Genomic DNA, 84,722 nt, shown 5'->3' with positions numbered 1-84,722 from the left:
GGATTAAATAATAATTCGACGCAAAGATCATGGCAAAGCTGATAATTGCCCACGGAATTCGCGCTAATAGCAAGTTCCTCTTTAGCTTTCCATTCATAAACTGAGTGATCGACAAAAAGAATATCCTTATTCAGCGGAGTATTTGCTGCTACAGTTGCATAAATATAAGCCTGTTTGGCTTTATTGTGGTAGCGCAGTTGGCGAGCTAAATGATAAAGACTTTCAGCGCGTTGTGGACGATATTCATACGTGGCTAGTAATAAACGTTGTATCTCATCTAGTGGAGCATTTAATTCAATTTTTAATAAACTGATTTGTAGCAGTGAATGATAGACTTCTTCATACCATCCGCCTAGATTAGCTCGAATTGCATACCATTCGATGGCTTTTTCATACATATCCGCATCGCGATAGGATTGTGCAGTATAAAACGCATAGCGATCTTTAAGATCTTCATCTTCAGGTGAATAGAATGCTTTTTCTAAAGTCAGCGCATCTTGAAGATATTTTTGTGGATTGTTGCTGCGAGCACCAAAACGCCCACTAATCACATAATAATCCCCAAAAATTTTTTGCTCCACAACTGTTTTTTTACGTTGTTCAACAAATTCATGCAATACGCCACGCCAGTAGAATGAGCCATCATTACGAAACATAAGCGTACGGAAATAAACATTAGAACCTGAGATGTTATTTGCCATGCGGAAATAATAGCGATCGCTCGTCAGTTCTTCAGGTAATACAAAATTTCCCTCAAAGCGATCATCGGCATCAAAGATTAATACATAATCTGTTTTTCCTTGTGCATGTTGTAGAGCACAGTTTCGATTATGGGCAAAGCTAACCCATTCATCGTGATGAATTTCGCCTTTAATGCCTTTCTCAGCAAAGAACTGTTCGATAATTTCTGCGGTATTATCATCAGAGCCTGTATCACTAATGACATAATAATCTAATGAAATATGAGCAATAATATTTTCCAGTGTATCCCGGATGATAGCGGCTTCATTTTTTACAATCATATTTAAGCAGATCGTTTTTTTATCAGTTCTTTGAGGCATTGATAGACTCTCTTTTTTATTTTCTTATGCTTTTAAGTGCGGTTATTTTTTGCTTGTTTTTGATTATTTAGTTACGTAGAAAACTTGTTTTTCAAATTCGTGTTTACCGATTTTCACAGTAAGCACATATTTTCCAATTGGATCTCTACGGTCAAATTCCCAGCAGTTCATCATATATTTACCATTATCAATGGTTGGTCTGGTATAAGTAATGGTATGGATTTTTTTATTAGGTGATGAAACCACCTTGACGTTATCAATAGTACTTGCAAATTCACTTTTAGCTTGTGCTTTAAAGGTTTCACTTACTGTTGCTTTTTTACCAAAATTACCAGTAGCTACCCAACACACTTTCTCTGTTTTTTTTGAGCGAGATATTTCTTTTTTGTGTAAATCAGGTGATGGTTCTGGTTCATTTGTTCTATCAAAAACAGAAAGATAAATCGTTGGCTCGTTTGCCTTTTCTTTAGATGTATCCTTTGCTTCTGGTGCTGTAGCCAATACGCCAGCTGAAAACATAGTAGTAATTAAAGATAATGTGAAGATTTTTTTCATGTTCGATTCCTTTTATATGATCAATTTTATTGAACAAGCATTATACCAAGGCAGCCCATATCTGCCAGCATTAAATTGGATGAACCAAATAAGAAAGGATGGGTATTTGATGAAGCTTGTTCAAATTTTACTAAAATTTGTACTTTCTTTTTCACCCAAACCGTGTCTTTCCAAGCAAGTTCCGACGCATCGACATTGACATCATCTTGGCTTTCAATAACAAATTTAGCGCCTTGAATGGTGAAGCCGACAGGCAGTGAGCTATTGATGATCCAACGTTCGACAGTGCCGACTTTAGCCGAAACATCAACACGACGCGGGTCAAAGCGTTGTTTGTTGATTAAGCCATTCGTTACATCCAATTCAAAGGTGCGTTCTTGGGCGATTTTACTTTCGAGCATCGCAGTAGCATCAGTATTGAATGATTCATTCATCTTTTTACTGAATGCAGAGATTTCACCCTGTGGGCGAAGTTCTAAAACGGTATTATCTGCAAAATCATTACCTGAACTGAAAACATTTTTGATTTTGTCAAAAATACCATGTTTAGCCCCAGAGATGAGCGATACGCCTTCTCCTTCGCTTAAATTGACTAACACTTCGGCACGTTCACCTGGTGCAAGAATAAGAGAATTAATCGCTTTACCTTGTGGTAAAAAACCTAAATCCCTCGCAACGAGTAACATCTCTTGTTCGTTATCTAAACGGAGATCATAGGCTCTTGCCAATGAGGCATTGAGTAAGCGTAAACGCACCCAACCGCGAGGGACGTCAAGATAAGGCGCTTCTTGTCCATTAACAAGAAGACGATTACCGACAAAGTGCGGTTGATTTTGCTTAAATAATTGTAATCCATCACCGTTAAATTCCATGTCTTGTAAGATTAATGGAATATCGTCCACGCCATATTTATGAGGCAACTGTGATTTTAAGCTTTGATCATCTTCAATCAACCACATTCCCACAATGCCGCGATAGGTTTGATAAGCCGAGTTAGCCAGGGTTGCAGAGCGATACCAGCAAGTCGCAGCAGGTTGGTCTATTGGGATAATCGGTGCCCAAGATTCCCCTTTTTTGAGGACTTTTGCAGCACCACCAAATAATTCACCACTGGCTTGTAATCCCTGAATAGAGAGAGCAATACTTTGTGGCAAATTGTTGTGATAATTGAGTTTTGCAAAGGAACCCGATTTGATGCGAATAGTGGGTCCAAGATAATTGCCGTTAAAGCCCCATACACTGACACTATGGGAGCCGTCTAACTTGTAGCCGGTTTCTTCCATATTAAGAATAATTGGACGACCACGTTTCGCTTCCATCAACGGCGGAATGGTTAATTTTTCACGGGATGCTGCTAATACCGATTGAGGTGTGGCAGCAAGTGCGGTTGAAATTGCGGTAGTTTTTAATAATTGGCGACGAGAAAGACGCAACATATTATTTTCCTTGTGCAACTTCAGCATCGAGTTCGGCGATGCGTTTTTCCATTAAATCGTGGCAGTAAGAGGCGAGTTCGCGTACATTGTCTTTTGTGTATGATGACACATCAATTGGCTCCATCATTTCACAAATCACTTTACCATTATCCCAACGATTTAAATCAATTTTGTTATGCGTCGTCGAACACACAACAGGCACGATTGGTACGCCAGCTGCAATCGCTGCATGGAATGCACCTGTTTTGAATGGCAATAAACCACGACCACGGCTACGTGTACCTTCAGGGAACATCCAAATTGACAGGTTGTCTTTATTGATACGGCGGGCAAGCTCAGTCATCGTGCTGTGTGCTTTAGAACGATTTTCACGATCTAGGAGAATATTGCCGGTTACCCAATATAAAATGCCGAAAAAAGGAATCCAAATTAGGCTTTTTTTACCTACACTCACCGTACGAGGTAATACCATGTAAGAGATGGTCACCATATCGAAATTATTTTGGTGGTTACCGATATAAATACAACGCGGCATATTCTCTTTATTTTGTGGAAAACGGTGTTCTACTTCTAGGCCAAATAAAGGGTATAAGCGGCCAAACCAGCGAGCCATAACGCCCACATTGCTTGGGTTTTTGAAACGAATAAAGGAATAGATCGTACCGAGCACACAAATTAAAATACAGCAAAGTGCAACGATGAGAATTCTGGCGATTTTTAACATAGAAAATACCTAATTAAAATTTTTGGAAAGTATAGCAAATTACACAAAAATGTGTGCTAATCTAATGAAAAAAATGACGGAATAGTTATGAAACCCATTTATTTTATTGCAGATCTTCATTTGAGCGAAACGCATCCAGAATTAACCGCACTTTTTAACGATTTTATGCAAAACAAAGCACAAGAAGCCCAAGCGGTTTATATTTTGGGAGATCTTTTTGATTTTTGGATTGGTGATGATGAAACTTCACCTTTAATCTCACAAGTCAAACAGTTGATTAAAAACCTGACAGAAAAGGGCATTGCTTGTTATTTCATTCATGGCAATCGTGATTTTCTCGTCGGGAAAAAATTTGCAAAAGATTGTGGTTTAACGTTATTGCCTGACTATCATTGTATTGATCTTTATGGGGCGAAAACCTTAATTTGTCATGGTGATACGTTATGTGTTGATGATGTGAAATATCAACAATTTCGCCGAAAAGTGCATCAAAAATGGAGACAAAGGCTGTTTTTATGTTTGCCACTAAAAGTGCGGTTAAAAATTGCAGAGAAAATTCGCGCGAAGAGTAAACAAGATAAGCAATATAAATCGCTGGATATTATGGATGTGAATTTAGCGTTTACGGCACAAACGGTAAAAGCATTTGGCGTGGAACGGTTAATTCACGGTCATACGCATCGAGAAGGCATTCATCAGGAAAAAGGGTACACGCGAATTGTGTTAGGTGATTGGCGAAAGGATTATGCCTCAATTTTGGAAGTGACAGAAAACGGTTATCGGTTTATTTAAACAAAAAGCACAGGATTAAACCTGTGCTTTTTTGTATTAAAACGTGCTAATTTTCAACCGCACTTTATTCTACGGTTACCGATTTTGCTAAGTTACGAGGTTGATCCACGTCGGTTCCTTTAATTAATGCCACATGGTATGACAATAATTGCATAGGAACGGTGTAGAAAATTGGTGCAATAATTTCATTCACTTTTGGCATGGTGATAATTTTCATGCCTTCGCTTGGTGTGAAGCCTGCTTCTTTATCAGCGAACACATAAAGCTGACCACCACGAGCACGTACCTCTTCAATGTTTGATTTCACTTTTTCAAGTAATTCATTATTTGGTGCTACCACGATAACCGGCATGTCTGCATCGATTAAGGCTAATGGACCGTGTTTTAATTCACCTGCCGCATAAGCTTCAGCATGGATATAAGAAATTTCTTTTAATTTCAATGAAGCTTCCATTGCGATAGGGTAGAACTCACCACGACCTAAGAAAAGTGCATGGTTTTTCTCAGCGAAGTCTTCTGCTAATGCTTCGATGTCTTTATCAAAGGCAAGCGCTTTTTCAATTTCAGCCGGAAGTGATTGTAACGCTTTTACAATTTCTACTTCTTGTTCGTCTGAGATATTACCTTTTACTTTACCAATCGCGGTCACCAACATTAATAATGCTGCCAACTGAGTGGTAAATGCTTTGGTTGATGCCACACCGACTTCTACGCCTGCACGAGTCATGAATGCAAGATCCGATTCACGTACTAAAGATGAACTTGATACGTTACAGATTGTTAAGGCAGCCATGTAACCTTTTTCTTTTGCTAAGCGAAGTGCGGCAAGGGTATCCGCCGTTTCACCTGATTGAGAGATGGTCACTAACAAGCTATTTGGGCGAGTGACAAATTTGCGATAGCGGAATTCAGACGCGATTTCGACATCACAGCTCACGCCAGCAAGTGCTTCAAACCAGTAACGAGCAGTCATCCCTGCATTATAAGAGGTACCACAAGCCACAATTTGAATGTGTTCAACTTTTTCTAAGATTTCTGATGCGCCATTACCGATAGCGTCCACAATCACGTTATTGTGAAGGATACGACCTTCCATGGTGTTGATTAATGCATTTGGTTGCTCATAGATTTCTTTTTGCATGAAATGGCGGAATTTGCCTTTTTCTGCCGCATCATTTTCAAGGTTAGATTCGTGCACCTCACGTTCTACTTTTTGACCATTCGCATCGTAAATATCCACGGTACGACGTGTGATTTCTGCAATATCGCCTTCTTCTAAATAAATGAAACGACGAGTCACGCTTAATAACGCGAGTTGGTCAGATGCCAGGAAATTTTCACCAATCCCTAAACCAATTACTAATGGGCTGCCTGAACGTGCAGCCACTAAATGTTCTGGATGTTCGCGATCTAATACCACCATACCGTATGCACCGGTAAGTTGTTTCACGGTTTTTTGTACGGCTTCAAGCAGAGTAGAGGCTGTACGCATTTCCCAATTAACAAGGTGAGCAATTACTTCGGTATCGGTTTGAGAATTAAACACATAACCACGTGATTTAAGTAATTCACGTAATTCTTCGTGATTTTCGATGATGCCGTTATGTACGACAGCAAAGTTACCGGAAGTATGCGGGTGAGCATTGGCTTCAGACGGTTCACCATGAGTTGCCCAACGTGTGTGCGCAATCCCTGTACCACCGATTAATGGTTTTACAGCAACCGCTTCATCAAGGGCTTTTACTTTACCCAAGCAGCGCACTCGGTGTAATTCATGGTTTGGATCCACGACAGCAACACCTGCAGAGTCATAACCACGATACTCTAAGCGGTGTAAACCATTAATTAAAATTTCTGCTACATCACGTTGTGCTACCGCACCAACAATACCACACATAGTTTTTCCTTATTTACTAAAATTAAAAGTCTTATTTTTCTGACCGCACTTTATGCCACATCTACACAAATTACTTCTACGCCTTGCGCCATTATGGCGTCTTTATCAGTCTGAGATAATTTGTTATCTGTAATCAGCACATCAATTTGCTGCCAGGTTAATTCCACATTTGGCATTTTTCTGCCAATTTTTTGTGATTCCACCATCACGATCACTTCGCGAGATACTTCAGCCATCACTTGGCTTAAGCGAACCAACTCATTAAATGTCGTTGTACCACGTTCTAAATCAATGCCATCGGCACCAATAAATAATTGGTCAAAGTCATAAGAACGTAGCACTTGTTCGGCAATATTGCCTTGGAAGGATTCAGAACGCGTGTCCCAAGTGCCTCCCGTCATTAAGAGTGTAGGTTCATTTTCGAGTGAACGTAATGCGGTGGCCACCGAAAGCGAATTCGTCATCACAACCAAGCCTTGCTTCCGATTAAGTTGTTTAATCAAGGCGGCGGTCGTGCTGCCACTATCCACAATAATTCGATTGTGATCACGAATACGTTCTGCAGCCGCTTTAGCTAAGACTAACTTTCGTTGCGAAAGTTCATCATCTTGTTCTTCTTCGATGATTTCTTGTGGCATTAAAATGGCACCACCGTATTTACGAAGAAGGAAACCATTACTTTCCAATGCGGTGAGATCTTTTCGAATCGTCACTTCAGAGGTGTCAAATAACTGTACTAGCTGTTCTACACTGACTTCACCTTGTTCTTGCAGCAGTTGCATGATGGCATGTCTGCGCTGTTGGGTATTTCGGTGTTGAATGTTTCGTTTCATTATTTATATCCGTATTTAAGTTTCGGTTCGGAATTATATCGGCAAAATGATGATTGTAAAGCTAAAATTTAGGCAACAAAAAACCCTGACAAAGCAGGGTTCAATTAAAATTCGTTTTAAGACAAATTATTTGATTGCGTCTTTTAATGCTTTACCAGATACGAATGCTGGAACTTTAGATGCTGCGATTTTGATTTCTGCACCAGTTTGTGGGTTACGGCCAGTACGTGCTGCACGTTTGTTCACTTTGAATGTACCGAAACCGATTAATTGAACAGGTTCACCTTTTTTAAGGCTACCAGTGATAGCGGCTAAAGTAGCTTCTAATGCAGCTTTAGCTTGTTTTTTGTTTAATTCAGCTGCACTTGCAATTGCATCGATTAAATCTGTTTTGTTCATAAATTTGTACCTTCTGTTAAATTAAAATTGACTCTATTCAAATAAGCGTAGCTTTTAACTGCTACGGCTTGGGCAAGTCTAATCGAACTTGGCAGGAAATAAAAGCCCGATTTACAAAATTTGTGACAAATCTCACGTTATTGCTCAATTTTTATACCAATATTGGAGATTCCCTCCTGTTTGATCTCGTTTCGGAGGGATAAAATCAGGTCTACATCGCGTTTTTCACAGTCTTTGAGTAAGCGATAGATTTGCCATTGAAGGTCAAGTTCTTCTTCAATTTCTTCACGGCTTTTTAGTTCGCTCTCAGAAAGATCACGATTTTCTTGTGTCTCTAACAAAGAACAAACTGTACCTAACGAAATTTGGCTGATTTGAATCGCTTTTTCTAATGTTTCGCCTGCAATAATAGCATGCAATAATTCACCTAACGCTTCACAAGCATCGAGAGCGGGTACCACACCAAAGAAGTCATAATCATTCACATCAGGAATAATCTCTTCGAGCTTCTCTAATTGGTTTTCGAAATTGATTTTCGCCCCTTTAACGGTTAGAAATTCCCACACTAAATTTAAAATGTTGTGATAGGTCTTTTCTGCTTGCTCCTGTTCAGTCATTTGACAAAACAGGGCAAAGTTCGGTGCCATGCGTTCGCATAAGCAAGCCATAAAGGTCAGATGTTGCCAGCTTTCAACATTTTCGAGGCGCTTGTGAATTGGATTTCGCATTTTTTTCTCGCTTATTTATGATAGGCTTTTGAGAACTCATGAATAGCATCCACAAAGATTTTTGGTGCACTTTCTGGCACATCTTGGTGGATTCCATGACCTAAGTTAAATACATGTCCGCTGCCTTGACCAAAATCAGCTAAAATTGACCGCACTTCTTGCTCAATACGCTCTGCTGGTGCATATAACACGCTTGGATCCATATTGCCTTGTAGTGCCACTTTATGGCCCACACGCGCTTTCGCATCAGCCAAATTAACTGTCCAGTCTAATCCGAGTGCATCACAACCTGTATTTGCCATGGCTTCTAACCATAAGCCGCCACCTTTAGTAAATAAAGTCACCGGTACTTTACGACCATCGTGTTCACGAATTAAACCATCGACGATTTTGTGCATATATTGCAGAGAGAAGTCTAAATATTCACGATGACCTAATACACCGCCCCAGGTATCAAACACCATGACCGCTTGTGCACCTGCTTTGATTTGTGCGTTTAGGTATAAAATCACGGAATCCGCCACTTTATCTAATAAAAGGTGTAGGGTTTGCGGTTCGGCATACATCATTTTTTTGATTTTATTGAAGGTTTTGCTGCTACCACCTTCAACCATATAAGTAGCCAGTGTCCACGGGCTACCAGAGAAACCAATCAGTGGCACTTCGCCTTTTAGTTCGCGACGAATTGTACGCACAGCATTCATCACATATTGAAGTTCGCCTTCAGGGTCAGGAATCGGTAAATTTTCGACCGCGCTTTTATTTTCAATTGGATGAGCAAATTTGGGGCCTTCACCAGCACCGAAACTTAAGCCTAATCTCATCGCATCAGGAATAGTCAGAATATCAGAGAACAAAATAGCCGCATCTAAAGCATATCGACGAAGTGGCTGTAAGGTAACTTCACAAGCTAAATCCGCATTGCGGCAAAGAGACATAAAATCGCCCGCTTCTGCACGTGTTGCTTTATATTCAGGCAAATAGCGTCCCGCTTGGCGCATCATCCATACGGGGGTCATATCCACTGGTTCACGTAATAAGGCTTTTAAATAACGATCATTTTTTAATTCAGACATGGACTTTCCTTTATTTATTTTTTTGTTCCGCTTTGCAAAGCTCAAGCGTAGCATTAATTAATTTGAGTGCGATAGTACCTGTTGGCGGTAATTCTGGCAAGGGGGCAGCGCTAGAAAACCATTGTGCATCATGCAGTTCTGTTTCTTGCAGTTGAATTTCTCCGCTGTCGTAATCAGCTAAAAAGCCCACCATTTGTGAATTCGGGAATGCCCAAGGTTGGCTACCGAAATAGCGAATATTTTTAATGCGAATACCAGTTTCTTCAAAGACTTCGCGACGAACGGCATCTTCGAAGGTTTCACCCACTTCCACAAAACCGGCTAGCGTGGTGTAAAGACCTGCTTTGCCTGGCGTGTAATGGCGTTTATGGTTGGCTAATAAAATCTCTGTGCCACGGCGAACGGCGACAATAATCGAAGGGCAAATAACGGGATAAGTACGATAGCCACAACTTGTGCATTGAACCGCTAGCTCATCGTGAGTTTGTTCCGCTTTTTGACCGCACTTTCCGCAGAATTGGTGGGTTTTCAAAAAATGATTGATTTCCACGCCTCGGCTTAACAAATGAAAATCTTCAGTTGGTAAAGACAACAAACTCCGCAGGGAAAGGTATTCTCGTTCATCTTGATCATTTTCTGCCACAAGCCATAAAGGTTGTGATTTCCATTTCCCGAGCAACATTGCTTTTTGCGTTGTGAGGCCGAGTTCCTTTGCTGTTCCGAAAGGCAGATCATTTTCCTGCCAATAAAGTGTCGATCCTTTGGTGAACAGCCAATATCCCTGATCTTCGGGCTGAATTGCTTTCATATTTTTCTCTTTTTGTTTCAAAAGTGCGGTCATTATAAAAGGGATTTTTCGGAAAAACGAATTTAATTTCTGTGATAAAAATAGCTAGTCAGTTTTCGTTGTGCTACAGTAGCAACCTGTTTTTCTCTTTAAAATTAGGAATGACAAATGTCTTTTTTCTCTTTTGCTTTTTTAGAAAATGCGATGTCTTTTGAAGGTTATTTTAAATATATCGCCATTTTTGTCTCGTTAGGTGCATTGCTTGTGGTGACAAGCTTATATTTACGTCATCGGTTACAAACCAAATATCGCGATCTCAGTATTATCTTTCTTTTATTAATTATTTTCTTGCTCGGTGTGCAATATAAGCAATATGAGCAAAATGAAGTCTATGCAGCTGATATCTCTAGCGTGGTGACATTTTTAAATTCGGTGAAAGATAGTCAAAATTTACAGAAAGAAGATATTCGTACCAATAGCCGTACATTAATGAACGGCATGATTTTAAATATTCGGGATCAGTATTTCGAAGTCCATTTTAATAATGATTTTTCAGCGTATACCTTATCCCCAATTAACTTAGTAAACCCTAATGTTACTGTGATTGATAAGGAGGATAAATAATGGATGGCTACACATTATTAGGCTTGAAATTGGCCATGGGTATTATTGGACTGGTACTCCAAATTAACTTAATGGGAAAAGGTAACCTTGCACCGACTTCCGCGATGGATCAGGTACAAAACTATGTGCTAGGTGGCATTATTGGTGGTGTGATTTATAGCGATAGTATTGGGGTATTCCAGTTCTCTCTCGTGCTCGTGCTTTGGACATTATTGGTTTTTACCCTCCGTTTTATCAAAAATCATAACAAATTAGTTAAATCTTTGATTGATGGTAAACCTGTTTGGGTGATTTCAAACGGCAAGGTAAAAACTGCTGAATGTATGAAAAACAGTATTACTGCTAATGACCTCATGTTTAAGTTACGTGCTGCCGGTATTTATGAAATCAAAACGGTTAAACGTGCGGTATTTGAACAAAATGGACAACTTTCGATTATTCGATACGGTGATGATGATTTACGTTATCCATTAATTATTGATGGACAATTAGATGATGATGTTTTAGAAATTATTGATCGTGATAAAGAATGGGTTAAAGCTGAGTTAGAAAAACAGAACCTGACGATTGAGCAAGTGTATATTGGCGAATACTTGAATGGTCAGTTAGTGGCACATTCATATGAAAACAAATAAAAGAGACCGCACCTTAAAAGTGCGGTCTTTTTTCGCTCATTTTAACCGACAACAAAAGGTAAATAACCTGCTCGGATAGCAAAAGGAATCGAAGTAATAATTACACCGAGTACCAATACAAGTACTAGCAATGCTTTACCGCCCCATACCCGATATGGCAAGTTTGGATGAATTGAGCGTGCTTTCCAAACTAATGCTACCGGTAAAACCACTGCGTAGAACGCGAACATTTGACCAGCATAACCCAGAGCGAGAATAAAACCTTCCGGATAGAAAAGGGAGAAAAGCACTGGGGGAATAAAGGTCATTAAACCTAATGAAATACGCCCTGCATGAATATCAAAAGATTGTTTGAGTAAGTCTTCGATACATTCTAATAAACCTAATGCCACCCCTAAGAATGAAGTGACCAATGCTAAAGTGGAGAAGATTTTTACCGCATTCGCAATAATTGGGCTTTGGGTGATTTCTAAGGTTGCTTTCACCAAGCCATTTAACGTGGCGTCTTCACGTAAAATTTGTAAGAACTCATTTTGACTGAGTAAGCCGTGCGTAGAAAGCTGCCATAAAAAGTAAGCAAATAATGTGATGCCAGAACCCACTAAAATCGCAATGCGTAAGGATTTTACATTACCGTCTAAGTATTTATTTAAACTTGGAATGGAACCGTGGAAACCAAATGCCGTGAAAAATACAGGGCTTGCAGAAATAATTAAAGCGTTATCAATTGGCATCGCCATTAAGTTATCAAATTTGATGTTTGGTAACATTAATGCGAGCACTAAGATAAAAGCAGCAATCATCACAAAGAATAACACGCGATTGATTTTGTCCACACTGTGTGTGCCGATGACAATAAAACTACCGAAGAAAATGGTGAATACAAGCACCGCGATTTTATTCATGGTGTCTTTATCGCCCATGGCTGGGAGTAAATCCATTAATAAGGAACCACCACCACTCACATAAGCAGCAATTAAGGCATATAAGAAGACAATTAAAACAGCAGTGGAAATAATTCGCCCTGCTTTACCAAAATATTGTGCAGCAAGTGTGCCGATCCCTGCATCGCTGTCAGCGGTTTGATACAGTTCCACGAATAAAAGTGCGGTGAAAGTAAGCACTGCCCATAAGCCAAGTAATAAGAAAACAGTCGCAGTTAAGCCAATCCCTGCAGAGGTGAGTGGCATTGCCAACATCCCTGCACCAATCATGGTTCCTGCAACAAGTAAGGTACTTCCCACGGTCTTGTTCATTTTATTTTCCTTAGGTTGTAATAATAAATTTACGATAATTGTATTTTAATCTTTACAGTGTGTAAAGTAGGAGAAACAAAATTCTTCTACAAAATGTACGGTAGAAATGACCGCACTTTCCCGATAAAATAGCCGGCAAATCAATTAAGACAAGAGACAATAGTAGGAGAGCGCTTATGATTTATAGTATGACAGCTTTTGCACGCCTTGAAATCAAGAAAGATTGGGGCGATGCAGTTTTGGAAATTCGTTCGGTTAACCAACGTTATTTGGAAAACTTTTTCCGCTTGCCAGAGCAATTCCGTGGCTTGGAAAATGCTTTGCGTGAGAAACTTCGTCAAAATCTCACTCGCGGTAAAATTGAATGTTCATTGCGTATTGATAGCAAAAAACAAGCGGCGGTTGATCTCAATTTAAATAAAGAATTAGCGAATCAAGTTATCCAATCTTTACAATGGATTAAGTCGCAAGCTGGCGAGGGCGAAATCAATTTAACGGATGTGTTGCGTTATCCCGGTGTGGTGGAAGCGACTGAGCAAGATTTAGATGCCATCAGTCAAGATTTGTTGACAGCTTTTGATGAATTGTTGGTGGAATTCATTGCAATGCGTGGGCGTGAAGGCGAAAAATTGCAAGCCATTATTCAACAACGTCTTGATGGTATTACGGTAGAAGCTGAAAAAGTGCGGTCACAAATGCCGGCGGTTTTACAATGGCAGCGTGAACGTCTATTGCAACGTTTTGAAGAAGCGAAGATTCAACTTGATCCACAACGAGTCGAACAAGAAATGATTTTATTGGCGCAACGTGTGGATGTGGCGGAAGAATTAGATCGTCTGCAAATGCACGTGAAAGAAACCAATAATATCTTGAAAAAAGGCGGGGCAGTGGGCCGTAAACTGGATTTTATGATGCAAGAGCTCAATCGTGAATCTAACACTTTAGCCTCAAAGTCCATTAATGCCGATATCACCGCTTCTGCCGTGGAATTAAAAGTATTAATCGAACAAATGCGTGAACAAATTCAAAACCTTGAATAGGAAAAATCATGGCAACATTTATTTCATTAAACCACTATGATTTGGTGGAAGTGGCGGGCGTGGATGCGGAGAAATATCTGCAAGGCCAATTAACTTGTGATGTAGTGCATTTAGCAGCTGGCGCTTCAACGCTTACAGCGCATTGCGATCCTAAAGGCAAAATGAATTCGTTGTTCCGCTTAATTAAGCTTTCAGCAGAGCAGTTTTTGATTTTAATGCCGAAAGCTTTATTGACTCCATTCGATCATTTAAAAAAATACGCGGTGTTTTCAAAAGTGACCTTTCAAGTATTGGATTGGCAAATTGCCGGCTTGATTGGTGAAAAGTGCGGTCGAATTCACGCGCAGATTGAATTAGATATTGATGAAAATCGTGCAATTTTGATCAATCCCACACCGTTAGATGTCACCTTTAATGGCGATGAAAAACAATGGCTTTGTGCGGATATTCAAGCGGGCTTACCAAGCTTGAGTGCGGAAACACAAAATGAATTTATCCCGCAGGCATTAAATCTACAAGCGATTGAACAAGCGATTTCTTTTACGAAAGGCTGTTATATCGGGCAAGAAACTGTCGCACGAGCCAAATATCGTGGCGCCAATAAACGTGCGATGTATGTGCTTTCAGGGGAAACCACAGTTACACCGAAAATCGGTAGCGAAATTGAAATGCAGTTGGACACGGCTTGGCGTAAAACTGGTACGATCGTAAGTGCTGTCAATTTTGACGGCGTTTTATGGTTGCAAGTCGTGATGAATAACGATTTGGAAGAAGGGATTCCTTTCCGTTTACCTGAAGATGGAACAGTTCTGAAAATTGAATCTCTTCCTTATTCCATAAACAACTAAAGATATTGTCTCTTAATCTATTTTAAACTTAAAAATCCTTGGCGAAGTCAATCTTTGCAAGGATTTTTTTATTATGCCTTTTGTAATGAAAATTTATTTTCTAGCACAATTTCTGTATTTTTGTCAGATTTTTTGAATGGTTAAAAAAATGTTACAAGGATAAAAGGGAAATGTTAAAAAATTATGAGATCTTTGTCACATTTTCAATAAATTTCACTTAATAGGGTATAGGTTTTTTCTTTAAAACCCATAGAATACGCGCAATTTTTAGTTATGTAAGAGGAGTAAGTATGACCCTATCTTTTATTCTTAGTGTTTTTCCGATCATCCTGTTGATCTATTTAATGGTAAAGCGTAATGCATTACCTTCTTATGTTGCATTACCTTGGATTGCAACTCTAGTAATGGGGGTTCATCTTCTTCATTTTAATACCGATATAGTGACAATTAGTGCGAATGTGACTGCAGCAATCGTGGCTGTTCAAACACCAATTACTGTTATTTTTGGTGCAATTCTCTTTAACAAATTTTCAGAAGTATCTGGCGCAACTGATACGATGCGTAAATGGTTAGGCAATATTAATCCAAACCCAGTTGCACAATTAATGATTATCGGTTGGGCATTTGCTTTTATGATTGAGGGGGCAAGCGGCTTTGGTACACCAGCAGCGATTGCAGCTCCAATTTTAATGGGGTTAGGTTTTAATCCATTAAAAGTCGCCATGTTAGCTTTAGTGATGAATTCGGTTCCGGTTTCTTTTGGAGCTGTAGGTACACCAACTTGGTTCGGTTTTGGTCCGTTAAAATTAGATTCAAAATCGATTCTTGAAATTGGTTCGATGACAGCGTTTATCCACTCCATTGCGGCATTAGTGATTCCATTGATGGCATTACGCATCATGGTGACCTGGAAAGAAATCCGTCAAAATATTGTTTTCATTTATATCAGCGTATTCTCTTGCGTGATTCCTTACTTCTTAATTGCACAATTTAACTATGAGTTCCCATCATTAGTTGGTGGCGCAATTGGTCTCTTTATTTCTGTATTTGTAGCGAATAAAGGTATTGGTTTAGCGAAAGTTGAAAACAAGTTAGATAATAATGCTGTTAGCGCAGGCCAAGTTGCTAAAGCATTACTACCAACCGGTTTATTAATTTTATTCTTAATCGTTACACGTATTCCAGAATTAGGCTTAAAAGGCTTAATGAATAACAAAGATGTGTGGTTCTCCACAGCGTTAGGTTCATTAGGCACATTTGAAGTCAGCAAAGGTTTAATTTTTAGTTTGAAAAATATCTTCGGTTCAGAAGTGAGTGAAAGCTATAAACTTCTTTATGTACCTGCGTTAATTCCATTTGTAATTACCGTATTAATTTCATTACCACTTTTCGGAGTGAACTTCAGCAGAACAAAAGGCATTTTTAGTACAAGCTTAAGCCAAGTAAAAAATCCATTTATTGCCTTAATGGGAGCCTTAGTGATGGTAAACTTGATGTTAGTGGGTGGCGAGCATTCTATGGTAAAAATCATAGGTCGTACCTTTGCAGAAGTTACCGGTAGTGACTGGACAATCTTCTCATCCTTCTTAGGTGCTGTAGGCGCATTTTTCTCAGGTTCAAATACCGTATCTAACTTAACATTCGGTAGCGTACAATTATCGACAGCAGAAACTACAGGTTTATCTGTGACTTTAATTCTGGCGTTACAATCAGTCGGTGGTGCGATGGGTAATATGGTATGTATTAATAATATCGTAGCAGTTTCTTCCGTGTTGAATATTCAAAACAAAGAAGGAACAATCATTAAGACTACGATTGTACCAATGGTCGTTTACGGTATCATTGCAGCCCTTTGCGCAAGTTTCTTAATTCCGCTATTCTATGCGCTCTAAAATAGAGGCAAAAAGCAACCGCACTTTGTGGGCGGTTGCTTAACTTTTATCGAATATTTTACTTTTTATTTTCTATTATTGTTGGAGTAATTATTTATGAACGTAAATTTCTACGTTACTTGTATTGCCGACGTAGTAAAGAGCGGTGTGGCAAAAAACACTGTATTACTACTGGAAAAACTCGGTTGTAATGTTATCTTCCTTGAAAAACAAGGCTGTTGTGGGCAACCAGCATTAAACAGCGGTTACACCAAACAAGCCATCCCTGGCATGAAAAACTTAGTCGAAACCTTTGAAGTGAACGATTATCCCATTGTTGCCCCTGCAGGTTCCTGTGTTTATGCTATCAAAAACTATCCTGACTATTTCACTAAAGCTGGTGAGTTAGGTTGGGCTGAGCGAGCGAAAAAGGTCGTCGCACGTTTCTGTGATTTAACGGATTTCATCGTCAATAAATTAGGTGTAACAGATGTTGGCGCCTATTTGCCTGGTAAAGCGGTTTATCATCCTTCTTGTAGTCTTACTCGTAAATTAGGCATTGTTGATGAACCAATCGCTCTCTTGAAAGGTGTAAAAGGGTTAGATCTTCTTCCTATTCATAATCAACAAACTTGCTGTGGCTTTGGTGGAACTTTCTCTGTGAAAATGGCAGAGATTTCTGGCGAAATGGTGAAAGAAAAAGTTGAGCATATTGAAGAGGTTGAACCGCAATATTTAATCGGTGCAGATGTAAGTTGTTTATTAAATATTGGTGGTCGTTTACAACGCGAAGGCAGCAAGATCAAAGTGATGCACATTGCGGAAGTATTAATGCAAGGGGAGAAATAAGATGTCATTGAAAACCAGTAATCTTCCTTTTAAAGCGCGTGTCGATCATGAAGTGCATAACACCATCATGCGTAAAGCGGTGGTGAAAGCTCAAGAAACTATTGGGGCTAACCGTCAAAAAATGGTGGACGAATTAGGTCATTGGGAAGAATGGCGTGATTTATCTAAACAGATTCGTAACCATGTTTTAGCTAATTTAGATGCTTATTTGTATCAATTAAGCGAAAAAGTGATGGAAAATGGCGGTAAAGTGTATTTTGCTGAAACGGCCGAAGAAGCGAGTGCTTATATTCGCAAAGTAGCATTAGAGAAAAATGCGAAGAAAATCGTAAAATCCAAATCCATGGTGACAGAAGAAATCGGTTTAAACGAAGTGCTTGAAAAAGAGGGCATGCAAGTGATCGAAACCGATTTGGGTGAATATCTATTACAAATTTCAGGTGATAAACCATCCCATATCGTTGTGCCTGCAATTCACAAAGATCGTCACCAAATCCGCAAAGATTTATCTGAAAAACTCGGCTATGAAGGTGAGGAAACGCCTGAAGATATGACGCGTTTCGTACGTGAAAAAATTCGTCAAGATTTTTTAGAGGCTGATATCGGTATCAGTGGTTGTAACTTTGCTGTAGCGGAAACCGGCTCAGTTTGTTTAGTGACAAACGAAGGTAACTTACGTTTAGCGACGACCTTACCAAAAACACATATTGCCGTGATGGGAATGGAGCGTTTAGCGCCAACTTTCCAAGAGGTGGATGTGTTAATTACGATGCTTGCTCGTAGTGCGGTAGGGGCGAAATTAACTGGTTATAACACTTGGTTAACCGGTCCTCGTCTTGCTGGTGAAACCGACGGTCCTGAAGAATTCCATTTGGTTATTGTGGATAATGGCCGTTCAGATATTTTAGCGTCTGAATTCCAAGAAGTTTTACGTTGTATCCGTTGCGGTGCTTGTTTGAATACTTGTCCGGCATATCGTCAAATCGGTGGTCATGGATATGGTTCTATTTACCCGGGGCCAATTGGTGCAGTGATTTCTCCATTATTGGGTGGCTACGATGAGTTTAAAGAATTGCCGTATGCTTGTTCTTTATGTAATGCGTGTAACTCTGTCTGCCCAGTGCGTATTCCATTAGCGCAGTTAATCTTAAAACACCGTGAGAAAATGGTAGAGTTAGGTAAAACTCCCGCGATGGAACGTTTATCTATTTTTGGTTTCACCACAGCCAATGCCAACCCAACACTATGGAAAACAGGTGTGAATATCGGTGCAAAATTAGCGGGTAAGCTGATCAAAAATGGGAAAGCACCAATTACATTTGGTGCATTGGGTGAATGGACAAAAGCACGAGATTTACCACAAGCAGATGGCGAAAGTTTCCGTCAATGGTTTAATAATAGAGAGAGAGGGTAATAAGCATGGATTTACAAAATCGCGAAAATTTTCTTAATAAATTAGCGGCGAAAATGGGTAAAGCCCGTGCTATCATACCTGAACCGATGGATGTACCAGTCAATACATACCCAACTGAGCGTTTAACTCATTTAAGTGCGGTTGATTTAGCGAATGAATTTACCAATTCTGCTAAAACCATGATGGTGGATGTAAATGTGTGTAGAGAGTCTGATGCAGTACAAACCTTACTTGCTCTCTGTGAAAAATATGGCGGCGGTGATGTTGTGCTTAATTCCGATGAAAGATTGACCGCACTTGGTATTCCAGCGGCGCTTGAAGCGAAATATACTTGCCATACATGGTCACCAGAAACGGCACAAGATAATATTAGTTTTTCTGAAAAAGCTAATCTTGGTGTGGTTTATGCAGAATATGGTTTGGCGGAAACTGGCGGAATCGTCTTATTCTCTAGTGCAGATCGTGGACGTTCAGTGAGTTTATTACCTGAAAAATCGATTGTTGTTGTACGTAAAAGCCAAGTACTTCCACGTGTTGCACAAGTGGCGAAAGTATTACACGATAAAGCACAACAAGGCGAGCGTATGCCATCTTGTATCAATATTATCTCAGGTCCAAGTTCAACGGCAGATATTGAATTGATTAAAGTGATTGGCGTACATGGCCCAGTAGCAAAAATCTATTTAGTCATTGACGACTTATAAGAATCATCCATGATGAAAAGAGAGAACTACAATGTTCTCTCTTTTTTTATTTTTTTAAAATCCGCTATAATTCTGAAAAACTCACGAATTGAATATTATGACTTATTATCTTGGCATTATGTCGGGCACCAGTCTTGATGGTGTCGATATTGCTCTTACTGACATCCATTCGAATCAAACCAAATTAATTGCGGCCGATTTCACGCCGATGCCAGCAAATTTACGTGAAAAAGTGACCGCACTTATTCAATCTGGCGAAACCACTTTACAGGCTCTAGGGGAGCTTGATCATCAATTTGGTTTTCTTTATGCCGATTGCGTAAATGCCTTTTTACGTAAACATGAGTTAAAACCTGAGCAGGTCGAAGCCATTGGCTGCCATGGTCAAACAGTGTGGCATTCCCCAAAAAGTCAATTCCCGTTTACCATGCAAATCGGTGATATGAATTTATTAGCCGCTAAAACAGGTATTACGGTTGTTGGTGATTTGCGCCGTAAAGATATGGCGTTTGGTGGACAAGGGGCGCCTTTAGTACCCGCTTTTCATCAAGCGGTATTTTTTGATCCTAACTGGGCAACGGTGGTGCTTAATATTGGCGGTATTAGCAATATATCGTTATTGATACCCGAACAGCCTGTCATTGGCTTTGATACGGGAACCGGTAATGCCTTGCTCGACCAATGGATCGAAAAACATCAAGGCAAAGCTTACGACAAAAATGGTGAATGGGCGGCTTCGGGTCAAGTAAATCCAGATTTGTTAGCGGCATTATTAGATGAAGATTTCTTTCAACTACCCCCACCGAAAAGCACGGGGCGTGAATTATTTAATTTGGCTTGGCTAGAGAATAAAATTCAAAAAATAGCAGGTAAAACGACCGCACTTTTACCACAAGATGTGCAAGCCACCTTGGCTGAATTTACCGTGCAAAGCATTGTTTTAGCCCTTAACAATATTCAGACAGCATTACCATGCCGATTACTTGTTTGTGGCGGTGGCGCTAAAAATCAGGCGATCATGAATGGCTTAAAACAAGCATTGCCAAGTTGGCGTATTCAGCTGACGACTGAATTAGATCTTGATATTGATTATGTGGAAGCAGCGGCATTTGCTTGGCTCGCTTATCGTCGTATGCATAATTTGCCCGCTAATTTACCGAGTGTAACGGGCGCTACAAGTGCGGTCAGTTTAGGGGCGATTTTTCCAAAGGAATAAACTATGGCAGAGAATTTATTACAAACCCTTTCAACTTTAATTACTGAGCAACGGAATCCCAATTCCATGAATGTGGATAGTTTATCTGCATTGGAAATTGTGCAATTAATGAATGATGAAGATAAGCAAGTGCCTTTGGCAATTGAAAAATGTTTACCTCAAATTGCCCAAGCGGTCGAGCGTATTGTTGCCGCATTTCAAAAAGGTGGTCGATTAGTCTATATTGGCGCGGGAACCAGTGGTCGATTGGGGGTGCTCGATGCTTCTGAATGCCCACCAACATTTGGTGTGTCACCTGAAATGGTAAAAGGTATTATTGCAGGCGGCGAGCGCGCATTACGTCATCCAATTGAAGGGGCGGAAGACAGTAAAGCACAATCCGTGATTGACTTACAAACAATTCAATTTTCCTCAAAAGATGTGTTGGTGGGTATTGCTGCAAGTGGCCGAACCCCTTATGTGATTGGTGCATTGGAATATGCAAAAAGTTTAGGTTCAGTGACGGTTTCGATTGCAAGTAATCCGAATTCAGCGATGGCAAATATTGTGGATATTGCCATTGATACGGTAGTGGGGCCAGAAGTATTGACTGGTTCGAGCCGTCTAAAATCAGGTACGGCACAAAAATTAGTACTGAATATGCTTACTACAGCTTCTATGATCTTAATGGGTAAATGCTATCAAAACTTAATGGTGGATGTTCAGGCAAGTAATGAAAAGCTGAAAGCACGCGCCATTCGCATTGTTATGCAAGCTACGGATTGCGATAAGGCACTCGCAGAAGAGACATTAAAGCAGGCTGATCAAAATGCGAAATTAGCGATTATGATGATTCTGAGTGGATTAGATCGTGCTCAAGCAGAGGCTTTATTAGAAAAATATCAGGGCAAGTTACAATTTGCATTGAAATAAGCAAAAATAAAACGCTAGGCATCAAACCTAGCGTTTTTTATCATTTAATAGTTTGCTTAATTAGCAATCTTGTTTACCGTAAGCATCTTGACGTAGAATTTGACGAACGCCTTCCTCAAATTGTGCTAAAACTTGATCTGCGTCTTTTGGATCTTTACCGCGAGCATCAAGGTAGAACTTGATTTTCGGCTCAGTACCAGATGGACGAGTGATTAAGCGGCTACCGTTTTCTAATACGAATACAAGGATGTCGCTTTGGCGATCAGTTTTAGTGTGGTCGATGAATTGTGCCACTTTAACACCACCTACTTCTTCTGGAGGCGTGTTGCGAAGTGCGGCCATTAATTTACCAATTTCAGATAAATCGCTTACACGAATAGAAATTTGACCACTGACATAAGCACCGAATTCTTGCGTGAAGTCATTGGCGTAATCCGCTAAGGTTTTGCCTTGTGCTTTTAAGTGACGCACTAAATCTAAGAACACGATAGCTGCAGAAATACCATCTTTATCGCGTACTTTATCAGGATCAACTAAGTAACCAAGCGCTTCTTCGAAACCGAATAATAAGCCTTGAACTTTACCGATGTATTTGAAACCGGTTAAGGTTTCTTCTGATTGGAAGCCGTATTTTTTTGCAATTTCAGCAAGTGCTGGGGAAGATACTAGAGAGCAAGCTAATGTGCCTTTTTCACCTTTTGCATGATATTGTTTTGCTAAATACCAACCTAAGAAACAACCTACCACGTTACCATGTAAAGGTTTCCAGTTACCTTGTGCATCTGGAACCGCAACCGCTAAACGGTCTGCATCTGGGTCATTGGCAATAATGAATTCTGCATTGTGTTCTTTTGCCACTTTAATGGCTAAGTCTAATGCGCCTTTTTCTTCTGGGTTAGGGAAGTTTACCGTTGGGAATGTGCCATCTGGCCATACTTGTTCAGCCACAATATGAGGTTGTGGAAGACCTGCTTTGGTTAAGGTTTTGCTTAATACTTCATAGCCTACACCGTGCATCGCGGTATAAACGTAGTTAATGTCTGCTTGAGGTTCTTTAGCAAGAGAAGCGGTTTTTTCAATATAAGCGTTAACCACTTCATCATCTAGCACAACATAATCTTGACTACGTGGTAAATCTTTTACATTGCCTGCTGCTACTTTGTCGATTAATGCCGCGATATCTTTATCTGCAGGAGAAACGATTTGGCCACCGCCGTTCGCTTTACCCAAATAAACTTTATAACCATTATCTTCTGGTGGGTTGTGACTTGCAGTCACCATGACACCTGCGGTGGTATCAAAATATTGGATTGCGTAAGCTAATACTGGCGTTGGTAATTTACGTGGAAGTAAATAAGCTTTCACGCCTGCACCCGCCATGATTTCAGCGGTATCACGTGCGAAAACATCAGAGTTTTTACGACCATCGTAACCAATCACGATGGAAGGTTGTTTGTCGTAATCTTTTAAATAATCTGCTAAACCGCCCGCAGCTTGTGCCACTAAAACACGGTTCATACCCATAGGGCCTGCTTGTAATGGTCCACGAAGCCCCGCAGTACCAAATTGTAAACGGCCACTAAAGCGAGCTTGTAATTCAGATTGTGCTTTTTCATCACCATTTTTCGCCGCCGTTAAAAGTGCGGTTAATTCTGCGTGAGTTTCTGCATCAGGATCTTGATTTAACCAGTTTTGTGCAATATCAAAAAGCGTTGTCATGATGTTTTCTCCTTGTAAAAACTAATTCTTGTTAGACTAGCTGAAAATGACTTTAATTTAAATGACTATTTTGCTTTTTTACTGAAAATTTAAGCTTTTTTTGATCGCAACCGTTTTCTCTTGATATAAAAACGGCGTAAAAATATTTACGCCGTGAGAGTGATATAAATTTATATAAAATAATAAAAATTAGAGAAGAAGGGCAGAACCCCATTTAATAATATCAAAGAAGAATTTGTTTTGATTGGTTGCAATACCATCACCCGTTTTCTTCAATGTGCCGTCATCATTTTTCGTTTCATCTACCATGCCATTTACATACTGGCCTTTCACCACATCTAAGTCTTCTTTTGCCTGAGTACGTAAGATTTGGCAAGCTTTTGGTTCTAATGCATCGACATCACCAATTTCTGCGCGGAATTTCTTAAATTGATAGGTTGCATAATTCATCGATTTTTCATCTTTTTGAATCATTTTTACATAATCTTCACCGATGATTTTTTCTAACGGATAGAAAAAGACATATTGGGAATGAATATAGCTATCTTCTTTGGCAAAATGTTGTTGCTGAATACGAGTTAAATTTGGATAGATACATTGCTCAGCTTGTTTACTTGCTGTAGCCCATGCTTTCGCATTCTCATCTGAAAGGAGATAATCAGCTTGTGCGAATTCAGCAGGAATAGTTGATTGTGATGAACCAAATAAACTACAAGCATTCAATAACATGATGCTGCTTAAAAAAATAATTTTTTTCACTTAAATTTCCTTATAACATCTAGAATGGCAAAATTTTAACAACAACAATCTGATTGTAAAGTGATTCTCTAATTGAGAAGTGATTTTCTTTCCCGAACTAAAAAACTTCCGCTATAATGACCGCACTTTTTACACTTATAAAGGAAAGAACAATGCAAAATCCAAAAGATGATGTTTTATATGCACCAGTTGAGTGGGTTGATCATAGCGAAGGTTATACTGATATCCGTTTCCACAAATCGACTGATGGTATTGCAAAAATCACGATTAACCGTCCGGAAGTGCGTAATGCATTTCGTCCGCAAACAGTCAAAGAAATGATCCATGCTTTTTCTAACGCGCGTTTCGATGAAAAAATTGGCGTGATTGTGTTAACCGGTGAAGGCGAAAAAGCATTCTGTTCTGGTGGTGACCAAAAAATTCGTGGTGACTACGGCGGTTACAAAGATGAAAGCGGTGTGCATCACTTAAATGTATTGGATTTCCAACGTGATATTCGTACTTGTCCAAAACCAGTGGTGGCAATGGTCGCAGGTTATGCGATTGGTGGTGGTCACGTACTTCATATGTTATGTGATTTAACTATTGCGGCAGACAATGCGATTTTCGGTCAAACTGGTCCTAAAGTCGGTTCATTTGATGGTGGCTGGGGCGCAAGCTATATGGCACGTTTAGTGGGGCAGAAAAAAGCCCGCGAAATTTGGTTCTTATGCCGTCAATATAATGCACAAGAAGCATTAGATATGGGCTTAGTGAATACTGTTGTACCTTATGCAGATTTAGAAAAAGAAACTGTGCGTTGGTGCCGTGAAATGTTACGTAACAGCCCAATTGCATTACGTTGCTTAAAAGCCGCATTAAATGCAGACTGTGATGGTCAATCAGGTTTACAAGAGCTCGCGGGTAACGCAACCATGTTGTTCTATATGACTGAAGAAGGTCAAGAAGGTCGTAACGCGTTCAACGAAAAACGCGCGCCAGACTTCAGCAAATTTAGACGCAATCCTTAATTTGAACATAAAAGTGCGGTTAGAAATCTGTGTGTTTTTAACCGCCTTGTCGTGATATATCTCAATCCTTATTCATATTTTAGAATTATTTTATGTCCTGTGTGAAACAACATAATTATGTGATTAGCTTAACCAGAGAAACAAAACGTCGCAAACACATTGAACAAGAATTTGGTCGGCAAAATATCCTTTTTTCATTTTTTGATGCAGTGACGCCAGATCGTATTGAGGATGTTGCAAAGAAATTTAATATTATTTTAGATCGCTCTTCAGAAGCTAAATTATGGGATGGGGAAATTGGTTGTGCGTTAAGTCATATCTCACTATGGAATTTAGCATTAGAAAAGAACTTAGATTATATCAATATTTTTGAAGATGATATTTACTTAGGCGAGAATGCAAAAGAGCTGTTAGAAGTCGATTATTTGCCTGATGATATTGATGTATTGAAGCTTGAAGCTAATGGAAGAATGGTATTTCGCGCGCCTAGACCAGCAAAGTATGATAGAAAGATTTATCCCATAACATTTAAGCAATCAGGAACGGCGGGTTATACCGTGACAGCGAAAGGCGCTAAATATCTTCTCGAACAGGTGAAAAATAAACCCCTTGAAGTGGCCATTGATTCTCTTATCTTTGAGCATTTTTTGAATTTAAAGGATTATAAAGTGGTTCAGCTTTCACCAGGGATTTGTGTGCAAGATTTTGTTGTGAATCCGGATAAGCCTTTTGAAAGTAGTTTGCAAAAAGGTCGAGAGTCGGTTTGTGAAAATCAAACGAAATTTTCAGTCTTTGAAAGAATCATAAACGAATTTATGAGAGTAAAACGTAAATTATTTATGAAACAAGTGCCTTTTAAATAGAATACGTGCGGTTAAAAATCTGTGTGTTTTTAACCGCACTTTTACCATCAAGGAGAATAAGATGGAAACCAAATCATTTAATCTTTATCGTTATTCTATTCCCGTCGATAGTCAGTTAATTTTACGTGGACGTTTTTTAAAACGCCGTGAAGGTTTGATTGTACGTGTTGCTTGCAGCCGTGATGGCTGGGGGGAAATTGCACCTTTACCTGGTTTTAGCGAAGAAACCATCGAACAAGCGCAAGAGCAAGCCATTGAATGGCTGACGAATTGGTGTCATGCAAGCTGCGAAGCTCCAAGAGTCCCCCTTGATGGTTGTTATCCTTCTGTTGCTTTTGGTATTAGCACGGCGATGGATGAGATGAAACGTTATTTAAATGAGGAAGGTAACTATCATACTGCACCGTTGTGTTATGGCGATCCTGATGAGTTATATGCAGAACTTAATCAAATGTCAGGTGACAAAGTCGCTAAAATCAAAGTCGGTATGTATGAAGCGAATCGTGATGGTTTGATTACGGATATGTTTCTTGAAGCCATTCCTGATTTGCAATTACGTCTAGATGCGAATCGTCAATGGACCTTGGAAAAGGCGTTAAAATTTGCGGAGAAAGTAAAACTACAACATCGTTCTCGCATTCAATTTTTGGAAGAACCTTGTAAAACCCGTGAAGAAAGCCGCCAGTTTGCAACTCAAACAGGCATTAATATTGCTTGGGATGAAAGTGTGCGAGAGCCAGATTTTCTTTTAGAAAAAGAACCGCACTTAAGCGCCATTGTGATTAAACCAACATTGATTGGCTCGCTGCAAGATTGTCAAAAGCTGATTGCACAAGCGCATAGCTTAGGCATAAAAGCGGTGATCAGCTCGAGTATTGAAAGTAGCCTTGGATTGACGCAACTCGCTCGTATCGCTGCGCAATATACGCCTAACGTGATGCCTGGATTAGATACATTGAATTTGATGCAACATCAGGTATTACGAGCATGGCCGGGCTCAGATTTACCGTTAATTGATCTAAATTCAGAATTTATTACCAAAATTATCTAGAGATACGACCACCATTACACAAAAAATCGCTATAATTCGCACAAGTTAAAGGATGTGAAAATGTCAAAAAAATTCAATATTTTGCTGTTAAATGGCCCGAACTTGAATATGTTGGGCGCAAGGGAACCAAAACATTATGGTTCACTTTCATTATCTGCCATTGAAGAAAATGTGGGTAAACTTGCTGAGCAGCATGGTGTGAATTTGGAGTGTTTCCAAGCAAATAGCGAAGAAAAGTTAATTAATAAGATTCATCAAAGTTTTCAGAAAGTGGATTTTATTTTAATTAACCCGGCAGCTTATACGCATACCAGTGTTGCATTGCGCGATGCGTTGCTTGCGGTGTCAATTCCTTTTGTCGAAATTCATTTGTCTAATGTACATAAACGCGAGCCATTCCGTCATCATTCTTACTTTAGTGATGTGGCTGAAGGTGTGATTTGTGGCTTAGGTGTAAAAGGCTATGAGTTTGCTCTCCAATTTGCGTTAGATTTTTTAAATAAAAAAGCATAAAATTTCACAAAATTTACAGATTTTCGCAGAAATTTATCGCAAAGTTCATGATTTTGCGGTAATCTTGCCGACACAAAAAAACAGGTTTCAAAATGACCGCACTTTGGAAATCAATTCTGAAAGTGCGGTTAACAATTCATTATTATTTTTAGGAAGAACGTATGGACATTCGTAAAATCAAAAAACTGATTGAATTAGTAGAAGAATCGGGTATCACTGAATTAGAAGTGCAAGAAGAAGAAGGTACAGTACGTATTAGTCGTGCGGCACCAGCTGTTGCACCTGCTGCAATTCAATATGCAGCGGCGCCAGTCGCACCGGTTGCGGCTCCGGCAGCAGCCTCAGCACCTGCAGCGGCTGCACCTGCGGAAGCGCCTGCAGCTGAAGTGTCTGGTCACCAAGTACGTTCACCAATGGTGGGTACATTCTATCGCAGCCCAAGCCCAGAAGCGAAAGCTTTCGTGGAAGTGGGACAAACAGTCAAAGTAGGTGATGCACTTTGTATCGTTGAAGCAATGAAAATGATGAACCGTATCGAAGCTGATAAAGCTGGTGTGGTTAAAGCAATCTTAGTAAATGATGGCGAAGCGGTTGAATTTGATCAACCATTGATCGTTATCGAATAATCCCTATCAATCTGAAATGGCGAGCTTTCTCGCCATTTTTTCACCCAAGTGGATATTGTTATGTTAGAAAAAGTTGTGATTGCTAACCGTGGTGAAATTGCACTGCGTATTTTACGTGCCTGTAAAGAATTAGGCATTAAAACTGTGGCGGTTCACTCTACCGCTGACCGTGATTTAAAACACGTATTACTTGCAGATGAAACAGTTTGTATCGGACCTGCTCCATCTGTAAAAAGTTATTTAAATATTCCTGCGATTATTGCTGCAGCAGAAGTAACCGGTGCGGATGCGATTCACCCTGGTTATGGTTTCCTTTCTGAAAACGCGGATTTTGCAGAGCAAGTTGAGCGTTCTGGTTTTATTTTTATTGGCCCAACAGCGGACGTTATTCGTTTGATGGGGGATAAAGTTTCTGCGATTAAAGCAATGAAAAAAGCGGGCGTGCCTTGTGTACCTGGTTCAGATGGCCCAGTAGGTAGCGATATCGCGAAAAATAAAGAAATTGCAAAACGTATTGGCTATCCAATTATTATCAAGGCATCTGGCGGCGGTGGTGGTCGTGGTATGCGCGTGGTACGTAGCGAAGATGCACTTGAAGAATCCATTGCGATGACAAAAGCAGAGGCAAAAGCAGCGTTTAACAATGATATGGTTTACATGGAAAAATATTTAGAAAATCCACGCCATATTGAAATTCAAGTTTTAGCTGATACACACGGTAATGCAATCTATCTTGCAGAGCGTGATTGTTCTATGCAGCGTCGTCACCAAAAAGTTGTAGAAGAAGCGCCAGCGCCAGGTATTACCGAAGAGGTTCGTCGTGATATCGGTTCTCGCTGTGCGAAGGCTTGTGTTGAAATTGGCTATCGCGGTGCTGGTACATTTGAATTCTTATATGAAAATGGTGAGTTCTATTTCATCGAAATGAATACTCGTATTCAAGTAGAACACCCAGTAACAGAAATGATTACCGGTGTGGATTTAGTGAAAGAACAATTGCGTATTGCGGCTGGCTTACCACTTTCTTACAAACAAGAAGATATTAAAGTGAAAGGTCATGCAATTGAATGTCGTATCAATGCAGAAGATCCAAAAACATTCTTACCATCTCCAGGTAAAGTGGCACACTTGCACTCACCAGGTGGTTTAGGCGTTCGCTGGGATTCTCATGTGTATGGTGGCTATACTGTTCCTCCGCATTATGATTCTATGATCGCAAAATTAATTACCTACGGTGATACTCGTGATGTAGCTATTCGTCGTATGCAAAATGCATTATCTGAGACGATTATTGACGGTATTAAAACAAATATCCCACTTCATGAACTTATTCTTGAAGATGAAAACTTCCAAAAAGGTGGTGCGAATATCCACTATTTAGAGAAGAAATTAGGGATGTATGATTAATTCATAATTTTAAGGTAAAGGCAGAGTATTTCTGCCTTTTTGTTTATCGTTGAATAATTATCTGACGGTAAAATTTTTTAATAGGAACTCAAAATGGAACTTTCACAACGGTATAAGCAAGCGGCTAAGGAAGCTCGCTGGGCATTAGGTTTAGCAATTTTTTATGTGATTGGGTGGTGTGTGTGCGCTTATCTCCCGGAAGATTCACCCGGGCCGATAGGTTTTCCGTTATGGTTTGAATTATCCTGTATTTATTTACCCATTTTGTTTGTGGTCATTGGGTATTGGATTGTCAAAATTGTCTTTTTAGATATCCCGCTAGATGTTGAGTCAAAGGAGAATAAATAATGAATTTAGGTATTATTCTCCCATTAGCTATCTATTTAGTCTTCATCTTTGGCGCGGCATTATTTGCTTATGTAAAACGCAGTAAAGGTGATTTCCTTACGGAATATTATGTAGGAAATCGCTCCATGACGGGCTTTGTCCTTGCGATGACAACGGCTTCCACTTATGCCAGCGCCAGTTCTTTTGTTGGTGGACCTGGGGCAGCTTATAAATATGGGCTAGGCTGGGTATTACTCGCCATGATCCAAGTGCCGGCTGTTTGGCTAGCCTTAGGTGCATTGGGCAAAAAGTTTGCATTACTTTCTCGCGAAACCAATGCGCTTACTATCAATGATTTATTTCTCTATCGTTATAAAAATAAATATCTCGTTTGGATTTCCAGTCTAGCATTGTTGCTTGCCTTCTTTGCCGCTATGGTTGTGCAATTTATTGGTGGCGCAAGATTGCTCGAAACCACGATAGGGATTCCTTATACTCACGCCTTACTTATTTTTGCCTTAACGGTTGGCATTTATACGTTTATTGGTGGTTTCCGAGCCGTCGTATTAACTGATACGATTCAAGGTACCGTAATGATTTTTGGCACAATCGTACTATTAGTGGGCGTGATTTACCATCTCGGTGGCGTAGAAAGTGCGGTCAATAAATTAACTGAAATTGATCCGAGCTTAGTAAGCCCTTACGGCCCAAATGAGATGCTTGATTTTCAATTTATGGCATCATTTTGGATTTTAGTTTGTTTTGGTGTGGTTGGTTTACCGCATACAGCCGTGCGTTGTATGGCTTTCAAAGACAGTAAAGCCTTACATCGAGGCATGCTCATTGGTACGATTGTCCTTTCAGTCATTATGTTAGGGATGCATTTGGCGGGCGCTTTAGGACGTGCCGTTGTGCCAGATTTAACGGTGTCAGATAAAGTGATTCCAACCTTAATGTTGGAAGTGCTTCCTCCTATTGTTGCAGGGATTTTCTTAGCCGCACCGATGTCGGCGATTATGTCCACAGTTGATGCGCAACTCATTCAATCCTCCTCAATTTTTGTGAAAGACTTATATCTTGCAAGCAAACCTGAAGCGGCGAAGAATGAAAAACGAATTAGCCGTATTTCATCAGTCATCACGCTTATTTTATCGGCATTACTAATTCTCGCAGCACTCAATCCACCTGATATGATTATTTGGTTGAATTTGTTTGCTTTTGGGGGATTAGAAGCCGCATTCCTTTGGGTAATCGTATTAGGCATTTATTGGGATAAAGCAAATGCTGCCGGTGCAATAAGCTCTATGGTGGTGGGATTGAGTAGTTTTGTGTTATTGACTCAATTTGGTATCAAACTATTTGGTTTTAATGCGATTGTACCTGCACTTGTATTTGGCTTGATTGCTTTCATCTTGGGTAACCAATTCGGCACAAAAAAACAGTAAAAATGGACTGCACTTTATGGTTTATCAAATTCTAGCATTGTTTATTTGGAGTAGTGCCTTTGTTGCCGCTAAATACACCTTTACAATGATGGACACCATTTTGATGATCCAAGCCCGTTTATTAATGGCGGCAATTATTGTGATGCCACTCTTTTTTCGTCGTTGGAAAGGCGTGTCTAAACCGATGCGAAAACAGCTTTGGTGGCTAGGTTTTTTCAATTATACCGCGACCTTTTTGCTGCAATTTATAGGTTTAAAATATACAAGTGCGGCGAGCGCAACAACCATGATTGGATTAGAGCCGTTATGTGTGATTTTTATAGGGCATTTTTTCTTTCAAGATCGTGCGAAATGGTATCATTGGTTGTGTGGGGCTTTTGCCTTTTTAGGCGTAGCCATTTTAATTTTAGGTGGGCAAGGAAATGAAGGCTCAAGTGAAATTAGTTTATTGGGTTGCTCCTTAGTGGTGGCGGCAAGTATTGTGTTTGCTTGTTGTTTGCGTTGGACGAAAAAAGTGGTGGCAACGGTTTCAGCACAAGCTTATACATCCATTTCAATTGTGTTGGCAACTATCACCATGCTGCCATTTACTTTATTGATGACTGAAAACTGGGATATCCATTTTAACTGGCTTGGTTTCTTCGGTTTGATTTATCTTGGCGTAGCATGCAGTTGGTTTGCCTTTTGGTTATGGAATAAAGGCTTAAATTCAGTAGATGCAAAAATCTCGGGAATTTTGACCGCACTTGAGCCGATTTTTGGTGTCTTTTTGGCGGTGTTATTGCTTAACGAAGAGGTTTCACTTGTTTCAGCGCTTGGGATTATCATTATTGTGGTTTCAGCCCTAGGCGTAAGTTTATTACCGAAATGGTTACATAAAGAAATTAATTAAAAGGAAAAGAAGATGGCGTGGATTCAAATTCGCTTAAATAGTACAAATGAAAAAGCTGAGAAAATTAGCGACTTTTTAGAAGAAATTGGCTCAGTTTCGGTGACATTTATGGATAGCCAAGATACGCCGATTTTTGAACCACTTCCGGGCGAAACGCGTTTGTGGGGAAATACCGATGTGATCGCCTTGTTTGATGCAGAAACGGATATGAATGAAATTGTGAGTTTGCTTAAACAAGCACATCATTTAGATGAACATACCGCTTACAAAATTGAGCAAATCGAGGATAAAGACTGGGAACGTGAATGGATGGATAACTTCCACCCAATGCAATTTGGTCAACGTTTATGGATTTGCCCAAGCTGGCGTGAAGTGCCAGATCAAAATGCGGTGAATGTGATGCTTGATCCTGGTTTAGCTTTTGGGACAGGTACCCACCCGACAACTGCACTTTGTTTAGAGTGGTTAGATGGTTTAGATTTAACAGGCAAAACTGTCATCGATTTTGGTTGTGGGTCAGGAATTCTTGCTATTGCGGCTCTTAAATTAGGCGCAAAAAATGCGATTGGTATTGATATCGATCCACAGGCGATTCTCGCAAGTCGTAATAATGCGAAACAAAATGGGGTGGCAAATCGTCTTCAGCTTTTCCTATCCGATGATAAACCTGCCGATTTAAAAGCGGATGTCGTTGTGGCGAATATTCTTGCAGGTCCATTAAAAGAACTTTACCCAATTATTTCTCAATTAGTGAAAGAGGGCGGGGATCTAGGACTATCTGGCATTTTAGAAACACAAGCACAATCGGTATGTGATGCTTATACACAATCATTTGATTTAGATCCTGTTGCAGTGAAAGAGGAATGGTGCCGTATTACAGGTAAATTAAAATCGGCTTAATTTCTTTTTGTCAATTAAAAAAAGTGCATTTTTTGAACAAAATTCACTTTGCAAAAAAAAGAAAAATGCGTAATATAGCACCCCTTGTCGGTTGTTATTGTAGCCTGACTTGCTGGAGATAGGACTTGTAATTGGGGATAACATAAAATGCGAATTGGTTCTTACGAATTAAAAAATCGTATTTTATTGGCACCCATGGCAGGTATCACGGATCAACCCTTTCGACGTTTATGTGCCCATTATGGTGCAGGATTAACGTTTTCAGAGATGATGTCAACTAATCCACAAGTTTGGCATACAGAGAAATCGAAACTTCGTTTAGCACATAGTGAAGAGTTGGGATTAAATGCGGTGCAAATCGCAGGTTCTGATCCTTTAGAAATGGCCCACGCTGCAGCAATTAATGTAGCCTATGGTGCTGAAATTATCGACATCAATATGGGCTGTCCCGCAAAGAAAGTAAATCGAAAATTAGCGGGCTCTGCACTGCTTCAATTTCCTGATTTAGTGGAAAAAATTTTAAAAGAAGTAGTGAATGCCGTTGATGTGCCTGTGACGTTAAAAATTCGCACAGGTTGGAATAAGGCAAACCAAAACTGTGTGCAAATCGGCAAAATTGCAGAACAATCTGGTATTCAAGCTTTAACCATTCACGGGCGGACGAAAGAATGCTTATTTGAAGGGGAAGCGGAATACGACAATATTCGAGCAGTCAAACAATCAATTTCAATTCCAGTCATTGCGAATGGTGATATTGATTCTGCCTCGAAAGCGAAAAAGGTACTTGAGTACACAGGTGCCGATGCAATAATGATCGGTCGTGCTTCATTAGGCAATCCGTGGCTTTTCCAAGCAGTGGAAGCGCTAGTAGAACATGATACGATAATTCAAACACCAAGTTTACGTGAAAAGTGCGGTCATATTTTGCGTCATATTCAAGAACTTCATCAGTTCTATGGCGAGCAAAAAGGCTATCGAATAGCCCGCAAACATGTCGCTTGGTATTTACAGGGAATTCAACCCGATTCCGTTTTTAGACAGACTTTTAACGCAATTAATGAACCGAAAGAGCAGTTAATTGTGCTGGAAGATTTTTTAAATTCAATTTTGGATAAAGAAAAATGTTAGAACAACAACGTAGTCCGTCTGAAGCGTTAACCGTTTCAGTTTTAAACTCTCAATCACAAGTAACAAACAAACCATTACGTGATTCAGTAAAACAAGCTTTACGCAATTACTTATCACAATTAGATGGTCAAGATGTGAATGATCTTTACGAATTAGTATTAGCGGAAGTTGAACACCCGATGTTAGATATGATTATGCAATACACCCGCGGTAACCAAACCCGTGCAGCAAACATGCTCGGCATTAACCGTGGTACATTGCGTAAGAAATTGAAAAAATACGGTATGGGCTAATTAAGATTAGCAAAAGAAAAGGCGAACATGATGTTCGCCTTTTTATTTATCTATTGAATGGTGAAGCTAATTGGTACACTGACTGAAGAGGTAAATCCAGCTGGTTTTGGACCAACAGGTCTCGCACTTCTCACCGCTTCCAGTGCTGCGTTGTCTAAGCTTTCATCTCCAGAGGAATTCGTTACTCGTTCTCCTGATAAGGAGCCATCTGCCCCTACGCTAAAACTCACGCTCACAACACCTTGTTTACGCATCATCTTCGCACGAGCAGGATAGCGTTTGTGCCGTTCAATTTCACGTCGAATAGCCGCACGATAAGCATTTAGCTCATCCGTATTGGCACCTGAGCCACCTTGAACACCATTTGTACCAGGTTGTCCTGTGGTCGTTGCTTTAGAATTTGCCGTAGCCGTTGAATTAATATTCTTATCGCCAATTGGTAAGCTCTTCGGCATTTCTACCGCTTTCTCTGCTTTTACCTCATTTTTAGGTTTTTCTTTGGGCTTCTCTTTCGGTTTTGGTTTCGGTTTTTCAATTGGTTTTTCTGGCTTTTTCTCAGGCTCTTTTTTCTTCTCGGGTTCCGGTTGCTTTGTCGGATCCGCGACAGTTTCCTGTTTTTCCTGTTCAGGCTCTGCCTGTTGAGGTTCAGGTTCCGGCTCTGGAGCTGGTTCTTCCACTCTCATTCCTTGAATCATTTCCATTGAAATCGTTGTAGAAATTTCGCCTTCCGCATTACTTGCCGCTTCACTTGGCTTATGCCAATTCCAAAGCAATGCACCTACAATGGCACCATGAACCAATAGAGAAATAACCAAACCTAATAATGATCGTTTCGCTTGTTGGCTGTTCATTGATTATGTCCTACTCCAACGCCTCCACGTGCAACTCCGCCTAGTGTTGGCGTATTTTTTGTTTCATTTTCTTGCGTTGTTTTGTTTGGTGAACCTTTATCTTTCATCGAAACAATCGCGACATTTTTAATGTCGTTTTTCGATAACATGTCAGTAATCGTCACAAAATCCTGGAAAGAGGCTTCTGCATCAATTTTTAATGTGACTTTCTGATCTTTATTCCAGCTCGCGATCTCTTTTTCAAGGGCTTCTTGGGAGATCGGTTTATCATTAAAATAAAGTTGTTTATCTGCCGTCACGGTTAATAATTTGGCTAATTCATCTGATTTGAATGCGACCGTTGAACTGGCTTTGGGCACATTGACTTGAATTTTTCCTTGAGAAATAAAGGATGCGGTGATCAACACTATCGCTAATAACACCAACATAATGTCGATGAAAGGAATAATATTGATTTCATCAAATTTTTTCACAATTATTCCTTATCTTTTTGAGCGTTTAACACTTTCCATTTTAAGCGGTTAACTTCCACTTTACGACCTAAACCGTTATAGAAAATCATGGAAGGGATTGCCACCAAAATACCCAAAGCCGTTGCTTTTAAGGCAAGAGAGAGATGCATCATGATTGCGCCAGCATCAACATCACCGCCCGCCTGACCAATTTGATAAAAGGTTAATAAGATACCAATTACCGTTCCTAACAAACCCACATAAGGTGCGTTTGCGCCAACGGTTGAAATGATTGTCATATTGCGATTTAAATCAATTTCAAGAGCGTGTATATTGGAATATTTAGCGACATTGACACGGCTTAAAAAGATAAAACGTTCAATCACAGTAGCAAGCATGATTACACTCATAAGAAGTAAAAGTCCGATAATGATGTAATCACTATATTGTTGTAAAAACTCAAAAAGTTTTGGCATCTGATAATCCCTTTGTGTGTTCTAAAAAATAAAAATGAATTGAGAATTAATTTCAATTAGGAGGGAATTTTATCAAATGGAAAATAGAGCGTAAATATAAATCAGAAAAATGATCATTTTTTTGACCGCACTTTGAGATAAATCATCGAAAGTGCGGTTGTTTTGAGAGGGGATTTAAAGGGATTGCAGGTAATCTAAGACAACTTGATGATGTTCGCCTGTTTTGAATTTATCAAAAACGTGTTGAATTTTGCCTTGTTCATCAATGAGGAAGCTAATACGATGAATACCATCATAAGTGCGCCCCATAAATTTCTTTTCCCCCCATACACCAAATTGCTCGGCAACCTGGTGATCTTCATCAGAAAGCAAGGTGAAATTGAGCGACTTTTTCTCAACAAATTGAGCCAGCTTTTTTGGCGCATCTGTGCTGATGCCTAAAATAATCACACCTAATTTTTCTAGTTCACTTTTGACATCACGCAAACCGCATGCTTGAGTTGTGCAGCCTGGCGTTAAGGCTTTGGGATAAAAATACACGAGTACTTTTTTTCTTTTAAAGTCGCTAAGTGAAATTGGTTGATTGTCTTGATTTAAAAGTGTGAATTGTGGTGCTAAGTCACCCGCTTGTAATGTTTTCATAAAAAATCCTTAAAAATGTAAAAAAATGATTTGTAAATTCAAGCTATTTTAGCGATTATAATCAAATATTTTCAAATGTTATTATTGAAATGCAAAATAGATGTAAATGGAGTGCCTTATGACTACGCAAACCCCCTTATTTTCAGGCAGTATTGTTGCTTTAGTAACCCCGATGGATAACCACGGAAACATTGATTTTGAAACATTAGAAAAACTTATTGAGTTTCATATCAATGCGGGTACAGATTCGATTGTATCTGTGGGTACAACGGGAGAATCCGCCACATTAAGCATTGAAGAAAATGTGAAAGTGATTGAAAAGACGGTTGAGTTAGCAAAAGGGCGTATTCCAATCATTGCTGGCACCAGTGCTAATGCAACGAGTGAAGCCATTGTGATGACAAAATTATTACGTGATAGCGGTGTAGCCGGTTGTTTATCTGTTGTTCCTTACTACAATAAACCAACTCAAGAAGGCATGTTTCAACATTTTAAAGCCATTGCAGAATGTACGGATTTACCACAACTTCTTTATAACGTACCAGGTCGTACCGGTAGTGATATGAAACCTGAAACCGTCGCACGTTTGTCTCAAATTGAGAATATTGTAGGGATTAAAGAAGCAACAGGCGATTTAACTCGCATTACTGCGATTAAAGAATTAGCCGGTAAAGATTTCATTGTATTAAGTGGAGATGATGCCAAAGGGTTAGAAGCGATGAAATTAGGCGCAGAGGGTGTTATTTCTGTGACAAATAACCTTGCTGCAAAAGATATGGCCGCGATGTGTCGCTGTGCTTTAGCGGGCGATTTTGCGAAAGCGGAAGAAATTAATGCACGTTTAATGCCTTTACATCAAGATTTATTTATTGAATCAAACCCAATTCCAGTTAAATGGGCAGCATATCGTTTAGGTTTAATTAAGACTCCACATTTACGTTTACCACTTACTGTGTTAAGCGAAAGCGCGCAAGTAAAAGTGGAAGAAGCATTAAAAATTGCTGGCTTAATTTAATGAATTAAAGGGTTGTTTTTACAGCCCTTTAAACTTTCGACTTTTTTATTTGTCAAAGAGCGGTCATTATTTTAATTATTTTTATTGAAGGATTTAAGGAATGAAAAAAATCGTACTGAGTTTAGTCGCAGCAGCATTGTTATCGGCGTGTTCAAACAGCGTAGAAAAAATGCAGACAGCTAATGACACTTACCAAAATTCTGATCGTGAAATACCGAGCTTTTCTCCTTTAGCAAGTGGTGGTGTAACATTGCCGCAAGCCGATCCGACTTATGAACTTCCTCAGCTTAATGCGAAAAAAGAACGCGTGGATATTCGTCCGCCTTCAACCCCATTAGCGATTATCAAAAATTCTTTGACACAATTTGATGGCGAACGTGCATTGATTGTTTATACGGATGCACAAGCAGAGCTTTATAATCTCAAACAAATTGAGCGTTTATTGAAAGAAGAAGGCACGAATTCAACTTTAAATGGTGCGGTATTAATTAGCGATTGGGCGCCAACAGGTCGTGCAGATGATAAAGCCAATACAGAGATCCGTTATAAAATTGAACAAGTTACGGCGCAAGATGCAAGTGCGTTAGCGGTTTCTGTAGAACAAATGCGTCGTGATGGTGTGATTTACACACCAAATCAAGCAGATAAACAACGCTATGCATCGGATCGTTTAAATCGTTTTGTTGCTGCGCTTACTAACGCTTATAACAAGCAACAACAAGATTTAAATAATGCTTCTGCAGGACCTTTTCAATCAGGTTTAATTACTGATACGAACGGTAGAATGGCATTAGGTATGGATGCAAGCTTTGGTCAAGCATGGCAACGTTTAGGTTCGACTTTACCGAAATTAGGCTTTAAAGCTACATCGGAATCTGCTGGCCGTGGCTATCGCGAGTTAAAATATAAACCATTGGATAAACAAGAGTGGCTACGTTTAGGTGTGAATCCGCCTAATCTCGAAAAAGGGGGTTATCAAATGCAAATCTCCGCAGTGGGTAAACAAAGTGTGGTTGTGATCACTGATGAAGATGGCAAGACACTACCAAATGAAGCGGCTCAATCCTTGTATTCAGCATTAAGTGTATTACTTGCACAATAATATGTGTTGAGAAATAACAAAGTGCGGTTAAATTTGACCGCACTTTTTTATTGGAAACAGATTTATTCGGCTTTCACACCTAAGTTACCCATTTTTACGCCGAGATTACCGAGAGAAACAGGGTCCAAATAATCCCCTAAGAACTTGAATAACTCACTTAATTCTGTAAATGAGCGTTTGATTTTTATTTGATCTTCTACTTTACGCACAAATTCATAACGCACATTTTCGCCTTCAAAATAAGCCGTGAGTGTAAGATAAATGGTTTCAAAAAAGTGGCTTTGAGCCCCTTCTTCACCCGGATCGCTGATGCGGACATTCCAAGTATTGTTAAATAAAACTTCTGTTTTGATTGACATATAGACTTCCTCTGTTTGTTATTTTTTATACTGAAATTGAAACGAAAAACCCGATGATAAAATTTCTGAAATCAAAAACTTTATCATCGGGCTTTTCAAACCAATTGCTCGCATATTTTGCTTTGCGTTGGTAACTGCCTTTACCTTTACGTTTTTTCTCAACGCGTTGGCGGAATAATTTGTCATGTAATAGTGCCATCACGGCATTATCTTTCACGACACCTTTGGTGTGTTGATAAATGGGCTGATTTTCAACCGCACTTTTTGTTTTTTTCGTCATCTTTACCTCTAAAAAATTGCCGTGAAGTCGTTCACGGCAAGTCATTATAGCGAAAATGAATAGAATTACAAAATGGTGAGTACGCTTTCAGGCGGTCGTCCAATTTTAGCTTTTTCACCTTTTACTACAATCGGGCGTTCTAATAGGGCTGAATTTTCACTGATGGCTTTTAATAAATCATCCTTAGTTAATGCAGGATTATCTAACCCTAATGATTGATAAAGCTCATCTTTGGTACGCATCATTTTTCTGACATCATCTAATCCTAATTTATTAGCTAGTTGCTGCAATGCTTCAACGGAGTAGTGTTGTTGTAAATAAAGTTCAATCGTCGGTTGAATGCCTTTTTCTTCTAATAAAGCTAAGGTTTCACGGCTTTTTGAACAACGCGGATTATGATAAATCGTCACAGACATAACGTTTCCTTCTATTTTATGTTGAATGAGTGGATATAGGATTGATTCAAATTTTAACTTATAATGACAAAAAATACTTGTTTAGGAAGACTTTATGTTAGAAATGCTAAAAAATTGGTATAGCCGTCGCTTAAGCGATCCGCAGGCGATGGGGCTACTTGCCATTTTGTTGTTTGGCTTTATTGCGATTTATTTCTTTAGTGATTTAATCGCCCCGTTGCTGATTGCCATTGTATTAGCATATTTATTGGAAATGCCGATTAATTTTCTAACGAAAAAATTAAAATTTCCTCGAATGCTCGCTACGTTAGTCATTTTTGGTGGATTTATAACCTTGGCGTTATTAATTTTCTTCGGGCTTGTGCCAACATTATGGAATCAAACCATTTCCTTATTAAGCGATTTGCCAGCCATGTTCAATAAGTTACATGAATGGTTGTTAGCCCTTCCTGAGCATTATCCTGAACTTATTGATTACACCATGATTGACACTTTTTTTAGTGCAGCTCGTGCGAAGATTTTGGGCTTTGGTGAATCTGCGGTGAAATTGTCGATTACCTCATTAATGAACCTTGTATCACTGGGTATTTATGCATTTTTAGTGCCATTAATGATGTTCTTTATGCTGAAAGATAAAACTGAGCTTCTTACTGGCGTGAGTCGCTTTTTACCTAAAAATCGTCTTTTAGCCTCTAAAGTATGGAATGAAATGCAGCAACAAATTGCGAATTATATTCATGGTAAGCTGTTGGAAATTTTGATTGTCGGCGTGGTGACTTACATCATCTTTTTAAGCTTTGGTTTAAATTATCCTCTCTTACTTTCTGTTGCCGTTGGGTTGTCTGTATTAGTGCCTTATATCGGCGCGGTATTAGTGACGATCCCTGTTGCGTTAGTGGCGATGTTCCAGTTTGGCATTTCCCCAACGTTTTGGTATTTAATTGTAGCCTTTGCGGTGAGTCAACTTCTCGATGGAAACTTGTTGGTGCCATATTTATTCTCTGAGGTCGTTAATTTACACCCTTTGGTGATCGTTATTTCCGTGCTGATTTTCGGTGGATTATGGGGGTTCTGGGGGGTATTCTTCGCGATTCCATTGGCAACGCTCGTCAAAGCTGTGATAAATGCATTGCCAGATTAGACAGAATTAAAGAGATAAAAAGAAAGCTGACGAAAGTCAGCTTTTTTGTTCTTTTAATTTTTGGATATCCAGAATTTCGACACAATCTGTTGTCCCTGCTTTAATACGCCATTTAATATTAAATTCGTACAGACTAATGCCGTAAATGCGATCGGTTTCTTTACCTTGTTGATAAGCGGGACGGGGATCTTGAGCGATCACTTCCGTAATAAATCTTGCTAAGTGCGGTCGGTTTTTGTGATATTTTTCCACTGCGCTTTGGGCGATTTCTGTAAATTCTACGCTTAATTTTGCAGGTGGTTTTTCTTGTGCAAAACTTGATTTTGCCTCAGGCTCGCTATCAGCATAGGCAATATAGGGCTTAATATCAAAAATAGGTGTGCCATCGACGAGATCCACGGAGCCCAAATGTAGAAAAACACGTCCATGAATGCATTCTACTTGGCGTAATTCTACTTTGGATAAGCCTAGCGGATTAGGGCGATGCGTAGCGCGTGAAGCAAATACACCGACACGTTGATTGCCGCCTAAACGAGGGGGGCGAACAGTAGATTGCCATTTCCCATGGGGTATTTTGTCGAATTGGAAAATAAGCCAAAGATGGCTAAATTGCTCTAATCCTCGAACCGCTTCTGGTGAATTATACGGAGGAAGCAGCTCCACAATACCAATGCCATCTTGTACTAAATCAGGCTGGCGTGGCACCGAGAATTTTTCTTTGTAAGGCGTGTGAATCACCGCAATTGGGTGAAGAGTCAGTGTTAAATCATTCATAAAAAGGCAATTTCCGTGTAGAATACACCCTTTATTGTAATCAAAAGTGCGGTCAAAAAAAATGACAAATCCTAAATTGAAAATGTGGTGGGAAACCGCTCGCCCAAAAACCTTGCCTTTGGCATTAGCTTCTATTTTTACTGGTTCAGCATTGGCATATTGGGCGGATAAAGAAAGTTTTAATCTCACCGTGATGTTACTTTGCTTGCTTACTACCATTTTATTGCAAGTACTTTCTAACTTTGCTAACGATTATGGCGATCATCAAAAAGGGTCAGATACCGAAGAACGTATTGGGCCTTTACGTGGTATTCAGCAAGGTGCAATTTCTGCGAATGAGCTTAAATGGGGATTAATTTTAATGGCGGTGGGGGCGTTTTTCTCCGGCGCATTCTTAATTGGTATCGCATATCAAAGTCTTACTGATTTATTGGCCTTTGCTGGTTTGGGTATTCTTGCCATTATTGCTGCCATTACTTATACCGTAGGCGCGAAACCTTATGGTTATTTAGGTTTAGGCGATCTGTCAGTGTTGCTCTTTTTTGGACTATTAGGTGTAGGTGGAACTTATTATCTCCAAACTCACAGCATTGATAGCTTAATTATTTTACCTGCGTTAGGCTCAGGTTTATTAGCAACAGCCGTTTTAAATATCAATAATTTACGAGATATTGAGCAAGACGCTAAGGTAGGGAAAAATACTCTGGTTGTGCGTATTGGACCGAAGAAAGGACGCATTTATCACTGTGTTTTATTAAGCGTTGCCGCTTTATGTTATGTGCTATTTGCGGCCTCAACAGCATTTAGTCCTTGGCATTTCTTATTTTTATTGGCATTTCCATTGTTATTAAAACACGCATTATTTGTTTATCGAAGCAAAGAGCCCGCAGTGTTGCGTCCGATGTTGGCTCAGATGTCAATGATTTCTTTATTTATCAATATCTTGTTTAGTTTAGGCTTGCTTATCGGCTAAATCGGCTTATACTAGAGAAAAAATTTTAATGACAAGGGGTACATTATGTATATCGATACTTCAGAACTTTGTGATATTTATGCTGATCAAGTAGATGTGGTTGAGCCAATTTTTTCTAGCTTTGGTGGCGTCAGCAATTTCTACGGCAAAGTGACGACAGTAAAATGTTTTGAAAATAATGGATTAATTGCCGAGATCCTTGAAGAAAATGGTGAAGGCAGAGTGCTTGTCGTAGATGGTGGTGGTGCAGTACGTCGTGCTTTAATTGATGCAGAGCTTGCACAACTTGCCGCAGATAATGACTGGGCGGGCATCATTGTTTATGGTGCAGTGCGTCAAATTCAACAACTTGAAAATATTGATATTGGTATTCATGCGCTTGCCCCAATTCCAGTTGGTGCAGATGAAAATAATCATGGTGAAAGTGATCTTCCTGTGAATTTTGGTGGTGTAACATTCTTCCCTGAAGATTATATTTATGCCGATTTAACAGGTATCATTCTTTCACAGGAAGCATTAGATTTAGAAGACGTCGAAGAAGAATAATTTTGAAATTATTGACCTTTTTAAAGTGCGGTTAGAAATAACCGCACTTTTTTTGTTAAAATTTTTTTGAACAAGATCACATTTTAGACATTTGTTAGTTGAAAGTTTGTAACATTCATTTAACATCGAAAATAGTTCATTTGTAATCAGTTTGGAGGGACTCATGAACGAAACAAACACAACTAAAAATTATAAAAGTGGGATTATCTTTCTGCTGGCGATAGCCTGTTTTTTTATCTTATTAAAATCTTTACCTTTCGCACCTAAGGAAAATGCTGGTTTAGCATTATTAGCCTTTGTGGCGATTCTTTGGTTAACTGAGGCATTGCATGTCACAGTAACCGCTCTGTTGGTGCCATTACTTGCGATTGCACTTGATTTGGTGACAACTAAGCAAGCTTTAGTCGCGTTTGCCGATCCTACCATTTTCTTATTCTTTGGTGGCTTTGCTTTAGCGACAGCATTGCATATGCAAAAGCTTGATAAAATGATTGCTAATAAAATCATGGCGATGGCCCGTGGTAATTTATTTGTAGCTATTATGTATCTTTTCTCCATTACCGCTTTCCTTTCTATGTGGATGAGTAATACAGCAACAGCAGCCATGATGTTGCCTCTAGCGATGGGGATCTTAAGCAAACTTGATAAAGAAAAAGAACATAATACTTATGTCTTCGTATTATTAGGGATTGCATATAGTGCGAGTATTGGTGGTATGGGTACATTAGTGGGTAGCCCACCAAATGCTATCGTTGCAAGTAACTTACATTTAACCTTCTCTGATTGGTTATGGTATGGCTTACCAATTATGCTCATTTTGATGCCGTTGATGATTGGTACACTTTTCATTGTCTTTAAACCAAAACTTAATTTACATTTTGAACAAAACTTTGAACGTATTGAAATGAATGGCCAACGCGTTTTAACGCTTGTGATTTTTGCTTTGATTGCACTCTGCTGGGTATTCAGTAGCTATATCAATCCAATCATTTCAGGTGTATTTGGTCTTGCTAAAAATATCGGTAGTTTTGATAGCGTCGTCGCATTACTTGCGGCTGTCATTATTTGTTCAACCGGTGTAGCAAATTGGAAACAAATCCAAGAAAGCACTGACTGGGGCGTATTGATGCTTTTCGGGGGCGGTTTAACCTTGAGTGCGGTGTTAAAAGATTCGGGCGCAAGTAAAGTGTTAGCTGACGGTATTGTATTCTTAGTTCAAGGACAACATTACTACCTCATCGGTTTATTGGTCGCAACCTTCATTATTTTCTTAACTGAATTTACTTCCAATACGGCAAGTGCGGCGTTATTAGTACCAATCTTTATTTCTATCGCACAATCTCTCGGTATGCCGGAAATTGGTCTTGCGTTAATTATCGGTTTAGGTGCATCTTGTGCCTTCATGTTACCAGTGGCGACACCGCCAAATGCAATCGTATTTGGTACAGGTGAGGTTCGCCAAAGCGATATGGTTAAAGCTGGATTTATCTTAAATATTGTGTGTATACTCGTTATCGCGACAATAGGATATTATTTCTGGTTGAATTAATCATATAAAGAAAAGGGCGTGTTGGATATTCAACACGCCCTTTTATTATTTCAGTAAAGATTATTCATCTTTATTTGATTTATCCTCTTCTTCTACTTCAATCTCAACTTCATCTGCTTTATCTGCTGCGCCGTTGATTGTTAAGCAAATCTCGCTAGAAATTAAATGCTCTAAGATTGTTGCTAGTTCGTGTAATTTTTCTTTGTCATCATCGAAATAACCTTCTTCTTTTAAGTTAGCAATGAAGGCTGAGAATACCGCTTTATCAAAGAACTCTGGTGCGTTAATACCGTGTAATACAGAAAGACGCTGTGCCACTAATTGGCTTTCTTTTTCTAATAAGCCACGAGCAATTCCAGGATCTCTACGTAAAATACTCACAGTGATGTAGTAACGTTGTAAGATTTCACGCATACCGGCAGACCAAAGTTGTAAAATACGAACTTTAGCGCGGTGGATAGATAATAAATTATCATTGGCTTGGATAACATCCTGACGCGCAAATTCATCAATAATGGCTTTAATTTGTGTATTTAATTCTTCTTCATTGAAATGAAGGAAGAGTTCGCCTTTTAAGAATGGATAAATTTTACGTACTGCATCCAATAATAAATCTTTTTGGATTGCTTCATAATGTAAAACGATACTCGCAACAAGTGAAGGTAACACAAATAAGTGTTGAATATTATTGCGGTAATACGTCATAAGAACAGCAGAATTACGTTCTAAGCGAATAATTTCTCCAAAGTTATCTTTTTCAACTAACACACCCACACGATCTAAGCTTAATACGTGGTCAAGCATCGCTTTTGGTGTATCAGTTGGCAGTACCACATCTGTAGAATACGGTACATTTTTTAACATTTCTTGATAACTAGATAGTTGTTCTAATAGTTGCTCATGAGAAAGTGCACGTTGACGAGAAGAGAGCAGAGCGGTCCCTACTAAATTCATCGCATTGACTGCAGCAGCTTTATTAATATTCACCATCACTTGATTAGAAACCGATCCAACTGCATGGTTAAACCAGTGTGGTTTATCTTCATGATGTTGCTCTTTCCATTCTGGATAATGGTGATTGAGGTAATTGGAAAGTGTGATTGGCTCACCGAAATTCACAAAGCCTTGACCTAAATTACGTAATTTTTTAATCACACGTAAAACTAAGCCAGCATTTTCTTTTTCTTTCGCTGCGCCACGTAATTCTTTCGCGTAAGTATCTACTTCTAATACGTGCTCATAACCGATATACACAGGCACCACAGAAATTGGACGAGTTTGGTTATGTTGAAGCGCTTGTAGTGTCATCGACATCATACCGGTTTTCGGTGCAAGCAAGCGACCTGTACGAGAACGACCACCTTCAATGAAGTATTCGACGGAATAACCTCGGTGGAATAATTCCCCTAAATACTCACGGAAGATTGCAGAGTAAAGGCGGTTACCTTTAAACGTACGGCGAATAAAGAATGCCCCCCAGCTACGGAATAAAGGACCTGCTGGCCAGAAGTTTAAGTTAATCCCTGCTGCAATGTGTGGCGGTACAAGACCTTGGTGATAGAGCACATAAGAAAGCAATAAATAGTCAATGTGACTACGGTGACAAGGCACATAAACAATCTCATGTCCTTCTAATGCTAATTTACGTACTCGGTCGGCATTTTGTACATCAATACCAGAATACAGTTTGTTCCATAACCAACGTAAGAAACGATCCGCCGCACGAAGGCTTGAATGGCTTACATTAGCCGCTATTTCATGAAGAATTTTTTCGGCTTCAGCATAGGCTTTCTCACGGCTGATATTTTTTGATTTTGCCTCATCTTCAATCGCATTTTGAATTGCTTGAGAATTTAAGAGCTTATTAAACATCGCTTCGCGGTTTGGCAAACGAGGTCCAGTCGCGGAAATGCGTTGTTTCGCAAAGTGCATTTTAGCCACGCGAGCCAGTTTTTGTGCAATTTTTTCATCTGAACCGTGCTCATTTACCATGTAACGCAAAGAAAGTGCTTGAGAAAAACGCACAAAAGTATCACGTCCAAACCAAATGGCCGCAAAGGTTTTTTGAAGACCATTTAATAAGCGAAGATTAGGTAAGCTTGCTTTATCTTCTTTACCTGGTGAACGCCCCCAAAGCACAGAAACAGGGATCAGTTGTACATCTAAATCAGCAACATCACGGTGCAACTCTAAATATTTATTGAAGACTTTGACAGTTTCATCTTTTGCGCCTTTTGATTTAAAAAAGCGGCGACCTTCGTCTAAATAGACATAACGTGGTAATGCTACGCCATCAATCACATTCTTTTCAGCTGGATCAGGTAAACCGACGCTCAAACAGTTACGACGGAAAATCACGAAGTCAGTTTGAGAGGTATAAGGTAAAACGTAAAGAATGGGTTGATTGATATTGAGTTGAAGCTCTTCGATGGGTTGAGCGGGAATAGGATTATTTTTTACTAGAACCGAAAGCGGTAATTCTAATAATTTACGATAAGTACTTACGATGCCAGACATAATTAATATTCTCTTTTTGTTAGACATTTCTAGGTATTGTCTGGCATTTTAACACATTCGACCAGTCAAATTCTAAAAATTTACATTTGAGATTTATGATGAACACGCAAAATATGAAAAAAATTGACCGCACTTTTATGACTAGAAAATAGTTGTTGCAATTGCCATCTTTCTGTATATACTAACAGTTATTCTGTATAAAGTAACAGGAGTGTATATGAGACCATTAACTGCCAGACAACAAGAAGTGCTGGAACTCTTAAAACGCCATTTAGAAACCACGGGTATGCCGCCTACTCGTGCAGAAATTTCTCGCGAATTAGGTTTTAAATCCCCTAATGCGGCAGAAGAACACTTAAAAGCACTTGCCCGCAAAGGTGCAATTGAAATTGTTGCTGGAGCTTCTCGCGGTATTCGCATTATTGATGACAGTGCAAATGATGAGGAAGAAGAGGGCTTACCACTCATTGGTCGCGTGGCCGCAGGGGAACCGATTTTAGCGGAGCAACATATTGAAGGTACTTATCGTGTTGATGCCAATATGTTTAAGCCACAAGCTGATTTCTTATTAAAAGTATATGGTCAATCCATGAAAGATATCGGCATTTTAGATGGCGATCTTCTTGCCGTGCATAGCACAAAAGATGTGCGAAATGGGCAGATTGTTGTCGCAAGAATTGAAGATGAAGTAACAGTAAAACGCCTAGAACGTAAAGGTTCAGTTATTTATCTGCATGCAGAAAATGAAGAGTTTCAGCCGATAGTGGTGAATCTTGAAGAACAACCTCATTTTGAAATTGAAGGGATTGCAGTAGGGATCATTCGTAATAACGCTTGGATGTAATGATGAAAGTGCGGAGAGAAAATAAAGTGTTTTTTGACCGCACTTTGTCTATTCTGGCTATTTGCCATTCGGCTTATTGCTCTCTATAATGCCAAAAAATTTTCAAATCAAGGAAGGAAACATGCAGTTTTCCAAAATGCATGGCCTTGGCAATGACTTTGTCGTTGTTGATGCTGTGACACAAAATGCCTATTTTACCCCTGAAACCATTAAACGCTTAGCCGATCGTCATCGTGGCATTGGTTTTGATCAGCTTTTAATTGTTGAGCCTCCTTATGATCCAGATTTAGATTTCCATTACCGTATATTTAATGCAGATGGCAGTGAAGTATCGCAATGTGGAAACGGGGCAAGATGTTTTGCGCGTTTTGTGACTTTAAAAGGGCTGACCAATAAAAAGGATATTGCAGTAAGCACACAAAAAGGAAAAATGGTTTTAACGGTAAAAGAAGATGGGCAAATTCGCGTCAATATGGGTGAACCAATTTGGGAACCGAATAAAATTCCTTTTACAGCCAACAAATTTGAAAAAAACTATATTTTACGTACCGATGTTCAAACGGTGCTTTGTGGTGCAGTATCAATGGGCAATCCACATTGCGTTGTTCAAGTGGATAATATTGAAACGGCCAATGTAGCAGAGTTAGGTCCACTCTTAGAAAGCCACGAACGTTTTCCTGAAAGGGTAAACGCTGGATTTATGGAAGTCGTCAATCGTAACCACATTAAGTTGCGTGTATATGAGCGTGGTGCTGGTGAAACGCAAGCTTGTGGCAGTGGGGCGTGCGCAGCGGCAGCTGTTGGGATGATGCAAGGTTTACTGGATAACAAAGTGCAAGTTGATCTACCTGGTGGTAGCTTGCTTATTGAATGGGAAGGCGTAGGCTCACCGCTTTATATGACTGGCGATGCGACTCATATCTATGATGGCAACATTCACCTTTAATCTTTCTAATCTGAATAAAAAATGCGTGGAAACTATCCACGCATTTTTTATTTATTGTTCAACTTCCACATCACGCTGATTTAATGGTTGCGTTGGGCGGTTGTTTTTCCCTTCCATTTCTTCTATCGCAGCAATTTGTGCCTTGCTTGCTTGAATTGGTGATTTAAAAATGGTCCAAGCCACGTTTTCACTACAAGGTGGAGTAGTGAGAGATCCATTTAAGCGGAAGCGTGCCATCTCTTTTGGCATTAGCGCTTTAATATCAATCTGTTGAGTCAATTTTTCTTTTTGTCCAACGGTAAGTTTTTTCTCAACGACTGGCGCTAATGCTGGATTAGCTTCACCTTCATTGACCATTACGGCAACAACCGCTAATGCTTTATCTTCACTTTGATGGACAAAATGAATTTCTAAAGGATAATGTTGACGTTTAAAGGTATGTTCACTTGGTGTGTGAAAGTGAAATTGTTTTAAATAAAATGGTTTATTGTTGAGCGTAATAAATGGTGCATTTTCTTGTGTAACACTGACTTGCACAGTATGTCCATTGTTTTCTACTTGATAAGCTGCAGGGAAATAATTCATCTTAAGTGGTTTATTTGCCACTTTCATGCTGTTATCAGCTTCGAGATTAACAGGCGACTGAACCTTCCCTAGCTTACAGGTTTGATATTCGGTGAGCAAATCACCCCAATGTTCAGGGCTTTCTTTTCCATTATAAGACCAATGCGCTTTATGCGTTTGGGCAAATGATGTTGCACTTAATGCGATAAGTAAGCTTGAAAGCAATAGACGAGTCTTCATAAGGCACCTCTCCTTTTTTGTGGTATATGCCTCATCGATTCTACTGATTCTGCATGATAGCTTTTTGATTTTGGTCAAGTTTTGTTTGACTGTAAGCACTCATCGTACGAGTGGGGATAATGCTAAAAAAGCCGTCTATTTTGATCGCACTTTTTTAGCTCTGACAGAGTCGTTCTCTCAGCTCTTCTGCTGTTTTGCTGGTTTTAATTCGCTCAAAAACGATATCTGCTTCAGGATATTCTTTATTGAGATAGCGTAGCCATTGTTTGATTCGGGCAACATGATAAAAACCAGAATCATGGAAATTTTCCATTTCCGCATATTTTTGCAAGATTTTTTGAATATCCACCCAAGGCATTTTTTCGCAATTTTGTTTGAGTACAAGGCTTAAGTTTGGGATATTTAATGCACCACGCCCGACCATTAGATCTTCGCAGCCGGTCGCTTTCAAACATGCTTGACCATCTTCCCAGCGCCAAATTTCACCATTAGCAATCACAGGGATCGTCAAGCGAGATCTCACTTCACCGATTTTTTCCCAATTGATGCGATCGGCACGATAGCCATCGGCTTTAGTTCGACCGTGAATAGTGATTTCAGTGGCGCCACCTTGTTGTACGGCATCAGCAATTTCAAACGCTTGTGAAGTACAATCCCAACCTAATCTTACTTTCACACTGACAGGTAAATGACTAGGTACGGTTTTTCGTAAGGCTAGAGTCGCTTGATAAATTAATTCAGGTTGTTTGAGAAGTGCTGCTCCTCCGTTGCTCCCATTAACGGTTTTGGATGGGCAGCCACAATTTAAATCAATACCATGTGATCCAAGCTCAATGGCGTGATTAGCATTTTCAGCAAGACAGTTCGGATGTTGACCTAAAAGTTGGACACGAACAGGTGTTTTAGAAGGGGTAAAGCCCTGGTTTTTGAGTTCAGGGCAAAGACGATAAAAGACTTTTTCGGGTAAGAGTTGATCCACCACGCGGACAAATTCGGTGATGCAGAGATCGTATTCATTCACTTCAGTTAGAAGTTGGCGAACGAAAGGATCAAGCACCCCTTGCATAGGGGCGAGGATAACACGCACTATTTCCAGCCTTTCACTTTACAAATTAAATCGTAAGCGGCCTGGATTTGTTGCGCTTTTTCTTTAGCCATCTCCATCATTTCTGGCGGTAAGCCTTTCGCAACTAATTTATCCGGGTGATGTTCATTCATTAAACGACGATATGCACGTTTTACGGCATTGCGATCATCACTTTCACTCACGCCCAATACTTTATAAGCATCACTTAATGTTGGGCCTGAAGATTGTTGGTATCCGCCCTGTTGTTGGTATTGGTAACCACCTTGCTGTTGATAACCGCCTTGTTGGTATTGGCGATAGAATCCACCTTGGGTAAATTGGCGAGCCGCAATTTCCATTGCCAGCATTTGCTCAAACTGCATACGGGAAAGACCAAGTTCTTCGGCTACCACATAAAGCACTTCTTTTTCTGACTCATGTAATTGAGAATCAGCAAAGGCAGCCTGCACTTGCACGTGTAAGAACATTCTCAGTAAGTCAGCACGTTGTCCACATCCAATGCGGAATTCACGAATCACCTGGCGTAAAGGGAAATCGGCTTCTTTACCGCGACGAAAGGCCTCTTGAGCGAGTTTGCGATGGCTCTCATCTAATTGCATCTGGTTCATCAACTGATTCGCCAGTTGAATATCTTCTTCCGTCACACGACCTTTGGATTTACTTAAATGCCCAAGTACCGCAAAAGTAGTTTGCATAAAGAGTGCTTGTCGGGTCGTTTTTTTCTTAAAAAAGCTAGAGTTAACCGAACCAAGCTCATAGAGTTTTTTATCTGCGATGGAGCCTAAAATAAGTCCAGCGATAGCGCCGAAAAAGCCCCCCCATTTAAAACCGAGAAAAACGCCGATAATCTTTCCAAAAAAATACATTCTTTTCCCCTAAAGTGCGGTCAAAAGGTCTTTTGACAATAATGGGCAGACGCTAATGTCTGCCCTTACATTAATATGGCTTTATTCTTATTTTTCAAGTAATAAATTACACACCATAACTTTCACGATAAGCCCGCATCGCAGGTAAATATTGCTGATAATCGGGTTCTTTTTCAATGAATTGCATTAAATCATCCAAATCAATAATGGAAAGCACTTGGCATTGATAGTCGCGTTCCACTTCTTGGATGGCAGAAAGTTCCCCTTTGCCTTTTTCCTGACGATTTAATGCAATAAAGACAGCGACTAATTTCGCGTGATTGGCTTCAAGAAGTGCCATGGATTCACGAATGGCTGTGCCAGCTGTAATGACATCATCGACTAACAACACATTGCCTGTTAATGGGCTACCGATCAAATTACCGCCTTCACCGTGATCTTTGGCTTCTTTGCGATTAAAGCAAACAGGTGTATCACGGTTAAATTGATTGAATAGTGCAATGGAAACGCTCGTCGCAATCGGAATGCCTTTATAGGCAGGTCCAAAAATGACATCAAAATCGACCGCACTTGATTGAATTGCTTTCGCGTAGTATTCACCTAAGCGAGCAAGATCTGCGCCAGTACTAAACAATCCAGCATTGAAAAAATAAGGACTTTTTCGACCTGATTTTAGGGTAAATTCACCAAATTTGAGCACTTGGCGACTCAACGCGAATTTAATAAATTCGATTTTGTAGCTTTCCATTTTTTGTTCCTATAAACCTAATGCTTCACGTTGTGCAGCGAAGATTTGTTCGCAGCCTTGTTTTGCTAAGCCTAATAAGGTGAGTAATTCTTCGTGGCTGAATGGTTCACCTTCTGCAGTACCTTGCACTTCGATCATGCGACCATCTTCCATCATTACAACGTTCATATCTGTTTCAGCGGCTGAGTCTTCTACATATTCCAAATCACATACAGCCTCACCCTCAACAATTCCAACTGAAATTGCAGCAACGAGACCTTTGATTGGATTGGTTTTTAATGTGCCGTTAGCGATTAAACCGTTGATAGCATCACATAAAGCCACTGCTGCACCAGTGATAGAAGCTGTTCTTGTACCGCCATCCGCTTGAATCACGTCGCAGTCTAAGGTAATAGAACGTTCGCCAAGAGCCTCTAAGTCAACCATGGCACGTAATGAACGTGCAATTAAACGTTGAATTTCCATGGTGCGTCCACCTTGTTTGCCTTTTGCGGCCTCACGTTGCATACGGCTGTGTGTAGAGCGTGGCAACATGCCATATTCTGCTGTCACCCAACCTTGATTTTGTCCTTTTAAGAAACGCGGTACGCTTTCATCAACACTTGCCGTACATAAAACTTTAGTATCACCAAATTCCACTAATACTGAGCCTTCAGCATGTTTCGTGTAATTACGGGTGATTTTAATTGGACGAGGCTGATGATTTTCACGATTATTTGGACGCATTCTGAATTCCTTTATTTTTATTGATAAAAAAGCGTGCCTATTTTAGCACGCTTTTTAGTGTTTTATGGATTTGCTTGTTCAAACTCACGAATTTTATTAAACACATCTTGTAAATCTGTACCATAGTTAATTTTTTGCAATTCAGGCACAGAGTTAGATTTTACTAACATTCTGAGTGGTTGGAATTGCATATTGCATAAGTAGATCTGTTGATGTGGCAACATATGTTGTACAAAGTGGGTGAGTGCATGAATGCCCCCAGTATCCAGAACAGTCACGGCATCGCATTGTAATACGATATGTTTTATCTCGTGATCGGTATGTACAGTTTTATCGTGCAAATCCGCAAAGAGTTTATCTGCCGCAGCAAAGAATAATGGACCACTTATACGATAAGCTAACACATCATTTAGATCTTCTGGAACGGGTTGTTCAATCGTTTTTGTCATTTCTGCAATGGTACGGATAAATAAGAGGCTCGCTAATAATACGCCGACAGAGATGGCGATTACCATATCAAATAACACAGTGAGAATTAAGCAAGTGAACAACACAGCAATTTCGTTTTTTGTGGAGCGACGCGCCAAACGAATGATTTCAGGTACATTCGCCATATGCCAAGCTACCATTAATAGCAATGCAGCCATAGAAGAGAGTGGTAAATAAGACAGGGCATTCGCAAAGAATAATAACGAGAATAAAACTAAGAGTGCATGAATTACACTGGCTATTGGTGATACCGCTCCAGATTTTACATTGGCTGCGGAACGTGCAATTGCCGCGGTTGCCGTAATGCCGCCTAAGAATGGTGAAATAATATTACCTAAACCTTGGGCGAGTAATTCATTATTGGAATGATGTTTGGTATCCGTCATGTTATCTAAAATAACCGCACAAAGTAGCGACTCAATCGCGCCTAATACCGCCATTGAAAAGGCGGCTGGTAAGATATCTTGTATGCGATCAAAATTCCAATTGATGACTTCACCTTGTGCGTTAGGAATATTCCAAGGTAAGGCAAATTCAGGCAAGACACTAGGGATACCATGTCCTGTTGTACCATCAGATAAGGTATATTGGAATGCCGTACCAATAGTTTCAACCGAGAAACCAAATTGTCCTAAGACTAATGCCATGAGTGTCCCAATAATGACCGCAGGTAAATGACCTGGCACGGGTAAACGAAGCTTATGCCATTGGGTGAGTACAAACAAGGTGACCACACCAACAGCGGTATCAGCCCAGTTAATCGTTGGAAGTGCGGTCAAAATAGCTTGCACTTTTTCAATATAGTGAGGTGGCATCTGAGCAATGTCTAAACCTAAGAAATCTTTGATTTGCAAGGTGCCGATGGTGATCCCAATTCCGCAGGTAAAGCCAAGTGTAACGGGGAGAGGAATGTACTCAATGAGTCGTCCCAATCGAGACAACGCCATGATGACTAAAATAATTCCCGAAAGTAGCGTTGCCATGAGTAATCCGCTGAGTCCAAATTGTTGGGTAACGGGATATAAAATCACGACAAATGCGGCGGTTGGTCCGGAAATATTAAAACGTGATCCACCGGTTAACGCAATTACGATCCCTGCTACGATAGCGGTATAAAGACCGTGTTGTGGCGGAACACCGCTGGCGATTGCCAAGGCCATGGAGAGGGGAATCGCAATAACTCCCACGGTGAGGCCCGCGATAATATCTTTAATCAATTTTTGTTTTCCGTAACCTTCACGGAAAGATTCTTTCAATGCGCTAAATGGTTTTACGGCCAAAAACACATTTTTAGAAAAGAGTGATTTGATTTGCATAAAAATACGACGATGGAAAAGAGATAAGTTTATATTTTAGCTAAAAGGAAAAGGATTTTTTATGTTCTAGCTCAAAAAACTTGACTAATCTTGGATAAATCTTTATATTTCACGCACTTCAAAACGGTGAGATGTCCGAGTGGTTGAAGGAGCACGCCTGGAAAGCGTGTATGTGCGAAAGTGCATCGGGGGTTCGAATCCCCCTCTCACCGCCATGAACCTTGTCAAATAATGTCTTTCTTGTCAAAAAACAACGTAAAAACAATGATTTAGTTATCTCTAATCTGTTTCTTTCGTTGGTCTATGTTTGTCTTTGTTTCCGTTTTTAACTCCCTAATTTACTCCCTCACTTTTTGGGCGTTTTTCGAGGGAGTTAAAACGGCTAAGTTTTAATCAAACAAAGGCTTTTTATCATGAAATTAAATAAACCATTCACAGACACTTTTTTACAGTCCCTAAAATCCAAAGCGAAAGAATACACAAAGCACGATGGCAAAGAATCCGGCTTAATGATTAGGGTAAAACCAAATAAAACGAAAACCTTTTACTTTGTTTATTCTTTTACTGGGAAATATAAGAAAATGAGCTTAGGAGAATATCCTACACTTTCTTTAACTTTTGCCCGTGAAATGGTGAAAGAATACAAAGGGCTTATTTATAGAAATATTGATCCGCTTGCTTATCGGAAAACATTACAAAACCCAGTAGAGGAAAAGAAACTCACTTTTTCAGAAATGGCCGAGAAATGGCGTGATAAACGCTTAAAACAAGGTAAATTCAAAGCTCAGACAATTAATGAGTCCTTTCGCCGTGTAGAACTCCACTTGTTTTCAAAGATTGGGAATTTACCGATTGATGAAGCAAATTTGAAAACCTTTGAACCCGCGCTTGCACCGTTAAAGAACTCAAATACACTTTACAAAATAAACATTGCGATTAATCAGATTTTCAGAATGGCAGAGGATGAAGATTTGATTGTTAAGAATCCGTTTCGGAAAATTCATGATGAATTTACCTACATTGAAACTAAGAATCACCCGACACTTACACCAGAAGACTTGCCACATTTATTTAGAGTATTGCAAGGCACAGATTTGAAGAAACCAACTGCACTTTTAATTGAATGGCAATTATTAAGTATTTTGCGTAGTTCTGAGGCGGTTAGTATTGAATGGGCTGATATTGACTGGGAAGCGAAAGCCCTACATATTCCAGCTGAACGAATGAAAGGCGGTAAACGACCGCACAGTATACCGCTTTCTTCTCAGGCCTTGAATGTGTTAGACCAAATGCGCCGTTATACCGGAAATCGTAAATATGTGTTTTGTTCACGCATTGCACCTTTCAATAAACCGATGAATAGCGGGGCTGCAAATGTAGCCTTGAAGCGAATGGGATTTAAGGATTTATTGGTTGCGCATGGTTTGCGCAGTATCGCTAGCACCTATTTACATGAATTAGACCGATTTTCATCTGAAGCGATTGAATTATGTTTATCTCATGAAAATAGGGGGAAAGTCCGAAAAGCTTACGATAAATCGAAGAAGTGGAAATCAAGACAAACTATTATGCAATGTTGGGGCGATTATGTAGAGCAATGTAAACTAGAAGCTATGAAAGCAGGATAAACCAACAAGGGCGGGCAACCGCCCTTTATTCTTCCTCGCATTCGTCTTCATCTTCGCACTCATCATAATAGACTGGCTCAATGTACTTTTCTTTAGGCTTACCTTTTGCTTTATCTTCTTTTTTCTCGCTGTAGTGATCATAGACTTTATAGGCAATGTAAGCAATTACAGCTTTCTTAATTATGCCATTAGATTTCTTTTTCTGTGCTGCAATAGCTGGATTCACAGAACTTATAGCTATACCCAGCGCAAAGAAATAAGTTAAAGCCTGTTTAATCATTGATGAAGCCTTGCTGTTACTGGTTTTCTATGGGTTTATTATATCAAAATCGCAAGCCTTACAATACCTAAAATCCTATTTTCCCCCTGATTTTTCCGATTGTTTTTGCTTATGAAAAATCGTTCCCCTCGCACGCCTTCACGCTTTTACTTGATACCTCATTTTTAACGCAAGCCTCGGCAAGCTCTCACCCTTGGTTAATACTGGCTTTTCTTGATATTTTAAAAGCGCAATCATTAACGCAAATCAACGCAAACTAACGCAAAATTTGCGTTAAAAATTCTGCTTTTTAGTGATTTTTGACTAATGAAAATAGGACAGTTTAGAAAGCGTTACACAAAGTCCGGTTAAATATGCCACTGTATTTCTCCTAATTATGTGAATCTATTCCTCACAAACCCCGCCGAATGCATATCAAACGCATATTTTCTATTATAAAAATCGTTCCACAGCGTACCGCACGGACACCACAATGACTACATTTTATAGGTAAGAAAAAATGCAAGAAACCCAAACGAAAGAACGTTTTTTACGGATTGATGCCGTAATTGAATTAACAGGGCTTGCGCGTTCTACTATTTACGACAAAACACGATTAAACCAATTTCCACAGCCCGTAGATTTAGGCGGGAATAAGAAAGCATGGCTAGAAAGTGAAGTAAATAAATGGATGCAAGAGCGCATTGAACAACGAAACCAAAAAACAGCAGGAAAATAAAATGAAACTACAAACCCCACAAATTCAAGAAAAAATGACCGCACTTTTAGAGCAGTTCAATAATCAGAAAGAGACGCTAATCATGATTGATCGTGAATTAGCCGCCTTACACACGCAACAAGCTAAAAACAACGCCACGATTGCCGCAGTTAAATCTGAGTATGAACAAGAAGCTGCAGCAATTAAGGCTAAATTTGAGCAAAGCCATGCGTTAGCACTTGATGACTATACTTTAATTCAAAAAGCCAAAGCAGAATTGAAAGCTCGTCTTGATTTCTTCACGGCAACTGGAGAAGAGTTGGAAGAAAAAATCTATCAAAAATCCGAGCAAGTTTTTACAGCTAAAACGCAGTTATTGGCAACGCGAAAACATTTAATTTTTAGTTATGGTGAAGCGTTGGTAAATGAATTTATTAAGCAACATATCGACCAAATTACCTTGTTTAGAAGCTTAATCGTGAATGGTATTGAATATGATCCAATAACAGAAAAAGACGGCAAAGATGTGTTTAATGAAATGCTCATTAAGAAATTATCTGGTTTTGATAATTCATTGCCTGATGAATTTAAATTGCCAACGCTTAATCTACAACAAGATTGGAAACCTAAAACCCCAACTCAAAAACATGTTGATAGCTTTAAACCTCAAGCAGATAAAGGGTTTAAACGTTTATTAAATAATTTCTAGGAGAATAAATATGGAACGCATTACAAGTCAAAAATTCGCAGAATATAAAAATAAGCTAGGCGGTAACAAAACTGGTGAAAGTGAATATATGCACGATTTTGCCAAGATTGAAGCTATTCTCAATGAGGGAATTCAAAATAATGCATTTTTACGCATGATTGACGTTAAATTCACCCCGCTTACCTTGAATCAGGCGCATGAATTATCCTTACCGGTGGTTAGTCGAACCAATACAGATAATTCTTCTCGAATGCCTAAAAATTATGTTCAAGCTGGCGTAGATTTTAATTGTCGACAAGTCAATTTTGATACCAAAGTCTCTTATCGAGATTTAGATAAGTTTTCGGATGTAGATTTTGAAAAATCAATTAATGACAGCATGATCAGCGAATTCATGCAAAATATCATTATGATTGGTTTTAATGGGGAACGTTGGGCAGATGATAGCGATCCTATTCAAAACCCATTAGGACAAGATGTGGCGAAGGGCTGGATAGCTCAACTTAAAGAAAAAGGGCAGATGATCAATGCTGCAACAGAACAAGGCGCCAGTATGAATCAATTAATTGCTAAAGCGCTCGATAAATTGCCGGTTAAGCTTCGACATAGTGGCGAATTAATCGCTATTTGTGGGGATAATTTGCTAGGCGGTGACTTTGTTAATGTGGCTTATTCTGACTTGCAAAGCGCCAAAACAAACAACGTGATCATTTCTCAAAAGCTTATCGGCGGATTAAAGGCAATCAATGTAAGCTATTTCCCGAAAAATGCGATTTTAGTGACCGCACTTTCTAATCTAGCCATTTATTTTAAAAAGGATAGTTCACGTCTTTTCTTTCAAGATAAACCGCGTGAAAATGCGCTTGAAGTGTATTTTTCTACAAACCTTGATTTTCTACTAGGAAATCATTTACATGCGGTTTTAATAGATGGTATTCGTACAGAGGCGTAATCTATGACAGAGATAAAACAAGGCTCTTTTACCTTGCTTGAATGTGCTGAAAGAATGTTAGAGGCAAGCCGAACGATGACGATCTTTTGTATTGAAGAAGCAATAAAACAAGGGCATATTTCAGAAAATGATAAAATCGAACTCATGCTAGCCTTTGCGGATTTAATGGAAAAGGAAGCGCAAACATTCAAACAAAGCTTTAAGCGCACTCAAAGCGACCAAAAAAGCGAGATCTTTAACTTTTAATTAATCGCCCCGAAAGGGGCTTTATTTTTATATAAAAACCTTTTAAAAACTTTTTAAAGTGCTATTATCATATCTAATGAAGATAAACCATATGGAGGAGAAAATATGGCAATTCACCAAATTTTGACGCAGCAAGCTGCAAGCATTACCGATTTAAAACGGGATCCGATGGGCATTGCACAAGCAAGTGAAGATGGCGCGGTAGCAATTTTAAATCGTAATCAACCGGCTTTTTATTGCGTAACACCTGCCCTTTTTGCATATTTTCAAGAGTTAGCGGAAGATGCTGAATTAGGCAGAATTGCGCAAGAGCGTAAAGCGGATGGGGATTTTGTTGCGGTAAATATTAATGACCTATAGTTTAAAATTTCATGAAAAGGCACTTAAAGAATGGCAAAAACTGGGTGAGCCAATCAGAAATCAATTAAAAAAGAAATTGATGGAACGGTTGGAGAATCCACATGTTCAAGCGGATAGATTAAGTGGATTTTCGACCGCACTTTATAAAATTAAGTTACGTTCATCAGGCTATCGTTTAGTTTATGAAGTTAATGATAATGAAGTAACGGTTTTTGTATTATCTGTAGGGAAAAGAGATCGTTTACAAGCCTATGAAAACGCAAGAAATAGAACGCATTAAAATAATACAAAAAGCCCCTTGATGGGCTTTCTTTTTACTTTTTATTTAAGGATCAAGAAATGGCAAAGAAACCAACATTACCCCCTAGAAAATGGTATAGCTTGCAACAGGCAGCGGATAAATTGACAAGAGAATTTGGCGAACCTGTAACAATAGATGATCTATTACATTATTCTCAAATAGGCCTTTTAGAATTATCTGTTTATATAGCAACAAGTCAAGAAACAATAAAAATAGGAAAGCATATATTTTCAACCTTTGAAAACATTGACAAAGAGAAAGCATTTTCTAGAAATATATTGGATTTTCATTTAGTAAGCGAATATAAAGAAGATATTTTTATTCAACACCTATTTTCAATCCGAAAGGGAATAGAAACTACTTATCAAAATAAGTTATTAAAAATAAATATTTCAAGCTACGATAAAGAACTTGATAATCTGATTTTTATTGATGGCTTTATGAATCTATTAGATGCAATAGGAAACGGCCCTAAAGCGATAAAAGACACGATAGAAAAAGGAATAAATTTAGCTCGCCTTAACTATCTTGTATCACCCGATTATGGCGATGATTATAGAGTTGTTATTCTAACTAATTTAAACAAAAATACTAAAGAAAACATATTTATTAAGTTAGATGATCTTTATGTTTTAGATAGCGATTTAAAGGCCTTTTTAAATGGTGAAAATAAAGAAAAAGACGTAGAAAAAATAATAGAGAAAAGTAAAGTAGGCAGAAAGCGCGATAACCGTCACAAAGAAATAATAGAAACTTCAAAAGAGTTTTCCGTAAAATATCCAGAAGCTAATAGAGAAAGTATAAAAAATGCCGTGATGAATTTATTAAATATAGATGACTTATCAGACGAACAAATAAGACGTTATTTAAAAGAAGAAAATATAGGAAAGCCGCATGGAAGCTCTATTTCAAATATGACGTTATAACCAAATCATTTATTTAATACACAAAACTAACGCATTTTGTTTATGTGTAAACAAATTTAGTTTTGTGTACCTTTCTTAATCTCATCCTCCTACCATACGCCCCGACAAACAAGACATTTCAAGACACATTATTTGACAATTTCCAAAACTAAACAGGGGCAACTATGGAAAAAAACACCTACGCTGAAGTGCGCTACTACTCAACTGCCACGATTTGCAAAATGTTAGATGTATCTCGTGCGTGGTTATGGGATCAGGTTAATGCTGGCCACTTTCCTAAACCGATTAAATTTGGACGATTAGCGCGTTACAAAGCAGAAGATGTAGAACGTTTTCTCGCAGTTCAAGAGCAAGTAACAGAAATTAATTTAATGGGGGAATAAATGGCAGGTTTAACAATTTATTGTCCTTTTTGCGGGCAATTAAACGCCGATTTTGTCGGGCAGATTAGCAACATTAAAAGGGCGGTTTATGTGGATTGTCCTGAAGCGAACAACTGGGAGAAAACCGAAAAAGAAACCTTACAGGAAAAGGGCATTAAGCCCATGACGAATGAAGAACGATTAGCGCAGCTAAAAGGGCAAGATAAATCGCAAGGCAAGTTATTTTAAACCTTGCGCTGAATTGAGTGCAAAAAAAAGCCCAGTCTTCAACACTGGGCTATCACTAAGCCAACCTAAGATATCGGATAAACAAAGGAATTAATTATCTAAGGAATCATATGAATTATACAATTAAATCAATGCACTACAAAGAAAAGTGCGAAAAAACAAACAAATTTACAATTTTACTATTGACAGATGAAACGAGATTAAACTATATTGAATGTACCTTAGCAAATTGCGGGGTACGGTCGTCGAAAGCCGTTTTATTATCAAAGGCGAACAGCGCGCCAATTCGCGCTTTTTTTGTTCGTTGCGTTTACGCACCTATTCAATATAGCCTATTTTCTGATAGTCTATTCTCAATGGTAGCGCATAACGGGAAAGGTTTTGCCCTTTGCCGTTTTCCTTTGATAGCGGTTTTCGACCCCGTTATGTGTTACCGCCAAATCGTCGAAAGTTTTGCGGTAACCTCTCAAAAATTATCAAAGGACACCGCAGAAATGATCTATAAATTTCTATGCGTTAATCGCACCAAGCCGCACTTTAATTTGTGCATTCAATCTATTCACGCCAACAATGAAGAAAGCGCAAGATTAAGCCTTAATGCTGATTTTCGCTATCTTGCCACCGTTGCAAAAATCAACCCGAAATTTAACCGCACTTTAGCGATGAAAGGGGGAATTTATGCGTAATTTTTTCTTTCTCTTAGCATTCGATCACTTTCACCAAAAATACTATTCAAGCAGGTTTTTCTTTTACGAAGAAGCCGAGAGGGTAGCGCGCCATTTAATGGAAAATGACCCTAACGTATGGGCAGTAAAAATTCAAAAAATGGGAGGTGAAAAATGAGCAGAGAATTAATAACAACGACAGATGGGATCTTAATTTGTCGAGATTCTGAAAAAGATAAAAAGGCTAATCCTTCTATTTTATTGATTAATGATTTAGCCGAACATTTCCTTATTCCTAAGCATGATGAACACAAAAATGTAACAGATGCATTGGCTTTTTATAGTGTTTGCTATTTAGCTTTAATGAAAGAATTAAAGGGCACGGAAGTTTTGAAGTGGATTAATAGAAATTTATGCGATGTGTATTCGCATAATGGCGGGTTGCCACTTGAACAAACACTTGAAAAATATGCAGAAACAAAATCACAAAAAGGAGAATAGAAATGAGTAGAGCGAAATTAGAAGCATTAATTGATGGCGCAATGCAACAAATTAAAACAGCCTTATTGAATGAGTTTGATGAAGTGATGAAGTCCATGAAAAAAGATGAATTAGAAAAGTTAAAACAGAAGGAACAAGATGTGCTTCAACGACAAATTCAAGAGACAAAGATCAGTGCAGCTATTGAACAGTCAAGAATGCCAAGCGGTGATAGATACTTTTCAATTAAAGAGATTGCAGAAACTGGCTTATGTTCAGAACCGACTATTAAACGTTGGATAGCAAGCGGCAAATTAAAATCTTATAAGTTTGGCAGAAGTCGGAAAGTTGCTGAAAGTGATTTGAACGCCTATTTAGCTATTTGCAAACAATAAGATATGACCGAGAAAACCAAGATTAAAACAAAGGATAGAACATGATGCAACAACAAGAACAACCACTAACCGTAGAGAGCCTAAAGCGTATTCTTGCGAACCATGACGAACGCCTAAGCCGTTTGGAGAATGATAAGAAAGCTTATGGATTAGATGAAATCTGGACAGCGAAAGACGTTGCTCAATACGCAAAGATTTCTTATGGCTATTTTATGCAAAAGTTAGCTATAGACCCCGCTTTCCCTGCAAGCGTTGGAACACAAAAGAAAAACGCTCCGAAGAAGTATCGTGCGGAAGATGTAATTGCGTTTTTTAAAAATAGAAATAAGGGGAAAAAATAATGAAACTAAAAAAAGCTCCTAATTTAAAAAATGTTTTAAAAGAGAATGTGCCGCCAGAACAAGAAATTTATATTTTAATTGGCAACCCATGGGAATTTTATCGGCTAAATCCGAAAGATGAGAAAACAAATGGGCAAGGTTTAAATTGGCAATTATTGGCGGATTTACGGGATCATGATAATCCAAACCGATATAATGAAAGTCCTGTTATTCTTGATGATAACGCGCTGGATAATTTATTTAATCTTGCTATTTTGCCTGATGGTCATGAAGTGGCTAGTATTATCGATACAAGCGATTTTTTCAAAGTAAAAAGCAGTGAAAATGGAATAACGATTCGCGAAAATCAACAGGTTTTAACTGATTTATGTAATCACTTAGCTAAAACAAGCAAAGTAAAATTTTTCGCATTAAAAAATAGCACAGGTGAGCTATTAGAGGACTTAAGTGGCTATGTAGAAAGAATTCGCCAGGATGTGGAATTTGCTAATTTAACTATTTCGCCTGAAATGATAGAGCTTGATGCGGAAACCTTAAAAAAACTTTCCGCTGCAGAAGTGGCTGAATATTTCTATAAGTGGCAAAAAAAACCATTAGCTTATCATTCAGAGCAAGGCATTATTTATGGTTACAATGGCATTATTTGGGAAGTAATTGGTGAAAACGAGTTACAGCGCAAAGTAAAAGCCTTTTACGAAGAATACAACACAAAATATAAGAATGTTGATATGCTCAATAATGTAATTAAGTGTTTAAATGTAGACTTGCCTTTATTTAAGCAAACAGATGCGAAGTTACTTGCGTTTAAAAATGGTGTTCTAAATAAGAATACATTGGAATTTATGCCGCACCGTAAAGAATACTATTTGACTGGTTTTAATCCTTGTGACTATTTAGAGACACAGACCCCTACACCAAATTTTGATAAATGGATTAATTTCATTAGCAACGATAGTGAAGAAAGAAAAAAATCGCTTCTGGCTGCACTTTATATGATTTTGAACAACCGATATGACTGGCAATTAACTTTAGAATTAATTGGAGAACCGGGGGGCGGTAAAAGCACTTTTTTACAAGTAGCTAAAATGATTAGCGGTGAAGGAAATTATACTGCTATTGATTTGGAATTATTAAAAGATGAAAAGGCGAGAGATATTATCTTGAATAAAACTTTTTTATTTTCACCAGATCAAGCTAGATTTATAGGTGATTCTTCCATTTTAAAAAGAATTTCTGGAGGTGATGAAATTACATTCAACCCGAAGAATAAAAAATCATTTAGTTCAAAGGTAAATGCCATTATTGCGATTTGTTCAAACACTTTACCTATTTATAAAAATGATGGGGGCGGAATGGAGAGACGCCGCGTACTTTTCCCATTTACACGAGCAGTAGAAGAAAAAGATAAAGACGAACATTTAGTGGAAAAAATTCAAGGTGAATTAGGGGGAATTATCCGCAAGCTTTACGATGAGTTTAGCAATCCTAATGATGCAAAAGAAGCATTAAACCGACAACGAAAAAGTAAAGAGGCATTAGAAATGAAAGTGAAAAATGACCATGTTTTAGAGTTTATTGAAGAGTTAACATTGTTAGAACAGGCCAGTAATAAAGGGCTTATTTTCGGTAGTTCGCGCGGCATGCCAGCAAATGATAGCCCACAAATTTACACAAGGCTTTACTGGGCATACTTACTTTTTTGTGATATTCATGGGAGACCAGAAAAATCACGTCTAAAACCAAATGATTTAAAACAGGAATTAGACATTGCATTTAAAACGGCAGGATACAAAATCCGATTTCAAAATCGAACGTTACAAGGCGGTTATAGTTATACCAACGTACAATTTAAAGATAAAGATAGCACAATGATGAAGTGGGGAAATTCATAAAATCTCAAAAAGCGCATTTTTAACCGGAATGCGCTTTTTTTCTAAGTTTTAAAAATTTTCCTGAAAGTAATTTTTTCTATTCACTTTTTCACTTTTTCACTCAAAAAGACTGTAAGTTATTAATATATAACAATTAATTTTTGTGAATTTTATAGTGAAAAAGTGATAAAGTGATAAAAAGGGTGATTAAGTGATAAAAATAGCCTCATAGAAGAATAATTTCCCTTATTCACCAGTGTTTTTCTAGTTTTAAATCAATACGTTAGCTTTATTTATGGTGAAAAAGTGATAAAGTGATTAAAGAAATGACATTATTTCAAATTGATTTTATTTTTGGCCAGAATCTTACATTGTATAAAACAAAAATAAACGAAAATTAAAGATTGACCGTTAAATCTCTTTTTCCCATAATCGTCCTTTGAACAAGGACAAATAATAGAAAAATTTATTTTTAACTCCCTGTATAACTCCCTAGCAGGCTATACAAAATGCTAAGATTTTAGACTACACAAGGCTTAAGCGGAAAAAGTCGTTGTTCCCTCTCACCGCCATTCAAATTACAATACTTTATAAATATCCGAGCATTTTTAAATCATATATTCTCGATATTTTATGGATATAAAAAAGCACGCATTAAGCGTGCTTTTGTTATTTATACGAGTATTTAGTTAGCGCCAACGTATCCCAACACCTGCACCTGCACCAAAATCACCACGGCTACTTGCAGTACCGCCTACTTTAAATAGCAGTTTGCCATTATCAGAAGCACGAGAATAACCGACTGCTAGCGCACTTTCATTACGGAAAGTTCCTGCACCTACACCAAGCACGCTTTCTCCAGAAGTAATTGCTTGGGGGACTTGTGTTAACGCAATAGCGCTGGAAATGCCTGCACGTAATTTTTTCACGTTGTGTTTCAAATCTGAGCGCAATGATTCAGTAGAACGTGTCATTTCAGAGCGTAAATCAGAAATCTCTTTTGTATTTGTCATCACTTGATTTGATAAGTGATCTAAACGTGAAGCGTTATTAGCAATATTTTGCACGTTATTGTTTACTTTATCAGCAAGTGCTTTGGTGTTTTGAGTATTACTTGATGAATTATGGCTGATTCTATTTTTTAGATCATCGATATCAGTTCTGTTCGTTTGAATATTGTTTGTATTATTTTTTACTTGGTTATCTAGGTTATTTAGATTTTTTTGGGTATCCGTAACGCGCTCTTCTACACCGGTGATACGATTATCTAAGTCCTTACGATTCTCTGTAATTCGTTCATCTAAATCTTTACGATTCTCCGTAATACGATTATCTAAATCTTTGCGATTTTCAGTAATTCTTTCATCCAGTGCTCGGCGATCTTCAGTAATGCGACCATCTAAACGACCCACTTCATCATTGATGCGGTTGTTGAGATTTTTATCTGTTTCATTAATACGATCATTTAGGTTTTTATCCGTTTGGTTTAAACGTTCATCAACGCCAGTAATACGATTATTTAAATCTTTCTGAGCGTTGGTAATGCGATCATCAAGACGACCCACTTCAGTTGTTACACGATTATCAATTTCAGTTTGAGTATTCGTAATTCGTTCATCTAATGCTCGGCGATTTTCTGTGATATCTTTATCTAAACGTCCCACTTCGTCATTAATGCGGTTGTTGAGATTTTTATCTGTTTCATTAATACGATCATTTAAATTTTTGTCCGTTTGATTAAGTCGAACATCGACACCAGTAATGCGATCGTCAAGTTCTTTACGCTCATTTGTAATTCGATTATCAAGAACTGAACGAGTTTCAGTAATACGCTCGTCGAGTCTTCCTACTTGAGTATAAACTTCAGTTTTTGTTGCGGTATCTTCTGCGAAAGCAAGAGATGCACTTCCAAATAAACATACAAATAATAGTGTTTTTTTCATTAGGTTTAATTCCTTTAAATAAAAAATATCCGAAATATCATAAAAGTTTCATTTGGTATGAAACGAAATGAATAATACTTGTATGAAATAATTTGGTAAATATTTTAATGTAAAAATTTACAAATATTTACATTGTAAAACAATGACTTATGACTTTGTAAGATGATTTGATTTTTTGAGAATGTATATAATGGCACGCCCTAAAGGATTCGAACCTTTGACCCACGCCTTAGAAGGGCGTTGCTCTATCCAGCTGAGCTAAGGGCGCATTTTAAGGGTTACATCTTTTGTATGGAATTTCGAGGGAAATATAAAAGAAGTGGTCGGCGAGATAGGATTTGAACCTACGACCCACTGGTCCCAAACCAGTTGCGCTACCAAGCTGCGCTACTCGCCGACGATTGAGCACAATTATAGTGAGCTTTTCTTTTCAGTCAATTAATTTTTTAGATTCCTCTTTCAATTGCTCAAAATTATTCCAGTTTTTCAACCGCACTTTTGTTGTCTTTGTAAAATAAGGCGTTGTCAGTTAAAATAGCAAACGTTTACTTAATGCCATCTTGAGGAAAAAACGCATGACTGCTCAAATTATTTCAGGTACTGAACTCTCAAAAAAAATCAAATCGGATGTTGCCAATAAAATTGAACATTATCGTGCTCAAGGTAAACGTGCACCAGGACTTGCGGTAATTTTAGTGGGTGCAGATCCCGCTTCTCAAGTCTATGTAGGCAGTAAACGAAAAAGTTGTGAGGAAATCGGGATGGTTTCAAAATCTTATGATTTACCTGAAACCACTTCGGAAGCAGAACTACTGCAACTGATAGATCAATTGAATGCGGATGAAACGATTGATGGTATTCTCGTGCAACTTCCATTGCCTGAACAAATTAATAGCACATCAGTGATTGAGCGTATTAGTCCTGAAAAAGATGTGGATGGTTTCCACCCTTATAATGTGGGGCGTTTATGTCAGCGTATTCCAACTTTACGTGCTTGCACCCCTTATGGCGTGATGAAATTATTAGAAACCACGGGCATTGATTTACACGGTAAGCATGCGGTGATCGTTGGTGCATCAAATATTGTGGGACGCCCGATGTCACTTGAACTGTTGTTGGCTGGTGCTACTGTCACGGTGACACACCGTTTTACCAAAGATTTAGAGCATCATATTCGTCAGGCGGATGTTTTAGTCGTGGCTGTGGGCAAGCCTCGTTTTATTCCAGGCGATTGGATTAAAGAAGGGGCAACAGTCATTGATGTGGGGATTAACCGTATCAATGGTAAATTAGTGGGCGATGTGGAATATGATGTGGCGATACAAAAAGCGGCTTATATTACACCAGTACCGGGTGGAGTAGGGCCAATGACGGTTGCCATGCTGATGTTTAATACACTTTATGCTTATGAGCATAACAATCAACTCGTTTAAGAAATGAAAAAAGTGCGGTTAAATTTGACCGCACTTTTTGTATTAATGTAATTTCAATCTTGGTTTTAAATAGTGGTTAAGTTTATCCACTAAAATAATCAAGCCAATTTTAATACATCCATGCAAAGCATGTTGGTGCATACGATATAAAGACACATACGCAAACTGTGCAAATTTACCTTGAACAGTTAATGGATTTTTCCCAAATTTATTTGAAATGCTACCCAATGCGGTAAAGCTTGAAAGAGAAACCAAGGTTCCTTTATCGTTGTATTTGAATGTTTTTAATGGTTTTTGCTCAAAAAGTGCAAAGATATTTTTTGCACAAGCTTTTGCCATTTGGTGTGCAGCCTGTGCTCTTGGCGGAACTAATTTACCGTTTGGTTGCATTAATGCTGCACAGTCACCAATCGCGAAAATACTGTCATCCACCGTAGTTTGAAGGGTATCTTTTACCACTAATTGATTGATGCGGTTAAGCTCTAATCCATCGAATTGCTGTGTCACGGTTGAGGTGCGAACACCCGCCGCCCACACAATCAGATCAGCTTTGATTTCTTCGCCATCTTTGGTGATAAGCGTGTTTGGTTGGGCTTCCGTGATCATCGTATTTAATTTCACATTTGCACCCATTTCTTGCAATTCATCTAATACAGCTGCAGATAAATTTTCAGGTAGAGTAGGTAATAATCGAGGGCCTGCTTCAACTAAGGTGACTTGCAAGCAAGAATTATCAATTTTGCCGTAACCATAAGAAGATAAGTCTTCAGTCGCATGATAAAGCTCTGCGGTTAATTCCACACCGGTTGCACCACCGCCAACAATCGCAATATTGACTTTGCTTTCATCCACTAATTTCTGTTTAAATTCTTCTTCACCAATATCGTCTAATACACGGTTTTCTGAGAATTTAAGGAATAATTCCAACATTCTTTGTTGAAAGCGAAGAGCTTGATCAGAGCTGTCTAAGAAAATACAGTTATCAGCGACGCCTTTTGTATTAAAATCATTCGATTTACTACCGATCGCAATCACTAAGTAATCATAAGGAATACGACGCGCAACCACGAGCATATCGCCTTCTTGCCCATAAACAGGGGCAAGTTCAACGTATTTTTGCTCACGATTAATACGCGTGATTGAACCTTGCTCAAAGCTGAAATGGTGGTTTTTCCCGTGTGCACGATAGCTAAGGGAATCGGTGCCATCATCCATTACACCTGTGGCAATTTCATGTAATAAGGGTTTCCATAAATGGGTCGCATTGCGATCCACAAGCGTCACTTTAGCCTGTTTTTTGCGACCTAATTTGTCGCCTAAAAATGTCGCTAATTCAATGCCGCCAGCACCACCGCCAACGATCACGACGTTTTTCATAAAGCTCTCCTAAAAGAAAAATTGTTAAAAATGTTAAACTAATGTAATGATAGCATAACAAATAAACAAGACGAAAAAGTTTAATGGAAATTGAGCGCACTTTATTGATGACAGCGATCGTAAAGCGGTTGCAACTGTTGAATGGTTTTTGTAATAAATGAAACGGGATCGATTTGATGAAGTTCAGCTTTTTCAATACTTTTCCCAATGCACCAAAAATCCTCATCTGAGCGTAAGAGAAGATCTTTTTCAGAAATGCTCTTCACTTGGCGAAAATCACCATATTCGCTTTCGTCTTCTCGCCAAATATCAAAATCAGCAAATTGTTTGAAATCAAATTGATCAAGCCATTGATTATATTGTTGCACATTAATTTGTGAGCGATCTGCACGATAGCAATGCCAATCTAAACACACTCTTAGTCGGCGACGATTTAATAGCACAGAAAAGATTGCTGCAGAATTTTGGTTGAACTCGTATTTAAAATAAGCAAAGAAATGAGCGCGTACCTGCCAGCCATTGGTCCAGCTTTCAATATGCGGTTTCGCAAAAGGCATGCCAAGCTGCTTTGCCACTTCTTGAATAATCGCTTTCCAATTATCCCAATGTAATTTGTAATCAGCTTTAATCGCTGGAATATCTTCCGGACAAAATTTCTTCATCTGGGCGAATTGGTAGAACGGAATATTGAACAGTTCGCAAGATTCAGCATTAAGTGAGAGCATAGTGTTTCCTTAAAAATCACAGTAATTTTTGACCGCACTTTGTGTGAAGAGCTGTTTATCTTCCCAACGCAACAGAGTCATTCGATTATTCCACACACAACCTGTATCTAAGGCATAAATACCTTGAGGGAGATTCTCATCGACTAAACTTGCCCAGTGCCCAAATACAATCGGGATCTGTTTATAAAGAGGATTATCCAAATTAAACCAAGGTATAAGCTCCGCCGGCGCATCTTTCAAAGAGGATTTACAGGCAAAATCAAAGCGATGATCTGAATAGCAAAAACGCATTCGAGTGAACGCATTAATAATGTAACGATGACGTGCTAAGCCCTGCAAATCTGGCGACCAACGATCGGGTTGTTCTGAATACATATTTTCAATGAGATAATGAAAATCGCCATGCTGTAAAATGTGTTCCACTTCAGCTGCACAAGATTTCGCGGTTTCCAAATCCCAATCTGGCGAAATGCCTGCATGTGCCATCAGGAAGTTTAATTTTTCATTATGCACAAGTAAGGGTTGATGGCGTAACCAGTCAATGAGTTCATCAAAATCGGGCGCATTAAAAATAGCATCGACACGATCACGAGGCTTCACTTTTTTAATACCCAGTGCGGTTGCAATTAGATGCAGATCGTGATTACCAAGGACAGTCTGCGCCGTACTTCCAAGTGATTTTACAAAACGAAGACATTCAAGTGATTTATCTCCACGCGCCACAAGATCCCCCACAAGATAAAGTTTATCTTGCACAGGATTGAAGTTTACTCGTTCTAATAAAAGCTGTAATTCATCATAACAGCCTTGTAAATCACCGACGAAATAGGTTGCCATTTTTGACCGCTCTTTTACTCTTCTGAATTTAAGATTTCATCTTTATTGACATCTACTGGTGGATTATCCGCTAACCAGTTTGCTAGGCGTGCATAATCTGCGATAGCTAAATTTTCTGCTCGTGCATTTAAATCAATACCAAGTGCGGTCAGATTTTCAGGTGAAAATAGTGTTGAAAGCGCATTACGCAATGTTTTACGACGTTGATTAAACGCTTGGGAGCAAACACGGTTCAACCAATATAAATCTTTTACAGGGTGCGGTAATTCTTTATGCGGAATTAAACGAACAACCGCTGAATCTACTTTCGGTGCTGGTTTAAATGCGGAAGGTGGAACTTCAAGCACGGGCATCACTTGGCAGAAATATTGCGCCATAATGGTTAAACGACCGTAAGCTTTGCTATTTGGTCCTGCGCATAACCGTTTGACTACTTCTTTTTGCAGCATGAAGTGCATATCCTGAATCACATCATGATACTTAAATAAATGGAACATCAATGGGGTAGAAATGTTGTAAGGCAAGTTACCAAACACACGTAATTTCTGACCTTTTTCTGCTAAATGTTCTTTTGCATAAAGTTCACCAAAATCAAATTGCATGGCATCCGTTTCAATAACGGTGAGCTTTTGATGTAAAAATGGATGATGACGTAAACGTTCTGCAAGGTCTCGATCAAGTTCTACTACAGTAAGATGATCGACAAGCTCTCCAACAGGCTCCGTTAATGCACCAAGCCCTGGGCCAATTTCTACTAAGAATTGATTCGATTGTGGATGAATTGCTGCCACGATACCTTGAATCACAGAAGTATCATGTAAAAAGTTTTGTCCAAAGCGTTTACGGGCGGTATGACCTAAGTGTTTTTTTGAATTCATAAAAATAATCTAATAAATGATACAGTTTGTGGTTGGTATCTTTAAATATCTAGCCACTCTGGTTTTATTTCTCTCGGAGAGAGAGCATTAACATTATCACGGTAATGAATAATATGGCATACATTTTTAGAATTGGGATGCCAATGCGTAAAATTTTCTTTGTCTTGCGAGTAAAAACAAATTATAGGTTTATTTAAACCCGAAGCAATATGAATAGTTGATGTATCAACCGAAATAAGTAGAGTACAGTTTCTAATCAACTCAATTGTATGGTAGATCGTTGTGCGAGAATTTGGATAAACAAACACATCGTCAAATTGATTAGCGATTCTACTTAAATGCTCATGAGTATCTGGTGTTGAGAGTAAGACCAATGGGCATTTACGATGATTTCTAATATATGCTAAGTAATCTACAATATGGGCATCGTTAAATTTTCTATTTTTCCCCGCGCCATAGAAGTTAATTGTAATGTAATTATTTAACTTGTTATCAGTAATAAACTGAAGAATTTCTTCTTTAGTTGAGCCATCTTGCGGAATATCATAGCTTTCATCACTTAGACTGATATTTGACTGGGCTAAAGCCTCTTTATAAATCTCTGAAAAATGGCCGTCTTTAGTAATATTTATATTAAAAATATTATAATCCGCTTTTCTATAGCCTATATAATTACGCGCATTGAGTATTCTCAATAGCAATAAGTCTCGGTTTCTAAGTACAATGGTTGGATCAATGACAACATCGTATCTTTCTTTTCTAATAAGCAGTGCTGTCTTAATGTAGTCGAGAATGCTTCTTTTCTTTACAAGATAAATCTCATCAATATTATGATTTTTTTGGAACAGATAAGCGTTCTGTTTCGTGCAGATGACACCAATCTTTATCAAGGGGTTAAATTTCTTTATCTCCCGAAAAACAAAAGAACTAACGATATAGTCGCCAATTTTCCCATCTTGTCGCAAAAATAAGAAACTCTTAGGATGTTCTAAACTTTGGGGGGGGGTTGCTCTTGACGATTTATCAAGTATCAATTTCCCGATTTTTAACCTTAGGGCTTTTAGCTTATTCATATTGTTTCCCATCATATGTCCATAAACTTTAATGACTTAGATGATAAATAGTATTTAGGGGAGAAATTATAATCGAGGTATCCTAATACGGAAGCGGGCAGTTTCTTTCCATCTGTTGAATAAAAAAAGTAAAGTCTAACCCCAAACCAGAAAGGCGTTTAGCAATATTTTCTCTTCTTGTTGAATTTTTTAAACTAATTACAATTATTTTAGGTATAGCCATAAATAACCCTTGGGTTGAAGTCATTGGTTGACATACAAATTGACGAAAATCTAAGTAAAGTTTGCTTTAGCCTTTTTCGATAGAACAGTCCTCTTGAAAGTGGATGTCATATAAGGCTTAGATCTTACTGGTTTCGAATGCTAAATTAATTTCTACCAGATCTACTTTTTGAAATATTATAATCGAATTATTGAAAAAATAATGGGGATTTCAACAAAATACCATTTTAATCTTTCGTCTAACATTAAAAACGGCTATAATTCGCCCGTTTTTCATTTATAGCCGCAAAAAGTGCGGTCAAAAAATCATTATTTTAGAGGATAAAATGGCAAAAGAAGATTGCATTGAAATGCAAGGCACAATTTTGGAAACCTTACCAAATACCATGTTCCGCGTTGAGTTAGAAAATGGTCACGTGGTGACTGCACATATTTCTGGCAAAATGCGTAAAAACTATATTCGTATCTTAACGGGCGATAAAGTAACTGTAGAAATGACACCTTATGACTTAAGCAAAGGTCGTATCATTTTCCGTAGCCGTTAATTTAGAAATGAAAAGAAAAGCCGATATGTTGATATCGGCTTTTTTTGTTTGAAAAGCGTACAAATTATTTGAAGTCTGAAAAAAAATCTGTATAATCAGCGCCCTTAGCCACGTTCATTTTTTCGTTCCTTGCCTTTGCAGATTGGTGGCTAATCTACGTCAAAGGCTGATTAACCCGTAAGGAGCAGTAATGCGTCACTACGAAATCGTGTTTATGGTTCATCCGGACCAAAGCGAGCAAGTACCAGGTATGATCGAACGTTACACAGGTTCTGTTAAAGAAGCTGGTGGTCAAGTTCATCGCCTAGAAGATTGGGGTCGTCGTCAATTAGCGTACCCAATTAACAAATTACACAAAGCACACTATGTGCTTATGAATGTAGAAGCGCCTCAACAAGTCATCGACGAGCTAGAAACGACTTTCCGTTATAACGATGCTGTATTACGCAGTCTTGTTATCCATACTAAGCACGCCGTAACCGAAGCGTCCCCAATGAAAGCGGCTAAAGAAGAACGTAAACCTTTAGCTGAAGTTGAAAACAACGATTTTGAGGATGCTGAAGAGTAATTCAAAACTTGATAATCGCTTCTCGTTAATCGGCACAGTGTGTCAATTACCTAAACGAAGCAAAAGCCCTAACGGGATTGCGCATTGCCAGTTTTGGCTGGAACATCGTTCCGAACAAGTCGAAAGTGGTTTATCACGCCAAGCGTGGTTAAAGATGCCAGTTCAAGTCAGTGGCAATCAGTTAATAGAAAAAACTCAAAGCATTACGGTCGGCAGTAAACTTCTTGTGGTGGGGTTTATAACTTCACATAAAACCTCAAATGGTTTAACGCAGTTAGTATTGCATGCCGAGCAAATCGAATTTATAGATTAGGAGACAGCCAAATGGCACGTTATTTCCGTCGTCGTAAGTTCTGCCGTTTCACAGCGGAAAATGTTGTTGAAATCGATTACAAAGATATCGCTACATTAAAGAACTACATTTCTGAAAGCGGCAAAATTGTACCAAGCCGCATTACCGGTACTCGTGCGAAGTACCAACGCCAATTAGCACGCGCAATCAAACGCGCTCGTTATTTAGCGTTATTACCTTACTCTGATTCTCATCACAATTAAGAAGGAGTTAGGAAATGCAAGTAATTCTTTTAGATAAAATCGTTCACCTAGGTAACGTAGGTGATCAAGTTAATGTTAAATCTGGTTTCGCTCGTAACTTCTTAATCCCACAAGGTAAAGCGGTTATGGCAACTAAAGCTAACATTGAACACTTTGAAACTCGTCGCGCAGAGTTAGAAGCAGCGGCAGCCGCAAGTTTAGCAGCAGCTCAAGCTCGTGCAGCACAAGTGACTGCATTAGGTTCTGTAACTATCGCATCTAAAGCTGGTGAGGAAGGCCGTTTATTCGGTGCAATCACCACTCGTGATGTAGCAGAAGCAGTAACTGCAGCAGGCGTTGAAATTGCGAAAAGCGAAGTTCGTTTACCAAACGGTCCAATCCGTACTCTTGGTGACCACGATGTTCGTTTCCAACTTCACGGCGAAGTATTTGCAACATTAGATGTTATCGTTGTTGCAGAATAATTATCAAAATTTTTGATAAAAGAAAACCCGACGTAATGTCGGGTTTTTTGTTTTTCTAGATTAAGAGAATATTTTGGTTATTCGTCGAGAATAAAAAAGTGCGGTCATTTTTGACCGCACTTTTATTTCTTCACTTTAGTATTTTTAAATTACAAACCTAATACGGCAAATAACACCCAAACAGTGTAAATGGTTGCTAGACCGTAGAAGATAAATCCGCCTGCTGGCACGTGAATTTTAAGATCGTGCATCGCGTGATGAATACGGTGTAAGCCACACCACATTGGGAAAATGGTTAAAACTAAGATAACTAATTTTCCGATCCAAGAATAAGCGAATGTAATTAAGTTATGTGGATCAATTAATCCGAACGGTAACAATAAACCAAGGATTAAGATTACCACAGGAAAGAAAATCGCACTGACAGTACCGCCAGCACCAAACATCAACCATACTGGTGGTTCACCAGAGCGTTTTGGATTTTGTTCGACCATTTTTTCTCTCCCTACATATAAACTAAAATTAATGCGATAACACTAATCACAGCGGTAACTGCCCAAAGTGCATTTCTTAACACGTGATGTGGTAAACGCTCATTTTTAACAATGATGTTCATCACTTTTGGTGTCATCACGAAATAAGTTGCAGTGTGATATAAAGTCGCAATTAATGTGATGATATTTAAGAACACCACAATTGGATTTCTTAAGAAGCCAATGAAATCAATAATGCCTAGACCTGGAACAGGATTGCTTGCAAGGCAAAGTACACCATAAAGCAATACGATACAGAACCATACAGCAAAGATAGAGGTTGCTTCACGTACCATATAAGCTTTGTAGAAATCCAATTTTTGCCACCAAGTAGCCGTCATTGGGCGAACATATTTTTTACGTTTACTTATTGTTACTGACATATTCTTCCCCTTAGCCTTTTGGTTTTAGCATTGAGATAACATAATCTTTGGCACTTTCCACTTTGCCTTGGTTGATTGCAGAAGCTGGATCCACGTGTTTTGGACACACTTCAGAACAATAACCAACGAAAGTACAGCTCCAAACACCGTTTTTACCATTTAATAATGGCATACGTTGTGCTTTACCATGGTCACGGTTATCAAGGTTGTAACGGTGTGCCATTGTAATCGCTGCAGGGCCTAAGAATTCAGGGTTTAAACCAAATTGTGGACAAGCCGCATAGCATAAGCCACAGTTGATACACATTGAGAATTGACGATATTTTTCAAGTTGTGCCGGCGTTTGTTTAGTACGGCTGACTTGCAATTCTTTTGATGGATGTGGTTTACCATCTAACGGTGGTGCTTCGTTACCAATAATATAAGGTTTAATCGCCTCTAAACTTTCGATAAAGTGGCTTAAATCAACCACTAAGTCGCGTTCGATAGGGAAGTTTGCTAATGGTTCAATACGCATATGGCCGCTGTAATCACGTAAGAACGTTTTACAAGCCAATTTAGGTTTGTTATTCACCATCATCCCACAAGAACCGCAGATCGCCATACGGCAAGACCAGCGATAAGAAAGAGACGGTTCAAGTTTATCTTTAATGTAACCTAACGCATCTAAAAGAGAGGTTTGGTTATCATAAGGTACTTGATAAGAGCTTAAATGTGGCTCTTGATCGTTTTCTGGGTTGTAGCGTAATACTTCTACAGTCATTACTGGTGAATTAGCCATTTGCTTGCTCCTTAGCTTTCGCAGCCGCTTCTGCCGCTTCTGCTTCAGCACCATAAACACGTTTTGCTGGTTGAGATTTAGTGATTTTCACCGGGCTGTATTCAATACGCGGTGCATCATCGCCATTGTAGTAAGCAAGGGTGTGTTTTAAATAATTCACATCATCACGTTCAGTGTAGTCTAAGCGTTGGTGTGCACCACGAGACTCTTTACGTTCAATTGCAGAGTTGGCAATAGATTGTGCGACATCAAGGATGTAACCTAATTCTACGGTGTAAAGCACATCGGTATTGAATACGCTTGAACGGTCTGCAACACGAATACGTTTATAACGTTCTTTAAGCTCAGCAATTTTATCTACTGCTTTTTGCATGCTTTCTTGGTCACGGTAGATACCACAACCTTCTTCCATTACGGTACCCATTTCGTCACGGATTTCAGACCAAGATTCATTACCTTCTTGGTTATAAAGTGCTTTAAGGCGAGCCACAACATCTTGTGCTTGTGCATCAACTGCTGCACGGTTTGCTGCTTGTGCTTCTGCTGCACGTTGTGCGGCATATTCACCTGCAACACGGCCTAAAACCACTAATTCTGCAAGTGAGTTAGAACCTAAACGGTTTGCACCGTGTAAACCAGAAGACGCACATTCACCCACAGCAAATAATCCTTTAATACGAGTTTCGCTGTTGAAATCCACTTCGATACCACCCATGGTGTAGTGAACAACCGGACGAACTGGAATTGGTTCATTAACTGGGTTTACACCTTCATAAGCACTGGCTAATTCACAAATGAATGGAAGACGTTCATGTAAATATTTTTCACCTAAGTGACGTAAGTCAAGGTGAACCACATCAACACCTTTTGCAGTTTTTAAGGTGTTACCTTTTTTCCATTCTTGCCAGAACGCCTGTGAAACTTTATCACGTGGACCAAGTTCCATATATTTGTTTTCAGGTTTACCGATTGGGGTTTCAGGACCTAGACCATAATCTTGTAAATAACGATAGCCGTTTTTATTCACTAAGATACCGCCTTCACCACGACAACCTTCCGTCATTAAGATACCGGTGTTCGGTAAGCCGGTTGGGTGGTATTGGACGAATTCCATATCACGAAGAGGAACACCATGACGATATGCCATTGATAAACCATCACCGGTTACGATACCGCCGTTGGTGTTGAATTTAAATGCACGACAGCCACCGCCAGTTGCAATCACCACTGCGTTTGCATTAATTTGAACAAGTGAACCTTCCATCATATTCATCGCAACCATACCGCGAGCATGGCCATCATCAACTAGGATGTCTAAAACAAAGTGCTCATCAAAGCGTTGAATTTGTGGATATTGAATGGATGTTTGGAAAAGAGTATGTAATAAGTGGAAACCGGTCTTATCTGCCGCGAACCAAGTACGCTCGATTTTCATTCCACCGAAACGGCGCACGTTCACATCACCATCAGCTTTACGGCTCCAAGGACAGCCCCAACGTTCAAGTTGAGTCATTTCTACTGGAGAATGTTCAACGAAGTATTCCACCACATCTTGTTCACATAACCAGTCACCACCGGCAACGGTATCGTGGAAGTGTTTATCGTAGGAATCTTCCTCTTTAATTACTGCGGCCGCACCACCTTCTGCTGCCACCGTATGGCTACGCATAGGATAAACCTTAGAAACTAATGCGATCTTTAAGTTAGGGTTTGCTTCTGCTGCTGCAATTGCTGCACGTAAACCGCCGCCACCGGCACCAACAATAGCAATATCGACATTAACCGTTTGCACGATATCCTCCAATCAATAGAAAGTAAAAAAATAAAATGCCCTAAATAAATAGGGGATATATTGCCATTCTGCCATTTTTGTTTACAAATTAGTAACCTTTTTTCCGGAATAAACGGATAAAATATCAAAAGTGTGATCTAACTCAAAAAAGTTACTTTTTTTATATTTTTTAGATGATAACCGTTTTCGTTTAAGAATGATTTAGTCGGATTATTGAGTTAAAAATCGCTCTTGTTTACAATAGTCTTATTCATTTTAAAGGTGAAAACGGAGAAAAAAATGACCGCACTTAGCGATAAAAAAACAGAATGGCAACCTTCTGCATCAATTCAAAACTTATTGGCGCGTGCCAAAATCATTGCAGATATCCGCCAGTTTTTTACTGAACGTGGATTATTAGAAGTAGAAACCCCTGTTTTAAGTGAGTTTGGCGTAACAGATCTTCACCTTTCCACCTTTAATACAGAATTTGTTGCCCCTTTTGACGAACTCTCGAAAACGCTCTGGCTTTCCACAAGTCCGGAATATCACATGAAGCGTTTACTGGCGGCAGGCAGCGGACCGATCTTTCAAATTGGTAAAGTGTTCCGTAATGAAGAAGCGGGTAATCGCCATAATCCGGAATTCACCATGCTTGAATGGTATCGACCGCACTTTGACATGTATCGTCTGATGAATGAAGTGGATGATTTGTTACAACAGATCCTCGATTGTAAACCGGCAGAAACCTTAAGTTATCAGTTTGTTTTCCAAGAATATGTCGGATTAGATCCATTATCAGCCACTCGTCAAGAATTGGTGGAAGCCGCACGTAAACACAACTTTATGGCAGATGAAGATGAAGATCGTGATACCTTATTACAATTTCTATTCAGTGAAGTGGTAGAGCCTAAAATCGGACAAGAAGCACCTGTTGCGGTTTATCATTTCCCTTCTTCCCAAGCCGCACTTGCACAACTTAGCCCAGAAGATAGCCGTGTGGCAGAACGTTTTGAGTTCTATTATAAAGGCTTAGAGTTAGCCAACGGTTTCCATGAGCTCACAGATGCACGAGAACAACAATACCGCTTTGAAAAAGACAATCGCCTACGCGAAAAAGCAGGATTGCCACAGCGTGAAATTGACTATCGTTTTCTAGGGGCATTACAAGCAGGTATTCCAAATACTTCTGGTGTGGCTTTAGGGGTCGATCGTTTAATTATGATTGCATTAGGCGCGGAAAGTATTAAAGAAGTGATTTCATTTTCGATAGAATGTGCCTAGTTTGCTCAAAAAATATTCATTATGTCTTCGAAAATGAATAAAAAAGAAGAATAAATTGCTCAAAATAGAGCGATCATTGTATAGACAAAATTCTGAAAAGTTCGATGTGAAAGGATGTTTTTGATTAAAAAATGTCCTTTTTTGTGTAAAAAATGTGATCTTGATCCGATTTTAGAAAATTGAAACGGATCCTCCATTGACACTATAGGTTTATTTTGTAATATTTGCGACGTCTATTTCGGAGATTGAACTTTTTATGAAAAATTGCTTCAATCAAAAATCATAGGTAACAACCAAAAGGAATAACAATTATGAAAAAGACACTAGCAGCATTAATCGTTACTGCATTTGCCGCTTCAGCAGCAAACGCAGCAGTAGTTTATGACAACGAAGGTACTAAAGTTGAATTAAACGGTTCTCTTCGTTTAATCATGGAAAAAGCGGATAAAAAAGTGTACAACGCCGCTAACCAATCAACTAAAAAAGCTAACTCTGCTTTACGTAATGCAGGCTCACGTTTCGGCATCACTGTAAAACATAACTTAGATAACGATTTCTATGCATTAGGTCGTTTAGAATCCCGTTTTGATGATACAGAATCTCGTGACCAATTCGGTAGTCTTTATGCTAAACGTGCTTATGTAGGTTTAGGTAGCAAAGCAACTGGTGATATCACATTCGGTCGTCAATTAACTATCGCAGATGATTTAACCCAAGCAAATGACTATGAATATGGCTTTATTCCAAAAGGTGAATATATTCCTACTGCGGGTACTGGTGTAGTTCGTTATGACTATAAAGGTATTGAAGGTTTACAATTAAGTGCAAACTATAACTTTGGTCAAAAAAATAATGAAAAAGGCAAAGCACTTGATCCAGCTATCAAAAATGCATTTGGTTTCGGTGCATTATACACAGCGGGTGATTTAGATGCGCGTTTCGCTTATGGCCACACTAGCTTTGAAACTGATGCGTCATATAAACACCGTGTAGATGGTTTCTTAGCATCATTAGGCTATAAATTTGGTGATTTCACATTAACTGGTGACTTCGCTTATGGTCATGAAAAATTTGATGATGAAAAAACAAACAAATTCTATGTGGCTCCAGGTTTCGCATATCAAGTTCTTCCTGCGTCTAAAGTATATGGTAACTACCTATATGAACGCGTAAAAGGTGAAAACACTAAAGATAAAACTCACGGTTTCTTACTTGGTGCAGATTACCAACTTCATAAACAAGTTGTATTATTTGTAGAAGGCAAATATGTGACTACTAAAGAGTACGTTAACGATACTTACGATGGTAAAACTAAAGACAGAGCTATCGGTGTAGGTATGCGTGTATTCTTCTAATCTTTGATTAGATAAGAATCTTAAAAGGCGAATCGAAAGGTTCGCCTTTTTGTTTATTTTTTAAATCTCCCCAACTCTTTTTAAATCTCCCCAAACCCCTCTTTACAAAAGAGGGGCTTTTTTATGATGTTGCTTTTAGTAATTTTATTGGGAATATATTTGAGAGAGTTAAGAACGGAGAACGTTTATGGGCGGGCTATTAAGCTCCCCCTCTTTCGCAAAGAGGGGGCTGGGGGGAGATTTAACTACTTCAACTTATCCAAAACCAATTTCCCCATCATTTCAATATGTGCTTTTTCAGCATTCAATGCAGGGATATAGTGATAAGACACACCACCGTGATTTAAGAACGTCTCTTTGTTTTCAACCTCAATTTCTTCTAAGGTTTCTAAGCAATCTACCGAAAAACCTGGGCAAATCACGGCGATTTTTTGAATCCCTTGAGAAGCGGCTTCTTCTAAAAAGTGATCCGTATAAGGTTGTAACCATTCTTCACGGCCAAAACGAGATTGGAACGTCATATTCCATTGGTTTTCCGTTAAACCAAGTTTATCCACAATGGCAATCGTGGTTTGTTTACAATGCTGACGATAATAATCGCCCATATTCTCATAACGTAATGGAATGCCATGATAAGAAAAGAGCAAAAACTCATCGGGTTTTAACCGCACTTTGATGGAATCCACCAACGCATTAATGTAGTTTTCATCAAGATGATAAGAATGAATAAACTCAAAAGGCACAATATTGCGCTCTTGCGCAATGGCTCGATTGAATGCATCGATTAATGCACCTGTTGTTGTGCTGGAATATTGTGGATAAAGCGGCAATACAATTATGCGTTCCACCTCATTTTTGAGTAAATTTTTGACCGCACTTTGCATTGAAGGATTGCCGTAAGTCATGGCAATTTCGATTTGTGCATTGATGCCTTGTTCAGTCAAATAAGCTTGTAAACCTGCTTGTTGTTGCCTTGTAATGGCAAGCAGGGGAGAGCCTTGTTCTGTCCAAATAGATTGATAATTTCGTGCAATGCGTTTAGAACGCATAGGTAAAATAATCGCTTTTAAAAGGGGATACCATTTCCAACGCGGCAAATCGACCACACGGGGATCCATTAAAAAATCTGCTAAATAACGGGAGATCGCAGCGGGTTGAGGGGCATCAGGCGTACCAAGGTTCGCTAAAATGATGCCAATTTTTTGAGTTGTAGTCATAAATGTTTGATATAAAGCGTTAATCGAGAAACGCAGCAAAGTTTATCTTGTTCATCGCGAATGTCAATTTGCCAAACATGGGTATTTTGACTTAAAGCAATTGGCGTGGCCTTTGCGGTAACAAAACCTTTTTTCACAGGGCGAAGATGATTGGCGTTGATATCTAATCCTAAGGCAACTTGTCCTTCTTCTATACAGAGAAATCCCGCCAAAGAACCAATGGTTTCAGCCAACGCAACAGACACACCGCCATGTAATAAACCGAAAGGTTGAGTGGTGCGATGATCAACGGGCATTTTTGCCTCAATCCAGTTTTCACCATAAGCCGAAATCTCAATGCCTAAATGCCCAACCGCACAATGTTTCCCCATTTCGTTGAGCTGTTCAAGCGTGAACGCTTTTTTCCAAATTGCCATATACTTTTCCTTATCTTATTTGATGGCGTTAGTTTGATCTAATTCGATACTTTCGTAAAGAAAAAAGAAAGGCAGTATAATGATTTTAGTACGCAATTTTGCTTATTTTTTACACAAAAATTTACACTTCTTTAAGTTTCTCGTAAAAATTTTCAAAAATCTTTACATATATTTACATAACTTAAGTTTTACCTTAATTAATTGTAATTTTAGGTAAATCCTTTTTATTGTGCTTTCTTTTCGTACAGAGTTCGCTTAAAATAAGCTGTTCCGACCAGAAAGGAAGGGGGAACTGTTGTCAAAATTTGTGGTCTTCGCCTTTCTGACGTTGAATTTTTCGGCGCTCTTGCATAAGCAAGGGCATCTTAATCATCCTAATAAAAAGGAATAA

96 protein-coding genes and 3 tRNA genes are annotated in these 84,722 nt (G+C 38.9%); 55 read left to right on the top strand and 44 right to left on the bottom strand.

Annotation, left to right across the window (positions count from 1 at the left end; genetic code table 11):
- The 4 genes from O3746_RS09110 to O3746_RS09095 all read right to left on the bottom strand — a co-directional run.
- Positions 1-1,061, bottom strand: a 1,061-nt coding sequence (locus O3746_RS09110; protein WP_371448751.1) for a glycosyltransferase, incomplete at its 3' end; no start/stop codon positions are given.
- A gap of 63 nt (positions 1,062-1,124) precedes the next feature.
- Positions 1,125-1,616 carry a hypothetical protein gene (locus tag O3746_RS09105; RefSeq protein WP_371448749.1) on the bottom strand — a complete coding sequence of 164 codons (492 nt, stop codon included), beginning with the start codon at positions 1,614-1,616 and terminating at the stop codon, positions 1,125-1,127.
- 26 nt (positions 1,617-1,642) lie between these two features.
- Positions 1,643-3,052: a multicopper oxidase domain-containing protein gene (locus tag O3746_RS09100; protein ID WP_371448747.1), complete on the bottom strand. Its 1,410-nt coding sequence runs from the start codon at positions 3,050-3,052 to the stop codon at positions 1,643-1,645.
- Position 3,053: 1 nt separating this feature from the next.
- Positions 3,054-3,776: a 1-acylglycerol-3-phosphate O-acyltransferase gene (locus tag O3746_RS09095; RefSeq protein WP_049384158.1), complete on the bottom strand. Its 723-nt coding sequence runs from the start codon at positions 3,774-3,776 to the stop codon at positions 3,054-3,056.
- A gap of 87 nt (positions 3,777-3,863) precedes the next feature.
- Between O3746_RS09095 and lpxH the strand changes: the two genes are divergently transcribed.
- On the top strand, positions 3,864-4,568 hold the full coding sequence (gene lpxH / locus O3746_RS09090) for a UDP-2,3-diacylglucosamine diphosphatase (protein ID WP_371448744.1): 705 nt from the start codon (positions 3,864-3,866) through the stop codon (positions 4,566-4,568).
- A 64-nt stretch (positions 4,569-4,632) separates the two neighbouring features.
- Here lpxH and glmS read toward each other — a convergent pair whose 3' ends face one another.
- The 6 genes from glmS to nudC form a co-directional block, all read right to left on the bottom strand.
- A complete protein-coding gene (gene glmS / locus O3746_RS09085) occupies positions 4,633-6,465 on the bottom strand; it encodes a glutamine--fructose-6-phosphate transaminase (isomerizing) (protein ID WP_371448742.1) in 1,833 nt (610 codons plus the stop codon).
- 50 nt (positions 6,466-6,515) lie between these two features.
- Positions 6,516-7,298, bottom strand: coding sequence for a DeoR/GlpR family DNA-binding transcription regulator (locus tag O3746_RS09080; RefSeq protein ID WP_070583481.1), 783 nt, complete (start codon positions 7,296-7,298; stop codon positions 6,516-6,518).
- Positions 7,299-7,424: 126 nt separating this feature from the next.
- Complete coding sequence (locus O3746_RS09075) at positions 7,425-7,697, bottom strand: HU family DNA-binding protein (protein ID WP_005696943.1); 273 nt, start codon at positions 7,695-7,697, stop codon at positions 7,425-7,427.
- Positions 7,698-7,834: 137 nt separating this feature from the next.
- The gene (locus tag O3746_RS09070; protein ID WP_049381547.1) at positions 7,835-8,425 is read right to left on the bottom strand and encodes a YjaG family protein; all 591 of its coding nucleotides are present in this window, start codon (positions 8,423-8,425) and stop codon (positions 7,835-7,837) included.
- 11 nt (positions 8,426-8,436) lie between these two features.
- The gene (hemE, locus tag O3746_RS09065) at positions 8,437-9,501 is read right to left on the bottom strand and encodes a uroporphyrinogen decarboxylase (protein WP_371448739.1); all 1,065 of its coding nucleotides are present in this window, start codon (positions 9,499-9,501) and stop codon (positions 8,437-8,439) included.
- A gap of 10 nt (positions 9,502-9,511) precedes the next feature.
- Complete coding sequence (gene nudC, locus O3746_RS09060) at positions 9,512-10,309, bottom strand: NAD(+) diphosphatase (RefSeq protein WP_371448737.1); 798 nt, start codon at positions 10,307-10,309, stop codon at positions 9,512-9,514.
- Positions 10,310-10,456: 147 nt separating this feature from the next.
- On the opposite strand from nudC, the gene O3746_RS09055 reads away from it, so the two are divergent.
- Positions 10,457-10,912, top strand: coding sequence for a DUF3290 family protein (locus tag O3746_RS09055; RefSeq protein WP_049365274.1), 456 nt, complete (start codon positions 10,457-10,459; stop codon positions 10,910-10,912).
- Positions 10,912-11,547, top strand: coding sequence for a DUF421 domain-containing protein (locus O3746_RS09050; protein ID WP_371448735.1), 636 nt, complete (start codon positions 10,912-10,914; stop codon positions 11,545-11,547). Before O3746_RS09055 ends, O3746_RS09050 begins: the two co-directional genes overlap by 1 nt.
- Positions 11,548-11,588: 41 nt before the next feature.
- Here the strand turns inward: O3746_RS09050 and O3746_RS09045 are convergent, their stop codons facing one another.
- Positions 11,589-12,803, bottom strand: coding sequence for an aromatic amino acid transporter (locus tag O3746_RS09045; protein ID WP_295663830.1), 1,215 nt, complete (start codon positions 12,801-12,803; stop codon positions 11,589-11,591).
- Positions 12,804-12,979: 176 nt separating this feature from the next.
- Between O3746_RS09045 and O3746_RS09040 the strand changes: the two genes are divergently transcribed.
- The 8 genes from O3746_RS09040 to murQ all read left to right on the top strand — a co-directional run bounded on the left by O3746_RS09040 (position 12,980) and on the right by murQ (position 21,657).
- Positions 12,980-13,843, top strand: a complete 864-nt coding sequence (locus O3746_RS09040; RefSeq protein ID WP_371448732.1) for a YicC/YloC family endoribonuclease — start codon at positions 12,980-12,982, stop codon at positions 13,841-13,843.
- An 8-nt stretch (positions 13,844-13,851) separates the two neighbouring features.
- The gene (locus tag O3746_RS09035; RefSeq protein WP_371448730.1) at positions 13,852-14,691 is read left to right on the top strand and encodes a folate-binding protein YgfZ; all 840 of its coding nucleotides are present in this window, start codon (positions 13,852-13,854) and stop codon (positions 14,689-14,691) included.
- Positions 14,692-14,981: 290 nt separating this feature from the next.
- On the top strand, positions 14,982-16,583 hold the full coding sequence (locus O3746_RS09030; protein ID WP_005696934.1) for a lactate permease LctP family transporter: 1,602 nt from the start codon (positions 14,982-14,984) through the stop codon (positions 16,581-16,583).
- A 96-nt stretch (positions 16,584-16,679) separates the two neighbouring features.
- Positions 16,680-17,411 (top strand): (Fe-S)-binding protein, encoded by a 732-nt coding sequence (locus tag O3746_RS09025; protein WP_005696932.1) that lies wholly within the window; start codon positions 16,680-16,682, stop codon positions 17,409-17,411.
- Position 17,412: 1 nt separating this feature from the next.
- Entirely contained in the window at positions 17,413-18,825 is a 1,413-nt protein-coding gene (locus O3746_RS09020; RefSeq protein ID WP_005634829.1) for a LutB/LldF family L-lactate oxidation iron-sulfur protein, read from the top strand.
- A gap of 5 nt (positions 18,826-18,830) precedes the next feature.
- Complete coding sequence (locus O3746_RS09015; protein WP_049368675.1) at positions 18,831-19,529, top strand: lactate utilization protein C; 699 nt, start codon at positions 18,831-18,833, stop codon at positions 19,527-19,529.
- 97 nt (positions 19,530-19,626) lie between these two features.
- Positions 19,627-20,745: an anhydro-N-acetylmuramic acid kinase gene (locus tag O3746_RS09010; protein ID WP_070714994.1), complete on the top strand. Its 1,119-nt coding sequence runs from the start codon at positions 19,627-19,629 to the stop codon at positions 20,743-20,745.
- Positions 20,746-20,748: 3 nt separating this feature from the next.
- Complete coding sequence (gene murQ, locus O3746_RS09005; protein ID WP_178160835.1) at positions 20,749-21,657, top strand: N-acetylmuramic acid 6-phosphate etherase; 909 nt, start codon at positions 20,749-20,751, stop codon at positions 21,655-21,657.
- Positions 21,658-21,717: 60 nt separating this feature from the next.
- On the opposite strand, the gene O3746_RS09000 is transcribed toward murQ, so the two are convergent.
- A complete protein-coding gene (locus tag O3746_RS09000; RefSeq protein WP_049374760.1) occupies positions 21,718-23,376 on the bottom strand; it encodes a phospho-sugar mutase in 1,659 nt (552 codons plus the stop codon).
- 189 nt (positions 23,377-23,565) lie between these two features.
- Positions 23,566-24,135, bottom strand: a complete 570-nt coding sequence (locus O3746_RS08995; RefSeq protein WP_080972310.1) for a DUF5358 domain-containing protein — start codon at positions 24,133-24,135, stop codon at positions 23,566-23,568.
- 152 nt (positions 24,136-24,287) lie between these two features.
- On the opposite strand from O3746_RS08995, the gene menB reads away from it, so the two are divergent.
- The 12 genes from menB to fis all read left to right on the top strand — a co-directional run bounded on the left by menB (position 24,288) and on the right by fis (position 34,590).
- Positions 24,288-25,145, top strand: a complete 858-nt coding sequence (menB, locus tag O3746_RS08990) for a 1,4-dihydroxy-2-naphthoyl-CoA synthase (RefSeq protein ID WP_005698319.1) — start codon at positions 24,288-24,290, stop codon at positions 25,143-25,145.
- 92 nt (positions 25,146-25,237) lie between these two features.
- The gene (locus tag O3746_RS08985; protein WP_049368672.1) at positions 25,238-26,008 is read left to right on the top strand and encodes a glycosyltransferase family 25 protein; all 771 of its coding nucleotides are present in this window, start codon (positions 25,238-25,240) and stop codon (positions 26,006-26,008) included.
- A gap of 61 nt (positions 26,009-26,069) precedes the next feature.
- Positions 26,070-27,059, top strand: coding sequence for an o-succinylbenzoate synthase (gene menC, locus O3746_RS08980; protein ID WP_070775966.1), 990 nt, complete (start codon positions 26,070-26,072; stop codon positions 27,057-27,059).
- 60 nt (positions 27,060-27,119) lie between these two features.
- Positions 27,120-27,572 (top strand): type II 3-dehydroquinate dehydratase, encoded by a 453-nt coding sequence (aroQ, locus tag O3746_RS08975; protein WP_049368670.1) that lies wholly within the window; start codon positions 27,120-27,122, stop codon positions 27,570-27,572.
- Positions 27,573-27,733: 161 nt separating this feature from the next.
- On the top strand, positions 27,734-28,198 hold the full coding sequence (accB, locus tag O3746_RS08970; protein WP_049368669.1) for an acetyl-CoA carboxylase biotin carboxyl carrier protein: 465 nt from the start codon (positions 27,734-27,736) through the stop codon (positions 28,196-28,198).
- A gap of 60 nt (positions 28,199-28,258) precedes the next feature.
- Complete coding sequence (gene accC, locus O3746_RS08965; RefSeq protein WP_005698310.1) at positions 28,259-29,605, top strand: acetyl-CoA carboxylase biotin carboxylase subunit; 1,347 nt, start codon at positions 28,259-28,261, stop codon at positions 29,603-29,605.
- A 93-nt stretch (positions 29,606-29,698) separates the two neighbouring features.
- The gene (locus O3746_RS08960; protein WP_371448722.1) at positions 29,699-29,953 is read left to right on the top strand and encodes a YhdT family protein; all 255 of its coding nucleotides are present in this window, start codon (positions 29,699-29,701) and stop codon (positions 29,951-29,953) included.
- Positions 29,953-31,377, top strand: a complete 1,425-nt coding sequence (gene panF / locus O3746_RS08955; RefSeq protein WP_371448720.1) for a sodium/pantothenate symporter — start codon at positions 29,953-29,955, stop codon at positions 31,375-31,377. Before O3746_RS08960 ends, panF begins: the two co-directional genes overlap by 1 nt.
- Positions 31,378-31,393: 16 nt before the next feature.
- Entirely contained in the window at positions 31,394-32,269 is an 876-nt protein-coding gene (locus tag O3746_RS08950; RefSeq protein WP_314023169.1) for a DMT family transporter, read from the top strand.
- A 12-nt stretch (positions 32,270-32,281) separates the two neighbouring features.
- Positions 32,282-33,169: a 50S ribosomal protein L11 methyltransferase gene (gene prmA, locus O3746_RS08945; protein WP_049368237.1), complete on the top strand. Its 888-nt coding sequence runs from the start codon at positions 32,282-32,284 to the stop codon at positions 33,167-33,169.
- A 147-nt stretch (positions 33,170-33,316) separates the two neighbouring features.
- Positions 33,317-34,297, top strand: coding sequence for a tRNA dihydrouridine synthase DusB (gene dusB, locus O3746_RS08940; RefSeq protein WP_314023172.1), 981 nt, complete (start codon positions 33,317-33,319; stop codon positions 34,295-34,297).
- Positions 34,291-34,590 carry a DNA-binding transcriptional regulator Fis gene (gene fis, locus O3746_RS08935; RefSeq protein WP_005696908.1) on the top strand — a complete coding sequence of 100 codons (300 nt, stop codon included), beginning with the start codon at positions 34,291-34,293 and terminating at the stop codon, positions 34,588-34,590. Before dusB ends, fis begins: the two co-directional genes overlap by 7 nt.
- Before the next feature lie 50 nt (positions 34,591-34,640).
- On the opposite strand, the gene O3746_RS08930 is transcribed toward fis, so the two are convergent.
- From O3746_RS08930 to bcp, 4 genes are all read right to left on the bottom strand, one after another.
- Positions 34,641-35,441, bottom strand: a complete 801-nt coding sequence (locus O3746_RS08930) for an energy transducer TonB (RefSeq protein WP_049368662.1) — start codon at positions 35,439-35,441, stop codon at positions 34,641-34,643.
- Positions 35,438-35,914 carry a TonB system transport protein ExbD gene (gene exbD / locus O3746_RS08925; protein WP_049368661.1) on the bottom strand — a complete coding sequence of 159 codons (477 nt, stop codon included), beginning with the start codon at positions 35,912-35,914 and terminating at the stop codon, positions 35,438-35,440. Before exbD ends, O3746_RS08930 begins: the two co-directional genes overlap by 4 nt.
- A gap of 2 nt (positions 35,915-35,916) precedes the next feature.
- The gene (exbB, locus tag O3746_RS08920) at positions 35,917-36,369 is read right to left on the bottom strand and encodes a TonB-system energizer ExbB (protein ID WP_049368660.1); all 453 of its coding nucleotides are present in this window, start codon (positions 36,367-36,369) and stop codon (positions 35,917-35,919) included.
- A gap of 174 nt (positions 36,370-36,543) precedes the next feature.
- Complete coding sequence (bcp, locus tag O3746_RS08915; RefSeq protein ID WP_371448715.1) at positions 36,544-37,011, bottom strand: thioredoxin-dependent thiol peroxidase; 468 nt, start codon at positions 37,009-37,011, stop codon at positions 36,544-36,546.
- A 118-nt stretch (positions 37,012-37,129) separates the two neighbouring features.
- On the opposite strand from bcp, the gene dapA reads away from it, so the two are divergent.
- Positions 37,130-38,026, top strand: a complete 897-nt coding sequence (dapA, locus tag O3746_RS08910; RefSeq protein WP_371448713.1) for a 4-hydroxy-tetrahydrodipicolinate synthase — start codon at positions 37,130-37,132, stop codon at positions 38,024-38,026.
- A gap of 100 nt (positions 38,027-38,126) precedes the next feature.
- The gene (bamC, locus tag O3746_RS08905; protein WP_371448711.1) at positions 38,127-39,128 is read left to right on the top strand and encodes an outer membrane protein assembly factor BamC; all 1,002 of its coding nucleotides are present in this window, start codon (positions 38,127-38,129) and stop codon (positions 39,126-39,128) included.
- Positions 39,129-39,190: 62 nt separating this feature from the next.
- On the opposite strand, the gene O3746_RS08900 is transcribed toward bamC, so the two are convergent.
- The 3 genes from O3746_RS08900 to arsC form a co-directional block, all read right to left on the bottom strand.
- Positions 39,191-39,487, bottom strand: a complete 297-nt coding sequence (locus tag O3746_RS08900) for a DUF5377 family protein (RefSeq protein ID WP_371448709.1) — start codon at positions 39,485-39,487, stop codon at positions 39,191-39,193.
- A 25-nt stretch (positions 39,488-39,512) separates the two neighbouring features.
- On the bottom strand, positions 39,513-39,767 hold the full coding sequence (locus tag O3746_RS08895) for an alternative ribosome-rescue factor A (protein WP_014064744.1): 255 nt from the start codon (positions 39,765-39,767) through the stop codon (positions 39,513-39,515).
- 65 nt (positions 39,768-39,832) lie between these two features.
- Positions 39,833-40,183, bottom strand: a complete 351-nt coding sequence (gene arsC / locus O3746_RS08890) for an arsenate reductase (glutaredoxin) (protein ID WP_049368656.1) — start codon at positions 40,181-40,183, stop codon at positions 39,833-39,835.
- Between the two features lie 94 nt (positions 40,184-40,277).
- Here arsC and O3746_RS08885 point away from each other — a divergent pair, with 94 nt between their 5' ends.
- Entirely contained in the window at positions 40,278-41,324 is a 1,047-nt protein-coding gene (locus O3746_RS08885) for an AI-2E family transporter (protein WP_371448706.1), read from the top strand.
- Positions 41,325-41,360: 36 nt separating this feature from the next.
- Here the strand turns inward: O3746_RS08885 and tsaA are convergent, their stop codons facing one another.
- Positions 41,361-42,098: a tRNA (N6-threonylcarbamoyladenosine(37)-N6)-methyltransferase TrmO gene (gene tsaA, locus O3746_RS08880; RefSeq protein WP_049368654.1), complete on the bottom strand. Its 738-nt coding sequence runs from the start codon at positions 42,096-42,098 to the stop codon at positions 41,361-41,363.
- Between the two features lie 61 nt (positions 42,099-42,159).
- On the opposite strand from tsaA, the gene O3746_RS08875 reads away from it, so the two are divergent.
- From O3746_RS08875 to O3746_RS08865, 3 genes are all read left to right on the top strand, one after another.
- Positions 42,160-43,071 carry a 1,4-dihydroxy-2-naphthoate polyprenyltransferase gene (locus O3746_RS08875; RefSeq protein ID WP_049368653.1) on the top strand — a complete coding sequence of 304 codons (912 nt, stop codon included), beginning with the start codon at positions 42,160-42,162 and terminating at the stop codon, positions 43,069-43,071.
- A gap of 45 nt (positions 43,072-43,116) precedes the next feature.
- The gene (gene rraA / locus O3746_RS08870) at positions 43,117-43,617 is read left to right on the top strand and encodes a ribonuclease E activity regulator RraA (protein ID WP_049368652.1); all 501 of its coding nucleotides are present in this window, start codon (positions 43,117-43,119) and stop codon (positions 43,615-43,617) included.
- A gap of 163 nt (positions 43,618-43,780) precedes the next feature.
- A complete protein-coding gene (locus O3746_RS08865) occupies positions 43,781-45,166 on the top strand; it encodes a DASS family sodium-coupled anion symporter (protein WP_049368651.1) in 1,386 nt (461 codons plus the stop codon).
- A 60-nt stretch (positions 45,167-45,226) separates the two neighbouring features.
- Here O3746_RS08865 and plsB read toward each other — a convergent pair whose 3' ends face one another.
- A complete protein-coding gene (plsB, locus tag O3746_RS08860) occupies positions 45,227-47,683 on the bottom strand; it encodes a glycerol-3-phosphate 1-O-acyltransferase PlsB (protein ID WP_197560951.1) in 2,457 nt (818 codons plus the stop codon).
- 217 nt (positions 47,684-47,900) lie between these two features.
- On the opposite strand from plsB, the gene lexA reads away from it, so the two are divergent.
- Together lexA and dapF are read left to right on the top strand one after the other, a co-directional pair.
- Complete coding sequence (gene lexA / locus O3746_RS08855) at positions 47,901-48,527, top strand: transcriptional repressor LexA (protein WP_005698192.1); 627 nt, start codon at positions 47,901-47,903, stop codon at positions 48,525-48,527.
- A gap of 121 nt (positions 48,528-48,648) precedes the next feature.
- Positions 48,649-49,473 carry a diaminopimelate epimerase gene (gene dapF, locus O3746_RS08850; protein WP_290959124.1) on the top strand — a complete coding sequence of 275 codons (825 nt, stop codon included), beginning with the start codon at positions 48,649-48,651 and terminating at the stop codon, positions 49,471-49,473.
- Between the two features lie 51 nt (positions 49,474-49,524).
- Here dapF and O3746_RS08845 read toward each other — a convergent pair whose 3' ends face one another.
- The 6 genes from O3746_RS08845 to dauA form a co-directional block, all read right to left on the bottom strand.
- The gene (locus O3746_RS08845) at positions 49,525-50,277 is read right to left on the bottom strand and encodes a carbonic anhydrase (protein ID WP_290959121.1); all 753 of its coding nucleotides are present in this window, start codon (positions 50,275-50,277) and stop codon (positions 49,525-49,527) included.
- Positions 50,278-50,431: 154 nt separating this feature from the next.
- The gene (gene dusC, locus O3746_RS08840) at positions 50,432-51,364 is read right to left on the bottom strand and encodes a tRNA dihydrouridine(16) synthase DusC (protein WP_290993227.1); all 933 of its coding nucleotides are present in this window, start codon (positions 51,362-51,364) and stop codon (positions 50,432-50,434) included.
- Positions 51,364-52,230, bottom strand: a complete 867-nt coding sequence (gene djlA / locus O3746_RS08835; RefSeq protein ID WP_005698193.1) for a co-chaperone DjlA — start codon at positions 52,228-52,230, stop codon at positions 51,364-51,366. Before djlA ends, dusC begins: the two co-directional genes overlap by 1 nt.
- Before the next feature lie 106 nt (positions 52,231-52,336).
- Positions 52,337-52,978, bottom strand: a complete 642-nt coding sequence (pyrE, locus tag O3746_RS08830) for an orotate phosphoribosyltransferase (protein ID WP_197560953.1) — start codon at positions 52,976-52,978, stop codon at positions 52,337-52,339.
- 9 nt (positions 52,979-52,987) lie between these two features.
- Positions 52,988-53,704, bottom strand: coding sequence for a ribonuclease PH (gene rph / locus O3746_RS08825; protein ID WP_005696880.1), 717 nt, complete (start codon positions 53,702-53,704; stop codon positions 52,988-52,990).
- Positions 53,705-53,766: 62 nt separating this feature from the next.
- A complete protein-coding gene (gene dauA, locus O3746_RS08820; protein WP_371448698.1) occupies positions 53,767-55,509 on the bottom strand; it encodes a C4-dicarboxylic acid transporter DauA in 1,743 nt (580 codons plus the stop codon).
- Positions 55,510-55,634: 125 nt separating this feature from the next.
- On the opposite strand from dauA, the gene O3746_RS08815 reads away from it, so the two are divergent.
- Positions 55,635-55,724, top strand: a tRNA-Ser gene (locus O3746_RS08815).
- A 198-nt stretch (positions 55,725-55,922) separates the two neighbouring features.
- Positions 55,923-57,137, top strand: a complete 1,215-nt coding sequence (locus O3746_RS08810; protein ID WP_371448696.1) for a tyrosine-type recombinase/integrase — start codon at positions 55,923-55,925, stop codon at positions 57,135-57,137.
- A gap of 25 nt (positions 57,138-57,162) precedes the next feature.
- On the opposite strand, the gene O3746_RS08805 is transcribed toward O3746_RS08810, so the two are convergent.
- Entirely contained in the window at positions 57,163-57,417 is a 255-nt protein-coding gene (locus O3746_RS08805; RefSeq protein ID WP_005699784.1) for a hypothetical protein, read from the bottom strand.
- Between the two features lie 499 nt (positions 57,418-57,916).
- Here O3746_RS08805 and O3746_RS08800 point away from each other — a divergent pair, with 499 nt between their 5' ends.
- From O3746_RS08800 to O3746_RS08735, 14 genes are all read left to right on the top strand, one after another.
- Entirely contained in the window at positions 57,917-58,135 is a 219-nt protein-coding gene (locus O3746_RS08800; protein ID WP_005699827.1) for an AlpA family transcriptional regulator, read from the top strand.
- 1 nt (position 58,136) lies between these two features.
- A complete protein-coding gene (locus O3746_RS08795) occupies positions 58,137-58,823 on the top strand; it encodes a hypothetical protein (RefSeq protein WP_005699803.1) in 687 nt (228 codons plus the stop codon).
- Between the two features lie 10 nt (positions 58,824-58,833).
- On the top strand, positions 58,834-59,775 hold the full coding sequence (locus O3746_RS08790) for a P2 family phage major capsid protein (protein ID WP_371448693.1): 942 nt from the start codon (positions 58,834-58,836) through the stop codon (positions 59,773-59,775).
- A 3-nt stretch (positions 59,776-59,778) separates the two neighbouring features.
- Positions 59,779-60,021, top strand: a complete 243-nt coding sequence (locus tag O3746_RS08785; RefSeq protein ID WP_005699777.1) for a hypothetical protein — start codon at positions 59,779-59,781, stop codon at positions 60,019-60,021.
- Between the two features lie 105 nt (positions 60,022-60,126).
- Entirely contained in the window at positions 60,127-60,381 is a 255-nt protein-coding gene (locus O3746_RS08780) for a type II toxin-antitoxin system Phd/YefM family antitoxin (protein ID WP_005699837.1), read from the top strand.
- Entirely contained in the window at positions 60,371-60,661 is a 291-nt protein-coding gene (locus O3746_RS08775; protein ID WP_371448690.1) for a type II toxin-antitoxin system RelE/ParE family toxin, read from the top strand. Before O3746_RS08780 ends, O3746_RS08775 begins: the two co-directional genes overlap by 11 nt.
- Before the next feature lie 59 nt (positions 60,662-60,720).
- Positions 60,721-61,608, top strand: coding sequence for a hypothetical protein (locus O3746_RS08770; protein WP_371448688.1), 888 nt, complete (start codon positions 60,721-60,723; stop codon positions 61,606-61,608).
- 164 nt (positions 61,609-61,772) lie between these two features.
- Complete coding sequence (locus tag O3746_RS08765) at positions 61,773-61,991, top strand: helix-turn-helix transcriptional regulator (RefSeq protein WP_371448686.1); 219 nt, start codon at positions 61,773-61,775, stop codon at positions 61,989-61,991.
- Positions 61,992-62,219 (top strand): hypothetical protein, encoded by a 228-nt coding sequence (locus tag O3746_RS08760; protein WP_371448684.1) that lies wholly within the window; start codon positions 61,992-61,994, stop codon positions 62,217-62,219. It begins immediately after the preceding gene.
- A 110-nt stretch (positions 62,220-62,329) separates the two neighbouring features.
- Positions 62,330-62,905: a host cell division inhibitor Icd-like protein gene (locus O3746_RS08755; RefSeq protein WP_371448682.1), complete on the top strand. Its 576-nt coding sequence runs from the start codon at positions 62,330-62,332 to the stop codon at positions 62,903-62,905.
- 153 nt (positions 62,906-63,058) lie between these two features.
- Positions 63,059-63,385, top strand: a complete 327-nt coding sequence (locus tag O3746_RS08750; protein WP_371448680.1) for a hypothetical protein — start codon at positions 63,059-63,061, stop codon at positions 63,383-63,385.
- A 2-nt stretch (positions 63,386-63,387) separates the two neighbouring features.
- The gene (locus O3746_RS08745; protein ID WP_371448679.1) at positions 63,388-63,759 is read left to right on the top strand and encodes a helix-turn-helix domain-containing protein; all 372 of its coding nucleotides are present in this window, start codon (positions 63,388-63,390) and stop codon (positions 63,757-63,759) included.
- Positions 63,760-63,800: 41 nt separating this feature from the next.
- Positions 63,801-64,100: a hypothetical protein gene (locus tag O3746_RS08740; protein WP_005699781.1), complete on the top strand. Its 300-nt coding sequence runs from the start codon at positions 63,801-63,803 to the stop codon at positions 64,098-64,100.
- Positions 64,100-65,992: a DUF5906 domain-containing protein gene (locus O3746_RS08735; RefSeq protein ID WP_371448677.1), complete on the top strand. Its 1,893-nt coding sequence runs from the start codon at positions 64,100-64,102 to the stop codon at positions 65,990-65,992. Before O3746_RS08740 ends, O3746_RS08735 begins: the two co-directional genes overlap by 1 nt.
- 668 nt (positions 65,993-66,660) lie before the next feature.
- Here O3746_RS08735 and O3746_RS08730 read toward each other — a convergent pair.
- From O3746_RS08730 to O3746_RS08720, 3 genes are all read right to left on the bottom strand, one after another.
- On the bottom strand, positions 66,661-67,914 hold the full coding sequence (locus O3746_RS08730) for a YadA-like family protein (RefSeq protein ID WP_371448675.1): 1,254 nt from the start codon (positions 67,912-67,914) through the stop codon (positions 66,661-66,663).
- Positions 67,915-68,105: 191 nt separating this feature from the next.
- Positions 68,106-68,182, bottom strand: a tRNA-Arg gene (locus tag O3746_RS08725).
- A 52-nt stretch (positions 68,183-68,234) separates the two neighbouring features.
- Positions 68,235-68,311, bottom strand: a tRNA-Pro gene (locus O3746_RS08720).
- 178 nt (positions 68,312-68,489) lie between these two features.
- On the opposite strand from O3746_RS08720, the gene folD reads away from it, so the two are divergent.
- Entirely contained in the window at positions 68,490-69,347 is an 858-nt protein-coding gene (gene folD, locus O3746_RS08715) for a bifunctional methylenetetrahydrofolate dehydrogenase/methenyltetrahydrofolate cyclohydrolase FolD (protein WP_049368810.1), read from the top strand.
- Between the two features lie 42 nt (positions 69,348-69,389).
- Here folD and O3746_RS08710 read toward each other — a convergent pair whose 3' ends face one another.
- From O3746_RS08710 to O3746_RS08685, 6 genes are all read right to left on the bottom strand, one after another.
- Positions 69,390-70,724: an NAD(P)/FAD-dependent oxidoreductase gene (locus tag O3746_RS08710; protein WP_371448672.1), complete on the bottom strand. Its 1,335-nt coding sequence runs from the start codon at positions 70,722-70,724 to the stop codon at positions 69,390-69,392.
- 101 nt (positions 70,725-70,825) lie between these two features.
- A complete protein-coding gene (locus tag O3746_RS08705; protein WP_371448670.1) occupies positions 70,826-71,449 on the bottom strand; it encodes a glucose-6-phosphate 1-dehydrogenase family protein in 624 nt (207 codons plus the stop codon).
- A gap of 9 nt (positions 71,450-71,458) precedes the next feature.
- Positions 71,459-72,286 carry a bis(5'-nucleosyl)-tetraphosphatase (symmetrical) ApaH gene (apaH, locus tag O3746_RS08700; RefSeq protein WP_302130216.1) on the bottom strand — a complete coding sequence of 276 codons (828 nt, stop codon included), beginning with the start codon at positions 72,284-72,286 and terminating at the stop codon, positions 71,459-71,461.
- Positions 72,287-72,300: 14 nt separating this feature from the next.
- The gene (gene rsmA / locus O3746_RS08695) at positions 72,301-73,164 is read right to left on the bottom strand and encodes a 16S rRNA (adenine(1518)-N(6)/adenine(1519)-N(6))-dimethyltransferase RsmA (protein WP_371448667.1); all 864 of its coding nucleotides are present in this window, start codon (positions 73,162-73,164) and stop codon (positions 72,301-72,303) included.
- 41 nt (positions 73,165-73,205) lie between these two features.
- Entirely contained in the window at positions 73,206-74,237 is a 1,032-nt protein-coding gene (locus O3746_RS08690) for a glycosyltransferase family 9 protein (RefSeq protein ID WP_371448665.1), read from the bottom strand.
- An 82-nt stretch (positions 74,238-74,319) separates the two neighbouring features.
- Complete coding sequence (locus tag O3746_RS08685; RefSeq protein ID WP_290915782.1) at positions 74,320-74,460, bottom strand: hypothetical protein; 141 nt, start codon at positions 74,458-74,460, stop codon at positions 74,320-74,322.
- A gap of 325 nt (positions 74,461-74,785) precedes the next feature.
- Here O3746_RS08685 and infA point away from each other — a divergent pair, with 325 nt between their 5' ends.
- The 5 genes from infA (at position 74,786) to rplI (ending at position 76,591) form a co-directional block, all read left to right on the top strand.
- Entirely contained in the window at positions 74,786-75,004 is a 219-nt protein-coding gene (gene infA / locus O3746_RS08680) for a translation initiation factor IF-1 (RefSeq protein WP_005627617.1), read from the top strand.
- A gap of 190 nt (positions 75,005-75,194) precedes the next feature.
- Positions 75,195-75,572 carry a 30S ribosomal protein S6 gene (rpsF, locus tag O3746_RS08675; RefSeq protein ID WP_005627620.1) on the top strand — a complete coding sequence of 126 codons (378 nt, stop codon included), beginning with the start codon at positions 75,195-75,197 and terminating at the stop codon, positions 75,570-75,572.
- On the top strand, positions 75,559-75,885 hold the full coding sequence (gene priB, locus O3746_RS08670; RefSeq protein WP_005627623.1) for a primosomal replication protein N: 327 nt from the start codon (positions 75,559-75,561) through the stop codon (positions 75,883-75,885). Before rpsF ends, priB begins: the two co-directional genes overlap by 14 nt.
- Before the next feature lie 11 nt (positions 75,886-75,896).
- Entirely contained in the window at positions 75,897-76,127 is a 231-nt protein-coding gene (gene rpsR, locus O3746_RS08665) for a 30S ribosomal protein S18 (RefSeq protein WP_005696867.1), read from the top strand.
- A 14-nt stretch (positions 76,128-76,141) separates the two neighbouring features.
- The gene (rplI, locus tag O3746_RS08660; protein ID WP_049368816.1) at positions 76,142-76,591 is read left to right on the top strand and encodes a 50S ribosomal protein L9; all 450 of its coding nucleotides are present in this window, start codon (positions 76,142-76,144) and stop codon (positions 76,589-76,591) included.
- Between the two features lie 149 nt (positions 76,592-76,740).
- Here the strand turns inward: rplI and frdD are convergent, their stop codons facing one another.
- From frdD to frdA, 4 genes are read right to left on the bottom strand one after another with little or no spacing between them, the layout of a single operon-like run.
- Positions 76,741-77,085 (bottom strand): fumarate reductase subunit FrdD, encoded by a 345-nt coding sequence (frdD, locus tag O3746_RS08655; RefSeq protein ID WP_014064788.1) that lies wholly within the window; start codon positions 77,083-77,085, stop codon positions 76,741-76,743.
- Positions 77,086-77,096: 11 nt separating this feature from the next.
- A complete protein-coding gene (frdC, locus tag O3746_RS08650) occupies positions 77,097-77,507 on the bottom strand; it encodes a fumarate reductase subunit FrdC (RefSeq protein WP_295666250.1) in 411 nt (136 codons plus the stop codon).
- A gap of 10 nt (positions 77,508-77,517) precedes the next feature.
- On the bottom strand, positions 77,518-78,288 hold the full coding sequence (locus O3746_RS08645) for a succinate dehydrogenase/fumarate reductase iron-sulfur subunit (RefSeq protein ID WP_049367031.1): 771 nt from the start codon (positions 78,286-78,288) through the stop codon (positions 77,518-77,520).
- Positions 78,281-80,080 (bottom strand): fumarate reductase (quinol) flavoprotein subunit, encoded by a 1,800-nt coding sequence (frdA, locus tag O3746_RS08640; RefSeq protein ID WP_371448656.1) that lies wholly within the window; start codon positions 80,078-80,080, stop codon positions 78,281-78,283. The genes O3746_RS08645 and frdA overlap by 8 nt, the downstream gene beginning before the upstream one ends.
- A 279-nt stretch (positions 80,081-80,359) precedes the next feature.
- Here frdA and epmA point away from each other — a divergent pair, with 279 nt between their 5' ends.
- Together epmA and O3746_RS08630 are read left to right on the top strand one after the other, a co-directional pair.
- Entirely contained in the window at positions 80,360-81,343 is a 984-nt protein-coding gene (gene epmA / locus O3746_RS08635; protein ID WP_371448654.1) for an elongation factor P--(R)-beta-lysine ligase, read from the top strand.
- Between the two features lie 311 nt (positions 81,344-81,654).
- The gene (locus O3746_RS08630; protein ID WP_371448652.1) at positions 81,655-82,698 is read left to right on the top strand and encodes a porin; all 1,044 of its coding nucleotides are present in this window, start codon (positions 81,655-81,657) and stop codon (positions 82,696-82,698) included.
- Positions 82,699-82,943: 245 nt separating this feature from the next.
- On the opposite strand, the gene hemH is transcribed toward O3746_RS08630, so the two are convergent.
- Entirely contained in the window at positions 82,944-83,915 is a 972-nt protein-coding gene (gene hemH, locus O3746_RS08625; RefSeq protein ID WP_371448650.1) for a ferrochelatase, read from the bottom strand.
- A complete protein-coding gene (locus O3746_RS08620; RefSeq protein ID WP_371448648.1) occupies positions 83,912-84,331 on the bottom strand; it encodes a hotdog fold thioesterase in 420 nt (139 codons plus the stop codon). Before O3746_RS08620 ends, hemH begins: the two co-directional genes overlap by 4 nt.
- Between the last annotated feature and the right edge of the window lie 391 nt (positions 84,332-84,722).

The organism is Haemophilus sp. 27098_8_127 (assembly GCF_041433495.1).
In the GTDB taxonomy this organism is placed as follows: Bacteria; Pseudomonadota; Gammaproteobacteria; order Enterobacterales; family Pasteurellaceae; genus Haemophilus_D.
This window is presented reverse-complemented; position numbering and strand designations above follow the sequence as displayed.

Coding starts and splice junctions, on each gene's coding strand:
- O3746_RS09105 (WP_371448749.1), bottom strand. CDS start 1,616: ATGAAAAAAATCTTCACATTATCTTTAATTACTACTATGTTTTCAGCT.
- O3746_RS09100 (WP_371448747.1), bottom strand. CDS start 3,052: ATGTTGCGTCTTTCTCGTCGCCAATTATTAAAAACTACCGCAATTTCA.
- O3746_RS09095 (WP_049384158.1), bottom strand. CDS start 3,776: ATGTTAAAAATCGCCAGAATTCTCATCGTTGCACTTTGCTGTATTTTA.
- lpxH (WP_371448744.1), top strand. CDS start 3,864: ATGAAACCCATTTATTTTATTGCAGATCTTCATTTGAGCGAAACGCAT.
- glmS (WP_371448742.1), bottom strand. CDS start 6,465: ATGTGTGGTATTGTTGGTGCGGTAGCACAACGTGATGTAGCAGAAATT.
- O3746_RS09080 (WP_070583481.1), bottom strand. CDS start 7,298: ATGAAACGAAACATTCAACACCGAAATACCCAACAGCGCAGACATGCC.
- O3746_RS09075 (WP_005696943.1), bottom strand. CDS start 7,697: ATGAACAAAACAGATTTAATCGATGCAATTGCAAGTGCAGCTGAATTA.
- O3746_RS09070 (WP_049381547.1), bottom strand. CDS start 8,425: ATGCGAAATCCAATTCACAAGCGCCTCGAAAATGTTGAAAGCTGGCAA.
- hemE (WP_371448739.1), bottom strand. CDS start 9,501: ATGTCTGAATTAAAAAATGATCGTTATTTAAAAGCCTTATTACGTGAA.
- nudC (WP_371448737.1), bottom strand. CDS start 10,309: ATGAAAGCAATTCAGCCCGAAGATCAGGGATATTGGCTGTTCACCAAA.
- O3746_RS09055 (WP_049365274.1), top strand. CDS start 10,457: ATGTCTTTTTTCTCTTTTGCTTTTTTAGAAAATGCGATGTCTTTTGAA.
- O3746_RS09050 (WP_371448735.1), top strand. CDS start 10,912: ATGGATGGCTACACATTATTAGGCTTGAAATTGGCCATGGGTATTATT.
- O3746_RS09045 (WP_295663830.1), bottom strand. CDS start 12,803: ATGAACAAGACCGTGGGAAGTACCTTACTTGTTGCAGGAACCATGATT.
- O3746_RS09040 (WP_371448732.1), top strand. CDS start 12,980: ATGATTTATAGTATGACAGCTTTTGCACGCCTTGAAATCAAGAAAGAT.
- O3746_RS09035 (WP_371448730.1), top strand. CDS start 13,852: ATGGCAACATTTATTTCATTAAACCACTATGATTTGGTGGAAGTGGCG.
- O3746_RS09030 (WP_005696934.1), top strand. CDS start 14,982: ATGACCCTATCTTTTATTCTTAGTGTTTTTCCGATCATCCTGTTGATC.
- O3746_RS09025 (WP_005696932.1), top strand. CDS start 16,680: ATGAACGTAAATTTCTACGTTACTTGTATTGCCGACGTAGTAAAGAGC.
- O3746_RS09020 (WP_005634829.1), top strand. CDS start 17,413: ATGTCATTGAAAACCAGTAATCTTCCTTTTAAAGCGCGTGTCGATCAT.
- O3746_RS09015 (WP_049368675.1), top strand. CDS start 18,831: ATGGATTTACAAAATCGCGAAAATTTTCTTAATAAATTAGCGGCGAAA.
- O3746_RS09010 (WP_070714994.1), top strand. CDS start 19,627: ATGACTTATTATCTTGGCATTATGTCGGGCACCAGTCTTGATGGTGTC.
- murQ (WP_178160835.1), top strand. CDS start 20,749: ATGGCAGAGAATTTATTACAAACCCTTTCAACTTTAATTACTGAGCAA.
- O3746_RS09000 (WP_049374760.1), bottom strand. CDS start 23,376: ATGACAACGCTTTTTGATATTGCACAAAACTGGTTAAATCAAGATCCT.
- menB (WP_005698319.1), top strand. CDS start 24,288: ATGCAAAATCCAAAAGATGATGTTTTATATGCACCAGTTGAGTGGGTT.
- O3746_RS08985 (WP_049368672.1), top strand. CDS start 25,238: ATGTCCTGTGTGAAACAACATAATTATGTGATTAGCTTAACCAGAGAA.
- menC (WP_070775966.1), top strand. CDS start 26,070: ATGGAAACCAAATCATTTAATCTTTATCGTTATTCTATTCCCGTCGAT.
- aroQ (WP_049368670.1), top strand. CDS start 27,120: ATGTCAAAAAAATTCAATATTTTGCTGTTAAATGGCCCGAACTTGAAT.
- accB (WP_049368669.1), top strand. CDS start 27,734: ATGGACATTCGTAAAATCAAAAAACTGATTGAATTAGTAGAAGAATCG.
- accC (WP_005698310.1), top strand. CDS start 28,259: ATGTTAGAAAAAGTTGTGATTGCTAACCGTGGTGAAATTGCACTGCGT.
- O3746_RS08960 (WP_371448722.1), top strand. CDS start 29,699: ATGGAACTTTCACAACGGTATAAGCAAGCGGCTAAGGAAGCTCGCTGG.
- panF (WP_371448720.1), top strand. CDS start 29,953: ATGAATTTAGGTATTATTCTCCCATTAGCTATCTATTTAGTCTTCATC.
- O3746_RS08950 (WP_314023169.1), top strand. CDS start 31,394: ATGGTTTATCAAATTCTAGCATTGTTTATTTGGAGTAGTGCCTTTGTT.
- prmA (WP_049368237.1), top strand. CDS start 32,282: ATGGCGTGGATTCAAATTCGCTTAAATAGTACAAATGAAAAAGCTGAG.
- dusB (WP_314023172.1), top strand. CDS start 33,317: ATGCGAATTGGTTCTTACGAATTAAAAAATCGTATTTTATTGGCACCC.
- fis (WP_005696908.1), top strand. CDS start 34,291: ATGTTAGAACAACAACGTAGTCCGTCTGAAGCGTTAACCGTTTCAGTT.
- O3746_RS08930 (WP_049368662.1), bottom strand. CDS start 35,441: ATGAACAGCCAACAAGCGAAACGATCATTATTAGGTTTGGTTATTTCT.
- exbB (WP_049368660.1), bottom strand. CDS start 36,369: ATGCCAAAACTTTTTGAGTTTTTACAACAATATAGTGATTACATCATT.
- bcp (WP_371448715.1), bottom strand. CDS start 37,011: ATGAAAACATTACAAGCGGGTGACTTAGCACCACAATTCACACTTTTA.
- dapA (WP_371448713.1), top strand. CDS start 37,130: ATGACTACGCAAACCCCCTTATTTTCAGGCAGTATTGTTGCTTTAGTA.
- bamC (WP_371448711.1), top strand. CDS start 38,127: ATGAAAAAAATCGTACTGAGTTTAGTCGCAGCAGCATTGTTATCGGCG.
- O3746_RS08900 (WP_371448709.1), bottom strand. CDS start 39,487: ATGTCAATCAAAACAGAAGTTTTATTTAACAATACTTGGAATGTCCGC.
- O3746_RS08895 (WP_014064744.1), bottom strand. CDS start 39,767: ATGACGAAAAAAACAAAAAGTGCGGTTGAAAATCAGCCCATTTATCAA.
- arsC (WP_049368656.1), bottom strand. CDS start 40,183: ATGTCTGTGACGATTTATCATAATCCGCGTTGTTCAAAAAGCCGTGAA.
- O3746_RS08885 (WP_371448706.1), top strand. CDS start 40,278: ATGTTAGAAATGCTAAAAAATTGGTATAGCCGTCGCTTAAGCGATCCG.
- tsaA (WP_049368654.1), bottom strand. CDS start 42,098: ATGAATGATTTAACACTGACTCTTCACCCAATTGCGGTGATTCACACG.
- O3746_RS08875 (WP_049368653.1), top strand. CDS start 42,160: ATGACAAATCCTAAATTGAAAATGTGGTGGGAAACCGCTCGCCCAAAA.
- rraA (WP_049368652.1), top strand. CDS start 43,117: ATGTATATCGATACTTCAGAACTTTGTGATATTTATGCTGATCAAGTA.
- O3746_RS08865 (WP_049368651.1), top strand. CDS start 43,781: ATGAACGAAACAAACACAACTAAAAATTATAAAAGTGGGATTATCTTT.
- plsB (WP_197560951.1), bottom strand. CDS start 47,683: ATGTCTGGCATCGTAAGTACTTATCGTAAATTATTAGAATTACCGCTT.
- lexA (WP_005698192.1), top strand. CDS start 47,901: ATGAGACCATTAACTGCCAGACAACAAGAAGTGCTGGAACTCTTAAAA.
- dapF (WP_290959124.1), top strand. CDS start 48,649: ATGCAGTTTTCCAAAATGCATGGCCTTGGCAATGACTTTGTCGTTGTT.
- O3746_RS08845 (WP_290959121.1), bottom strand. CDS start 50,277: ATGAAGACTCGTCTATTGCTTTCAAGCTTACTTATCGCATTAAGTGCA.
- djlA (WP_005698193.1), bottom strand. CDS start 52,230: ATGTATTTTTTTGGAAAGATTATCGGCGTTTTTCTCGGTTTTAAATGG.
- pyrE (WP_197560953.1), bottom strand. CDS start 52,978: ATGGAAAGCTACAAAATCGAATTTATTAAATTCGCGTTGAGTCGCCAA.
- rph (WP_005696880.1), bottom strand. CDS start 53,704: ATGCGTCCAAATAATCGTGAAAATCATCAGCCTCGTCCAATTAAAATC.
- dauA (WP_371448698.1), bottom strand. CDS start 55,509: ATGCAAATCAAATCACTCTTTTCTAAAAATGTGTTTTTGGCCGTAAAA.
- O3746_RS08810 (WP_371448696.1), top strand. CDS start 55,923: ATGAAATTAAATAAACCATTCACAGACACTTTTTTACAGTCCCTAAAA.
- O3746_RS08805 (WP_005699784.1), bottom strand. CDS start 57,417: ATGATTAAACAGGCTTTAACTTATTTCTTTGCGCTGGGTATAGCTATA.
- O3746_RS08800 (WP_005699827.1), top strand. CDS start 57,917: ATGCAAGAAACCCAAACGAAAGAACGTTTTTTACGGATTGATGCCGTA.
- O3746_RS08795 (WP_005699803.1), top strand. CDS start 58,137: ATGAAACTACAAACCCCACAAATTCAAGAAAAAATGACCGCACTTTTA.
- O3746_RS08790 (WP_371448693.1), top strand. CDS start 58,834: ATGGAACGCATTACAAGTCAAAAATTCGCAGAATATAAAAATAAGCTA.
- O3746_RS08785 (WP_005699777.1), top strand. CDS start 59,779: ATGACAGAGATAAAACAAGGCTCTTTTACCTTGCTTGAATGTGCTGAA.
- O3746_RS08780 (WP_005699837.1), top strand. CDS start 60,127: ATGGCAATTCACCAAATTTTGACGCAGCAAGCTGCAAGCATTACCGAT.
- O3746_RS08775 (WP_371448690.1), top strand. CDS start 60,371: ATGACCTATAGTTTAAAATTTCATGAAAAGGCACTTAAAGAATGGCAA.
- O3746_RS08770 (WP_371448688.1), top strand. CDS start 60,721: ATGGCAAAGAAACCAACATTACCCCCTAGAAAATGGTATAGCTTGCAA.
- O3746_RS08765 (WP_371448686.1), top strand. CDS start 61,773: ATGGAAAAAAACACCTACGCTGAAGTGCGCTACTACTCAACTGCCACG.
- O3746_RS08760 (WP_371448684.1), top strand. CDS start 61,992: ATGGCAGGTTTAACAATTTATTGTCCTTTTTGCGGGCAATTAAACGCC.
- O3746_RS08755 (WP_371448682.1), top strand. CDS start 62,330: ATGAATTATACAATTAAATCAATGCACTACAAAGAAAAGTGCGAAAAA.
- O3746_RS08750 (WP_371448680.1), top strand. CDS start 63,059: ATGAGCAGAGAATTAATAACAACGACAGATGGGATCTTAATTTGTCGA.
- O3746_RS08745 (WP_371448679.1), top strand. CDS start 63,388: ATGAGTAGAGCGAAATTAGAAGCATTAATTGATGGCGCAATGCAACAA.
- O3746_RS08740 (WP_005699781.1), top strand. CDS start 63,801: ATGATGCAACAACAAGAACAACCACTAACCGTAGAGAGCCTAAAGCGT.
- O3746_RS08735 (WP_371448677.1), top strand. CDS start 64,100: ATGAAACTAAAAAAAGCTCCTAATTTAAAAAATGTTTTAAAAGAGAAT.
- O3746_RS08730 (WP_371448675.1), bottom strand. CDS start 67,914: ATGAAAAAAACACTATTATTTGTATGTTTATTTGGAAGTGCATCTCTT.
- folD (WP_049368810.1), top strand. CDS start 68,490: ATGACTGCTCAAATTATTTCAGGTACTGAACTCTCAAAAAAAATCAAA.
- O3746_RS08710 (WP_371448672.1), bottom strand. CDS start 70,724: ATGAAAAACGTCGTGATCGTTGGCGGTGGTGCTGGCGGCATTGAATTA.
- O3746_RS08705 (WP_371448670.1), bottom strand. CDS start 71,449: ATGCTCTCACTTAATGCTGAATCTTGCGAACTGTTCAATATTCCGTTC.
- apaH (WP_302130216.1), bottom strand. CDS start 72,286: ATGGCAACCTATTTCGTCGGTGATTTACAAGGCTGTTATGATGAATTA.
- rsmA (WP_371448667.1), bottom strand. CDS start 73,164: ATGAATTCAAAAAAACACTTAGGTCATACCGCCCGTAAACGCTTTGGA.
- O3746_RS08690 (WP_371448665.1), bottom strand. CDS start 74,237: ATGAATAAGCTAAAAGCCCTAAGGTTAAAAATCGGGAAATTGATACTT.
- O3746_RS08685 (WP_290915782.1), bottom strand. CDS start 74,460: ATGGCTATACCTAAAATAATTGTAATTAGTTTAAAAAATTCAACAAGA.
- infA (WP_005627617.1), top strand. CDS start 74,786: ATGGCAAAAGAAGATTGCATTGAAATGCAAGGCACAATTTTGGAAACC.
- rpsF (WP_005627620.1), top strand. CDS start 75,195: ATGCGTCACTACGAAATCGTGTTTATGGTTCATCCGGACCAAAGCGAG.
- priB (WP_005627623.1), top strand. CDS start 75,559: ATGCTGAAGAGTAATTCAAAACTTGATAATCGCTTCTCGTTAATCGGC.
- rpsR (WP_005696867.1), top strand. CDS start 75,897: ATGGCACGTTATTTCCGTCGTCGTAAGTTCTGCCGTTTCACAGCGGAA.
- rplI (WP_049368816.1), top strand. CDS start 76,142: ATGCAAGTAATTCTTTTAGATAAAATCGTTCACCTAGGTAACGTAGGT.
- frdD (WP_014064788.1), bottom strand. CDS start 77,085: ATGGTCGAACAAAATCCAAAACGCTCTGGTGAACCACCAGTATGGTTG.
- frdC (WP_295666250.1), bottom strand. CDS start 77,507: ATGTCAGTAACAATAAGTAAACGTAAAAAATATGTTCGCCCAATGACG.
- O3746_RS08645 (WP_049367031.1), bottom strand. CDS start 78,288: ATGGCTAATTCACCAGTAATGACTGTAGAAGTATTACGCTACAACCCA.
- epmA (WP_371448654.1), top strand. CDS start 80,360: ATGACCGCACTTAGCGATAAAAAAACAGAATGGCAACCTTCTGCATCA.
- O3746_RS08630 (WP_371448652.1), top strand. CDS start 81,655: ATGAAAAAGACACTAGCAGCATTAATCGTTACTGCATTTGCCGCTTCA.
- hemH (WP_371448650.1), bottom strand. CDS start 83,915: ATGACTACAACTCAAAAAATTGGCATCATTTTAGCGAACCTTGGTACG.
- O3746_RS08620 (WP_371448648.1), bottom strand. CDS start 84,331: ATGGCAATTTGGAAAAAAGCGTTCACGCTTGAACAGCTCAACGAAATG.